This window comes from Aeromonas sp. R2-4 (assembly GCF_040908365.1).
Taxonomy (GTDB): Bacteria; Pseudomonadota; Gammaproteobacteria; order Enterobacterales; family Aeromonadaceae; genus Aeromonas; species Aeromonas veronii.
The window spans coordinates 1-114,043 of record NZ_JBFODO010000016.1 but is presented as its reverse complement, the minus strand read 5'-3'; the positions used below and the strand labels follow the sequence as shown (position 1 = coordinate 114,043).

Annotated in this window: 99 protein-coding genes, 1 pseudogene and 1 riboswitch (1 of these 101 cut by a window edge); of the genes and pseudogenes, 46 read left to right on the top strand and 54 right to left on the bottom strand. The window is 60.3% G+C overall.

Annotated elements, in window-relative coordinates; genetic code table 11:
* On the top strand, positions 1-1,510 hold the 3' portion of the coding sequence (locus tag AB5Z05_RS08210; protein WP_368150981.1) for a diguanylate cyclase. The gene continues 29 nt to the left of window position 1, outside the view; only the last 1,510 of its 1,539 coding nucleotides appear in the window; the start codon falls outside the window, past its left edge; its stop codon occupies positions 1,508-1,510.
* A 45-nt stretch (positions 1,511-1,555) separates the two neighbouring features.
* On the top strand, positions 1,556-2,431 hold the full coding sequence (locus AB5Z05_RS08205; protein WP_124929951.1) for a patatin-like phospholipase family protein: 876 nt from the start codon (positions 1,556-1,558) through the stop codon (positions 2,429-2,431).
* A gap of 73 nt (positions 2,432-2,504) precedes the next feature.
* On the opposite strand, the gene AB5Z05_RS08200 is transcribed toward AB5Z05_RS08205, so the two are convergent.
* Together AB5Z05_RS08200 and AB5Z05_RS08195 are read right to left on the bottom strand one after the other, a co-directional pair.
* A complete protein-coding gene (locus AB5Z05_RS08200) occupies positions 2,505-3,845 on the bottom strand; it encodes an APC family permease (RefSeq protein ID WP_368150979.1) in 1,341 nt (446 codons plus the stop codon).
* A gap of 199 nt (positions 3,846-4,044) precedes the next feature.
* Complete coding sequence (locus tag AB5Z05_RS08195) at positions 4,045-4,311, bottom strand: DNA-binding transcriptional regulator (protein WP_005338367.1); 267 nt, start codon at positions 4,309-4,311, stop codon at positions 4,045-4,047.
* Between the two features lie 258 nt (positions 4,312-4,569).
* Here AB5Z05_RS08195 and AB5Z05_RS08190 point away from each other — a divergent pair, with 258 nt between their 5' ends.
* The 4 genes from AB5Z05_RS08190 (at position 4,570) to AB5Z05_RS08175 (ending at position 9,069) form a co-directional block, all read left to right on the top strand.
* Entirely contained in the window at positions 4,570-5,166 is a 597-nt protein-coding gene (locus tag AB5Z05_RS08190; RefSeq protein ID WP_368150977.1) for a hypothetical protein, read from the top strand.
* A gap of 308 nt (positions 5,167-5,474) precedes the next feature.
* Positions 5,475-6,494, top strand: a complete 1,020-nt coding sequence (ompA, locus tag AB5Z05_RS08185) for a porin OmpA (protein WP_368150975.1) — start codon at positions 5,475-5,477, stop codon at positions 6,492-6,494.
* A 306-nt stretch (positions 6,495-6,800) separates the two neighbouring features.
* Positions 6,801-7,799 (top strand): porin OmpA, encoded by a 999-nt coding sequence (ompA, locus tag AB5Z05_RS08180; protein WP_005358919.1) that lies wholly within the window; start codon positions 6,801-6,803, stop codon positions 7,797-7,799.
* A gap of 232 nt (positions 7,800-8,031) precedes the next feature.
* Positions 8,032-9,069: an OmpA family protein gene (locus AB5Z05_RS08175; RefSeq protein WP_368150973.1), complete on the top strand. Its 1,038-nt coding sequence runs from the start codon at positions 8,032-8,034 to the stop codon at positions 9,067-9,069.
* An 85-nt stretch (positions 9,070-9,154) separates the two neighbouring features.
* Here AB5Z05_RS08175 and AB5Z05_RS08170 read toward each other — a convergent pair whose 3' ends face one another.
* Both AB5Z05_RS08170 and AB5Z05_RS08165 read right to left on the bottom strand, forming a co-directional pair.
* Complete coding sequence (locus AB5Z05_RS08170; protein ID WP_005338379.1) at positions 9,155-10,849, bottom strand: NAD-dependent malic enzyme; 1,695 nt, start codon at positions 10,847-10,849, stop codon at positions 9,155-9,157.
* 69 nt (positions 10,850-10,918) lie between these two features.
* A complete protein-coding gene (locus AB5Z05_RS08165; protein WP_164461840.1) occupies positions 10,919-11,776 on the bottom strand; it encodes an AraC family transcriptional regulator in 858 nt (285 codons plus the stop codon).
* A gap of 120 nt (positions 11,777-11,896) precedes the next feature.
* Here AB5Z05_RS08165 and AB5Z05_RS08160 point away from each other — a divergent pair, with 120 nt between their 5' ends.
* Both AB5Z05_RS08160 and AB5Z05_RS08155 read left to right on the top strand, forming a co-directional pair.
* A complete protein-coding gene (locus tag AB5Z05_RS08160) occupies positions 11,897-13,276 on the top strand; it encodes an MATE family efflux transporter (protein ID WP_368150971.1) in 1,380 nt (459 codons plus the stop codon).
* A 123-nt stretch (positions 13,277-13,399) separates the two neighbouring features.
* Positions 13,400-13,648, top strand: coding sequence for a YciN family protein (locus AB5Z05_RS08155; protein WP_005338382.1), 249 nt, complete (start codon positions 13,400-13,402; stop codon positions 13,646-13,648).
* 33 nt (positions 13,649-13,681) lie between these two features.
* Here AB5Z05_RS08155 and AB5Z05_RS08150 read toward each other — a convergent pair whose 3' ends face one another.
* A complete protein-coding gene (locus AB5Z05_RS08150) occupies positions 13,682-14,803 on the bottom strand; it encodes a GGDEF domain-containing protein (protein ID WP_151286690.1) in 1,122 nt (373 codons plus the stop codon).
* Between the two features lie 246 nt (positions 14,804-15,049).
* On the opposite strand from AB5Z05_RS08150, the gene AB5Z05_RS08145 reads away from it, so the two are divergent.
* Positions 15,050-16,447 carry a nucleobase:cation symporter-2 family protein gene (locus tag AB5Z05_RS08145; protein ID WP_040066712.1) on the top strand — a complete coding sequence of 466 codons (1,398 nt, stop codon included), beginning with the start codon at positions 15,050-15,052 and terminating at the stop codon, positions 16,445-16,447.
* Between the two features lie 102 nt (positions 16,448-16,549).
* Positions 16,550-17,266, top strand: a complete 717-nt coding sequence (locus AB5Z05_RS08140; RefSeq protein WP_368150969.1) for a protein ligase — start codon at positions 16,550-16,552, stop codon at positions 17,264-17,266.
* 114 nt (positions 17,267-17,380) lie between these two features.
* Here AB5Z05_RS08140 and AB5Z05_RS08135 read toward each other — a convergent pair whose 3' ends face one another.
* Complete coding sequence (locus AB5Z05_RS08135) at positions 17,381-18,757, bottom strand: sodium:alanine symporter family protein (RefSeq protein WP_005338391.1); 1,377 nt, start codon at positions 18,755-18,757, stop codon at positions 17,381-17,383.
* Between the two features lie 107 nt (positions 18,758-18,864).
* A riboswitch (glycine riboswitch) is annotated at positions 18,865-18,980 on the bottom strand.
* Positions 18,981-19,487: 507 nt separating this feature from the next.
* Between AB5Z05_RS08135 and AB5Z05_RS08130 the strand changes: the two genes are divergently transcribed.
* Entirely contained in the window at positions 19,488-20,654 is a 1,167-nt protein-coding gene (locus AB5Z05_RS08130; protein ID WP_058056704.1) for a type III PLP-dependent enzyme, read from the top strand.
* 88 nt (positions 20,655-20,742) lie between these two features.
* Here the strand turns inward: AB5Z05_RS08130 and AB5Z05_RS08125 are convergent, their stop codons facing one another.
* Both AB5Z05_RS08125 and AB5Z05_RS08120 read right to left on the bottom strand, forming a co-directional pair.
* Positions 20,743-21,711: a calcium/sodium antiporter gene (locus tag AB5Z05_RS08125; RefSeq protein WP_058056705.1), complete on the bottom strand. Its 969-nt coding sequence runs from the start codon at positions 21,709-21,711 to the stop codon at positions 20,743-20,745.
* A 126-nt stretch (positions 21,712-21,837) separates the two neighbouring features.
* Positions 21,838-22,311, bottom strand: a complete 474-nt coding sequence (locus tag AB5Z05_RS08120) for a peroxiredoxin (RefSeq protein WP_368150967.1) — start codon at positions 22,309-22,311, stop codon at positions 21,838-21,840.
* A gap of 155 nt (positions 22,312-22,466) precedes the next feature.
* Here AB5Z05_RS08120 and AB5Z05_RS08115 point away from each other — a divergent pair, with 155 nt between their 5' ends.
* Positions 22,467-23,393: a phenylacetate--CoA ligase family protein gene (locus AB5Z05_RS08115; protein ID WP_058056707.1), complete on the top strand. Its 927-nt coding sequence runs from the start codon at positions 22,467-22,469 to the stop codon at positions 23,391-23,393.
* A gap of 83 nt (positions 23,394-23,476) precedes the next feature.
* On the opposite strand, the gene yfcD is transcribed toward AB5Z05_RS08115, so the two are convergent.
* A complete protein-coding gene (gene yfcD, locus AB5Z05_RS08110; RefSeq protein ID WP_252412620.1) occupies positions 23,477-23,959 on the bottom strand; it encodes an NUDIX hydrolase YfcD in 483 nt (160 codons plus the stop codon).
* A 203-nt stretch (positions 23,960-24,162) separates the two neighbouring features.
* Here yfcD and AB5Z05_RS08105 point away from each other — a divergent pair, with 203 nt between their 5' ends.
* The gene (locus tag AB5Z05_RS08105) at positions 24,163-24,381 is read left to right on the top strand and encodes a DUF1107 family protein (protein ID WP_181269073.1); all 219 of its coding nucleotides are present in this window, start codon (positions 24,163-24,165) and stop codon (positions 24,379-24,381) included.
* Between the two features lie 52 nt (positions 24,382-24,433).
* Here the strand turns inward: AB5Z05_RS08105 and AB5Z05_RS08100 are convergent, their stop codons facing one another.
* The 12 genes from AB5Z05_RS08100 to AB5Z05_RS08045 form a co-directional block, all read right to left on the bottom strand.
* A complete protein-coding gene (locus tag AB5Z05_RS08100) occupies positions 24,434-24,748 on the bottom strand; it encodes a DUF2845 domain-containing protein (RefSeq protein ID WP_033135134.1) in 315 nt (104 codons plus the stop codon).
* A gap of 188 nt (positions 24,749-24,936) precedes the next feature.
* Entirely contained in the window at positions 24,937-25,548 is a 612-nt protein-coding gene (locus tag AB5Z05_RS08095; protein WP_005338405.1) for an FKBP-type peptidyl-prolyl cis-trans isomerase, read from the bottom strand.
* A 150-nt stretch (positions 25,549-25,698) separates the two neighbouring features.
* A complete protein-coding gene (locus AB5Z05_RS08090) occupies positions 25,699-26,424 on the bottom strand; it encodes a copper homeostasis protein CutC (RefSeq protein ID WP_368150964.1) in 726 nt (241 codons plus the stop codon).
* 41 nt (positions 26,425-26,465) lie between these two features.
* On the bottom strand, positions 26,466-27,368 hold the full coding sequence (locus AB5Z05_RS08085; RefSeq protein ID WP_005343908.1) for an ROK family protein: 903 nt from the start codon (positions 27,366-27,368) through the stop codon (positions 26,466-26,468).
* A gap of 108 nt (positions 27,369-27,476) precedes the next feature.
* Positions 27,477-27,983: an N-acetyltransferase family protein gene (locus AB5Z05_RS08080; protein WP_368150962.1), complete on the bottom strand. Its 507-nt coding sequence runs from the start codon at positions 27,981-27,983 to the stop codon at positions 27,477-27,479.
* The gene (locus AB5Z05_RS08075) at positions 27,971-28,777 is read right to left on the bottom strand and encodes a M48 family metallopeptidase (protein WP_005338409.1); all 807 of its coding nucleotides are present in this window, start codon (positions 28,775-28,777) and stop codon (positions 27,971-27,973) included. The genes AB5Z05_RS08080 and AB5Z05_RS08075 overlap by 13 nt, the downstream gene beginning before the upstream one ends.
* Before the next feature lie 181 nt (positions 28,778-28,958).
* Complete coding sequence (locus AB5Z05_RS08070) at positions 28,959-29,933, bottom strand: PstS family phosphate ABC transporter substrate-binding protein (RefSeq protein ID WP_005338411.1); 975 nt, start codon at positions 29,931-29,933, stop codon at positions 28,959-28,961.
* A gap of 178 nt (positions 29,934-30,111) precedes the next feature.
* Positions 30,112-31,407 carry a phosphate regulon sensor histidine kinase PhoR gene (gene phoR, locus AB5Z05_RS08065; RefSeq protein WP_058056712.1) on the bottom strand — a complete coding sequence of 432 codons (1,296 nt, stop codon included), beginning with the start codon at positions 31,405-31,407 and terminating at the stop codon, positions 30,112-30,114.
* Positions 31,408-31,415: 8 nt separating this feature from the next.
* Positions 31,416-32,105: a phosphate regulon transcriptional regulator PhoB gene (phoB, locus tag AB5Z05_RS08060; RefSeq protein WP_005338414.1), complete on the bottom strand. Its 690-nt coding sequence runs from the start codon at positions 32,103-32,105 to the stop codon at positions 31,416-31,418.
* 101 nt (positions 32,106-32,206) lie between these two features.
* Positions 32,207-32,617: a VOC family protein gene (locus AB5Z05_RS08055; protein WP_162511757.1), complete on the bottom strand. Its 411-nt coding sequence runs from the start codon at positions 32,615-32,617 to the stop codon at positions 32,207-32,209.
* Positions 32,618-32,680: 63 nt separating this feature from the next.
* Complete coding sequence (locus tag AB5Z05_RS08050; protein ID WP_368150959.1) at positions 32,681-33,961, bottom strand: GGDEF domain-containing protein; 1,281 nt, start codon at positions 33,959-33,961, stop codon at positions 32,681-32,683.
* A gap of 148 nt (positions 33,962-34,109) precedes the next feature.
* Positions 34,110-34,913 carry an AraC family transcriptional regulator gene (locus AB5Z05_RS08045; protein ID WP_368150958.1) on the bottom strand — a complete coding sequence of 268 codons (804 nt, stop codon included), beginning with the start codon at positions 34,911-34,913 and terminating at the stop codon, positions 34,110-34,112.
* Between the two features lie 233 nt (positions 34,914-35,146).
* Here AB5Z05_RS08045 and AB5Z05_RS08040 point away from each other — a divergent pair, with 233 nt between their 5' ends.
* Complete coding sequence (locus AB5Z05_RS08040) at positions 35,147-36,046, top strand: DMT family transporter (protein WP_368150956.1); 900 nt, start codon at positions 35,147-35,149, stop codon at positions 36,044-36,046.
* 81 nt (positions 36,047-36,127) lie between these two features.
* Here the strand turns inward: AB5Z05_RS08040 and AB5Z05_RS08035 are convergent, their stop codons facing one another.
* The 5 genes from AB5Z05_RS08035 to AB5Z05_RS08015 all read right to left on the bottom strand — a co-directional run bounded on the left by AB5Z05_RS08035 (position 36,128) and on the right by AB5Z05_RS08015 (position 41,991).
* Positions 36,128-36,823, bottom strand: coding sequence for a response regulator (locus AB5Z05_RS08035; protein WP_005338420.1), 696 nt, complete (start codon positions 36,821-36,823; stop codon positions 36,128-36,130).
* Between the two features lie 3 nt (positions 36,824-36,826).
* Positions 36,827-38,395, bottom strand: coding sequence for an ATP-binding protein (locus AB5Z05_RS08030; protein ID WP_368150954.1), 1,569 nt, complete (start codon positions 38,393-38,395; stop codon positions 36,827-36,829).
* 17 nt (positions 38,396-38,412) lie between these two features.
* Complete coding sequence (locus AB5Z05_RS08025) at positions 38,413-39,963, bottom strand: NAD-dependent malic enzyme (RefSeq protein WP_368150952.1); 1,551 nt, start codon at positions 39,961-39,963, stop codon at positions 38,413-38,415.
* A 23-nt stretch (positions 39,964-39,986) separates the two neighbouring features.
* Positions 39,987-41,303, bottom strand: a complete 1,317-nt coding sequence (locus tag AB5Z05_RS08020) for a 2-hydroxycarboxylate transporter family protein (protein WP_368150950.1) — start codon at positions 41,301-41,303, stop codon at positions 39,987-39,989.
* 517 nt (positions 41,304-41,820) lie between these two features.
* Positions 41,821-41,991 (bottom strand): hypothetical protein, encoded by a 171-nt coding sequence (locus tag AB5Z05_RS08015; protein WP_162838752.1) that lies wholly within the window; start codon positions 41,989-41,991, stop codon positions 41,821-41,823.
* Between the two features lie 298 nt (positions 41,992-42,289).
* Here AB5Z05_RS08015 and slyA point away from each other — a divergent pair, with 298 nt between their 5' ends.
* From slyA to AB5Z05_RS07985, 6 genes are all read left to right on the top strand, one after another.
* Complete coding sequence (gene slyA / locus AB5Z05_RS08010) at positions 42,290-42,802, top strand: transcriptional regulator SlyA (RefSeq protein ID WP_368150947.1); 513 nt, start codon at positions 42,290-42,292, stop codon at positions 42,800-42,802.
* Between the two features lies 1 nt (position 42,803).
* Complete coding sequence (locus AB5Z05_RS08005; protein ID WP_368150945.1) at positions 42,804-43,859, top strand: HlyD family secretion protein; 1,056 nt, start codon at positions 42,804-42,806, stop codon at positions 43,857-43,859.
* Complete coding sequence (locus tag AB5Z05_RS08000; RefSeq protein WP_368150943.1) at positions 43,849-44,946, top strand: DUF2955 domain-containing protein; 1,098 nt, start codon at positions 43,849-43,851, stop codon at positions 44,944-44,946. The genes AB5Z05_RS08005 and AB5Z05_RS08000 overlap by 11 nt, the downstream gene beginning before the upstream one ends.
* 207 nt (positions 44,947-45,153) lie before the next feature.
* On the top strand, positions 45,154-45,882 hold the full coding sequence (locus AB5Z05_RS07995; protein ID WP_368150941.1) for a substrate-binding periplasmic protein: 729 nt from the start codon (positions 45,154-45,156) through the stop codon (positions 45,880-45,882).
* Positions 45,883-46,244: 362 nt separating this feature from the next.
* The gene (locus AB5Z05_RS07990; protein ID WP_236301720.1) at positions 46,245-47,117 is read left to right on the top strand and encodes a beta-1,6-N-acetylglucosaminyltransferase; all 873 of its coding nucleotides are present in this window, start codon (positions 46,245-46,247) and stop codon (positions 47,115-47,117) included.
* Between the two features lie 99 nt (positions 47,118-47,216).
* The gene (locus AB5Z05_RS07985) at positions 47,217-47,573 is read left to right on the top strand and encodes an MliC family protein (RefSeq protein WP_236341501.1); all 357 of its coding nucleotides are present in this window, start codon (positions 47,217-47,219) and stop codon (positions 47,571-47,573) included.
* Between the two features lie 56 nt (positions 47,574-47,629).
* Here the strand turns inward: AB5Z05_RS07985 and AB5Z05_RS07980 are convergent, their stop codons facing one another.
* The 4 genes from AB5Z05_RS07980 to nrdD form a co-directional block, all read right to left on the bottom strand.
* A complete protein-coding gene (locus tag AB5Z05_RS07980; RefSeq protein ID WP_005358848.1) occupies positions 47,630-48,022 on the bottom strand; it encodes a TonB family protein in 393 nt (130 codons plus the stop codon).
* Between the two features lie 176 nt (positions 48,023-48,198).
* Positions 48,199-48,369 (bottom strand): YqaE/Pmp3 family membrane protein, encoded by a 171-nt coding sequence (locus AB5Z05_RS07975; RefSeq protein ID WP_005338440.1) that lies wholly within the window; start codon positions 48,367-48,369, stop codon positions 48,199-48,201.
* A 64-nt stretch (positions 48,370-48,433) separates the two neighbouring features.
* Positions 48,434-48,943: an anaerobic ribonucleoside-triphosphate reductase-activating protein gene (gene nrdG, locus AB5Z05_RS07970; RefSeq protein WP_201986938.1), complete on the bottom strand. Its 510-nt coding sequence runs from the start codon at positions 48,941-48,943 to the stop codon at positions 48,434-48,436.
* A 100-nt stretch (positions 48,944-49,043) separates the two neighbouring features.
* A complete protein-coding gene (nrdD, locus tag AB5Z05_RS07965; RefSeq protein WP_368150938.1) occupies positions 49,044-51,161 on the bottom strand; it encodes an anaerobic ribonucleoside-triphosphate reductase in 2,118 nt (705 codons plus the stop codon).
* A 444-nt stretch (positions 51,162-51,605) separates the two neighbouring features.
* On the opposite strand from nrdD, the gene AB5Z05_RS07960 reads away from it, so the two are divergent.
* Positions 51,606-52,580, top strand: a complete 975-nt coding sequence (locus AB5Z05_RS07960; RefSeq protein ID WP_005338444.1) for an ABC transporter substrate-binding protein — start codon at positions 51,606-51,608, stop codon at positions 52,578-52,580.
* 81 nt (positions 52,581-52,661) lie between these two features.
* Here the strand turns inward: AB5Z05_RS07960 and ligA are convergent, their stop codons facing one another.
* From ligA to AB5Z05_RS07945, 3 genes are all read right to left on the bottom strand, one after another.
* Complete coding sequence (gene ligA / locus AB5Z05_RS07955) at positions 52,662-54,668, bottom strand: NAD-dependent DNA ligase LigA (RefSeq protein WP_368150936.1); 2,007 nt, start codon at positions 54,666-54,668, stop codon at positions 52,662-52,664.
* Between the two features lie 99 nt (positions 54,669-54,767).
* Positions 54,768-55,937 carry a cell division protein ZipA gene (gene zipA / locus AB5Z05_RS07950; RefSeq protein WP_368150934.1) on the bottom strand — a complete coding sequence of 390 codons (1,170 nt, stop codon included), beginning with the start codon at positions 55,935-55,937 and terminating at the stop codon, positions 54,768-54,770.
* Between the two features lie 15 nt (positions 55,938-55,952).
* On the bottom strand, positions 55,953-59,327 hold the full coding sequence (locus AB5Z05_RS07945) for an AAA family ATPase (protein ID WP_368150933.1): 3,375 nt from the start codon (positions 59,325-59,327) through the stop codon (positions 55,953-55,955).
* Between the two features lie 214 nt (positions 59,328-59,541).
* Between AB5Z05_RS07945 and cysZ the strand changes: the two genes are divergently transcribed.
* Both cysZ and AB5Z05_RS07935 read left to right on the top strand, forming a co-directional pair.
* Positions 59,542-60,306, top strand: coding sequence for a sulfate transporter CysZ (gene cysZ, locus AB5Z05_RS07940; protein WP_005338455.1), 765 nt, complete (start codon positions 59,542-59,544; stop codon positions 60,304-60,306).
* 146 nt (positions 60,307-60,452) lie between these two features.
* Positions 60,453-61,067 (top strand): trimeric intracellular cation channel family protein, encoded by a 615-nt coding sequence (locus AB5Z05_RS07935; protein WP_124929975.1) that lies wholly within the window; start codon positions 60,453-60,455, stop codon positions 61,065-61,067.
* Between the two features lie 85 nt (positions 61,068-61,152).
* On the opposite strand, the gene AB5Z05_RS07930 is transcribed toward AB5Z05_RS07935, so the two are convergent.
* The 4 genes from AB5Z05_RS07930 to AB5Z05_RS07915 form a co-directional block, all read right to left on the bottom strand.
* A complete protein-coding gene (locus tag AB5Z05_RS07930; RefSeq protein ID WP_150997073.1) occupies positions 61,153-61,404 on the bottom strand; it encodes a DUF3862 domain-containing protein in 252 nt (83 codons plus the stop codon).
* A gap of 47 nt (positions 61,405-61,451) precedes the next feature.
* Entirely contained in the window at positions 61,452-61,997 is a 546-nt protein-coding gene (locus AB5Z05_RS07925; RefSeq protein ID WP_005338458.1) for a DUF882 domain-containing protein, read from the bottom strand.
* Positions 61,998-62,161: 164 nt separating this feature from the next.
* Complete coding sequence (locus AB5Z05_RS07920; protein WP_368150930.1) at positions 62,162-63,646, bottom strand: murein L,D-transpeptidase; 1,485 nt, start codon at positions 63,644-63,646, stop codon at positions 62,162-62,164.
* A 92-nt stretch (positions 63,647-63,738) separates the two neighbouring features.
* Complete coding sequence (locus AB5Z05_RS07915; protein WP_111900354.1) at positions 63,739-64,503, bottom strand: ABC transporter substrate-binding protein; 765 nt, start codon at positions 64,501-64,503, stop codon at positions 63,739-63,741.
* A gap of 316 nt (positions 64,504-64,819) precedes the next feature.
* On the opposite strand from AB5Z05_RS07915, the gene AB5Z05_RS07910 reads away from it, so the two are divergent.
* The 5 genes from AB5Z05_RS07910 to AB5Z05_RS07890 all read left to right on the top strand — a co-directional run bounded on the left by AB5Z05_RS07910 (position 64,820) and on the right by AB5Z05_RS07890 (position 70,313).
* Positions 64,820-65,365: a hypothetical protein gene (locus AB5Z05_RS07910; RefSeq protein ID WP_041202288.1), complete on the top strand. Its 546-nt coding sequence runs from the start codon at positions 64,820-64,822 to the stop codon at positions 65,363-65,365.
* A 55-nt stretch (positions 65,366-65,420) separates the two neighbouring features.
* A complete protein-coding gene (locus AB5Z05_RS07905) occupies positions 65,421-66,440 on the top strand; it encodes a glycosyltransferase family 2 protein (protein ID WP_368150928.1) in 1,020 nt (339 codons plus the stop codon).
* Positions 66,437-66,808: a GtrA family protein gene (locus AB5Z05_RS07900; protein ID WP_368150926.1), complete on the top strand. Its 372-nt coding sequence runs from the start codon at positions 66,437-66,439 to the stop codon at positions 66,806-66,808. The genes AB5Z05_RS07905 and AB5Z05_RS07900 overlap by 4 nt, the downstream gene beginning before the upstream one ends.
* Positions 66,808-67,974 (top strand): hypothetical protein, encoded by a 1,167-nt coding sequence (locus AB5Z05_RS07895; RefSeq protein ID WP_005338464.1) that lies wholly within the window; start codon positions 66,808-66,810, stop codon positions 67,972-67,974. The genes AB5Z05_RS07900 and AB5Z05_RS07895 overlap by 1 nt, the downstream gene beginning before the upstream one ends.
* A gap of 227 nt (positions 67,975-68,201) precedes the next feature.
* Positions 68,202-70,313 (top strand): alpha-amylase, encoded by a 2,112-nt coding sequence (locus tag AB5Z05_RS07890; protein ID WP_368150924.1) that lies wholly within the window; start codon positions 68,202-68,204, stop codon positions 70,311-70,313.
* Positions 70,314-70,388: 75 nt separating this feature from the next.
* Here the strand turns inward: AB5Z05_RS07890 and AB5Z05_RS07885 are convergent, their stop codons facing one another.
* Entirely contained in the window at positions 70,389-71,015 is a 627-nt protein-coding gene (locus AB5Z05_RS07885) for a glutathione S-transferase N-terminal domain-containing protein (protein WP_368150922.1), read from the bottom strand.
* Between the two features lie 170 nt (positions 71,016-71,185).
* On the opposite strand from AB5Z05_RS07885, the gene AB5Z05_RS07880 reads away from it, so the two are divergent.
* From AB5Z05_RS07880 to AB5Z05_RS07865, 4 genes are all read left to right on the top strand, one after another.
* Positions 71,186-71,830: a response regulator gene (locus AB5Z05_RS07880; RefSeq protein ID WP_368150920.1), complete on the top strand. Its 645-nt coding sequence runs from the start codon at positions 71,186-71,188 to the stop codon at positions 71,828-71,830.
* A 113-nt stretch (positions 71,831-71,943) separates the two neighbouring features.
* Positions 71,944-72,540 carry a TetR/AcrR family transcriptional regulator gene (locus tag AB5Z05_RS07875; protein WP_005349841.1) on the top strand — a complete coding sequence of 199 codons (597 nt, stop codon included), beginning with the start codon at positions 71,944-71,946 and terminating at the stop codon, positions 72,538-72,540.
* A gap of 82 nt (positions 72,541-72,622) precedes the next feature.
* Positions 72,623-73,501: an alpha/beta hydrolase gene (locus tag AB5Z05_RS07870; RefSeq protein ID WP_368150918.1), complete on the top strand. Its 879-nt coding sequence runs from the start codon at positions 72,623-72,625 to the stop codon at positions 73,499-73,501.
* Positions 73,502-73,613: 112 nt separating this feature from the next.
* Positions 73,614-74,759 carry a patatin-like phospholipase family protein gene (locus tag AB5Z05_RS07865; RefSeq protein ID WP_368150917.1) on the top strand — a complete coding sequence of 382 codons (1,146 nt, stop codon included), beginning with the start codon at positions 73,614-73,616 and terminating at the stop codon, positions 74,757-74,759.
* 28 nt (positions 74,760-74,787) lie between these two features.
* On the opposite strand, the gene AB5Z05_RS07860 is transcribed toward AB5Z05_RS07865, so the two are convergent.
* A complete protein-coding gene (locus AB5Z05_RS07860; protein ID WP_368150915.1) occupies positions 74,788-76,740 on the bottom strand; it encodes a cation:proton antiporter in 1,953 nt (650 codons plus the stop codon).
* A 118-nt stretch (positions 76,741-76,858) separates the two neighbouring features.
* On the opposite strand from AB5Z05_RS07860, the gene AB5Z05_RS07855 reads away from it, so the two are divergent.
* On the top strand, positions 76,859-77,761 hold the full coding sequence (locus AB5Z05_RS07855; protein WP_005347848.1) for a GGDEF domain-containing protein: 903 nt from the start codon (positions 76,859-76,861) through the stop codon (positions 77,759-77,761).
* An 83-nt stretch (positions 77,762-77,844) separates the two neighbouring features.
* Here the strand turns inward: AB5Z05_RS07855 and tilS are convergent, their stop codons facing one another.
* Complete coding sequence (gene tilS / locus AB5Z05_RS07850) at positions 77,845-79,203, bottom strand: tRNA lysidine(34) synthetase TilS (protein WP_368150913.1); 1,359 nt, start codon at positions 79,201-79,203, stop codon at positions 77,845-77,847.
* A gap of 180 nt (positions 79,204-79,383) precedes the next feature.
* On the opposite strand from tilS, the gene AB5Z05_RS07845 reads away from it, so the two are divergent.
* Positions 79,384-81,417 carry a M13-type metalloendopeptidase gene (locus tag AB5Z05_RS07845; protein ID WP_346201024.1) on the top strand — a complete coding sequence of 678 codons (2,034 nt, stop codon included), beginning with the start codon at positions 79,384-79,386 and terminating at the stop codon, positions 81,415-81,417.
* 58 nt (positions 81,418-81,475) lie between these two features.
* Positions 81,476-81,919: a PliI family lysozyme inhibitor of I-type lysozyme gene (locus tag AB5Z05_RS07840; protein WP_368150911.1), complete on the top strand. Its 444-nt coding sequence runs from the start codon at positions 81,476-81,478 to the stop codon at positions 81,917-81,919.
* A gap of 76 nt (positions 81,920-81,995) precedes the next feature.
* Here the strand turns inward: AB5Z05_RS07840 and pdxY are convergent, their stop codons facing one another.
* From pdxY to AB5Z05_RS07810, 6 genes are all read right to left on the bottom strand, one after another.
* On the bottom strand, positions 81,996-82,856 hold the full coding sequence (gene pdxY / locus AB5Z05_RS07835; RefSeq protein WP_368150909.1) for a pyridoxal kinase PdxY: 861 nt from the start codon (positions 82,854-82,856) through the stop codon (positions 81,996-81,998).
* A gap of 93 nt (positions 82,857-82,949) precedes the next feature.
* Positions 82,950-85,082 carry a lysine decarboxylase CadA gene (locus tag AB5Z05_RS07830; protein WP_368150907.1) on the bottom strand — a complete coding sequence of 711 codons (2,133 nt, stop codon included), beginning with the start codon at positions 85,080-85,082 and terminating at the stop codon, positions 82,950-82,952.
* A gap of 77 nt (positions 85,083-85,159) precedes the next feature.
* Positions 85,160-86,494 carry a cadaverine/lysine antiporter gene (cadB, locus tag AB5Z05_RS07825; RefSeq protein ID WP_042079861.1) on the bottom strand — a complete coding sequence of 445 codons (1,335 nt, stop codon included), beginning with the start codon at positions 86,492-86,494 and terminating at the stop codon, positions 85,160-85,162.
* A 754-nt stretch (positions 86,495-87,248) separates the two neighbouring features.
* Positions 87,249-88,802 carry a lysine decarboxylation/transport transcriptional activator CadC gene (gene cadC / locus AB5Z05_RS07820; RefSeq protein WP_368150905.1) on the bottom strand — a complete coding sequence of 518 codons (1,554 nt, stop codon included), beginning with the start codon at positions 88,800-88,802 and terminating at the stop codon, positions 87,249-87,251.
* Positions 88,803-89,194: 392 nt separating this feature from the next.
* A complete protein-coding gene (gene yjeH, locus AB5Z05_RS07815; protein ID WP_368150903.1) occupies positions 89,195-90,475 on the bottom strand; it encodes an L-methionine/branched-chain amino acid transporter in 1,281 nt (426 codons plus the stop codon).
* 101 nt (positions 90,476-90,576) lie between these two features.
* Positions 90,577-91,476 (bottom strand): LysR family transcriptional regulator, encoded by a 900-nt coding sequence (locus tag AB5Z05_RS07810; protein ID WP_139440057.1) that lies wholly within the window; start codon positions 91,474-91,476, stop codon positions 90,577-90,579.
* Between the two features lie 153 nt (positions 91,477-91,629).
* On the opposite strand from AB5Z05_RS07810, the gene AB5Z05_RS07805 reads away from it, so the two are divergent.
* Both AB5Z05_RS07805 and AB5Z05_RS07800 read left to right on the top strand, forming a co-directional pair.
* Positions 91,630-92,652 carry an MBL fold metallo-hydrolase gene (locus tag AB5Z05_RS07805; RefSeq protein ID WP_368150901.1) on the top strand — a complete coding sequence of 341 codons (1,023 nt, stop codon included), beginning with the start codon at positions 91,630-91,632 and terminating at the stop codon, positions 92,650-92,652.
* 90 nt (positions 92,653-92,742) lie between these two features.
* A complete protein-coding gene (locus AB5Z05_RS07800; protein ID WP_139440055.1) occupies positions 92,743-93,462 on the top strand; it encodes an ABC transporter substrate-binding protein in 720 nt (239 codons plus the stop codon).
* A 91-nt stretch (positions 93,463-93,553) separates the two neighbouring features.
* On the opposite strand, the gene AB5Z05_RS07795 is transcribed toward AB5Z05_RS07800, so the two are convergent.
* Positions 93,554-94,846, bottom strand: a complete 1,293-nt coding sequence (locus AB5Z05_RS07795; RefSeq protein WP_005338498.1) for an HAAAP family serine/threonine permease — start codon at positions 94,844-94,846, stop codon at positions 93,554-93,556.
* A gap of 499 nt (positions 94,847-95,345) precedes the next feature.
* Here AB5Z05_RS07795 and AB5Z05_RS07790 point away from each other — a divergent pair, with 499 nt between their 5' ends.
* A complete protein-coding gene (locus AB5Z05_RS07790; RefSeq protein ID WP_139746501.1) occupies positions 95,346-96,284 on the top strand; it encodes a LysR family transcriptional regulator in 939 nt (312 codons plus the stop codon).
* 73 nt (positions 96,285-96,357) lie between these two features.
* Positions 96,358-97,770 carry an MATE family efflux transporter gene (locus AB5Z05_RS07785; RefSeq protein ID WP_368150898.1) on the top strand — a complete coding sequence of 471 codons (1,413 nt, stop codon included), beginning with the start codon at positions 96,358-96,360 and terminating at the stop codon, positions 97,768-97,770.
* Between the two features lie 114 nt (positions 97,771-97,884).
* Here AB5Z05_RS07785 and alsS read toward each other — a convergent pair whose 3' ends face one another.
* Positions 97,885-99,555: an acetolactate synthase AlsS gene (gene alsS, locus AB5Z05_RS07780; RefSeq protein ID WP_252655971.1), complete on the bottom strand. Its 1,671-nt coding sequence runs from the start codon at positions 99,553-99,555 to the stop codon at positions 97,885-97,887.
* Positions 99,556-99,573: 18 nt separating this feature from the next.
* Entirely contained in the window at positions 99,574-100,368 is a 795-nt protein-coding gene (gene budA, locus AB5Z05_RS07775; RefSeq protein WP_368150895.1) for an acetolactate decarboxylase, read from the bottom strand.
* Between the two features lie 108 nt (positions 100,369-100,476).
* Here budA and AB5Z05_RS07770 point away from each other — a divergent pair, with 108 nt between their 5' ends.
* Positions 100,477-101,412: a LysR family transcriptional regulator gene (locus tag AB5Z05_RS07770; RefSeq protein ID WP_043818935.1), complete on the top strand. Its 936-nt coding sequence runs from the start codon at positions 100,477-100,479 to the stop codon at positions 101,410-101,412.
* Between the two features lie 42 nt (positions 101,413-101,454).
* On the opposite strand, the gene tyrS is transcribed toward AB5Z05_RS07770, so the two are convergent.
* Positions 101,455-102,654: a tyrosine--tRNA ligase gene (gene tyrS, locus AB5Z05_RS07765; protein WP_005347884.1), complete on the bottom strand. Its 1,200-nt coding sequence runs from the start codon at positions 102,652-102,654 to the stop codon at positions 101,455-101,457.
* A gap of 109 nt (positions 102,655-102,763) precedes the next feature.
* Between tyrS and AB5Z05_RS07760 the strand changes: the two genes are divergently transcribed.
* Together AB5Z05_RS07760 and AB5Z05_RS07755 are read left to right on the top strand one after the other, a co-directional pair.
* Positions 102,764-104,089 carry a peptidoglycan DD-metalloendopeptidase family protein gene (locus AB5Z05_RS07760; RefSeq protein WP_103251486.1) on the top strand — a complete coding sequence of 442 codons (1,326 nt, stop codon included), beginning with the start codon at positions 102,764-102,766 and terminating at the stop codon, positions 104,087-104,089.
* A 312-nt stretch (positions 104,090-104,401) separates the two neighbouring features.
* Positions 104,402-105,526, top strand: coding sequence for an anhydro-N-acetylmuramic acid kinase (locus AB5Z05_RS07755; protein ID WP_368150892.1), 1,125 nt, complete (start codon positions 104,402-104,404; stop codon positions 105,524-105,526).
* Between the two features lie 22 nt (positions 105,527-105,548).
* On the opposite strand, the gene AB5Z05_RS07750 is transcribed toward AB5Z05_RS07755, so the two are convergent.
* The gene (locus tag AB5Z05_RS07750) at positions 105,549-106,421 is read right to left on the bottom strand and encodes a hypothetical protein (protein WP_019445246.1); all 873 of its coding nucleotides are present in this window, start codon (positions 106,419-106,421) and stop codon (positions 105,549-105,551) included.
* Between the two features lie 1,131 nt (positions 106,422-107,552).
* On the opposite strand from AB5Z05_RS07750, the gene AB5Z05_RS07745 reads away from it, so the two are divergent.
* Complete coding sequence (locus AB5Z05_RS07745) at positions 107,553-108,818, top strand: RidA family protein (RefSeq protein ID WP_368150890.1); 1,266 nt, start codon at positions 107,553-107,555, stop codon at positions 108,816-108,818.
* 72 nt (positions 108,819-108,890) lie between these two features.
* Here the strand turns inward: AB5Z05_RS07745 and AB5Z05_RS07740 are convergent, their stop codons facing one another.
* The 3 genes from AB5Z05_RS07740 to AB5Z05_RS07730 form a co-directional block, all read right to left on the bottom strand.
* Complete coding sequence (locus tag AB5Z05_RS07740; protein ID WP_368150887.1) at positions 108,891-109,613, bottom strand: PA1136 family autoinducer-binding transcriptional regulator; 723 nt, start codon at positions 109,611-109,613, stop codon at positions 108,891-108,893.
* Entirely contained in the window at positions 109,610-110,473 is an 864-nt protein-coding gene (hchA, locus tag AB5Z05_RS07735; protein WP_201910441.1) for a glyoxalase III HchA, read from the bottom strand. The genes AB5Z05_RS07740 and hchA overlap by 4 nt, the downstream gene beginning before the upstream one ends.
* Positions 110,474-110,618: 145 nt before the next feature.
* A complete protein-coding gene (locus tag AB5Z05_RS07730) occupies positions 110,619-111,491 on the bottom strand; it encodes a LysR family transcriptional regulator (protein WP_201910439.1) in 873 nt (290 codons plus the stop codon).
* A 135-nt stretch (positions 111,492-111,626) separates the two neighbouring features.
* Between AB5Z05_RS07730 and AB5Z05_RS07725 the strand changes: the two genes are divergently transcribed.
* The 3 genes and pseudogenes from AB5Z05_RS07725 (at position 111,627) to AB5Z05_RS07715 (ending at position 113,994) form a co-directional block, all read left to right on the top strand.
* The gene (locus AB5Z05_RS07725; RefSeq protein WP_201910437.1) at positions 111,627-112,655 is read left to right on the top strand and encodes an NAD(P)H-quinone oxidoreductase; all 1,029 of its coding nucleotides are present in this window, start codon (positions 111,627-111,629) and stop codon (positions 112,653-112,655) included.
* Positions 112,655-112,822 (top strand): annotated as a pseudogene (locus AB5Z05_RS07720) (reactive intermediate/imine deaminase); the annotation flags it as partial. The gene AB5Z05_RS07725 and the pseudogene AB5Z05_RS07720, both read left to right, overlap by 1 nt.
* A gap of 131 nt (positions 112,823-112,953) precedes the next feature.
* Positions 112,954-113,994: an IS481-like element ISAs19 family transposase gene (locus AB5Z05_RS07715; protein ID WP_279460456.1), complete on the top strand. Its 1,041-nt coding sequence runs from the start codon at positions 112,954-112,956 to the stop codon at positions 113,992-113,994.
* The last annotated feature ends 49 nt before the right edge of the window (positions 113,995-114,043 follow it).

The window sequence follows — 114,043 nt, the reverse complement described above, 5'->3', positions numbered from 1 at the left end:
CACACGCCTGACCTGGCTCCTGTTTGCCGTGGTCATCCTGCTGATTGGTCTGACCTTGCGGCAAAGCCTGAAACAGATAGAACGCCTCTACCAGAGCGATACCCTCAACAGCGCCATCTACCTGCGGGATCGGTTCAAACAGACCGAAGTGTTTCTGGAGGCGATGCGCGGGCAGGCCGAAGAGCGACTGCGCAGCGACCCCCAGTCGGTGCTCACCCGCCAGCTCTATCGCCATATCGAGGCGCTGCCAGAGGGGCTGGCCCTCGACAAACTCCCCGGGGATTTACCGGCCGGACTGGCGGGCAACCTCACCGGTGACGGCCCACTGCCGCCCCCCGGCAGTGCGCGGGAGGCGCAACTTCATTTGGCCCTGAGCCTCTCCCCCTTGCTGGCCACCGCCAGTCAGCGCCTGGGCAGCGAGATCGCCTGGGCCTACTTCACTGGCGTGGACAACTTTATCTACCTCTATCCCTGGATCCCCTCCAGCCAGTTTCGCTTTGCCCGCAGCATCTATGACAAGCACTACTGGCAGGATGCGCTGATGTCACCCAACCCCAGCCGGGACACCATTCTCTCCCGCCCCTACGAAGATTTTGCCGGACTGGGCACCATGGTCACCATGTCCCAGCCTCTCTACAAGGACGGCTCGCTGGTAGGGATGATCAGCATGGACATCCTGCTCTCACGCTTGCAATCGCAGCTCAATCAACTGGCGCCAGCGCTGGGTGAGTATCTGCTGCTCAATCAGTACCATCAGGTGCTGGCCAGCAGCGCACACCAGCCCGTGGTGCCGCAAGACCCCGAGCCGACCGACGAATACCAGTGGCGGCAAGGGGCATTGCAACTGACCATGGCCATCCCCGATACCCCGTTGCGACTGGTGCACAACGTCACCCTGCTGCCGCTGGTGTGGGCCATGCTCTGCCAGTCCACGCCGACCCTGCTCGCCATTCTCTTTATGCTGCTGGCCGCCCTCTCCAACCTGAGATCCCATCGCCTCAACCAGCGGCTCAATTACCTCTCCTGCCACGATGCCCTCACCGGCGCCTTCAACCGCCACTATCTGGTGCTGCTGGAGCAGGCGGGCGATCTGACCCGGTTGCAAGCGGGGATCCTGATGTTCGATGCGGATCACTTCAAACGGGTCAATGACAACTTTGGCCATGCCGTCGGCGACATCGTGCTGATCCGGCTGGTGCAGCTCTGCCAGCAGCAGATTAGGCCCACAGATCGCCTGATCCGCTGGGGGGGCGAAGAGTTTCTGCTGCTGATTGGCCGCAGTAACGCCGCACAGATAGGCGAACTGGCGGAGCGGCTGAGAAAGGCGGTAGCAGATCACGACTGGGCCGCCATCGAACCCGGGCTGGAAGTCACCATCAGCCTCGGCTATCTGCCCCACCAGGAGAACCTTCCCCTGCACGAAGCGGTGCGCCGCGCCGATGTGGCGCTCTATCAGGCCAAGGCCAACGGTCGCAACCGCAGCGAAAGATGGCAGGGTGACGCCTCCTGACTCTCGGAGTAAGCTGAGCCCTCAACCCCTTTTTGGAGGACTGTCGTGCCACGTAAACCCCGCGTAGGGCTCGCTCTCGGGAGCGGCGCCGCCAGAGGATGGGCCCATATCGGCGTCATCCGCGCCCTTGAACGTCTCGGCATCAAACCGGATTTGATCGCTGGCTGCTCCATCGGCAGCTTTGTCGGTGCCGCCTATGCCGCCGGTGAACTGGATCGACTGGAAACCTGGGTGCGCGGCTTTACCCGCCTGCAGGTGGTCAGCCTGCTCGACCCGGCCCTCTCCGGCGGTCTGTTTCGCGGCGAAAAGGTATTTGGCCTTGCCGCCAGCCATCTGGGGGATCCCGATCTCGAGAGCCTGCCCATCCCCTTCGCCTGCATCGCCACCGAGCTCGATACCGGCCGCGAGATCTGGCTGCAACAGGGCCCGCTGCGCCAGTCGGTGCGCGCCTCCTGCGGCATGCCGGGGATCCTCACCCCGACCCGGATCAACGACCGCTGGCTGGTCGATGGCGCCGTGGTCAATCCGGTGCCCATCTCGCTGGCCCGCGCCATGGGGGCCGAGGTGGTGATTGCGGTCAACCTCAACACCGATATGCACCAACCCTGGACCGACGAGCCGGATCAACCCGGCAGCGGCGGCCTGCTCAGCCAGTGGCTCAATCGCGGTGAAACCGCGCCAGCCACTCCGGGTCTGTGGAGCGTGATGAGTGGCTCCATCAACATCATGCAGGAGCGGATCACCCGCGCCCGGATGGCAGGTGACCCGCCGGAGATCCAGCTCTGCCCGCGCCTTGGCAGCTTCTCCATCATGGATTTTCATCGCGCCAGCGATGCCATCAACGAGGGGGAAGCCTGCGTCGAGCGCAATCTCGATCAGCTCAAGGATGAACTGGGCCGCCTCGGGTTGCTGGGCAGTTAGTTGTCGACATGCAGCGGTTTACACATGAAAAAAGCGCCATTCGGCGCTTTTTTTTTTCAACTCACTTACCCGGTTACTCCTTACGGTAGAAGAGCAACCCGAGCAGAATCACCCCCACAGAGACCAGCAGATAGAGTCCCAGACTGGGATTGGTGATACCGCCATACAGAATGATGAGCGCGCCCAGGGTGGCGCAGGTCGGGCTCACAAACCGCTTTATCCAGCCCAACTCGGTAAAGGTGCGCATGTACCAGACATAGAGGAACAGATAGAGGCCATAAATCAGCACGATCGGCATCTCGTCCAGGGCGATGTAACGACCGAATGTCTCGTTGATGCTGCAGTACCACAGCACTGAGTAGATCACCGACAACAGCGCTGCCGCGAGGGCCGAGTTGATTGGCATGTGGTGATGCGGTTCGATACGGCTCATCCACTTGGGGGCTGGCCCCTGATTGCGGATCGCCAGCGAGTAGGGAATGCGCATGGTCGCCAACACCAGACCATTGAGGGTGCCGAGGCAGGAGATAATCACGAACACGGTCAAAATGGTCGAGGCAGTCCCGCCAAACAGGCTGGTTGTCGCGAGATTTACCGCGTTATCCCCTTGCGCCACTATCTCGTCCGTCGGCAAGACGCTGGCGATCCCCAGAAAATAGGTGACATAGACCACAAAGACGATCAGGGTGCCAATCACCAGCGCTCTGGGCAGATTCTTCTTGGAATCGCGAATTTCGCTGTTGATGGTCACGGCGGCAATCCACCCCTCATAAGCGAAGGCGGTGGCAACCACGGCCGTAGCCAGAGTGCCTCCGGTGCTTCCTATCCCATCCATTGCCTGCACAAAGTTGGTCACGGTGACACCATTGAGCAAGCCTGAAATGGTGCCCACAATGGCAACCAGGATCAGCGGGATCAACTTGATCAGGGTAGAACCCACTTGCAGCTTGCCCGCCAGGACCGGGGTGTAGAAGTTGATCAGATAGGTGACCGTCATATAGACAGCCGCCAGTATCCAGGTCGCACCAGAGTTGGTCGGATTATCACTACCGAGCAAGATCATGGTGTACAGAGCGGCGACCCAGGCAAGGATGGCGGAAAGAGGGGCGTAATAGAGTACGCCTTTGAACCACCCCACCAGATAACCAAACATTTTGCCGTATGCCGCTTCGGCATAATCGACGATACCGTTGGACTTTTCGATCCGCTGGGCAAACTCGGCAAACACCAGCGCGCCGAAGATCATCGAAAACGCTCCCAGCGCCCATGCCAGCAGCGCAATGGCCAGATTACCGCCAGTCAGACGCAGTACATCATCGGCCTTGAAGAAGACACCGGAGCCGATCACCACGCCGACCACCATCGCAATGGCAGTCATCAGGCCATAGCGTTTATCCAACTCATTACTGCTCATACCCATACTCCATACGATTGCTCATATCATCCTGAATGTAATAGTGTTCAGGTGGCCAGATACCACCAGGGGCCCACTTTTCGGGGCCGCTTATTCTCGTTGGCCTGCATGGATAATTCAAAGCGTGTTAGATCAAAATATCGATCGGCAACCCAAAAAAAATACCGCCCGAAGGCGGCATTTCTATTCACATCGATGATCACGCCTTGGCGAGGTCATCCGGGCCAATCTGGCCGATTTCGGCGACTTTCTTGTCTGCCAGCAGCCAGAGGGTGAACTTGTGCAGATCCGGGTGGTGCGCCAGGGCAACCAGGAAGGCGCCCCCAACTTCACGGTAACCCAGCTCGTAGTTTTTCAGCGTAGTGGGAGGAACACCCAGCAAATCTGCAAACTTCGGACGGCTCAAACCGACCGCTTCACGGATCTGACGGATCTTCTTGCCAACAGTGACGATATTTGAATTCATAATGTTCCATACTCCGTTTGGCGGATTTACTCCGCCTTTTATTTTTCGCGACGACTCGTAGTCAAGTGTATCAGTTTTGTTCGGACTCGTTATGGTCGAGCCTCTATCTTATGAGCGCCTTTCGGCGACAACCCTTGCCTTCAAGGGGGGATGGTAATCGCTCAGCCGCCTCAGGTAAACAGTCTCGAAAAGAAACCTTTATTGTGGCCCCCCCAATAACTCGTATAATCCGCCGGATACCCATTAAGAGGAATAAGTATGGCGTTTCCCGGCATTATCTCTCGCCTGCACCCCGTATCCAGCACAGAAGAACTGGCACAACAGCGCCTGCAAGGTGAACAATATCGCGCCGAAGCATTCTGGCTTCCGGCCTTGATGTCCTGCCACGCCAGCGAGCTGCTGGCCGCCCTGCCGGAGAGCTGCAGCCTGTTTCTTGAACAGGCATGCCCGGACCTGGCCTTGCGCAGCCACGACGGCACCCTGCATAACAATGAGCAGCTCATCACGGTAAACGGTCAGGCAATTGCGCTGGCAACCACTCAAGGTGATGGTGGTCTGGTGCCCGAATCGGGCATGTGCGAGATGGCCGACTGGCTGGAGGCGGGACATCGCCACTTCATCTGTTCAGCTGCGGTTCAGCCTGTGGCTCGCGCCATCCTCAACATCTGGCCCCTTGACCCCTATCTGGCCCGGCATTTCTTGATGACATTTACCCCCCTGCTGCAGAGCGCAACCCAGGCAGATTACCTTGCGGTCTTTACCGCCAGAGCGAATCCTGCCAGCCCGCATAGCGACTGGGTTCAGGCTTATATGAAGCTGGAGAAGAAACTGCACAGGGCCTATCTGGATCACTAATTAATCAAAATAAACAGCCAGTTAAGGGCACGACACAATTTGCCACAAGGCTCATTTGTGAGCTTGATCATGTTTTAAAATCGGCATAGAGTGCGCCTCGTCATCGGAATGACATCAGTTGCCTGGCAGTGGTTTCTCACGCATTGCGTGCCATGCCAGCGCACTCGACACACCAGGAGAGTGTGCAACCCGGTTATACCGGGTCATCTGCCAGACTCGACGCCAGCCGTACGGCGGAGCCTGCAGCTTACATAAATTACAAAGTGTGAAGCACGTGAATAACGTGCGATCTCAACGAGGATTTTTTTATGATGAAAATGGCTCCTTCCATGATCGCCATCGCCATGGCTGCTCTGGGTGCTACCGCTGCTCACGCCGCTGACGACATCTACTTCGGTGCCGGTGTCGGTGCTACTCACTTCAACGGCCTGAACAAGCTGGAAAACACCAATGTAGGCCAGGAAGACGCGGCTGCCGCCAACGCCTTCATGGGTTACAACTTCACCGAAAACTTCGGTACCGAACTGGGCTACCAGTACACCGGTCGTGGCAACACCAACGGCAACCGTTACGAGAGCCAGGGTGCCACCCTGTCCGGTATCGCCCGTCTGCCGGTTGGCAACGACTTCTCCCTGTTCGCTGAAGGCGGCGCCTACTGGGGTCACACCGATGGTCTGGGTACCAGCGACACTAAAGTTTCCCCGCTGGCCGGTGCTGGTGTGACTTACAAGGTAAATGACGCGCTGGATCTGCAAGCTCGCTACCGCTACATGTGGGACGTGGCTGACCTGCACGCCAACGGTGAGCGTTACAAGGCCAACCAGAGCATTGCTACTCTGGAAGCGGTATACCACCCGTTCCGTACTTCCTACGTAGCTCCGGTAGCTGCTCCGGTAGTTGAAGAAGCGCCGGCTCCTGCTCCGCAAGTGGTAGAGAAGAACTTCGCCCTGAACTCAGACGTGCTGTTTGCCTTCGGCAAAGACACCCTGAAGCAGGAAGGCGTTGCAGCCCTGAACGGTCTGTATCAGCAAATCGTTGAGTTCCAGCCGAAAGATGGCAACGCTGTTGTTGTTGGTTACACCGACCGTATCGGTTCCGACGCTTACAACCAGAAGCTGTCTGAAGCCCGTGCCCGTACCGTTGCCAACTTCCTGGTAAGCAAAGGTATGGCTGCCAGCAAAGTTGCCATCGAAGGTCGTGGCGAAGCCAACCCGGTTACCGGCACCAAGTGCAACGGCGTAACTGCTAAAGCTCAACTGATCTCCTGCCTGGCTCCGGATCGTCGCGTAGAAGTTCGCGTATCTGGCGTACAAGAAGTTCAGCAATAATCTGACCTCGTTCAGATAGTGCGAAAAAAAGGGATGCTGCGGCATCCCTTTTTGTTTGCCTAGTTTTCGCTTGCATCCCTCACTCCCGCCTCCCTGCCCTTGCCTGCCCCGTCCCGAAAGCATAAAGTAGTTGCGCCTGTAAGGTATTGGATAAGCACTAAAAAGCGCTTCTTGTCCGGTCTGTTGTCCATGACGCAATGCATCATGAGAGTCCAAAGCCTTCGCTATCCACTTTGCTGGCGATTTTTCGCAGCAATAAAAACAAGTGCATTGCCCGACATGGGCTAACACAACGAGGATAAACCGATGAAACTCAAAATGGCTCCTACCCTGATTGCACTGGCGCTCGCCGCCGCAGGCACCACAGCTCAGGCTGCCGATGACTGGTACACCGGTGTTGGTGCAGGTTGGGCATATGCCCACGGTCTGGATGATTTTGGCAAAGACACTGACAAAGACGCCACTGCGCTGAGCCTGTTCGGCGGTTACAACTTCAACGACTACTACGCAGCTGAACTGGGCTACCTCTACGCCGGTAAAGCGGGCGTTGACGGTGCCGATTTCAAAACCCAGGGTGCCACCCTCTCCGGTATCGCCCGCCTGCCGCTCGGCGATATCTTCTCGGTGTTTGCTGAAGGCGGTGCCTACTTCAATCACGTCAACGGCAATGGCAACAGCGACAACGGCACTGCGCCGCTGGCGGGTCTGGGCCTGACTGCCAAGCTCTCCGACCTTATCGATGTGCAAGCACGCTACCGCTATCTGTGGAATCTGGGTGACGAGCAGAAAACCTGGGAGAGCGACATGAGCGTCGCGACCCTGGAGCTGGTGATGCACCCGAACCGTACCTCTTATGTTGCCCCGGTTGCCGCCCCTGCGCCTGAGCCGGTTCCCGAGCCGGTACTGGTCGACAAGAACTTCGCCCTGAGCTCTGACGTGCTGTTTGCCTTTGGCAAATCCACCCTCAAGCCAGAAGGTGTCGCAGCGCTGAACACCCTGTATCAGCAGATCGTTGATGTTCAGCCGAAAGATGGCAGCGCCGTGGTCGTCGGTTACACCGACCGTATCGGCTCTGACGCCTACAACCTGAAACTATCCGAAGCGCGTGCCCGTACCGTAGCCGACTTCCTGGTTGGCAAAGGTCTGCCGGCTGGCAAAGTTGCCATCGAAGGTCGCGGTGAAGCCAATCCGGTCACTGGTACCCAGTGCAACAGCGTCAAGGGCAAGGCTCAGCTGATCTCCTGCCTGGCACCGGATCGCCGCGTAGAAGTACGCGTCACCGGCGTGCAGCAAGTACAACAGTAATCCTGCAGTCCGACATAACAAGGAGGCCACCTGGCCTCCTTTTTCTTACCGCTTATTTCACCCACTTTGTAACCCTCTATTGCCCCCTTCCTCTTCCCGTCTCGCGCCCTAGTTCACGGCGTGTCGCCCCCCATACCTCTTTGGTGGTTAAAAACAGCCCGTCACCTATACATAAGTGTGGGGTTTGGCCAGCAGGCAACCCCACTACACCAAACATCGACGAGGATACGCGATGAACATAAGAGTAAAACCTGTGTGGATTGCACTGGCATTGGCGAGCACAGGCGCACAAGCGGAACCGGTGCACGACTGGTATGCCGGGGTTGGCGGTGGCTGGGCCATTGCCCACAATCTGAATGATTTCAGTCAGGATGTTGGCAAGGATGCGACTGCGCTCTCCCTGTTTGGCGGCTACAACTTCACGGAAAGTCTGGGGGCCGAGATTGGCTATCTCTCCACCGGTGACTGGGATATCAGCGGCCATGACTTCAACAGCAAGGGAGCCACGCTGTCAGTCATTGGCCGCCTGCCGCTCAGCGAGATGTTTTCGATCTTTGCCGAAGGCGGTGGCTATATCTATCACGTCGAGTCGGTCAATGGCGGGGACGACAACCTGGCGCCGCTGGCCGGTCTGGGAGTGACAGCCCGGCTCCATGATTGGATCGATCTGCAGGCACGCTACCGCTACATAGTGCGCGTTGGCGATGATCCGGATAACGGCAAAGCCAACAGCGGCACCCAGCGCTGGGTCAGCGACATCAGCACCGCCACGCTGGAACTGGTGATCCACCCGAACCGCAGCCAACCCAAAGAAGCAGCCCCCACGCCCGCCCCGGTCGTGGTTCCCACGCCACCGGCCGAACCGGAAGTGGTAGATCAGACCTTCAACCTCAGTTCCGATGTGTTGTTCGCCTTTGGCAAAGCGGACCTCAAACAGGAGGGGATGAGTGCGCTGGACGATCTCTACCAGCAGATCGTCGACGTGCAGCCCAAGGATGGCAGTGCGGTCGTGATGGGGTATACCGACCGTATCGGCTCGGATGCCAACAATCAGCGGTTGTCAGAAGCTCGGGCCCAAACCGTTGCCGACTTTCTGATCAGCAAGGGATTGCCTGCCGACAAGGTGAGCATCCAGGGCAATGGCGCGAGTAATCCGGTCACCGGCAACCAGTGTGATGCCATCAAGGCGAAGGCGGCGCTCATCGACTGCCTTGGGCCGGATCGCCGGGTAGAGGTGCGTGTCACCGGCGTACAGGGCGGCAGCGAGTAGTTCATCTTGAGGCGATAACCATGTCAGACGTGCAGTAAAAAGGGATGCCGAGGCATCCCTTTTGCTTTGCGTCTTTGCGCAGAAATCAGAACGAAGTGCGGCGGTAGCGGCGATATTCCGGATGCCAGAAGTTGGCGTCGATGGCCTGATCGATCACCTCGTCCGGGGTCTGCACCGCCTTGCCCTGCAGCATGGCGGTCTTGGCCACCATCTTGGCGATGTAGCGGGAGACCTGATGGATATCCGCCAGATCCGGCAGCAGGGAGCCCTCCTCCCCTTTCACCAGCGGCGAGCACTCCGCCAGCGCGCGGCTGGCCGACATCAGCATGGCGTCGGTCACCCGGGTGGCGCCGGAGGCGATGACGCCAAGGCCGATCCCCGGGAAGATGAAGGAGTTGTTGCACTGGGCGATGACGTAGCGCTTGCCCTTGTGCTCCACCGGTGCGAACGGGCTGCCGGTGGCCACCAGCGCCTGACCGTCGGTCCAGCGGATAAGGTCTGCCGGCGTCGCCTCGACCCGGGAGGTGGGGTTGGAGAGCGGGAAGATGATGGGACGGGCACAGTGCTTGTGCATGGTCTTGACCACCTCTTCGGTAAACAGCCCCGGCTGGCCGGAGACCCCGATCAGGATGTCCGGGCGACCATGCTCCATTACCTCCAGCAGGGAGATATTGTCCCCCACCGGCCAGTCGGCGATGCGCTCCACCGGTTGGGAGAGACGGCGCTGGAAGTCGAGCTGGTTGGGGATCTTGTCGGTGATAAGACCAAAGCGGTCCACCATAAAGACACGGCTGCGGGCCTGGGCATCGGTCAGCCCCTCGGCCTTCATCTGTGCCACGATCTGCTCGGCAATGCCGCAACCGGCGCTGCCCGCACCGAGGAAGGCAACCCGCTTCTCGGAGAGCTTGGCGCCGGAGGCCTTGCAGGCGGCGATCAGGCTGCCCAGGGTCACGGCAGCAGTGCCCTGAATATCGTCGTTGAAGCAGCAGAGCTCGTTCTTGTAGCGGTTGAGCAGTGGCATGGCGTTGTTCTGGGCGAAGTCCTCAAACTGCAGCAGGATATCGGGCCAGCGGCGCTTGACCGCCTGAATGAAGGCATCGACAAACTCGGCGTACTCATCCCCCGAGATACGCGGGTTGCGCCACCCCATATAGAAGGGGTCATTCAGCAGTTGCTGGTTGTTGGTGCCCACATCCAGCACCACCGGCAGGCAGTAGGCGGGCGAAATGCCGCCACAGGCGGTGTAGAGGGAGAGCTTGCCGATGGGAATGCCCATGCCGCCGATACCCTGATCACCCAGACCCAGGATCCGCTCGCCATCGGTCACCACGATCACCTTGACGTTCTGCTTGGTGGCGTTTTGCAGCATGTCATCGATCCTGTCCTTGTCCGGATAGGAGATAAACAGGCCACGGGCGCGGCGATAGATGTTGGAAAACTCTTCGCACGCCTTGCCGACCGTCGGGGTGTAGATGATGGGCAGCATCTCGGTCAGGTGGTTGTGCAGCAGACGGTAGAACAGTGTCTCGTTGGTATCCTGGATGTTGCGCAGATAGATGTGCTTGTCCATGTCGTTGCCAAACGCCATGAACTGGCGATAGGCGCGCTCGGCCTGCTCTTCGATAGTCTCGATATTCTGGGGCAACAGACCTTCGAGGTTGAAGTTGCTGCGCTCTTCACTGGTGAAAGCGCTGCCCTTGTTGAGTAAAGGGGTCTCCAGCAGGGCGGGACCGGCGTAGGGAATGTAGAGAGGACGTTTCTGGTTATTATCTTCAAACATGGATCTTGGTACCTAAACGGTTAGCTAGACGCAGGGACACGCCGATCCTAGGGGCTTGTCTCGTTAATTTCAAAGAGTTTGCACATCCGTTGCAAAAGGTTTGCGACCCAGTCGACGAAAGGCGCCGGGGGTCTGACCAGTCAGACGACGAAAGCGGTTGGCAAAGTTGGCCCCATCGCTGTAACCGACCCGGGCCGCCAGCTCGCCAAGTGGCCAGTTGGTATAGAGCAGCAGCTGGCGCGCCTTGTTCATTCTGAGCTCGGTCACCCTCGCCATCGGCCCCATACCGAACGCTTGCTGACAGAGCCGGTGCAGATGGGGAACGGAGCAGGCCATCTGTCGGGCCAGCAGGGCGACACTCCAGGGTTCGTCCAGGCGCGCCTCCACCCGGCGAAACAGAGCCTGCAATCTAAGTTCAGGGGTGCCGCGCACCTCCCCTTGCAGGGTGCGCTCCAGCAGCGCCAGCAACAGGCTGAGCAGTTGAGGTTGCAGCGAAGAGCGAACCCCCTCCCCCTGCATCAGGCTGAGCAGATGGTAGAGCTGATCGCCGCCATCCCCTTGCCAGATACGGTGACCAAGGCGATGCAGGTGCTGCCAGCGTGGCACGTCATCGAGCAAAATCCAGCTGATCTGCCAACTTTCGCCAATCAGCTTGAGACCACCGGGCACGGCGGCGGGCAGGAAAATCAGTGACCCGGCCGGAATGGCTTGCTCACCCTCGTCGGTGAGCAGCGCGCCACCCTCATCGTGACTCACCATCAGGATGTGAAACTCGGGGCGATTGCGGCGGATCAGGTAGTGATCCCGCACCCGGGAGAGGCCGGTCAGGAAGATCCCTACCTCGCCGAGCAGGGGCAGCCCTTCACGTCCCAGCATCTGCTCTTCACAGGCTGGCGCTATCTCCAGACACTCGCTGGCAAATGGCATAACACCTCAACAGGATAGTTTTACACAAGAAAACCGAGAGCTACTCACAGTGAGAAGAGCCTCGTCAGCACCTATCATACCCCTGACAAACCTTGCTTTTCTCATACCCGGTTAACAACTATGAATTATTGGCAAGCGATTTTAAAACAAACCACCGATCGCGAGTTCATGACCCGATTGTGGCGGCTGGCCCTGCCTGTCTCGCTGCAATCCATGATGTTCTCCCTGCTCGGCCTCATCGATATCATGATGGTGAGCCAGCTTGGCACCACGGCTGTGGCGGCGGTCGGCTTGGGTAACCGGGTCTTCTTCTTCAATCTGCTGGTGATAGCGGGCCTCGCGGGCGGGGTCTCGGTATTGGCAGCACAATACTTCGGGCGCGGGGAGATGGCTGGGGTGCGCCGCTCCCTGGCGCTGGCCATAGTGGGCGCCTTGCTGGTCACCCTGCCCTTTGCCTTCATCTATGTGTTATCACCGGGCAGCGTACTCGGTTTTGCCAGTCAGGATCCGGCGCTGCGGGCACTGGCGGATCAATTCTTGATGATCACCGGCGCCACCATCCTCTGTACCGCCATCGTGGTGCCGCTGGAGTCAGCCCTGCGCTCGGTCGGCAATGCCGCCGCGCCGACCCGCATCGGCATTATCGCCATCATCGCCAACGTCATCCTCAACTACGCCCTCATCTTCGGTCACTTCGGCTTCGAGGCGATGGGGGTCGCCGGCTCGGCCTGGGGCACCACCATTTCCCGGCTGCTGCAGACAGCCCTGCTGCTGCTCTACGTAAAGCGTTATGAGGCGCGCCTGATCCCGCGCGCACCAGACTGGCTGGCCGCCTTCAAGCGCAAGGAGGTGGTGCGCTTTACCCTGATCGCCCTGCCGCTGCTGTTCCATGACGGCCTCTGGGCCTTCGGCATGCTGATTTACGGCTTTCTCTATGCCCATCTTGGCACCGATTCGCTGGCCATCATGACCACACTCGGCACCCTGGAGAGCATCCTCATCTCCCTCTTCTTCGGGCTGGCGGTGGCCTGCTCCACCCTGCTCGGTCACCGGCTTGGCGCCGAGGAGTACGAGGTCGCCTGGCAGCACTCCCAGCTCTTCCTGCTGCTCGCCCCCATCGGCGCCCTGCTGGTGGGGATCATCGTCTGGCTGCTGCAAGCCAACCTGCTGCAGTGGGTCGGCAACCTGCCCCCCGAGCTGATGACGGAAGCGGGACAGGTGCTCGGCATCATGTGCCTCGGGATGCTGCTCAAGGTGTTCAACATGGTGGGGATCATCGGAGTGCTGCGCTCTGGCGGTGATGTGAACTACAGCATCTTTATCGACATCGTCGGCATGTGGTGCATCGGCATCCCGCTCGCCTGGGTGGCGGTCACGCTGCTCGGCTGGCCCCTCTCCTGGGTGGTGGCGGTGGTCTTGCTGGAGGAGTTCAGCAAGGTGTTGCTGGTGCAGCGCCGTATTCGCCAACGCTGCTGGTTGAAGAATCTGGTGATCGGATAAACAGCCACAAATCGGGGTCATATCAATGACAGAAAAACCCTGTTTGCAGTATGCTGGGCGCCTCTTCAATCAGAGACAGGGATCCACGGTTTCCCTGTCCAGTAGTCGTTTAAGGAGACGAGCATGCAACCACAGAAAGAGCTGATCACCGAGACGGCCCTGCTTGAGATGGCCAACAAGATCATCAAAGAGCATGAAGACTTCATCCACGGTATGCGCGCCGATTCGGTGGAGCAGAAGGGGGATATTCTGGTGTTCAAGGGGGAGTATTTCCTGGCCGAAGATGGCACCCCGACCGGCAAGACCATGGCGGTCTTCAACATGTTCAAGCTGCTGGCCCAGCAGCTCTCCGGCAAGTACAAGCTGGCCTGATCGCACCAGCACATTGCCAACAGGATGCCGCCCTCAGGCGGCATCTGTTTTTGCGCGGTTCTGCCCCTCGACCACCACGCAGTTGCGTCCCGCCATCTTGGCCTGATAGAGACACTCGTCGGCACGGTTGATCAGAATATCGATGGTGTCATCGGCACGAGCCATGGCAATCCCGATACTCACCGTCACCTCCAGCAATTCGTCCGAGGTGGGACTCTTCACCAGCCGCGCCTCGACAGCAATGCGCAGCCGCTCGGCCATTTTGCTCGCCAGCGCCGGATCGGCGCAGTTGTGCATCAGGATGGCAAACTCTTCGCCGCCATAACGCCCCAGCACCATATCAGGCTCCAGCTGCTCCCCCAGGGTAGTAGCCACCTCCTTGAGCACCGCATCCCCCGCCAGATGGCCGTAGATATCGTTGATCCGCTTGAAGCGATCGAGATCCAGCAGCATCACCGCAAAGGGCTTCTTCTTGAGTTGCAGCCGGATTCTGGCCTGCTCCAGCTGCTTCATCAGCAGGCGGCGGTTCATCATGCCGGTCAGCTCATCGGTGGTCGATTCCCGATAGAGCCGCAGCAGCATGTTGAGTTGGCCGCACTGCACCCAGCAACTGGCCATGGTAAACATGCCGAGCACCCACACCTGATTCAGGGTGGCCTGACTCCAGATGCTCTGGCCTACCAGCAGCCAGTGGCCCAGCAGCATGGTCACCAGTACCACGCCTGCCAGTTGCAAGCCGAGGGAGAGGGGGATGGGGAAGATGGCAAACAGGGTGATCAGCAGATAGGGAAAAGCAGCATAGCCCGCCTGCAACTCCTGTCCTACGCCAAAGCTGTTCAGGCAGAAGAGGGAGAAGAGCATCATCACGGCCATCAGGTAGCCAAGGGCCAGCTTCATCCGCTCCCGCTTGAAGTGGATGAGGTACGAGAGCGGAATAAGTGGCGAGAGCGCCAGGGTGCAGAAGATCCTGGCCTGGAACAGCTGCTCGAAATGAACGGCGGGCAAGGTCAACCAATCCACCACTGCCCAGGCGGGCAATCCAAGCATCAGCAAGCAGGTCAGCAGGCGCAACCGCACCGTCATAAACCCCATGCGAGTACGAGTAAAATCTTCGGAGTGAACCCTCGCACTCCAGAACTCTGACAACTTGAGCATCCAGAGTCTCCACGATGAATACTGAGGGCTCATTCTACACCTACAAAGTGGTAAAAATGTCATTAGCGGGGAGAATAAAAAGGAGATGTCGATCACACAAACCGACAGATGATAATCTCAGCGCGAAAACGTTTCAACCCATCAAAAAATAAACCTTTTTTTGCATAATTAGCGCTGGTCAGCCTCATTTCAATCACTACAATAGCGCCCAATTTTCTCCCCCTCCCCACACAATTCGAGGTACTTATGGAACAGGCTGCTGTCACACGCGCCAATCGAGAGGCACATCCACCCAGGCGAGCCCATAGCGAACTGGTCTATGGCATAGAGGATGTCCCGCCTCTGCCCCAGACGCTGTTCGCCGCCCTGCAGCATATGCTCGCCATGTTTGTCGCCATCATTACCCCGCCCCTGATTATCGCCAATGCCCTCGGCCTCCCTGCCGCCGACACCCGTTATATCGTCTCCATGTCGCTGGTCATGTCCGGCATCGCCTCCTTCATTCAAACCCGCCGCTTCGGCCCCATCGGTTCCGGCCTGCTCTCGGTACAGGGCACCAGCTTCAACTTCCTCGGCCCCATCATCGCCTCCGGTCTCGCCCTCAAACAGGCCGCCATGCCCACCGAGGATCTGTTGGGCACATTGTTTGGCACCATGATGGTTGCCGCACTCACTATCGTGGTGATGAGCCGCTTCCTCCATCTGGTGAAACGGATCATCACCCCGCTGGTGACCGGCATAGTGGTGCTGCTGATCGGTCTGACCCTGATCAAAGTGGGCCTGATCAGCATGGGCGGCGGTTATGCAGCCCTCTCTGATGGCAGCTTCGCCAGTCACACCAACCTCTTCCTCTCCCTGCTGGTGCTCGGCCTTATCGTGTTGCTGCAACGCAGTCGCAATCCCTGGTTGCGCCTCTCCGCCATCATGATCGCCATGCTGGCGGGCTATGCCGTGGCGCTGCTGCTGGGCAAAGTGAGCGCCCCCACCTTCGACGGTCCGCTGGTGATGGTGCCCATTCCGCTCCACTACGGCCTAGGCTTTGACTGGCAGTTGTTCGTGCCGCTCGCCATCATCTTCGTGGTGACGGCACTCGAAGCGATCGGCGACATGACCGCCACCTCGGATATCTCCGGCGAGCCACTGGAAGGGCCTGTCTATATGGAGCGGATCAAAGGCGGCGTGCTGGCTGATGGTGCCAACTCCATGCTGGCGGCGGTTTTCTCCACCTTCCCCATGTCCACCTTCGCCCAGAATAACGGCGTCATTCAGCTGACCGGCGTCGCCAGCCGTCACGTCGGTCTCTTTATCGCCGCCATGCTGGCCCTGCTCGGCCTGTTCCCGGCTGTCGCGAGTCTGGTGCAACAGATCCCCGAGCCCGTGCTGGGCGGAGCTACCATCGTCATGTTTGGCACCATCGCCGCCGCCGGGGTGCGCATCATTGCCCGCGAGGAGCTGGATCGCCGCGCCCTGATGATCCTGGCAGTGTCGCTGGCCATGGGGCTGGGGGTCGCGCAGGTGCCGGAAGTGCTGCAACACCTGCCGGAGCTGGCCAAGAGCGTGCTCTCCTACGGCGTCGCCACTGGTGGCATCACCGCCATCGTGCTCAACCTGCTGCTGCCCAAGCGCGAAGCGCGCCACTCCTGAGACGTAATCAACCGATAGCAGACTCAAGCCCCGCACTGCGGGGCTTTACCTTGCCAGTCGCCACGGGTAGTGTGCTGGGCAGCCTTTTTTGAGGATGCCGCCATGCCCTATCGCCTGCTCTCTCCCCTCCCCGATACCGCTTCACCCGCACAGATACTGGCGCAAGAGCAGCACTGGCTGCGCGACTGTGCCCATGACGGCCAGCCCCGCGCTCACCTGTGGCAGGCGCCCCAATGCCTGATTGTCACTCGCAAAGATACCCGCCTCCCCCGTTACGAAGCCGCCTGCAAACAGCTGGCAGACGAAGGCTGGCCGGTGCATGTGCGCGACAGCGGCGGTACCGCCGTGCCCCACGGGGCGGGGATCCTCAACCTATCCCTGCTGCTGCCCCGCACCACCACAGATCTCGCCCACTACTACCGGCTGCTGGGGGCGCCGCTGCTGACCCTGTTGGCGGAGTACGGCCTTGAGGGAAGCTATGACTTCGTGCCCGGATCCTTTTGCGATGGTCAGTACAATCTGGTGATCGGGGGACGCAAGATCACCGGTACCGCCCAGCGCTGGCTGGCGCCGGGGCAGGATCACCAGGGCGCCGTGCTGGCACAAGCCATGCTGCTGGTGGCGGGTGATGTGGATGAGGGAACCAGGATGGCGAGCCGCTTCTACGAGCTGGCGGGCGGCGAGCTGCGTTTTATGGCGAGAACCTCCACCACGCTGGCAAGCTGCATCGATTGGCGCGGTAGCGATCAGGCACTGGTGGATAAGGTGCGAGCACGTCTGGATAGCCTGCTGAGCGAGGGGCTATCCCCCTCATTTTGACCTTATCCCGAAGGGAGAGGGAAAGTCCCCATCCAGAGACACGGCGCACAAAAAAGCCACGACCGGAGTCGTGGCTTGTTCTGTTCAAGGGGAGCGTGAAACGGGCTGAGGCGTTCAGGCCGTCTGCGGCTCCGGCTCGGCTTCGCTATCCAGATCCCGGCTAAAGTAGGCGCGGGTCTCGGCGATCACCACATGGCGCAGGCCAATCAGGCCGATGAGGTTGGGCACCGCCATCAGGCCGTTAACGATATCGGCCAGCAGCCAAATCATGTCCAGATGGAGGAAAGCACCGCTCGCTACCAGCGCCAGATAGACCAGACGATAGGGCTTGATCGCCTTCACCCCGAACAGATACTCGGTGCAGCGCTCGCCGTAGTAGTTCCAGCCAAGGATGGTGGTAAAGGCGAAGAACAGCAGGCCAATGCTCACCAGATACTGGCCAACATGGGCATCGAGCCCCTGGGCAAAGGCAAGACTGGTCATGGCCGCGCCGCTTGCATCGCCGCTCCACACGCCGGTCACCACCAGGGTCAGGCCGGTCATGGTGCAGATGATGATGGTGTCGATGAAGGTACCGGTCATGGAGACCAGCCCCTGCTCCACGCACGAATCGGTCTTGGCCGCCGCCGCTGCGATGGGCGCCGAGCCCAACCCTGACTCGTTGGAGAAGACCCCGCGCGCTACCCCGGACTGAATGGCCAGCATGATGCTGGCGCCGACGAAGCCGCCGGTCGCCGCATGGCCGGTGAAGGCACTCTCGATAACCAGCATGACGGCATCGGGCAAGGCGCTGGCATTGTTCACCAGCACGCCCAGACAGGCGACGATGTAGAAGATGGCCATGAAGGGCACCACCTTGCTCGATACGCTGGAGATGGACTTGATCCCTCCCAGGGTCACCAGCGCCACGATCAGGGTCAGCACCACGGCGGTCGCTTCACGGGGCACCGAGAAGGAGAGGCTCATGGCGTCTGAGATAGCATTGACCTGCGGGAAGGTACCGATACCGAAGAAAGCCACGCCGATGCCGAACAGGGCAAACAACTTGGCGAGCGGCTTGGAGCCGAGCCCCTTCTCCAGATAATACATGGGACCGCCCGCCATCTGGCCGTTGGCATCCTGCTCGCGATACTTCACCGCCAGCAGGCACTCGGCGTATTTGGTAGCCATGCCGAACAGCGCCGCCATCCACATCCAGAACAGGGCACCCGGGCCCCCCAGCTTGATGGCGGTAGCCACCCCGACGATGTTGCCGGTACCAATGGTGGCAGAGAGGGCGGTACAGAGGGCGCCGAAGCTGGAGACATCCCCCTGCTTGCCCTGCCCCTGATCGCGACCAAAAACCAGCCGCAGAGCGAGCGGCAAGCGCACGACCTGAAGCAGACCCAGACGCAGGGTGAGATAGATACCGGTCCCGACCAGCAGGATCAGCAGGGGCGGGCCCCAGATAAAGCTATCGATGGCGGTTAACGCCGATTGAATTGATGACATGCATCCTCCTTAAGAAACAGAAATTAAGGAGGAGAAGGATGATCTTCCCATAGGTGTCGCGATCGGCCAGAGGCGATCGGATGCGGGCCAAGCCCAGGTACAACCATCCCATCCCCTCTGTCCTTTTGCCTGAGAGTTTCCGGCGCCAGCCTGCCCTTGCGGGTAGTCATGGTGCCTTGCTCCTTCGGCGCCCGATTTAACGGGTCTCTCCAGAGTATCGTCCAGTAGCAGTCCACACCGGTTGCCCGGTACCTGAAAGATTCACTTCTTCGGTGGATGGTTGCCCATCGCTCTCCTGCTACCTTCATCCGAACTAGTTTGGATTAGGAAGTCGGCATGTTAATCCAAAAAATGTGAGCTGTCTCGCACTTGGCCGCCCCCATTTATATTTTTTTAGTGACCACCAGAATCGCAGCAAGAATGTTAAATGTTAGTTAACTATCAACAAGTTAGGCTCTCACGGATCAAATGTGGCCCAAACGGGAAAAATGGCGGATAGAGAACAGTGATCCCTCTCGTTTCGCCAAGAAAATCTTGCCGACATATCCAATCAAAATGCTTGCACACAGAATCAATAAGCCGATAATCCGCTGCATAACCAAGCACTTTGTCATCAATTTATGCACTGTGTTCGGTTGGTCCCACCGGACCGCTCGCCTGACCCGGCCGTCGCCGGTTCAATCGCATATGGCTTGGGCATATCACGCCCCCTAAGGACTTTCAAAAGAGAATGAACGACGCCCTGGTTGCAAAAGATGTGGTCGCACAAGATTACCGTCAGCTGGTTGAACAATTCGGCTCCCCCCTGCTGCTGCTCGACAAGGCAGCCGTCCGCAAACAGTATCGGGCCCTGGCCGCCGCCCTGCCCGATGTACGATTGCACTATGCACTCAAACCCCTGCCCCATGAGGCGGTGGTCTCTGTCTTGAAGGAAGAGGGGGCCTGTTTCGATCTGGCCACCAATGGCGAAGTGGATCTGGTGCGCAGTCAGGGGGTTCGCCCGGGACGTTGCATTCATACCCATCCCATCAAGCGCGACAGCGATATCCGTTACGCGCTGGAGTTCGGCTGCACTGTGTTTGTCTATGACAACCCGCTGGAGCTGGAGAAGTTCATTCCCTACAAGGACGAAGTGAAACTGCTGCTGCGGGTCAGCTTCCCCAACCCCGAGACCAAGGTCGATCTCTCCAAGAAGTTCGGCTGCACTCCGGAGCAGGCGCTGCCGCTGCTGCAACTGGCCCACGCCAAGGGGATCAAGGTGATGGGGCTGTCGTTCCACGTTGGCTCCCAGGTACCTCATGCCCGTCGCCATGTGCAGGCCATCGACGCCTGCCGCGAGATCATGGAGCAGGCCTGGGCGCTCGGGCTCAAGCCCTGGGTGCTGGATATCGGCGGCGGTTTCCCGGTGGATTATGAAGGGGGCGAGTTCGATATCGACGGCTTCTGCGCCCCGATCCGCGAAGCGCTGGCCAAGTTGCCCGCCACGGTGCAGAAGATTGCCGAACCGGGCCGCTTTATCAGCGCACCGGCCATGACTTCGGTTTCCAGCGTGATGGGCAAGGCCCACCGTGGCGACAAGATCTGGTACTACCTGGATGACGGTCTCTACGGCAGCTACAACGGCCAGCTCTATGACCACGTCACCTATCCGGTGAGCACGCCTTATGCCAGTGGCGAGCAACACAACTCGGTGCTCTCCGGCCCCACCTGCGACAGCGTGGATGTCATCCGCGATGGCATCATGCTGCCGGACCTGGCTATCGGCGAGTTGGTGGTTGGCAAGGTGATGGGCGCCTACACCTGGGCCTCGGCCTCCACCTTCAACTTTTTCCCCAAGGCCAGCATCCTCATTCTGGACAGCAGCCAGAAGGGGCAGAAGCTGGTGGCAGTAGCCTGAGCACACCGCTCGCTCGCCAACAGGTTCACTGGGCAAAAACAAGAGGGGGAAGCTTGAGCTTCCCCCTCTCTCATTTCACCAACACCTATCAGATAAACTGACTGGTCAGCAGCCAGCCGGTGTAGGCGACGAAGCAGGTGAGCAGCACGCCCCCCTCCAGCCGGTTGATGCGGCCCTGCCCCTTGCGGCCCAGACACATCACCAGCAGCAGCAGGGTCAGCCCCATCATGATGCTCCAGTCACGGGTGAGCACCTCCGGCGCCACATCGAGCGGGTGGATGCCCGCCGCAATCCCCACCACCGCCAGGGTGTTGAACAGGTTGGAGCCGAGCACGTTGCCAAGGGCCAGATCATGCTCGTTCTTGCGAATGGCGATCAGCGACGAGGCTAGCTCCGGCAGAGAGGTCCCTACCGCGACTATGGTGAGACCAATCACCAGATCGCTGATACCAAGCGCCTGAGCGATGGTCACCGCCCCCCAGACCAGCAGGCGGGAAGCACCGATCAGCAGCACCAGCCCGACCACCAGCCAGAAGATAGCGCTCTTGAGGGACATCCCCTCGCTCTCGATATCCTCGGCGGTCTCGGTATCCAGCGCATCTCCCTTGCCACTCATGCCAGCCCAGATGGACCAGCCCATCAGGGCAACGAAGACGGCCCCCAGAATGACCGCATCCATCCGGCCCAGATGACCATCGATCAGCAGGGCGCCGGAGAGCAGGGTAATACCAAGCAGGATCGGGATCTCCTTGCGCACTACCTGAGAGGCCACCGCGATAGGGCTGATCAGTGCCGTCAGACCCAGGATCAGCGCGATATTGGTGATGTTGGAGCCATAGGCATTACCAAGCGCCAACCCGGGATTGCCCTGGGATGCCGCCAGTGCCGAGACCACCATCTCCGGAGCCGAGGTACCAAAACCGATGATCACCATGCCGATCAGCAGCGGCGGCATCCCCGCATAACGGGCGGTGGCGGCAGCGCCATCGACAAACTTGTCTGCACTCCAGACCAGCAGCGCCAGTCCGGCAATCAGGGCAACAAAAGCCAGGGTCATAGGATCTTCATCTCTTGTTATCTGCAACGAAGCGCCAGCCCAAACGGGCAGGCACCATGGGAAAGTGGCGCCAGTGTAGCTGTGCCACCTCCCATTTCAAGGGGAAATCAAACCGTGATTAACATTTCACAGTGCAGCCAGCAGGCTCGCGGCATCGGAGACCTCGAACTTGCCCGGCTCCTCCAAAAACAGCTGCTCGACCACACCATCGTTGGCGATCAACGCAAAGCGCTGAGCGCGGATGCCGCCAAAGGCGCCGGTATCCTTGGCCAGATCCATCGCCCGGGTCCAGCTGCCGTCGCCATCCGCCAGCATGGTGATCGCCTCGGCATTCTGGGCCGTCTGCCAGGCCCGCATCACGAAGGCGTCGTTGACCGACAGACAACAGATGGCATCCACCCCTTTGGCCATAAACTGATCGGCCAGCACCACATAGCCGGGCAGATGAGAATTGGAGCAGGTGGGAGTAAAGGCGCCGGGTACCGCAAACAGCACCACTTTTTTACCGGCGAACAGCGTCTTGCTATCCCGCAGCTGCTTGCCCTCGGCGGTGATAAAGGTAAATTCGCCCGCAGGCAGGGGTTGTCCTACAGCAATCATGATTTCTCGTCCTGAGTCGTGATGGGAAGTCGCCAGTTTATCCCAGAGTGACGATGCCGCCTAACAGTGGCTCTGAGCCTGACCATGGATAGCGGCAGGCATTTTCCCCTTGGGCAGACTACTCTTGAGCTGGTTTCACGGCGCCAGGAGGCCCCATGCAACACTATTACGATGGTCTGGAAATTCGTCCCCCCGCCATGCGCGAACAGCAGCAACTGGACCAGCTCAATCATCAGCTTACCCATGTCAGTCAATATTGCGCCGGTTACTCCAGCGCCTATCGCCAGTGCCGCCTCGAGGATCTGGCAGAGCTGGCCACCCTGCCACTGCTCGACAGCAAAGAGCTCTTTGCCGCCCAGCAAGCTCATCCCCCCTTTGCCGGTCTCACCGGCCGTCCGGCCAGTCAGGCGCTGCGGGTCTTCTCCTGTCCGGGCCAGCTGGCCATCCCCGAATATGCAGGGGCAGACTGGTGGGGCGCCGCCCGAGCACTTTTTGCCGCCGGCTTCAAGGCGGGGGAAGTAATGCTCAACGGCCACGACTATCATGCTGGCCCCACCGCCTTTATCTTCGATAACGGCGCCCGCCAGCTGGGGGCTCCCGTGGTACCCTGCGGCCCCCACGATACCCAGCGCCAGCTGGAAGCACTGCTGCGCTATCAACCCACCGGCTACGTCGGTCCGCTGGTGACCCTGCTCGACCTGCTGGAAGCGGCCGAGGCAGCGGAGATCCCGAGCGACTCGCTGCGCCGCGCCCTATTGTGCGAAGCCACCCATCCTGAAACCGCACCGCTGCGCGCCATTCACGGCATTGCGGCCCTCAACTGTCTGGTATGGCAGGATGTGGGGGTGGTGGCCTACGAGAGTCAGCCCGGTCAGGGCTTTATCGTCAACGAGAGCTGCATCGTCGAGATCATCGATCCCGCCAGCGGCAATCCTGTGAGTGGCGACGAGACCGGCCAGCTGGTGGTGACCCGGCTCGATCTGGAGTATCCGCTGCTGCGGCTAGCCACCGACTGGCAAGGTCACTGGCTCGCCAAGCCGAGCGCTTGCGGGCGCACCAACCGACGCCTCAAGCTGGTGTAGCAGACCAACTAAATGCACAAAGGCAGACGGGCAGCCATCAGGCTGCCCGTCTTGTCTCTGGAGAAGAGAATATATGAAGTTGGTCAGCGCCTTGCCTGCCAGGTGGCGATGGCGAGCAGGGAGTCGGGGGTAAATTCGCTGGCACGCTCGGCGATCTCGGCCAGGCTCATCCAGTGCACCGCGCTCACCTCTTCGGCCTGCAACTGCAGCGGCCCCTGATAGTGGCAACTGAAGAGGCCACCCCAGACCCGGTAGCCCTCCCCTTCTGCATAAAAGCTGCCAAAGCCCTGCAGAGGAACATCCATAATCCCCAGCTCCTCGGCCAGCTCGCGGCGGGCGGAGCGCTCCATCTCCTCACCGGTGGTGACCACGCCACCGGCGCAGGCATCCAGCATGCCGGGGCAGAAATCCTTGCTGAGGGTGCGTCGCTGCACCAGGATCCGATCCGCGTCGTCGAGCACCAGAATATAGCTGGCGCGATGGCAGAGATTCTCCCGCCGCACCTTGGCTCGCTCGGCCACGCCAATCACCCGGTTATCCTCGTCCACCACATCAACCCATTCCACGCACAGGCCCTTTTATTTGTTCCATTCAAGCCCGCAGTATATCGGTGCAGTGGTTTGCCATGGCACAACTTTTTCGATGACGCCGTCAATTTGCCGAGCCCACAGGCAAAATAAGGATTCATGCAAATCTTTATAAACCGTCATATCAATGTCATCGACCGACACCATAGTGTGCCCTGTCCAGGCAATCAGGGAACCGTGTGATGAAGGTATTCAAGCAGTTATCCCCACGGCAGATCGCTCGCTACATAAAGAGCTTTCATCGAGGCTATTTTGCCATCGAGTCGCTGGGGACATTTGAATTCAACGCGGGCAGGATCAGCCTCCATGGCCTGACCTGCCGCCAGCGGCTAAGACTGGCTCGCCAGATCAATCTGGCGGTCAGACAACTTGGTCACCGCGACCCCTTGCCGGGCATGTGAGTCAAAGGGTCTTGCCCTACTGTCTGTTGTGCATCCATGCTTTGCCCGCCGGCTACTCGCCGCGCGGGCCGTTTTCGATATCGGTAATGATGCCGTTGCGCACCGTCACAAAACGCATGAACTCGTTCTTGCCGAAGTTGTAGGTCCAGCGTTCACCATATTTGACCTGCACCATGTTGCCAAACTGGTTCTCCTCGTTGCGGTTGAGCTCTTCACGCAACATCGGCTCACCGCACTTGAGCAGCATCTCGGCGGTGGTGTCTCCCTCGGTGATCAGGGCGTTCTTGCAGCGCATGGCATCAGCACTGGCCGGAATGCTCAGCAGCAACAGGGCCAGCCCCGCTACTTTCTTCATCTTCTTGCTCATCGGGTTCTCCTTATCCTCTCTAATGAGCCGCAGTATGCCTGTTCCCGTTTCTGAAAAAACCAGTAAAAAGCGCAAAAGTGCCGCCCTTTTCTGCTCTCCAGCCTGCTGGTCGCGACAAATGCTGTCTATCACATAGCCCAAAAACAAACGGCGACCCGAGGGTCGCCGTTTGCATCAAGCCAGCAGGATCACAGGATGTCCAGCAGCTCGACTTCAAATACCAGTGCAGAGTAAGGCGGGATGGAGCCCGCGCCACGGGCACCGTAAGCCAGATCGTGGGGGATGTAGAGCTTCCACTTGGAACCAACCGGCATCAGCTGCAGCGCTTCAACCCAGCCAGCAATCACGCCGGTCACCGGGAATTCAGCCGGCTGGCCGCGAGCAACAGAGCTGTCGAATACGCCACCGTGGGTGAAGGTACCGTGGTAGTGCACACGCACGGACTGACCGGCTACCGGAACGGCACCGTTGCCTTCTACCAGCACTTCGTACTGCAGACCGGAGTCGGTCACCTTCACTTCAGCGCGCTTGGCGTTGTCAGCCAGGAAGGCTTCGCCGTCAGCAGCGGCGGCCTTGGCGGCGGCTTCCTGCTCTTCTTGCATACGCGCAGTGATCACCTGGAAGGCATCATTGATATCGTCACGGCTGACCGCGAACTCCAGACCATTCAGGGCATCTGCCAGACCTTGTTGCAGGGCCGGGATATCCAGACCGGCGAAGGCTTGCTGCGCCAGCTGATCACCCATGTTGCGGCCGATGCCATAGCTGGCCTTCTGTTCGATAGAGTCGTATTGGGACATTGAGATGTTGCTCCAGATCCATGTAGTAAAGAGGCGGGATAATATCAGACTTTTGGCCGGGGTGCTGCCGGGGGTGCCCCTGATTTCCCCGTCAGTGGGAGGAACTTCACACAAGATGCGGATGAACGCCGCCCAACGGCGGCGATCTGCTTAACCGCGATCCAGCAAGGCTCTGACCGCAGCCACCTTGGCGCCATCGGTGATATTGACCCGACCATCATCCGAAGTGCCCATATTCACTCCGTGCGGCACCATGCCACCGCGCCAGCCCATGCCGGACATATGCACTTCGCTCACTCCGGTGAACTCGATGATGGTACGCACGTTGTCGGCATTGACCCCGGCCCCCGGCATCAGGCTGGCACGCCCCCCCAGCGCCTGCTGCATCTCCTGCAGGGTTTCCAACCCAGCCAACGCAGTCGGCGCATGGCCCGAGCTTAAAATGCGCTCGCAACCGGCCGCGACTATGGTCTCCAGATCGAGGCGCCAGTCGGAGGAGAGGTCGATGGCGCGATGGAAGGTGACCCCCAACGGCCCTGCTGCATCCACCAGCTGTTTGAGCTTGGCGGCAGGGACCCGTCCCTCCTCATCCAGCAAACCGACCACCACCCCTTGCAACCCCGCAGAGCGGGCCGCCGCGATATCTTGCAGCATCATCTCGAACTCGCCGTCATTGAAGCAAAAATCCCCGGCACGCGGGCGGATCATGGCATAAACCGGCACGCTGGCGTGGCGGGCTGCCTGCTGCATAAAACCGTAGGAGGGGGTCAGGCCCCCCAGACCCAGCGCAGAGCAGAGCTCGATGCGATCCGCCCCGGATTGCTGGGCGGTGAACAGGGATTCCAGGTTGTCGATACAGATTTCAAGACGGGTCATGAGGACTCCTTTTTCGGGGAGATCAGACCCCACATCTGATCTCATAGATTGAGCAAGGCTGCGCCGCGCACACCACCGGCACCGCCGAAGCGGGCCTGGCGGATCTCGGGCAGGGCGACCCCGGGCAGCAAGTGACCGGGCAGACGCAGCGGCAGCTGTTCATAGAGGGCGGGCAGGCCGCTCAGGCCGCCCCCCAACACCACCACCTCGGGATCAATCACCGAAATGGCGGTGGCAAGCCCGGCGGCCATGATCTCCAACCAGCAGTCGACCGTCTCGACCGCATGGGGTTCATGGGCCTCGAAGCGTCCCACAATCTGGTGACCCGTGGCGCGCTGGCCATGGAAATGGTGATAGAGACGCTCCAGACCGGTGCCTGAAGCATAGGTTTCAAAACAGACCAGACGACCGCAACCGCAACGGGGACGGGGCAACTCGGGGTACTTCATCAGCATGGTCGCGGGCAAGGGGTAGTGACCAATCTCGCCAGCCAGCCAGTTGCGCCCCTGAATAAGCTTGCCCGCCAGATAGACGGCACCGCCGATGCCGGTGCCGATGGTGACGCCGAGCGCACTGCCGGCGCCGTCGGCTGCCCCTTGATGCACTTCGGACCAGAGGAAGCAGTTGGCGTCGTTATCTACCTTGACCGGCCGCTCCAGCAGCTCGGCCAGATCGGCGCCCAGATGGCGACCATTGATGGAGGGCAGATTAGCCGCCACTATGCTGTGATCCTGGCTGTTGATGACACCGGGGAAACCGATACCGACCGAGCCCCGTGCGCCGAAGCGGGCATCCGCCTGCTCGACCCGGGAGCGGATCAGCTGCTGCAACCCCTCGTAATCGTTGCCCGGGGTGCTCATGCGCTCCTCGTGGCAGAGGTTCAATGCACCGTCATAGACCGCGAAGGCGATCTTGGTGCCACCGATATCAAAGCCGTAATACATGCCAGCACTCCCTTGTCAGCCCGTGTTTATCCAACTCTGTTTCAAGGGGGACATTGTATTAATTCGCAAAAAAAATAAAGTGACCGAAGGCGAAAAACGGGAGAGTGATCAGAGCAAACGGCTCATTTGTCGCTGCAGGCAGGGCTGCCCGAGGCTTATCAGGGTGCGCTCCTCACCATCAAAGACGAAGCCGCGGCGCAGGTAGAACCCCTCGCCGATGTGGTTGCCATCGAGCAGCCACAATTTGACGCTATGGCAACCGGCGCGGCGCATCTGCATCGCCACCGCCTGCCACAGCCGTTTGCCATAGCCTTGTCGCCAATGGTCGGGATGGAGGTAAAAAGCGCGGATCAGGGCATGGTACTGTCCCGCTTGCTGCTGTGGTTGCCAGTAGAGCAGGCCAATCACCACCTCATCGAGACAAAGCAGCATGGGCCTTGGGCCCGGCTCGGCCAGACGGCTCTGCCAAATCTGCAGATGGGCGGTGACATCGAGCTGCTCCAGCAGGTCAGCACCGAGCACCTGGCCATAGGCAGCGAGCCAGCTGGCTCGCTGCATCACCGTCATGGCAGCAGCATCGTCGCTGCGCGCCATACGCAGGCTTATGCCTTGCATTGGGGCACCAGACCGTTGGCGCGGGCCTGCTCATAGAGCGGCAGCACTTGCGCCTGTTGCGCCTGCAACTCGGCGATCCGGTTCTCGTTGCTCGGGTGGGTGGAGAGCAGTTGCGGCGGGGTGTTGCCACCGGCGGCGGCACTCATGTTTTGCCACAGGGGGATCGCCTCGGCCGGATTGAACCCGGCGCGCGCCATCAGCTCAAGCCCCAGCCGATCCGCTTCGCTCTCCTGAGTACGGCCATAGGGCAGCATCACCCCCACCTCGACCCCGAGGCCAAGGGCGGCCATGGTGGCGCCGCGATACTCGCTGGTGCCCATGGCAATGTCCGCAGCCGCCAGACCGATCCCCGCCAGCTGGCTGCGCGAGAGTCGCTCGTTGGAGTGCTGGGCCAGCACGTGAGTCAGCTCGTGGCCGATGACGGTCGCCAGCTGATCCTGATTCTTGGCCACCTTGAGCAGGCCGCTGTAGACCCCGATCTTGCCGCCGGGCAGGGCGAAGGCGTTGACCTGTTTGGAGTCAAACACCACCACTTCCCAGTTGGTGATGCCATAGCTGGCCGGCACCTGGGCGGTCACCGCCTTGGCGACACAGGAGACATAGGCGTTGAGTTTGGCATCCTTGCTCACCTTCTCCTGCTTCTTCATCTGCTCGAAGGAGTCGGCTCCCAGCTGGTTCATCTGCTGGGGAGAGTAGAGCAGCATCTGGCTGCGACCGGTCGGCGACTGGGCGCAGGCGACCAGCAGGGAACTACAGAGGGCTACCATGCCAAACTTGGTGAGGGACGCAATCATGAAGGGATCCTTTGCCATAACGTTGCCCTATTCTCGGAAATGCCGCCCTGCTGCGCAAGGGAGCCAGCCCCCGGCTGGCGGAAAAATATCCATCCTGCGCTATTAACAAAACTGACAGCCGCCAAAAACAAAACGAGCCCGCTTGGGGCTCGTTTTATCAGGGCATGCTGACTGCAGGCAGTTACATGATACCCAGCTTTTTCAGGTCAGCCTGTACCACCTTGGCCGGCACCGGCACGTAGCCATCTTTGGCAACGATGTTCTGGCCTGCTTTGGAGAGCATCATCTTGACGAACTCTTGCTCCATCGGGGAGAGCGGCTTGTTCGGATGCTTGTTCACATAAACGTACAGGAAGCGTGACAGCGGATACTTGCCGGTGATGGCGTTATCGGAGGTCGCTTCGATGAAGGTCTTGCCATCTTTGGAGAGCGGTACTGCACGCACGCCGGAGGTGACATAACCGATACCGGAGTAGCCGATGCCGTTCAGGGAGGCAGAGACAGACTGCACCACGGAAGCAGAACCCGGCTGCTCGTTCACGCCGCTCTTGAAGTCGCCGTTACACAGGGCGTGCTCCTTGAAGTAACCGTAGGTACCGGATACGGAGTTGCGACCGAACAGTTGCAGATCCTTGCTGGACCAGTTGCCGTCCAGACCCAGATCAGACCACTTGGTGGCAGCCTTGGCTTCGCCGCACTTGAGGGTGCTGGAGAAGATGGCGTCAATCTGCGGCATGGTCAGCCCCTTGATGGGGTTGTCCTTGTTGACGAACACCGCCAGTGCATCGACTGCAACGCGGATGGCAGTCGGCTTGTAGCCGTAACGCTTCTCGAATGCTTCCTCTTCACCGGCCTTCATGGCACGGCTCATCGGACCGAACTGGGCAACACCTTCGGTCAGGGCAGTCGGGGCGGTAGAAGAACCGGCGGCCTGGATCTGCACGTTGACGTTGGGGTACAAACGCTTAAATTCTTCGGCCCACAGAGTCATCATGTTGGCCAGGGTGTCCGAGCCGACAGAGGACAGGTTGCCCGAAATGCCGCTGGTCGGTGTGTAATCCGGCAGATCTTTATCCACACCGGCAGCCAGGGCGCTGACAGAAAACAGGGTTGCTGCGGTGAATCCGATTACACCAGCCAGTTTGTTGAGTTTCATCCAATCTCTCCAAAGTTACAGAAGGTCCGTTCTTAAGACGGCGCCAGTATCTGACCTGGCAGTGACAAATTTATGGATTTAATGTGACACTTTAATGACATGGCGACAGATTTGAACAAATGAAAAGAGGGCCCGTTCAAAGGCCCTCTTTTTGCAGCTAACCCATTGCCATAAAAGACTATTTAATCACCACCATACGACTCGGGATGAGAAAGCTGAAGCGGCTGCCAAGGCCAACCCGGCTCTCGATATCGAGCTGGCAGTCATGATGACTGAGGGCATGCTTGACGATGGCAAGGCCCAAGCCTGAGCCGCCGGTGTGGCGCGAGCGTGCCTTGTCGACCCGATAGAACCGCTCGGTCAGCCGCGCCAGATGCTCGGGGGCAATCCCCTCCCCTTCATCGCTCACGGCAAACAGCGCCATCGCCCCCTGCTTGCGCCACTCCACAGTAATTTTTCGCCCCGCCGGGGTGTAGTGGATAGCGTTGTAGACCAGGTTGGAGACGGCACTGCGCAGCTGCTCCTGATCCCCGCGCACCAGCAGATTGGGCTGCACCACAAATTCAATCTGGTGGACCCGTTCGCCCGAGAGCGCCCGCGCCTCCTGCTCCAGCAGCCCCAGCATGGCAGGCATGTCCACCAGGTGGGAGAGATCCACGGTCGGGGCCGCCTCGATACGGGAGAGGGTGAGCAGCTGATTGACCAGATTATCCATCCGGATAGTCTGCTCCATCATCACCCGATGCGCCTTGGCCCACATGGCGGGCGGGGGCGGCTCCTCGGTCATCTCCAGATAACCCTTGAGCACGGTCAGCGGGGTACGCAGCTCGTGGGAGACGTTGGAAACGAAGTGCTTGCGGGTCTTCTCGAGACTGCGCAAGCGGGTGACATCGCGCACCACCAGCATCGCCTGATCCGAGGCGTAGGGCATGATGCGAAACTCGAGAAACTTCTCCTCGTTGACCGGGGAGTGCATCTCGAGGGGCTCGTCATATGCCCCCTTGCCCAGATAGGCGTTAAAGGCCGGATTGCGAATGAGGTTGCCGATATGCTGGCCGGCATCCTCCGGCCAGCGAAAACCGAGCAGTTGCTCCGCCAGCCGGTTGCACCAGAGGATGCTGCCATCGGTGCGAAACACCACGGCGGCATCTGGCAGCGCCTCGGCACCCTCCCGGAAGCGGCGGATCAGCCCCGCCAGCTCGCGGCGACGGGCGCGGTGGCGCTGCTGCAACTTGTAGATACCGTTGAAGATGTACTCCCAGCTACCATTGCCGCTGGGGGGCACCAGGCTGCGGTCGTGCCACAGCCAGTCAGAGAGCCGCTTCTGGAAGCGATAGTGCCAGCCCAGATGCAACACGGCCGCCACCAGCAGGCAGAGAGCAAGGTGATCAACCAACCAGCCAACCAATGCGAAGGGGGCGTAAAAAAACGCCATTCGCCACAACTGTCGCCGCCAGGCGTAAGGTTGCAACATAACTGCCTCTAGAGACGGGTTGAGAAGCGGTATCCGGCTCCACGCACCGTCTGGATCAATCTGTCGTGCCCTGTCTCTTCAATCGCCTTGCGCAGGCGACGAATATGCACATCCACGGTTCTGTCCTCGACGTACACATTGGTACCCCAGACATTATTGAGCAGCTGTTCACGGCTGTAGACCCGCTCGGGGTGAGTCATGAAGAAGTGAAGCAGCTTGAATTCGGTCGGCCCCATGTCGAGCGCCTTCTCTTCGGCACTGACCCGGTGGGAGACAGGATCGAGTTTCAGCCCCTGCACCTCGATCACCTCGTCTACCGAGGTGGGCGACACGCGGCGCATCACCGCATGGAGGCGAGCGGTCAGCTCCTTGGGCGAGAACGGCTTGGTGATATAGTCGTCGGCACCGGCCTCCAGACCACGCACCTTGTCCTCCTCTTCACCGCGGGCGGTGAGCATAACCACCGGGATCTGGCGCGTCACCTCATCCTGCTTGAGCTGCTTGATAAACTGGATGCCACTGCCGCCCGGCATCATCCAGTCGAGCACGATGAGTTCGGGGTAGGGTTCGCGCACCTTCGCCAGTCCATCGGCGTAATCTTCCGCTTCAATCGTCTCATATCCCTTCTGCTCCAACACGAAGCAGAGCATTTCGCGGATCGGTGCTTCGTCCTCGACCACCAGAATTCGCTTAGCCATTCCCTTCTCTCTCCTCTGTGAAGATGGGTGCGCCAATTATTAGAATTTTCTGTGACACTTTTATGACTTTATGACAGGCGGGATGATAAACGTTTTCAGATTCAGTTGGCAGCAGTACGTTGCAACAAGTCCCACCGGTTGCCGCTGATATCCTCAAATACCACCACGGTGCCATATGGTTCATCGCGGGGCTGTTCACAAAAATGAACACCGTACGCCTGCATGCGCTGGTAATCCCCCCAGAAATCAGTGGTCTCGAGGAACAGAAATACCCGGCCACCGCCCTGCTGGCCGATGGCGGCCTGCTGCTGCGCATTGGCCGCTTGTGCCAGCAGCAACGCGGAACCGGAGGCGCCTTTGGGGGCAACCCGCACCCAGCGCTTGCCCGGTTTGCCCGGTTCATCAAGAGGAGTGTCCTCCAGGAGCACAAAGCCAAGTCCCTCGGTAAAAAAGCGAATGGCCTGATCGTAATCAGCCACCAGCAGAGTCAGCGCCCCTATGTGTTGTGTCATAACTGCTTGCTCATGTTGAAAGCGATATTGGAATAAAGCATACGGCATCTCGACGCATCGCAGTCAGTGGCTCGCAACCCGGTTGCGACCCTGCGTCTTGGCCTGATAGAGCGCCTCGTCGGCACGTTTGAGCACCTGCTCCGGCGACTCACCCGCACGTTCAGCCACCCCGAACGAGGCGGTCACCCGCAATCCGGACGGCCAATGGATATCAGCCTCCAGGGTAGCGCGCAACCGCTCGGCCAGCGCACAGGCCCGCAGCTCATCGTAGTGAAGGCAGACCAGCACGAACTCCTCACCGCCCCAGCGCACCAGATGGCAGAGCGCATCACAATGGAGCAGGATCTCGCTGACCAGATGCTTGAGCACCTCATCACCCACCGGGTGACCGTGGATGTCGTTGATCTGTTTGAAGTGGTCAACGTCGATATAGATGAAGGAAAACGACAGATCAGCGATATCGGCCAACAGTCGCTCACCACCAAGCCGGTTGAAAGCACCGGTCAGTGGATCATAACAGGCCTCCTCACGGGTGCGGCGATTCTCTTCGCTCAGGGTACGGTTCAGCACCTCCACCTCAAGCTTGGCCTGATGGGCATGCAACAAACGCTGCTTCATGGCGAGGTGGTTAACCAGAAAGACTGCACAGCCATAGATAAACCAGACAAACAGGATCAACCGGTAGAAAAGGGTAGGCTCAAGCCAGTTGCCATGAAACTGCAGCTCCTCGATCACCACGCCATACTCACCCGGCGACATATATGAACCCGCAGCAATCTCGATGGCGTAGACCCGGCTCAGATCAGGCCCCTGTAACTGTAACGGCACCTTGTAGCGCTTGATCCACCAGGTTGCTGGGGTAAACACATCGAGAGGCACCTCGTGGACCTTGCCGTAATCGGCAGGACGAAAGATGATTTCGTTGAATTTGGATTGCAACGTGTCATCCATCTTGTCGAAAAGCGGATTGTAGTTGCGCAGGTAGAAACGCCAATCCTGCTCCTCACCACCCGTCACGCTCAAGCGGATATGGAGAGTATTAAATCGGGCAAGATTGATACCCTTTTCGCGCACGGTCAGGGTGAGAACCAGACCACAGCTGGGATAGCTGTCGGGGCTAGCAGTCAGTACACACTCTACGCCGGGATTACCATCGGCCGAGGGACGGTAACTCACCGCTCCCGGTGCCGCATCCTCCGCCTTCAACACGCTTACCGAGAGCGGCCACTCCTTGATATCAAGCACCCGTTCGGGACCAAACTCGAACAGCAGGATGGAGCAGCCAGTCAGCGCCAGCAAATACCAGAACAGCAACTCGGCAAAACGGGAACTGGAAGCGATCATGCTGACCCCATCGCGTAAATAGGAATACCCGTGCAACTGGAACAGGCGGTGGCACCGGATAGCACGCGATAACAAGCCACCATGATAACCCCGTGAATCACAAAAAACATGCCACTTATCAAGGAGTTCACCGCTCTCTGTCACGTTTTTAAAGCACAGTGCCAACCCGCATTGCCGACTGCTGGCGATAACGCTGGGGGGAGCAGCCCAGCTCCCGGTTGAACATGGCGATAAAGGCCGAGGTGGAGCCGTAACCAAGTCGCCAGCTGATCTCCTGAATGGGCATGTCCCCCTTGAGCCAGGCCAGCGCCTTGAGCAGCCGCAGCCGTGCCCGCCACTGACCGAAGCTCATCCCCAGCTCCCGCAGGCAGCGCCGCGCCAGGGTGCGCTCTGTGGTATGCAGTTGTCCGGCCCACTGGGCCAGAGTTCGGGGATCGGCAGGATCGCTGTGTAACGCCGCCAGCATGGGAGCCAGCAGCTTGTCCTGACTCATCGGCAGGTAGCTCTCCTGACAGCGGGTGCGCGCCAGTCGCTCCACCAGCAACTCGGCCTGACGCTGATCCCACTCATCCGCCATATGGCTCACCCGCCGTTCGCAAAAATCGCTCAGCAGGGCGCGAATAAGTGGGGTGAGCAGTAGCAATCTGGGCTCTGGCGGCAGCTTGGCCGCCAGCTCGTGGTTGACGTAGATGGAGGTGTAGTCGAGGGTCTGCTCGTTGTAGGAGGTGTGCTCGAGATCCGCCGGCACCCAGATAAGATAGTCGGCAGGGGCCACCAGTCGCTGCTCCCCCAGCTCTATCTCCATGATCCCCAGGCTGATCATGTTGAGCTGGCCCCAGGGGTGGGAGTGCAGCACGGTCGCGCTGTCGGCCAGCATCTGCTGGTAACTGAAATAGAGCGGATTGGGAGCGGGCAGAACGACATCTACCGGCTGAAAGTGGTGAGTGGCCATCAGCGCCCCTTGTCAGCGAGAGAGAGGAGCAGGCGTGATGCAACGCCCTGTTGGCTCGGTCTCCGGCACAGGCCAAAAGCAGCCATCAGTTGCGGGCAGACGCTGCCCGTATGGGCTGGAATAAGGTGCATCAGAAAGAGTTGTCTTTTCTGCTGGGTCATCTGTCTGTTTTACGCTACTTGATAATATAAAGACAAGGGTAGACTTGGCACCCTGTTAATAAGGAGCCTCTGATGCGAATCTTTTCCCCTCTTCTCTTTCCGCTGATGGCTGTGCTGATCTGGGCTACCAATACCGTGGTGTCCAAGGCGGCCGCCAGCGTGCTCGACCCCGCGGCTATCTCCTTCTATCGCTGGGTGATCGCCGCTCTGGCGCTGACCCCCTTCTGTCTGCCCACCCTCTGGCGGCGACGCAGTGAGGTTCGCCCCTGGCTCGGCAAGCTGCTGGTGCTGGCGGCGCTCGGTATGGTGCTCTACCAGTGTCTGGCCTATTACGCCGCCCACAGCACCTCGGCTACCAATATGGGGGTGATCGGCTCCCTGATTCCGCTGCTCACCCTGCTGCAAGGGGCGCTCTTCTTCGGCCAGCGTCCCGGCAAACAGGCACTGCTCGGCATGAGTATCTCCCTGTTCGGAGTGCTCTGGCTGCTTGGCAAGGGCGAACCGCTCGCACTGCTCCATAACGGCATCAACCCGGGGGATGGCATGATGCTGCTGGGGTCCGCCAGCTACGCCCTTTACGGCCTCTTGATCCGCCGCTGGCAACTGCCGTTTGGCCCTTGGCTCAACCTCTACATGCAGATCCTGCTGGCGTTACTGCTGCTGGTGCCGCTCGCTCTCAGCGCAGACTCGATGGCGGTGCCAGCCGAAGGATGGGGACTGGTGCTCTTCGCCGGGCTTGCCTCCTCCCTGCTGGCGGCTTACTGCTGGATGCGCGGCCTCGCCTGCATGGGCGCCGAGCGCACCTCGGTCTTTATGAACCTGATGCCGCTCTGTACGGCGCTGATCGCCGTCGTCGGCCTGGGCGAGCCGATCCATGGCTACCACCTGCTGGGTGGCGGACTGATCCTGGGCGGGGTGATGACCTCCCAGCTGAAAAAGCGTGTCCCACTGCCGGAACACAATGCGGCCTGACGGGCAACATGCAAAAAGCAACAAGGGAGCCGCTGGCTCCCTTGTTCATTTCTATCGTGTTCTAGCGACGGTGAACCGACTTCACCCCGCCCGGCGCCAGCGGTAGCGCCGCTCCGGCCGCCCCCGCTGGCCATAGTTGAGATCCACATCCACCCGATCTTCCGACTCCAGATACTCCAGATAGCGGCGCGCCGTGGTGCGGCTGAGGGAGAGCCGCAGCGCCACCGTGTCGGTGGAAAAGACGTTCTCCGGCTCGCCCGCCAGCAGATCCAGCACCTGACGCAGGGTGATGCTGTCGATCCCCTTGGGAGTGACGCGCATCTCCTTAATCTGGGAGCGCCCCCCCTTGCCCAGCAACTTGTCGAGATCTTCCTGCTCCAGCCGACCCCGCTCGCACAGACGGCTGTGCAGTTGCAGGATCTCGTCCAGACTCTGCTGGATGCGAAACAGCCGCAATGGTTTGATGACGTAGTCATGAACCCCCAGATTGAGGGCCTGCTGGATGGTCTCCACATCCCGCGAGGCAGTCACCATGATGACGTAGGCTTCGCGGTTGTGGCTACGCAGGCGGCTCACCCACTCAAGGCCGGAGCCATCGGGCAGGGAGACATCCACCAGCAGCAGTTGGGGCACCACACCGGCCATCATGGCATCGGCCTGGGCCAGGGTGCCGGCCCGCCCCAGCAGGGAGAAACCGGGGGTCGCCGCCACCAGTTCTGACAAGATGGCACCGATCCGATCGTCATCTTCAATAACAAGCGTGATTATTGGGTCCATGGCTCACATTAATTGGTTTTTATTCAAGTAGATACCAAACAGGGTGGTCTGCTCGGCGGTTCGCCGCCATTCTATCACACCCTCGTGCCGACCCACGGTCTCCTTGACCAGGAACAGACCCACCCCGTGATCGCCGCTCTGGCGACTCACCCCGTAATCGAACAGGTGATCGGCCAGCTCCTCATCGACCCCCTCGCCGCTATCCTCCACCTCGATCACCAGCCGCCGCCCCACATCGCACAGGGACAGCAGCACCCGCGGCGGTCGCTGCTGGCGGTTGCGCCAGGCCGCCTGCAGGCTGTTGTCCAGCAGGTTGCCAATGAGGGTGATGAGATCGGCCGAAACCGAGGCCGGATACTCCGCCAGCGCCGAATCGGGATCGAGCTCCAGGGTCACCCCCAGCTCGCGGGCCCGGCTGAACTTGCCGAGAATCAGCCCCGCCACCGGCTTGTTGTCGATCAGCCGCAGCAGCTCCTGCAGCATGGTCTGGCACGCTTCGTTCTCCTGCTGGATCAGCTCCACCGCCTGATCCACATGGCCCAGCTGCAACAGGCCGGAGAGGCTGCTCAGCTTATTGGCAAACTCGTGGCTCTGCATCCGCAGCATCTCGGCATACTGGCGCAGATGGGTCACCTGTACCCCCAGACTGGCGGCCACCTCCGGACGGCTGAAGATCAGCAGCCGCCCCGGTGCCTTGCCCTGCACCGCCTGCCAGCGGCCGACGAAGGACTCCCCCTGAATGGTGAAGCTCACTTCCCCCCCCTCCTGCTCCAGACAGGGGGCAAGGGGTGGCACCAGCTCCGCCAGCGACTGCCCCTGCAGGGCGTGGCGCCCGGTGACCGGCAGCCGCAGCTGATAGCTGGCGGTGCTGTTGATCATGTTGATGTTGCCGCGGCCATCGAGGGCAATCACCCCTTCGGTGATGTGCTCCAGCACCAGATCCTGCAGGGTGAAGCGGCGCACGATCGCCTCCGGCTCCAGATCGAGCAGGGTCTTGCGCAGCAGGTATTGCACCCAGAGTGCCAACAGCAGACCGCACCCCAGCACCGCCACAATGGCGCAGACGAGCAGGGCTACCCGCTCCATGTAGATGCCCTCCACCTGCTGCATCAGGTAGCCCACCACCACGGCCCCCATGACGCGCCCATCACCGCCCACCACCGGGGAGAAGCAGCGGATCGCCGGCCCCATGGTGCCCCGATCCTTGGAGCAGTAGCTGCGCCGCTCCTGCAGCGCAGGCCAGATATCCTCACCACGGAACTTCTGTCCCACCAGCTCGGGGTTGGGGTGGCTGAGACGACGGCCATGTTCGTCGGTCACCACCATATAGGTGGCATCGGTGCGGTTGCAGACCGCCTCCATGTAGTCGCGCAGGGTAGGGTCACTGCCCTGACGCAGGGCCTCGACCACCCGGGTGTCCGCCGCCATGACCCGTGCCAGATCGCTCCCCTTATCCTGCAGATTGCTCTCCAGCAGATGACGGATAAAGAGGGCCAGCAAGCTGCCAAGAATGAGGATCAGCAGCAGGGAGAGCCCGAGAGAGAGGGTGACCAGCTGATGGCGAAGTTTCATGCACATACCTTAAATCGTCAGGACGCAGCCCAATAGTGCGGATGCCACCAGGTCTGGTCAATCAAAGGTGCAGGATCACCGGAAAAATCGGCTAGGCCCTCCTCGCGGGCACAGAGCGCGACCGCTCTGGCCACGGCGCGGGCCACCTCTCCGACCTGTTCAATCGGGGGCAGCAGTCGGCCCGCCACCAGCGGATAGGCGCCGACCGCCCGCACCGCGGCCAGCAACATGCAGTCGCTGATGCGGCGTGCCTTGACGGCGCAGGCCCCGAGGCCAATGCCCGGGAAGACATAGACGTTGTTGCACTGGGAGACAACCCGCCGCTCACCGGCCACCGTCACCGGCGCAAACGGGCTGCCGGTCGCCAACAGGGCGCGGCCACCCGTGGCCGCCCACACCTGCTCGGGCGTCGCTTCGGCGCTGCGGGTCGGGTTGGAGAGCGGCAGGATCACCGGCTGCTCGCACACCTCCCCCATCGCCTGCAACACCTCGCCAGTAAAGAGGCCGCCCTGACCGCTCACCCCGATCAGCACAGCCGGGCGCACCTGGCGGATGGTCTCCAGCAGCGAACTACTCCCCTCCTCCACGGATCGAGCAAACGGCTGCTGGGCGCGGGTCAGTGCAGGACGATCGGCACAGACCACCCCGTCCTGATCAAACAGCCAGACCCCCTCACTGCCGCCCGCCAGCTGGGCCAGCATGGCGGCGATGCCGCAACCGGCAGAACCGGCGCCGACGATCAGCACAGGAGCATCGCACAAGGCGGTGCCCACCTGCTGCAGACCGGCCAGCACACAGGCGGAGGCGACTGCCGCCGTACCCTGAATATCGTCGTTGAACATGCAGAGCTCGTCGCGATAACGGGTCAGCAAGTTGGCGGCATGCTTGCCGGCAAAGTCTTCAAACTGCAGCACCACCTGTGGCCAGCGCTTGCGAATGGCGGCCACCACCTTGTCCATGAAGTGGTAGTAGCTCTCGCCGTCGATGCGCGGGGATTGCCAGCCGAGGTAGGAGTCATCCTCCAGCAGCTCGGGGTTGTTGGTGCCCACATCGACACAGAGCGGCAGGGTGCGCGCCGGATTGATGCCGCCAGCAGCGGAGTAGAGCGCCAGCTTGCCGATACAGATCCCCATGCCGCCGATACCGAGATCGCCAAGCCCCAGCACCCGCTCGCCATCGGAGATGACGATCACGTCTACCTCCTGCTCCACCGACTCGAGGATGTCGTCGAGATCGTCCCTGTCATGCCAGGAGAGATAGAGACCGTGGCTGCGCAGATAGAGGTCACTGTGGCGCTGGCACGCCTCCCCCACCACCGGGGTGTAGATGATCGGCAGCAGCTCCGGCAGGTGGTGGCGCACCAGATCGTAGAAGAGCACCGGGTTGTCCTCCTGCAGTTGGCGCAGCAGCAGATGCTGGTCAAACGGACTCTGCATGGCGCTGACCAACCGGTAGATCCGGCGCCGCTGCTGGGAGAGGGACTCCTCCTTGTGGGGCATACGCCCCCGCACGCCCTGACGCTTGCGCTCAGCATAGGGCAGGCTGGTGCCCATCATGATGTCGTTCATCTTGTTTGTTCCTCAATCCGGTATCAGGCGAGCAGGGAGATAAGGGCGGTGGCCAGGATCAGCATCACTGCGCCGCCGAGACGGGAGGAGATCTGGGCAAAGGGCATCAGCTTCATGCGCTGGGCCGCCGAGAGCACGGCTACGTCGCCGGTGCCGCCCATGTTGGCCATGCAGAGTCCGCCGGTGATGGCCGCCTCGATGGGATAGAAACCGATCATCCGGCCCACCAGCGCCGCGCCGAGGGCGCCACCGATCACGGTGACCATGACCAGCACGAAGTAGCTGATGGAAAAAGCGCTGATCAGCTCCGGAATACTGGTATAGGCGACGCCGATCCCCACCAGCAGGGAGGGGGTCAGGTTGCTCACCACAAACTGATACCAGTCGGCAGCCGCCTGCTCATAACGGCGCGGCAGCAGGCCGCTCACCTTGATAAAGGCAACCGCCAAAATCATCAGGGCGAAGGGGTGCATCGGGATAAAGTTGCCAAGCAGGGAGCCCAGCACAAACATGCTGGAGCTGATGAAAAGGCCCATACCCAGACTATGCAGGGTCGGCGCTTCGACCTGCTCTTCGGCGATGCTCTGGCTGTTTTCCTTGACCATCAACTTGCCGTTGCCGGTCAGGGAGGGGTAACGGCGACCAAGGCGCGCCAGCAGGGAGCCCACCAGAATGGCCAGGGTATTGGCGATCACCACCGCCGGTACCATGCGTGACAAGAGATCCGCACTGGACATCTGCATCGGGCCGGAGAGGATCTCCACCAGAGGCACCGCGCCAGCCCCCATGCCACCGCCCATGATGGGCAGGCCGATCAGCAGCACCGCATTCTTGAAGCCATACCCCATCAGGGAGCCGACCAGCCCCACGCTCAGCAGCGCCAGTGCGACGCCACCAAGAATGACCGGCAGGTAGCGCATGGCGGCATTTTTCAGCAAAGCGCCGCTCATGCCGAACACGGAGCCAGTCACCAGACTGGCGATAAAGAAGTTGAGAAAGCCTCCCTCCTTCATGAAGTTGGTGATGACCTGCCCCGCCTGCACCGGCAGCAGCTGATATTCAAACAGGGCGGCGCCGCCAAAGATGGCGAGGATGGTGCCGCCACCCAGATATTCACGGATCGGCATGATCCGCTCACCCAACTCGGTCAGCAGGGTGCCCAGCACAAACATCAGTGCCAGCGCACCGACCATGCCCAGCGGCAGCGAGCCGTTCCAGCCGGAAAAGAGAACGCAGGTCGCCAGCCCCAGAAATATAAAGAGCGGCATACCGGCAATTTGTTGGCCGCCCATAAAGGCGGCCTTTTCTTGTGTGGTTTGTAGGGGTGAGAGGTTTTTCATTGTTATGTACTCTGCGTGTGATTGTGGCCGCTACTTTATTGATCCCCCTCTCCCCTGTCGGTTAGCCAGACTGCAAAGCCATATAAAAACATTAAAAACTTAAACATCATGGTGCCTCCAACATGCGCAGCACAATAGAACACCAGACATCCGATACCCGACCAAGTCAGGAAATAAGGTGATAAAACGAGCGACCATAATGGCGGATATTTGGGTGATCAGTAGTAATAACGATGCGATGATCTCCCCCCTTCTGGCAAATAACAGAGCCAGATGACAAGCTCTGCGACCATTTATCGCCACAGCTCCTGTGAGTGATAATCAGCGGGCAATGTCATCGCCATAACGCGAGTGCCACGGCGTGCCACATCAGGGTTTGAGTCGGCGTGCAGGAAGCACACACGATGAAAAAGGGTGAGGAGAAAGATGCAAAAAGGGGAGATTGAAATAGTGATGAGCCAAGCCAGCGAATACCAGAGCACTGGCTTGAACTCACAAGGATCACACACGGTCAGGTCTATTCTGCCAACAACAATGGAATATTGGCGGGGTCAAAATCATGACTGATATCGGTACTTCTGATTGCGCCTTCCCGATTCACGCCATGGTGTGACTCTGCACCATATTCTCCATCACTCAACAGCGCTTCAATTGCCAGATACACACATCCACTGTCATATCCATCCACAACCCGTTTCCCCCTTGTTTTATAACCCCATCAATATTAGCGGATAAAAAAAGAGCTGCTCGCTGAAGCTGAAAATTTCATGAAAATAATCGCCGGATATCCTCCATTCACGGCGCAATATCCGAATCGGCAAGAGAGCCTCGAGTGGATCAGCCCCGAGAATAATATCAGGGGCTCGAATGCTGCTCGCCCTCACCAACGAAAGATCCGACCAGAAACATGATCAGCATCACACTATTTACTTAGCCTGCTAAACAAGTATGATAGTTAGCATGCTAAGTACATTGAGGATGAGAAGATGACGGATCTGGAAAGGTTGCGCGAGCTGTCGCTCGCCGAGCAGATAGCGCGGATGCACCGGCTATGGCGTACTGCCGCCGATCAGGAGCTGGCCCCCCTTGGCCTCACCCATCCCCGCTGGACCGCGCTGTGGAAGCTCTCCCGCATGGGGAGCCATGTCAGCCAGAAGACCCTGGCCGAAGCCCTCGAAATAGAACTGCCCTCCCTGATGCGCACCCTGGGCCAGCTGGAAGAGCAGGGACTGATTGAGCGCCACTGCTGCAGTCAGGACAAGCGGGCCCGCATCGTCTGCGTGACCCCGGCCGGCCAGACCCTGCTCGATCAGATCGCCGACCGCATCATGAATATCCGCCGCGAGCTGCTGGGGGGCATCGATGAGCAGACCCTGCAGCTGTTTGAAGCCACGGTGCAGCGGATCTCGGCCAACGCCCTCAGCAAAATTGAACAACACCACGACCGACAGGCCCGAGGCGATACAAGCCCTCCCGAGCCCGACACAGAGAGAGAATAAGATGACTCCGGATCAACAATTTACCCGCTGGATCAAATGGTCCATGGCTGGCTTTGCCACATTGTTTGCCTATTTTCTGATAGCCGACCTGCTGATGCCCCTCACCCCTCAGGCGATGGCGACCCGGGTGGTCACCAAGCTGGCCCCCCAGGTGAGCGGCAAGGTGATCGAGGTCGCCGTTCACAACAACCAGCAGGTCAAGAAAGGAGATCTGCTGTTCAGGCTGGATCCGGCCCCTTTTGAACTGGCAGTGGAGCAGGCCCGCCTTGCGCTGGCACAGGCCGAACAACAGAACAGTGAACTGGATGCCGCCCTGACCGCCGCCGTTGCCGAGATCAACGCCAAGGAGACGCTGGCCAGCCAGAAGTGGCGCGAGGCTGAGCGCATCGATGCGCTCTACCAACGTCACATGGTTTCGCTGCAACAAAAAGATGAAGCTGACAGCGCCCTGCGCAGCGCCCAGGCAAACCTGCGCGCCAGTCAGGCCAAACTGGCCCAGCTCAAGGCCAGTCGTGGCGTGACCGGTGAGGATAATCTGTTGCTGCGCCAAGCCCGCAACAAGCTGGCGCAAGCGCAGCTGGCCCTCTCTTACAGCCAGGTTCACGCGGATCAGGATGGCACCATCACCAACCTGCAGCTCAAGCCGGGCAGCATCGCCAGCGCGGGCAGCCCGCTGCTGGCGCTGGTGTCGGAACAGGTGGACGTCATTGCCGATTTTCGGGAGAAGAGCCTGCGCCATATCGGTGAGCAAACCCGCGCACTGGTCGCCTTCGATGGCGAGCCGGGTCAGCTCTATCCTGCCCGGGTAAGCAGTCTGGATGCTGGAGTGAGCGCCGGTCAGTTTGATGCCAATGGTAGACTGGCCGCGCCGGTGGAGTCTGATCGCTGGGTTCGGGATGCCCAGCGGATGCGGCTGCACCTCGAGCTGGAGCAGCTCCCCGACCATCTGCCAGCCGGGGCGCGGGCCACGGTACAACTGCTGCCGGACAATGCCCTGACCGCCATGCTGGCACGAGGCCAGATCCACCTGCTCAGCCTGCTCCATTATGTCTACTAACCACGCCACTCACCCGTCGGCCAATACTGCCCCAGCCCACCTCGTCGGTGGTGCTGCCACCCACCTCTGGTATCGGCCCCTCACCGGCAACGAGCTGCGCCAGTGCCTGCGCATCGCCTTTGGCTGCACCACGGGCTTTCTGCTCTGCAAGCTGTTTGGCTGGAATTACGGGGTCTTCTATACGGTCACGCCGGTGCTGTTGCTGGGGATGGTGCCTGTAATAAATGGCCATGCCGCGCGCCAGCTGATCGCGGCGGCGGTGGTCTGTGGGGTGGAGGTCGGGCTGCTGGGGGGGCTGTTTGGCAGCCATCCGGCGCTGATGACTCCCATCGCCTTTCTGCTGTTTCTCTACCGTTTCGCCGCCATGTCGCGGGGCAGCCTGTTTCTGTTCGGGGCCAACGGGGTGCTGAGCCTCAGCATCATGCTGCACTTTGCCAGCTATCCGCAGACCGACCTCAACGACCTGATCCTCAACAATATCTGGGCGAGCCTGCTGTCGGTGCTGATCGCCTACCTGATGACCATGCTGATCCCGGATGTGGAGGCCAGACCCAAGCCCTCCTCGGCCCCCAAGGCACCGCACCGGATGCGCCATGAAGCCCTGCTGGGTGCCACGGTGGCCACCCTGTCGTTTCTGGTATTTCAGGTGTTTGACCTGCGCGACTCCATGTCTGCCCAGGCCACAACCCTGCTGGTGCTGTTCCCCATGCATTGGAACGGTGCGCTGAGTTATGCCCGCAAACGGGCGATGGGCACCTTGCTGGGTGTCACCTTCGGCTTGCTCGGCCAGCTGCTGCTCTATGACTGGTCAGGGCAACTGCTGCTGGTCGCTCCACTGCTGTGGCTCGGCGCCATGCTGTTCAGCCATGCCCACGTCAAGGAGGCAGGCGGCTCCGGAGTCGGCTTTGGCGCCCTCACTACCCTCGGCATCCTGTTTGGCCAGTACCTCACTCCGGGCAACGATCTGGTGTTCAGCGCCCTCTACCGGGTGAGCAGCATCCTGTTTGCCATCGTGGTCACCCTGCTGGCCTGCTACCTCGTCCACCGGTTGCTCAACCGCTTCGAGGCGACCCGCTTCGGTTATTGATTTCCTGTTGTAAGCACTGTTGTCAGCCCATGGATGAGCTCGTTTTGCCCCGTCGCCTGCCGGGGCGTTTTTTTCTCTCCCTCGTGTGCCTCCCTTGTCATCCCCCCACCACCACAGCTCAGCGCAGAAGTACGGCTATGCTTGTAAGGCTGCTGTCGATGAGGTGTACCTATGGTCGCGTTGTTAAAAAAATGGCTGGTTTGTCTGATGCTGTTGGCTACCAGCCCGCTCGGGGCAACCCCGCTTGTCATTGGCGCCGAAGATGACTGGGCCCCCTACTGCGAGCGCGACAAGGACAATGAGGATGACCAGCCACGCGGACTGGCGCCTGAGCTGGTCAAGGCGGTGTTCGCCGCCGAAGGGATCGAGATTGTCTTTCGCACCCTCCCCTTCGCCCGCTGCATGCACGATGCGAAAAGCGGCAAACTTGCGGGGTGCTTCAACGCCACCATCACCGAAGAGAACCGCTACCAGTACCACTGGCACGATACCCCCATGTTCGAGGAGGATCTTGCCATCTTCGCCCTTGCCAGCGACCCGCAACGGGATCTCAAGCTCACCTCGCTGGAAGGCAAGCGGGTGGGCATCACCCTCGGCTACACCTACCCTACCGATTTTATGGAGAACCCCAGGATCACCCGCTTTCAGGCCAAATCCGATGCCCAGATCCTCGAGATGCTGGTACGTGGCCGGGTCGACTACATCCTGATGAACGGCATGCCGGGCTACCTCAAGATCCAGCAGAAGCAGCTGACCGGCAAGGTGGTCAAGGTTGGCAAACTCTCCACTGATGGCTTCTGGCTTGCTTTCTCCCGCACCCATCCACGAGGAGAGGAAATGGCCAAACTCTTCGAGGAGGGGCTGCAAAAGATCAAGAACAATGGCACCTACGAAGCGCTGGTACGAGATTTCGAGGCCAAACTCGGACTCCATTGAACAGTTTTCATCCTGTAACGGCGATATATGACCCCGCCCGTCCCAACCATGCTACTGTAGACTCTCACTTATCGGCCACTTGTGCTCTGCACCTGATGACAGGTTTGTCATGCAAAAGAGCCAACCGCCTGGGCACCCCTTGCCCCCCCTCATCCTCAACCTGACGTCGCCAGACCGGCTGTATTGACCCGATGCTATAAGGCGCATCTCCCCCTGTCGCAGCCAGTCCTCACTATTGTCATATGCGTTTCACTCTCTTTTATTGCGGCAGCGGTCAGCCCGACAGGAACCTGCTTCACGCCATCCGCCTGAGGCGACCTGCCGTTTGGCGAGGCCCTGCCGCCAACACAGGACACACAGCCATGATTGCCTACCTCATTCTGGTTCATCGCTATCCCGCCCAGTTCAAGCGCCTGTTCAAGGCGATCTACCACGACAGTAATCACTACCTGATCCACGTCGACAAAAGCTCGGGCCCGGAGCTTCAGCAGGAGATCGCCCGCTTCCTCAGCGACTATCCCAATGCCTCGCTGCTCGCGAGCAAGAATGCACTGTGGGGAGGATACAGTCTGGTGGATGCCGAATTGCGCGGCATAGCGGCACTGCTGAAACAGGGTGTGGAATGGGAATTCTTTATCAATCTGAGTGCCCAGGACTTTCCGCTGCGCACCCAGGGGCAGATCCACCGCTTCTTGCGCGGCCATCGCGGCAAGGATTTCCTCAAAGTCCTCGATCAGCGCAAGCTGCGCCCAGATACGCTGCACCGCATCGACCACTATGTGACCGAGACGGATCAGGAGCTGATCTGTGAACCGGTCGCCACCCGCCCCTATCTGGAGGGAGTCACCCCCTACATTGGCAATCAGTGGATGATCCTGAGCCGCGCTTTCTGTGAATTTGTCAGCCACAGCCCCGAGGTGGATCGCTTCAAAGCATTCTACCAGCACACCCTGATCGCCGATGAGGGGTTCTTCCAGACGGTGATCATGAATACCAGCTATCAGGGACGGATCGTCAACGACGACAAGCGGGCCATCGACTGGATCCCCATGGGAGACATCAAGCTGAGGCCACGGGACTATCTGGCAGAAGATGCCACGGCACTGCTGCAAAGCGAGCACCTGTTTGCCCGCAAGTTCGACGAAACCATCGACAGCCAGATCCTCGACATTCTGGAAGGGGTGCTGGCACAACCGGTGGCAAATAGCGCCCGAGCAGTGCCTGCGCTGGCATGAGGATCCGGACAACTACCGACGCAGACGCCAGACCAGCCATTGCAGATCAGCTTCAAGCTGTTAGTCTCATGCTCGGATGACATAAATGGGACTGCAATCATGAAAAAAGCTCATATGATGACCATCGGCATGCTGGCGATGGGGGGACTCGCCGGTTGCAATCAGGGCAATACCCTCTCCGTCACCGGTGGTGAACCGATCAGTTACCAGTGCGAGCAGGGCAAGAAGGTGCAGGTTCGCTATTTCGCACTCTCCGACGAGAGCCTCAGCTTTATCAAGCTGTCGCTGCCGGACGGCAAGGATTACACCCTGCCCCAGGCCGTCTCGGCCTCCGGCGCCCGCTATACGGACGAGCACGAAGCCGTCTGGTGGAACAAGGGGGATGAGGGCTTTGTCGAGCTGCGGGATCAGGATGGCGAGTGGCAGACCGCCTACAACGACTGCAAACAGCAATAAACGTGACCCCGGCCTGGCCGGGGTCTCTCTTTCTCTGGCATCAGAGTGGTGGGGGATCAGTTGATCTCGATTTCGAAGCGGTTGGTCACCTCGACCGGAATGGCATCCGGGTTGCCCTCTGCCGGGCTGTAGCGGATCCGCGAGAGGGTTGCCAGCGCGCTCTGCTCCAGCTCGCCGGGGGGCTCGGCCGCCACCACTTCCGGCTTGACCGGCGTGCCGCTGGCGTCGATTTGATAGCGAACTTCCACATACCCCTTGACCGGTTTTGCCGGCAGGGCGGGCTCGTCATTACCAAGCCATGACCACTGCTTCTCCTGAACCCAGTAGCTGGACAACTGCTCGAGAGGGATAGCGATCGGAGCGCGCTCGTGCGCCACCTCCTGACGGGATGAGCACCCCAGCAACAGTGTCACTGCCAGACCTGACCATACTGCGACTTTCCACTTCATGTAACGCTCCTTGTTCTTTGCCGGTGCTTGTTGCCGGACTGCGGGCCGCTCAACGCGGCCCGCTTGGTCAGTCACCCATCCTAACGAAAAAGTATTCGTATGAACATGAACAAAAGGGCCAACCCCGAGAGGTTGGCCCTTTTATCGTCAATAAGCTCACTAACCATACGCTGGCATCAGCCGCGCTTGTCGCTCACCACCAGCCAGAGCGCATGCACCATGCCCGGCAGACCGCCCATCAGGGTCAGCACTATGTTGATTAAAAAGTGCAGGCTAAAGCCCACTTGGATAAACGCGCACACCGGGGGCAGGAAAATGGCCAGCAGGATCTTGAGCAGATTGTTCATCTCGGCTCTCCTCTTCATGAATGTCGTCAGGATTGGAATGGGCTAACCATAAACATCCCGGGCTTCAACTGCAAACCAGACAGGGAATTCGCTCACCCGCATCACGCCAGGCGTTGAGGTCGTGGATCTTCTGATTGCTGCTGCCACGCCAGAGCAGGCCGGGGTCTGCCAACTCCTTTTCATACTTGCCATCCACCAGCACATCCAGCAAGGCCACCAGCTCACGCTGGGCCTCTGACAGTTCGCCGAGCAGATAACCGGTCCAGCACCAGATATCCTTGCCCGGACACTCGGCGCGCACCCGTTTCACCAGCGCCAGCACGTGGGGCACGTTGGCCGGGTGGAGCGGATCGCCGCCGGAGAGCGACAGACCTCGCCGTTTGATGCGGCTGTCGTTGAGGTCGCTAATGATGCGATCGCTCATCGCCTCATCGAACGGCTTGCCGCCATCGAGCCGCCAGGTGCTCTGGTTGTAGCAACCCGGGCACTGATGCTCACAACCGGAGACAAACAGGGTGGCACGGGTGCCGGGGCCGTTAATCACATCGACCGGGTAGTATTGGTGGTAGTGCATCGCATGTTTCCTGCCTCGTTCACGGGAAGGCGGCATGGTTGCCGCCTTCCAATGAAAATGGCCCCTTGAGTCAGGGGCCAGCTCTTCATCGCCTGTGCGCTTACATATGTTTGACGCGGCGCTTCACCTCTTCCTGCTTGCCCGCATTGAAGGGGCGCGCATCGGGGCTACCGAGGTAGCCGCAGACACGGCGGGTCACCGACACCTTGGCCGGGTCGTGGTTGCCGCAGCGCGGGCAGGTAAAGCCCTTGGAGGTGCACTCGAATTCGCCGGTAAAGCCGCAGTCGTAGCACTCGTCGATGGGGGTGTTGGTACCGTAATAGGGCACCTTGTCATAGCTGTAGTCCCAGACGTTTTCGAGCGCTTCCAGATTGTGCTGGATGTTGGGGTACTCGCCGTAGCAGATGAAGCCACCGCTGGCGATGGGCGGATAGGGCGCCTCGAAGCCCAGCTTGTCGTACGGGTTGACCTGTTTCTCCACATCGAGGTGGAAGCTGTTGGTGTAGTAACCCTTGTCCGTCACGCCGGATACCACGCCAAACTCTTTGGCATCGATGCGGCAGAAACGGGTGCAGAGGTTCTCGCTCGGGGTGGAGTAGAGGCTGAAGCCGTAGCCAGTCTCCTCTTTCCACTCGTCAATGGCTGCCCTGAGACGGGCGATGATGGCGATGGCCTTCTGTTGCAGCTCAGCGCTGTCAAACAGGTGCACCTTGTCACCAAACAGGGCGTTGATGGTCTCGTGAACCCCGATATAACCGAGGGAAATGGAGGCGCGGCCGTTCTTGAAGATCTCGCTGACGTTGTCGTCCGCCTTGAGGCGCACGCCGCAAGCCCCTTCCATATAGAGGATCGGTGCAACCCGTGCTTTCACCCCATCCAGACGGGTGATGCGGTACATCAGCGCCTTCTTTGCGACCCGCAGGGAGGCATCGAGACGATCCCAGAAGTCCGCTTCGTCACGGGATTTCAGGGCTATGCGCGGCAGGTTGAGGCTCACGACACCCAGGTTGTTGCGACCTTCGTGGATCAGCTCGCCATTCTCCTCGTAGGCACCGAGGAAGGAGCGGCAACCCATGGGGGTCTTGAAGGAGCCGGTCACTTTCACGACCTGGTCGTAGTTGAGGATGTCCGGATACATCCGCTTGGAGGCACACTCCAGCGCCAGCTGCTTGATGTCGTAGTTGGGATCGCCCTGCTTGTGGTTGAGGCCATCCTTGATGGCAAACACCAGTTTCGGGAACACAGCGGTCTTCTTGTTCTTGCCAAGACCAGCGATACGGTTGCTGAGGATGGCGCGCTGGATCATCCGCGACTCCCAGCTGTCCCCCAAGCCAAAGCCAAAGGTGACAAACGGCGTCTGACCGTTGGCGGTGTGCAGGGTGTTGACCTCGTACTCCAGCGACTGGAAGGCGTCGTAGCACTCTTTCTCGGTGCGGGCCATGGCGTAGGCTTCTACGTCGGCAATGCCCCACTCTTCGGCCACTTCACGGTGCTTCTGCCAACTGATGGTCACATAGGGGGCCAGCACTTCGTCGATGCGGTTGATGGTGGTGCCGCCATAGATGTGGCTCGCCACCTGGGCGATGATCTGGGCGGTCACCGCCGTGGCGGTGCTGATGGATTTCGGGGTATCGATCTCCGCATTGCCCATCTTGAAGCCGTGGGTCAGCATCCCTTTCAGATCGATCAACATGCAGTTGAACATCGGGAAGAAAGGTGAGTAATCGAGATCGTGGAAGTGCAGATCACCGCTCTCGTGGGCCTGAACCACATCACGGGGCAGCATGTGGCTGGTGGCATAGTGCTTGGCGACAATACCGGCCAGCAGGTCGCGCTGGGTCGGGATCACCTTGGAGTCTTTGTTGGCATTCTCGTTGAGCAGGGCAGCATTGGTCTGCTCGACCAGACCGCGGATCTCCTGCGCCAGACGGCCGCGCGCCTCGCGAGCCTGATCCCTGTCGTGGCGATATTCGATATAGGCACGGGCGATGGCCTTGTCGTCGGAAGCCATCAGGTGGTTTTCGACCCGGTTCTGGATCTCGTGGATATCAACTTCACCACGCCCTTCCAGCTCCTGACTCACCGCATTGGCAATGCGGGAGGCGAGTGCCGGATTGGCCTGATTGACCGCTTCCGCCGCTCGGCTGACCGCCTCTGCAATCAGCTGGGCATTGAATGGTGCGCGACATCCGTCACGTTTGATCACAACCGGTTTCATGGATTTTCCCCGTTAAAAGGCCAGGCATTTGCCTCTGGCTCACCCTTGTTGGGCCCCCCTCCCGGCATCTCATCCTGGACGCAAATAAATTCAGCCGAGGCTTGACAAGCCTGGGCTGAAGATAGGAAGGGAACAGCTTATACACAGCTTAATAACACAACATATAGGGATTAAAAACGAATGCATCCCTATATGTGGTGTCTATTAGGCACCAAAGCGCAGCCTCATTTCTTGATCCAGAACAGGTTTTTCAGCGAGCGGGACAGTTCACGACCAACCCAAAAGAGCCCCATTCAAATCCAATCTCAAGCAGGGTGCGGGCTGGCGTCCGATCCACCCACCCGAAAAAAATCGCCCCCCGCCGCACCGGTTTCGAGATGACAGCGTCAACCAAAACCGCCCATACTGAACAAGAACTCTCTCCCCCTCGACAAGGGACAACCCATGCGCACCTCCCTGCTATTGCTACTGCTATCCACCCTCTCTCTGCCGCTCTGGGCCGCCAACATTCTGGTGATCAGCAGCTACCATCCCGAATACCTGTGGGACCAAAGCTACAACAAAGGGCTGCTCGATGGCTTGCAGGGGGAGCACAAGATCACCCACTTCTATATGGATACCAAACGCCATCCACGGGAGAAGTTCGACGAAATCGCCCAGCAAGCCATCGCCTTTTATCTGAAGAGCAAACCGGATCTGGTGGTACTGGGGGATGACAACGCCATCAACTATCTGGCCAACGAGATCGCCTCGCTGGGTACCCCGGTGGTCTTTCTCGGCATGAACGAGAACCCCCGCCTCAAGGGCTTTGTCGGCCACCCCAAGATCACCGGCGTGCTGGAGCGCCCCCTGCTCAAGCGCAACATCAGCGAAATAAGCCAGATGATGGGGGGGCTCGACAAAGCACTGGTTCTGTTTGATTCCAGCAATGTGGCCCTCACTGCCATTGAGGATGAATTCAAGACCCAGACCGAGCTGCGGGTCGGTCAGACCCGGATCAACAGCCAGCTGATGGGGGATTACAGCCTCTGGCAGGAGGCGGTGCTCAACGCCAAGAAGAACGGCTATCAGGCGATCTTCCTCGGCCTCTACCACACGCTGGTCGATGACAATGGCAAGCATGTGAGCGAAAAGACGGTGTTGGAGTGGACCAGCGCCAACACGCCGGTGCCGCTCTTCTGTTTCTGGGAATTTACCGTCGGCAAGGGGATGGCCATCGGCGGGCTGGTGCTGGACGGCCACGATCAGGGGATACAGGCAGCCAGCCTCATCAACACCATACTGGCGGGCACCCTGCCCCGTACCATCTCCCCGCGCGCGGCCCTGCGCGGCGAATATGTCTTCAGCAAGAGCGAGCTGGCCCGCTGGCAGCTCACCGTGCCCGACAAATGGCGCCACAAGATCCTCTGGCGTGAGTAACCGCCGAAACAAAAAAGAGAACCCGGCCATGCCGGGTTCTCTTTTATCAGGAGCTGCGGTTAGCAAGCTTGGTGAGGGCTATCAGCCCTGCAACGCCTGTTGCAGCTCCTCTTCGGTCCAGATGGTAATGCCGAGCTCCTGCGCCTTGGTCAGCTTGGAACCGGCCGCTTCCCCCGCGACCAGCACATCGGTCTTGGCAGATACCGAACCCGCCACCTTGGCCCCCAGCGCCTGCAATGCCGCCTTGGCGTCGTTGCGCGACAAGGTGGTCAGGGTGCCGGTCAGCACGAAGGTCTTGCCGGCAAAGGGTTGCTCCGCGGCCTCTTTCTTCTCGATAGCCGGCCAGTGGATGCCGGCAGCCAGCAGAGCCTCCAACACCTCCACGTTGTGGGGCTGACGCAAGAAGTAGTAAACATGCTTGGCCACCACCTCGCCCACATCGGCCACGTCGAGCAGCTGCTCCACCGATGCAGCGCGCAGGGCATCCAGCGTGAGGAAGTGGTTGGCAAGGTTGAGCGCAGTCGCCTCCCCCACTTCGCGGATCCCCAGAGCAAACAGGAAGCGCGGCAAGGTGGTACTGCGCGCAGCATCGATGGCGGCTACCAGATTGAGGGCCGATTTTTGCCCCATCCGCTCAAGACCGGCCAGCTGGATGGCATTGAGGCTGAACAGATCCGCGGGGGTCTTCACCAACCCCTTGTCCACCAACTGCTCGACAATCTTGTCGCCAAGGCCATCCACGTCCATGGCGCGACGGGCGGCGAAGTGCTTGATCGCCTCCTTGCGCTGCGCCTCGCAGAACAAGCCACCGGAGCAGCGGGCAACAGCCTCTCCTTCCAGCCGCTCGACCGCAGAGCCACAGACCGGACACTCGGTCGGGAAGAGGATCGCGCGGGCGTCGCTTGGGCGCTGCGCCTCCACCACGGCGACGATCTGCGGGATCACATCCCCCGCCCGGCGCACGATCACCGTATCGCCGATCATCACGCCGAGGCGCTCAATCTCGTCAGCGTTGTGCAAGGTGGCGTTGGAGACGGTGACGCCGCCGACAAACACCGGTTTGAGCTTGGCGACCGGGGTCACGGCGCCGGTGCGGCCGACCTGAAACTCGACGTTCTCAAGCAGAGTCATCTCCTCCTGCGCCGGGAACTTGTGGGCGGTCGCCCAGCGCGGCGCCCGGGCCACAAAGCCCAGCTCCTCTTGCAGGGGGATGGCATCGACCTTGTAGACCACGCCATCGATCTCATAAGGGAGCTCGCCACGACGGGCCAGAATGTCGTCGTGGAACGACTGACAACCGGCGGCCCCCTCTTTGAGTTTCACCTCGGGACTAAGCGGCAGCCCCCACTCCTTGAGCTGATTGAGGCGACCAAAGTGAGAGTCACCGAGCAGCTCTCCGCCAACACCGACACCGTAAGCGTAAAAGCTCAGGGGACGGCTGGCGGTGATGCGTGAGTCGAGCTGACGCAGGCTGCCGGCAGCGGCGTTGCGCGGGTTGACGAACACCTTCTCGCCTGCGGCCAGTGCCTTGGCATTCATCGCCTCGAAACCGGCCTTGGGCATAAAGACTTCGCCACGCACTTCCAACCGCTCGGGCCAGCCAGAGCCCCGCAATGCGAGCGGAATGGCCTTGATGGTACGCACGTTCTCGGTGATCTCCTCACCGGTGGCTCCATCGCCCCGGGTGGCCGCCTGCACCAGCTGACCATTTACATAGAGCAAGCTCACCGCCAGACCATCGAGCTTGGGCTCGCAGCAGAAGGTGAAACGCACGTCACGCTTGAGGCGATCGCTCATCCGTTGTTCGAACGCCTGCAACTCTTCGCTGCTAAAGACGTTATCCAGACTCAGCATGGGGATCTCGTGGCGCACCTGACTGAAGGCGGTCAGCGGCTGACCGCCGACCCGCACGCTGGGGGAAGCCGGGGTTTTCAGCTCGGGGTGGTCAGCCTCCAGCGCGATCAGTTCGCGCATCAGACGGTCGTATTCGGCATCCGGCACTGTGGGGTTATCCAGCACATAGTACTGATGACCATATTCGGTAAGCAGTTCACACAATTGACGGTGGCGGGAGAGGATATCGCTCATGAAAAAGTCTCGAAGTGTGATTGAACATCCGGCCGGGGTAGAAACAAAAATGCGGTACCAGGGTACCGCACTTTTTCTTCACTCGACCCGCATGGCGTATTAGTCGCGACTGGCCTCGTAGGCAGCCAGCTCGTGACGGTAACGGGCAATGGTCTCGTCGCTCAGCGGGCTGCGATCCATATCTGTCAGCATGGCATCGAGATCGCTGGCCAGCTGATCGGCAGCTTGCAGCATATCCTCGAAGGCAAACGCGGCATTGCTGCGCAGCGGCAGTTGCATGAACAAAGAGACACCCGGCGTGGTGAACTGTTCCATCCGGTACGGGTTGAAGGTACCCGGCTTGACCATGTTGATCATGGAGAAGAGCACTTCACCCTTGCCGTTGGGATCTTCGTGACGGTGGAAAATATCCATCTCGCCAAACTTGAACCCCAGCGCCATCAGGGATGAGAGCAGGGTTGCACCTTGCAAGTCGTGACCCGGACGGCCCATCAGGTTGATGACATAGACATCCTGCCAGATCTTCTCGACCGGTTGGGGCGCCATGCGCGGCTCTTCCACCAAAGGTGCAGGTGCCACATAGGCCGGCTCTTCATACACAGGCTCGGGAGCCACATGACGGGGCTGCGGCTGATATACCGGCTCGGGAGCACGCACCGGTTCGGCACGAACGGTGTCGGCAGTACGGACTGTCTCTGCACGGGCACCAAAAGTCGGGGCAGTCGCATAGGCGGGCTCGACCAGCGGCTCGTCATCCAGCGACTGCATCATGGGCTCGCGCTGGGGACGGGAACGGTAGACCGGGGTACGACGATTGACCTGAGCAGGTTTGCGCACCGGCGCGGCGGGCGCCTCGTCGATCTCCTCGGGCAGCGGCTCATTGAACGCTTCTTCCTCTTCATAGACAGGAGGCGGCGGAACCGGGCGGGCAGCAGGCTTGCGCACTACGGGCGGCGGCAGATCGTCCTCGTCATCTTCATCATCAAAGGCGGGGACGGCAGGGCGACGACCGAGTTCCGGCTGGCGGCTCTCTTCACTGCGCAGCTTGGGCTCGGCGCGACGGCCACCACTGACCACGCGTACCTGGCCGATGCCATCGCTGTCGAAGGCGTCGTTATCACGATCCCGCGACTTGGAGTCCATCCGTCCAATCGGTTTCTCTTTGATCGGTGCCTGACGATTCTTTTTGTTGCTCCACAACCCGTGAATGAGCAATGCCGCAATAGCAATACCGCCCAGGGCAACCAAGATGTAACGCAATTCCTGCATTAGCTGCTTCTCTTTCTAGTTTTGCTCAGCCAAAGCGACGGCTTCACCGATATCGACCGACACAATGCGAGAAACCCCGGGCTCTTGCATCGTGACGCCAACCAGCTGCTCAGCCATCTCCATGGAGACCTTATTATGACTGATGTAAACGAACTGTACTGTGCTCGACATCTCTTTGACAAGAGAACAGAAGCGACCGACGTTCACTTCATCGAGCGGTGCATCCACCTCATCCAGCAGACAAAAAGGTGCTGGGTTGAGTCTGAAGATGGCAAAAACCAGCGCAAGCGCGGTTAACGCCTTCTCCCCCCCGGAAAGCAGGGCAATGGTAGCATTCTTCTTACCCGGAGGTCTCGCCATGATGCTCACTCCGGCCTCCAAAAGATCATCGGAGGTAAGCTCAAGCCAGGCACTGCCCCCACCGAACACTTTTGGAAACAGGGATTTTAAATCTTCGTTGACCTTATCGAAAGTGTCCCGGAACCGTATTTGTGTCTCTTTATCAATTCTTTTAATGGCTTGGCTCAAGGTTTCCAGCGCTTGCTCGAGATCCTGACACTGATTTTCAAGATAGGTTGCCCGGGTTTTCGCCTCTTCGTACTCCTCCAGCGCCGCCAGGTTGATGGCGCCGAGCGCCTCCACTTGCCCCTCCAGAGTTTGGATCTCCTGCCGCAGCTTGCTGCGATCAGCGGCGATCAACACTGCCTGATCGAGATCTACCAGTCGAACCCCCAGCTCTTCGAACTGCTCGTGCAGCCCCTGTCGACGGGTGAGGTTGCGTTCGCGCTCAAGACGCAGGGTTGCCAGCTTCTCCTGCAACGTCACCAGCTGCTTGTGATCGGCACTTCTGGCCTGCTCCAGCTCACCGAGCTGGCGCTCCAGCTCCGCAAGCCGTTGATGACAGGCGAGCTGCTGCGCCTCCAGATTGCGCTGCTCGGCCAGCAGGGGCGCCAGATCCGGCACGGCCTCGCTATCCGGCCCTTTCAGCCCGGCCAGCTCCAGCCCAAGCCTCGCCAACTCCTCTTCGCCCAAGGTAATGAGTTGGCGCAGATTACCCAACTCCATTTGCAAACGCTGGCAGACCGCTTGTTGCTGTTCGCGGCGTACACGGACCTCGTCGACCGCCCGCTCGCAGCGGGTCAGCAGCTCCTGAGCAACCTGTAACCCTTGCGTCAGCGGCTCCCCCTGCTCCTGCAACTCGGCAAGGCGCGCCTCATCGAGTTCCAGTTGTTCACGGGCGCTGGCCAGTCGCTCTGCCTCTTCGGCCTGCTCCTGATCAAGCCGGATCAGCTCTTCGCCGAGCTGACCGAGCCGCTGCAACCGCTCCTGCCGCTGACCCTGTTGCAGGCTCCAGGCTTCGCGCAGTTGTTGCCATTTCTGCTCTTGCTCGCGCAAGGTTCGCTGCGACAACTCCTGCGCACTGGCAAGCTGGGCGCGCCGGGCATCGGCAGCAACAAGTTGCTCGCTCAGCTGTGCCAGCCCCTCGGCAACCCTCTCCTGCTCGGTATGCAACCGCTCACGCTCACCCAGCAGCGCCATGGTGCCAAGCGCCCCGCCCTGCCCCAGATCTGCCCAGTTTGGCCCCAGCCAGTCGCCAGCAGGAGTCAGTACCGACTCACCGGCCGCAAGGCTTGGCTGGCGGGCCAATGCGGCTTCCCGGCTCTCCACCAGCCAGATGGCATTGAGGAAGGCGGGAATGTGCTCACCGCCCAGTTGCGCCGCCAGCGTACCGGCAACCGCCGGTTGCGCCGGGCCAATCCAGAGTCCCTCTTGCGCCAGATTGCACTCGTCCGCCGGCGTTGCGGTGAGCCAGCGACCCAGCACCTTGTCGAGTGCCTGTGCCCACTCGGGGGCAACCTGCAACCGGTCGGCCAGGGTCGCCCCCTCCATCTGTTCGCCGAGGATCTGATCCAGCGTCGCCAGCCGCGCCTCCAGTTCCCGCTGCAGGCTCAACTGCTGGCCATGCTGCTGCTTGAGTTGTTCATGGGCGTCGACCGCCTGCGCCAGCTGCTCGGTCAGCTCGCCATTGGCCGCCCGCGTCAGCTCCAGCTCGCTACTCAGCGCATCGAGGGCCGGTTGCAGGTCATCGGCCTCAGCGCCGAGGGGGCCCGCGCGTTCATCTTCCAGCTTGAGGCGCGCCAGCCGGGTCTTGGCTTGCAGTTCCTGCAGGCCACCCAACCGGGTACGGGTCTGATTGAGCTGCCCCTGCAACCCGGCCAACTGTTGCTGCCACTGCTGCTGGCGCAGGCGGGCCTGCTCCAGCCCCTCGCTAGCCTGCTGGCGGGCCTCCTGCTGCTCGGTGAGCAACTGCTCACACTGCTCCAGCCGGGCGCTCTCCTGCTCGGCGCGCAACACCCCTTCGGTCAGTTGATCCTGCTGGCTGGCAAGCTGAGCCTTGCGGGTGGCGCTCCGCTCGCCCAGCGCCTCTGCACGGGCCTGCCAGTCGCGCCCCAGTTCACTCTGGTGCAATTGCTGTTGCTCGAGACGGGCGATGGCCTGCCCGCCGAGAAAAATCTGTTGCTGACGGCTCGCCTGCTCGGCTTGCGCCTCTTGTCTGGCGACCGACAGGGTGACGTGGCGCCCCTCATCGGCGGTGCGCTTGGCATCGAGCGCCGCCAGCGCCTGCTCGGCTTGCGCCAGTTCGGTTTTGGCCTCGCCAAGGCGCGTCTCCAGCGCCCACAACTCGGAGCCAATCAGCTCGGCGCGAGCTGCGCGCGAACGACTCTTGAGCTGTTTGTAGCGCTCGGCGGTCTCGGCCTGGGCTTTGAGGTGGTCAAGGCGCGAGCCCAGCTCGCCGCGAATATCGCCGAGGCGCTCCAGGTTCTCCTGGGTGTGACGAATGCGCTGTTCGGTCTCGCGGCGCCGCTCCTTGTAGCGGGAAACCCCGGCGGCCTCTTCCATAAAGAGCTTGAGATCGGCCGGACGTGACTCCACCAGTCGGCTGACAGTGCCCTGCTCGATGATGGCGTAGCTGCGGGGGCCAAGACCGGTGCCGAGGAAGAGGTCGGTCACATCCTTGCGGCGGCACTTCTGGCCGTTGATCTGATAGTGGTTGGAGCCGTCGCGCAGCACTTCGCGGCGCACCGAAATCTCGGTAAAGCGGCCGAACTCACCGGGCACCCGGTTGTGGGGATTGTCGAACACCAGCTCGACCGAGGCGCGCCCGTGCGCACTGCGATTGATGGAGCCGTTGAAGATGACATCGGTCATGTTCTCGCCGCGCAGATGGCGGGCGGAGCTCTCCCCCAGCACCCAGCGCACCGCGTCGATGACGTTGGATTTGCCACAGCCGTTGGGGCCCACCACGGCGGTCATGTCTGCCGACAGTTCGATGCGGGTCGGCTCGACGAACGACTTGAAGCCGGCGAGTTTGATCAGTTTCAGACGCATGGCGACCTGTATCAGTGGCTAAATAAAGAGGATGCGGGCAGGTGACTTTACCAAATCCAGACCCGGCTTTGTTTGTAATATGCAGGCATCATCCCCATTCAATGCCCGATTTTCAGTCGCCACGGCACGAAATAAGGAATAGTCGGCGACTTTACCAAATCAAAGGCTTGTTTGTAATATGCTGGCAGTTCTCCCATGCATAGATGGAGCTCACATGAGCCAATCACCCCATATGGTCAAAGATTCAATCAGCGGTGCAGACTACTTTCTGCGCGGTTTTTCCCTTATTCGCCAACCGGGCATCCGCACCTTTGTGCTGATCCCCCTGCTGGTCAACTTCGTGCTGTTTGCCGGGGCCTTCTATGCCCTGCTGCTGCAACTGGACGGCCTGTTCGCCTGGCTCCATCAGCAGATCCCCGCCTGGCTCGACTGGCTGGACTATCTGCTGTGGCCCATCGCGCTCATCACCATCCTGGTGGTCTTCTCCTTTATCTTCAGCTCGGTTGCCAACTGGGTAGCCGCTCCCTTCAACGGCCTGCTGGCGGAGAAGGTGGAGCAGATCCTCACCGGTCAGCCCGCCAATGACAGCGGCATGCTGGATATCGTCAAGGATGTGCCACGCACCTTCGGCCGCGAATGGACCAAGCTGAAGTATTACCTGCCCAAGGCCATCGGCTGCCTGATCCTGTTTCTGATCCCGGTGGTGGGCCAGACCCTGGCGCCGGTGCTCTGGTTCCTGTTCAGCGCCTGGATGATGGCGATCCAGTATGTGGATTATCCGTTCGACAACCACAAGATCGACTTCATTACCATGCGCGACGCCTTGAAGCAGCGCCGCGGCAAGTGCCTCAGCTTTGGCGCTTTGGTGACCCTCTTCTCCGCCATTCCGGTGGTGAACCTCTTCGTGATGCCGGTCGCCATCTGTGGCGCCACCGCCATGTGGGTCGATCACTACCGGCAGGAGCAGTTGGGGCGCTAACCCTTGAACATTGATTAGAAAAAGGCACCCGAAACGGTGCCTTTTTCGTATTTAGCATGAATTAAATTAATGCATGCATTCGATAGCTTGTCCCATATGACACGAGTTGGTAGGATTCTGGCCTTTCTCGTTCCCTGGGATATCTCATGTTACATGCACTCTTCTTGGTGGGCCTGGTGGCCGAAGGGATGACCGGCGCGCTGGCCGCGGGTCGGCGACGGATGGATCTGTTTGGTGTGGTGATCATCGCCTCGGCGACGGCCATCGGTGGTGGCACCATCCGCGATGTGCTGCTCGGCCACTATCCGCTGCTCTGGATTGAGCATCCGGAATACGTGCTACTGGTTGCCGCAGCCGCGATGGCAGGTGTGGTCTCCGCCCCCCTGATGCGCTATCTCGGCAAGCTGTTCATGGCCCTTGATGCCCTGGGACTGGTGGTCTTCTCCATCTTCGGTGCGGCCCGAGCGCTGGATATGGGCCACGGCGCCAGTATTGCCTGCATCATGGCGGTGGTGACCGGGGTCTTTGGCGGGGTGCTGCGGGATCTGCTCTGCCAACGGATTCCACTGGTATTTCGTCGCGAGCTCTATGCAGCCATTTCGCTGATCACCGCAGCCCTCTACTGTCTGGCGCTGGATCAGGGATTGCCGACCAACTGGGCCGCGTTCGGTTCCATCGGGATCGGCTTTGTACTGCGGCTGCTGGCGGTTCGCTTCAAGTGGGGTCTGCCCACCTTCAACTACCAGTACGCGACCCACTGAGTACGCCAGCGTCTGGCGAGGCGGGTTGGATTGCGAGCAACAAAAAAGCGCCCGAGCGGCGCTTTTTTCATGGACGGTCTGCGACTCAGTTAATCCCTTCCGAGCTGAAGAAGGTCGCCTTGTCGGCGATAAAGCGGATCTTGATGTTCTTCCCTTCCCCGCCCCAGAGGCAGCTGGTGGTGCCCAAGGCATCATCACAACGCTCCGCCTTGCCCAGAATGGCGCTGGCCTCGGCGTAGCTCATCCCCATCTTCAACTGGTCGTAATTTTCACGGTTGAGCTTGCTGCAACCGGTCAACAACAGGGCGATCAGGCCGCCAATCACTATCTTTTTCATCGCAATCTCCTCTCTGGTGGGAAGAGCTTGGCAGCTTGCCAACCCCTTTACCAGCTGCGCACCGGGCCGGTATCGAGGTGAACGAAGTTATCACGGGGATAGTAACCGACCCCACCCACCTTGAGCTGGAGCGCCGCCTTGCGCAGATGGGCCAGCTGTACGCCGGGGATCCGCACATCCACCGCCTGCCCCAGGGTGTGGTAGCTGTGCTTGGCCACGCCGCGGCTCTTGTGGCGCTTCTGACGATTGGTTGCCGGGGCGCGATAGCCGGAGATCAGCTGAATTTCACTGCGCCGACCCAGCTTGTGCTGCAACAGAAACAGTTGATCAAACAGCTTCTTGTCGATGTTGAACACTTCATTGCGCCGGTAATCGCGGAAGATGTGGTTGAGCTCGGCCAACCCGTCACTCAGATAGTGGCCATTTTCCCAATAGCTGGCGCGCACCCGCTCGCCGGTATTGAGATTGAAGAAACTGAGTTCACGCCCGGTGGTACTGCGGCTGGCCAGTGCAGGGAAGGAGATCAGCGAGCTGCCCAGCAGGCAACCGGCTCCCAGCAACAGGCGACGTCGACTTATCTCTTGTTCCAGCATAAGGGGTTCGTCCATCGCAGATTCAAGCGAAAATAGTTGAATAAGCTCACTGAGTGAATGTCATACAGGCGCTTGAAACTACCCTCCGGCGGGGGGGCCTGTCAAACCTCAATCGCCCACAGAAAAGCCCGGCACAGGCCGGGCTTTTCACTCTGTGGCAGGGATCACAGCAGGCGGCTCTGGAAGCTGACCCGATCAAATCCGTAGATGTCGTTACGCAATTGCTGGCGACCATTTTCGTCGATCCAGCTGCTCCAGTAGACGGTAAAGACCGGGATCGGCGTGGTGAGCGGCAACCATTTGGTCTGGCTCTCCTTGAGGATATTGGCCACCTTGTCCGGCTGATAGCGGGAGTCCGCCAACAACAGCTCGGCCAGATCGTCCGCATGTTCCACCCGGATGCAGCCTGAGCTGAAGGCGCGCGCCCCCTGCTCGAACAGCGCCTTGCGCGGAGTGGAGTGCAGATAGATGGCGTCATTGTTGGGCAGGTAGAACTTGTAGCGCCCCAGGGCGTTGTGATCCCCCGGCTTTTGCCGCAGGCGATAGGGGAAACCGGCGGCCAGCGCCTGATGCCACCCCTCTTCGGTGAACTGGACCGGATTGCCCTCGCTGTCGATCACCTCGAACTGCTCGCGACTCAGATAGGCGGGATCGCGACCCAGCTTGGGCAGGATGTCCTTGCTCAGGATGGAGCGCGGCACATGCCAGGAGGGATTGAGCACGATGGAGCGAATTTCGCTCGCCAGAATAGGGGTGGCCCGCTGCTCCTTGCCGACGATGACCCTGCTGGTAAACACCTCGTTGCCGGACTCCACCAGGCTCAGGCGGTAGTCAGGAATATTGACCAGCACGTAGCGGCCACCGGCGAGCTGATCGACCAGATCGCGACGCCACAGGTTGCGCAGCAGCAGGCTGGCGCGCACTTGCGGGCCGGTATTGAGCCAGGAGCGGGTCTGACGACCGATAATGCCGTCCGCGGTGAGACCGTGACGACGCTGGAACTGCTTGATGGCCTGCTCGGTATCACCATCGTAAATCTGATCACCATGGCTCGGGGCGCTGTCACCCAGCTCGTTGAGCATGGCGCGGATCTGGCCAAGCTCGGCGGAGCTCTCTCCGGCACGCAGGGTCGGCATATCGAGGGTCGGCCACTTGCTGGCCATCGGCATTGCCAGCAGTTTGTGCACTTTGGCCCGCACCGCCTCGTATTCCGCCACCTGGGGGCGCAGGGATTTCACCTGGGTGAGCAGGTCATCATCGCTGGGTTGGGTCACTACAGGGCGGTTCAAATCGAGCTTGAGAGTCTTCATCTGCTCGCGCGAGACCAGATCCATCCCCCGCCAGGCGTGCTGGAAACGGCTCAGCTTGGTAAAAATGTCGTCATAGATGGCACCACGCTTGTCTGCAGGGGTGGCCTGCAGGCGCTTCCACAGCGTGAAAAAATCGGGATGCAGCTGGGCAAGCACAGCCTCTTGCAACTGCTGCTCCAGCTCGACACGGGCCTGTTCGGCCTGACTGCCCTGATACCAGTCGTGTCCGGTTTCACTGGCCGCCACCACGACTTGTGCTTCGGTCGCATGTACCGCGCCAGCGGGCAAACATCCCAGCCACACCAGATTGGCAAGGGCCAGCCAATACTTCATCCCCATGGGTACCTCAAAACGGTTTGTTCACTCTGTCAGGCCTGACAAGCAGACCCGATGCTCAGGCCGCTCATGATGCGTGAACGGCCAATACTTTGCTAGCGCCCGGGGGCATAACGCTGCCAGATAATGTCATACGCATCTGTCTCCTTGAACCGCGCCAACGCCTGATTGAATTGTTGCAAGAATTGCGGCGAAAAGCTGCGCTTGCCCAACATAAAGAAGCTCGGCGATTCAGATACCACCATGGGGTGGCTGGTGAACAGACCGCTCATCCCCTCCTTGTTAAGGGCGCTGGGGGTAGCCAGCATGTCACCGAGGAAACCGTCGATCCGCCCGCGGGCCAGCTTCTCAAAATTTTGCTGGTCGCTCACCGCACTCACCTGTTTGGCATAGCGAGCGAGCAGCGACATCACTTCATCGCCATAGAAGTACTCTTTGGTGACGCCGAGGGAGTAACCATTGGCCAGCCAGCTCGCCAGATCCTGCTCGGGATAGTGGCTGCCCTTGCGGATCCACAGCAAGGTGCGCCCCGGGTTGTAGGAGTCGGAAAACCAGGCATAACGAGCGCGCTCATCATTGATATTCGCCTCCATCGCCATGTCTATCTCGCCATGCTCCATTTCGTGCAGTACCCGCTTCCAGGGCAGCTCCACATAGTTGACCTTGCAGTGCATGGAAGTGAGCACAGCCGTCAGCACCTCGGCGGCATAACCGCGCACCTCTTGCGGTGAGTCGGCTTCGTAATAATGGTAGGGGGGCCAGTTATCGTAACCGACCTGAATGGGCTCGGGACACAGGGCCTTGGCCAATGCCATTGGCGCCCATAATCCAAGCAGCAGACAGCAAGAGAGCCACTTCATATGTCATCCTTGACGAATAGGTGAGTCATCATAAATCGCCCCCTGCAAAATGGCGATAGAGGCCAGATGACTATCGCATCCGCTAGAAAATGACGCAGCAAAGCGCTTCTATTTACCAATTGCCCTGCCGGAGCGCCACTGGCAACCTGCGCCCCGCCAGACCTGTTTAACCGGGAAACAGCAACGTTTGGAACAGGGGTAAAAAGGGGTTAATATGTGACCAAATATTTTTTTGTGATCCACTATGCTTTTTTTGCAATTGGATTAGCATATGCGCGACATCGGCCTACCCATTCTGTCAGGCATAGAGAGTGATATGACGTACAAAAAGTTCGGTTTTTTGACTGCCATTCTGGCGTTAAGCGGTTTTTATCTTTACACCCTCTATCTGGCTGCTCACCCCAACGTGAGCCTGGCCTACAAACTCTATTATCTGGAAGGCAAGACACGCTTCTGGGAACACAACTCCAGCATGACCTACCAGCCGGGTAACGAGCTCAATCTGACCAAACCGAGCCGCTTCCTCTCCAGCGAAGGCTGGGCCAAGAAGCCGAGCGACGAAGGTACCCTGCTCAGCGGTCAGGGCGGTCTCTACTTTGTGCTGCCCAAGCAGGCGGCCAATCCGGATCAGCTTACCGTACAGGCCCGCATCAACAGCCCGGAAGCCGGTGCCCTGTTGAAAGTGGCGCTGGGTCACGACTTCACCACCACGGTGAAACTGGCCAAAGCGGGCATCAACGAAATTCGCCTCAGTCTGCCCGGCGACTCGCTCACGGCAGATCCCAAGCGCCCCAATTTTCTGGCGCTCTCGGCACCAACTCCCATCAATGTGCAGTCGGTACGTTTGACCGTAGCCCAGTGATCCTTGCCCCGAATACCATTTTATAAAAACAACTATCCCAAATAAGGACGTTCTTATGTCGCATCCAGATTTTCGACTCTCTCTGGTCGTTCCCGTTTACAACGAGGAAGAGAGCATCGATGCCTTCATCAACGCGATAGACAACGAACTGGCCCCGCTGAAAGACCAGCTTGAAATTGTATTCGTCAACGATGGCAGCCGTGACCGCACCCGTGAAGTAGTCGAGCAGGCCATCGCCCGTGACCCGCGCGTGACCCTAGTCAACCTAGCACGCAACTTCGGTAAAGAAGCGGCCTTGACCGCCGGTCTGCATCAGGCCAAAGGGGATGCCATCGTGCCGATGGACGTGGATCTGCAAGACCCGCCCGCCCTGATCCTGGAGTTCGTCAAACTGTGGCAGACCGGTGACTATGACACCGTCTACGGCATCCGCGTCGATCGCAGCGCCGATACCCCGATGAAGCGCCTGACTGCCGGTGGCTTCTACCGCTTCTTCAACGCCCTCTCCACCAGCACCAAGCTGCCGGAAAACGCCGGTGACTTCCGCCTGATCGACCGTCGCGTGGTCGAGGCGATCAAACTGCTGCCGGAGCGCAACCGCTTCATGAAGGGTCTGTTTGCCTGGGCCGGTTTCCGTGCCGTTGGCGTCCCCTACGAGCGCCCGGCCCGTCACGCCGGTGAAACCAAGTTCAACTACTGGAAACTGTGGAACTTCGCCCTTGACGGTCTGCTCAGCTTCTCCAGCTGGCCGCTGCGGGTCTGGAGCTATGTGGGTGTCGGCGTCTCCTTCGTCGCCTTCCTCTACATCCTCAAGATCGTGACCCAGGTGGTCTTCTTCGGCATCGACGTACCCGGCTATGCCTCCCTTATGTCCGTAGTGCTGTTCCTCGGCGGTATCCAGCTGCTGTCGCTCGGCATCATCGGCGAGTACATCGGCCGCATGTTCGTGGAAGTGAAACAGCGCCCGGTCTACCTCATTGAAGGGGTCTATGGCCAGTATGCCCAGCAGGATGCGGCCAAACCGCAGAGCGCTGACAGCAACCCGCAAGAGCAGCAGGAGCAGGCGCCTCAATGATCTCCCGCGAGGAATTCTGGCGGCTGGTACGTTTCGGTTTTGTCGGCGGGGGGGCTACCCTCGTCGACCTTGGCACCTCCATCGCACTGTTTCATACCTGGCCCACCATCTCGGAGCACCTGGTTACCACGCTGGCTTTTGCCATCGCGTTCTGGTTCTCCTTCTTTGGTCACCGCTACATCACCTTCCAGAAGCAGGGAGCCGCCAGCAAGTTTCTGCTGGTCGCCCTCTTCTCGCTGACGGTGCGTAACCTGATCCTGAGCGGCCTGCTGTTTGCGGGGCTCTCCGGTCTACTGCCGGTGGTCATCGCCACCCTGACCGTTACCGTCCTCACTTACGTTCTCTCTCGCGTCTGGGTTTTTGCCTGATGAATGATATGACCAATACTGCCCCGCTAACCGGGGCTGCACTCCCCTATCGCCCGTCACTGCGCATCAGCGGTCGTGACTGGCTGATGATCATCGCCGCCTTCATGCTGAGCCGGGTGGCGCTGTATGGCATGGGCTACTTCGGTGTCCAGCTCTATGGCTCCCCCGACATAGGCCCGCTGCAGGCCTATTGCCAGTTCGACTGCGTCTGGTTTCAGCGCATCATCGAAAACGGCTACGACCTCTACCCGCGCTGGCTGAGCAAGGGTAATGCGGCCAACTGGGCCTTTATGCCGCTCTACCCGATGGTCTCCGGTGCCATCTCCAACCTGTTCAATGTCGAGAGCCTGATCGGCCTCATCATTGTTACCAATATCTCCTTCTTCGCCAGCCTGCCGCTGATGCTGCTGGTGTTGCGTCAGCTCAAGCTGGGGGACGATACCGCCCGCTTCGGCGTCTGGCTGCTCGCCTTCTCCCCCTTCTCAGCCTACTTCGTCTCCGGTTATACCGAGTCGACCTTTATGGCGCTGATGCTGGGGATGTTCCTGTTCGCCTATCGGGAGCAGTGGCTGATGGTGGCCGTGCTGGGGGTCTGTATCTCCGCTACCCGCAACCTGGGGGTGATGATGGTCTTCCCGGTGCTGATCCTGGCGCTGCAGGCCTACGGCTGGCGGGAATTTTTCCGCTTCACCGAGCGCGCCTTCAAGGTGGTGTTCACCCTCTGGATGATCCCCTTTGGCCTGTTTGCCTACATGGTCTACCTCTATCACCTGACCGGCGATGCCTTTGCCTTCAAGCACATTCAGGTGGCCTGGGGTCGCTACATGGACAGCCCGCTGGATTGGTGGCTGAGCGGTTTCGAGCTGGGCGGCCGCAAGGCTTACCTCTCCATCATGGTGATCTTCGGCTGGTGTCTGAACGGCTACCTGTTCAGCCAGAAGCGCTGGGCTGAAGCGACCCTGATGTTCATCTGCTGCACCATCCCGCTGATGACCGGCCTCAACGCCATGCCGCGCTATATGTTCGGGCTCTACCCGACCCTGCTGGCCATCATTCTGCTGACCCATCGCTGGCCCGCTATCCGCCCAGCAGTGCTCTGCATCAGCGGCATGGTTGCCTCCTTCATCGCGGTGGCCTTCGTCAACTTCAAGTTCTTCACCGTCTGATGTGACGACAATGCCTGATACACCAAATGCCGGTCACCTGACCGGCATTTTTTATGGCCGCTATTTTTATCGACAGAGCGTCCCTCTCCTCTCCGTCACACTTTCCTCGGCTTGAAAACGTAACCATTTGAACTGATGTCACAAATCGGCATTTTGCCGATCCAAGGCGCGCTTTGCTGCTCCTAGAATGGGCCCTTGTCCGAACTGCCCTGCTCAAGGAATGGCTTATGCGTCGTGCTCAAAACTTATCCCCCCTCTGGCTTGCACTGATGGCCGCCCCTCTGTTCACCCCACAGGCGATGGCCGCTTCCGAGGTTCACCTCTATGTGGATGGTCAGCCGGTAGCGACCCCGATCTCGCTGGACAAGGGCACTGTGGAGCTGACCCATCCCCTTACCAAGGGGAGCCACCAGATCCGCATCAGCGACGCAAGCAACAGTTGCGGTACCAGCTTTGGCCCGAGCGAGAGCAGACCGCTCCCCTTCGGCACCGCCCAACCCATGGACAAATGCAGCAAGGATCAGAGCTTTACCCTGCGGGTAATGCTGGCCGGGGAGTATCAGTTCACCTTCAACCCGGATACTCCCAGCCTCAAGGTGCTGCGGGCAACCAAGAAGAGCGAGTTCAAACGCCAGCCACCACAAGAGCCCTGCATCAGCTGGGATGGCGGCCCGGTCACGGTGTCGCTCAAAGGGGTCTGGCCCGACGGCACCCGACTGCGGGATGCCTACTCGAAACAGGAGGCGGTGGTCAAACAGGGCAAACTGACACTGACCCCGAGTAAAGAGAGCGGCGGCCTGCTGCTGCTCGAGCCGGTCAAGGCAGCCAAGCCAGCACCATTCAGCTGGGATCAGGCGAGCGTCTATTTTCTGCTGACCGATCGCTTCCACAATGGTGACCCCGCCAACGACCACAGCTTCGGCCGCCAGAAGGATGGTCAAGACGAGGTGGCCACCTGGCACGGCGGCGACTTCAAGGGGCTGACCGAGAAGCTCGACTACATCAAGAGCCTCGGCATGAACGCCATCTGGATCACCCCCATGGTGGAGCAGGTTCACGGCTTTATCGGTGGCGGCGAGCAGGGCAACTTCCCCTTCTACGCCTACCACGGCTACTGGGCGCTCGACTTCACCAAGATTGACCCCAACTACGGCGATGAAGAGAGCCTGAAAACCCTGGTGGACGAGGTCCACAAGCGCGGCATGCGGATCATCCTCGACGTGGTGATGAACCACGCCGGTTACGCCACCCTCGCCGACTTGCAGGATTTGGGGCTCACCGAGCTAACTCAGAACAGCAGCAAACTGCCGACCGTCTGGAACCAGTGGCGTCCGAGCGGTGGCCTCAACTGGCATGGTTACAACCAGTTCATCGACTATCAATCACCCGCGTGGAACAAGTGGTGGAGTGGTGACTGGGTGCGCGCCGGTCTGCCCGGCTACCCGCAGCCCGGCACCGACGATGTCACCGGCTCGGTGGCGGGGCTACCGGACTTTCTGACCGAATCGGCCAAACCGGTAGGGCTGCCGCCATTGCTGGCCGCGAAAAAGGATACCCTCGCCAAGGCGCTGCCCGACGCTACTGTGAGCGACTACCTGATCGCCTGGCACACCGACTGGGTGCGCCGCTTTGGCATCGACGGCTTCCGCGCCGACACCGTCAAGCATCTGGAGCCCGAAGTGTGGGCCAAGCTCAAGCAGGCGGGCAGTGCTGCACTCAAGGAGTGGAAGAGTGCCAACCCGGGCAAGGCCCTCGACGATCTGCCCTTCTATATGGTGGGCGAGGTGTGGGATCACGGGGTAGCCAAGGATTTCTGGTATCAGAACGGCTTCGATTCCCTGATCAACTTCGACTATCAGCGTGAGTTCGCCCTGTCACAGGCCCAGTGCATGGCCAGCGCCGAGCCCACCTATGCCAGCTACGCCAGCCGCATCAATCAGGATCCCGAGTTCAACGTGCTGAGCTACATCAGCTCCCACGACACCAAGCTGTTCTTTGGCGACTATCAGGATGTGCCGCTACAGCGCCGGGTCGCCAACAGCTTTATGCTGTTGCCGGGCGGCATCCAGCTCTACTACGGCGACGAGTCCGGCCGCGGGCTGGCCAAGGATGGCGGGGTGTTCGATCAGGCGCTGCGCTCGGACATGAACTGGCAGGAGCTGGCCAGCGGAGACAAGGCTGAGCTGGTCAAGCACTGGCAGCAACTGGGCCAGTTCCGCGCCGCCCATCCGGCCATTGCGGCAGGCAGCCACCGGAAACTCTCGGATGCCCCCTACGCCTTCGTGCGGGAGAAGGGGGATGACAAGGTGGTGGTGGTCTTTGCCGGTCGGCAGAAGTAACTCTTGAGCCACATTCACCAGCAACAGAGAGGGGAGCCAATGGCTCCCCTCTCTCGTTTATCCATCTGCCACGGTTCACTGTGACAGGCGCGCCGCCACCGGCCACTGCAACCGCGCCTTGAGCAGGGTCTCCTGCCACAGATGCCAAGAGAGCAGCGCCTGCTGATAGACTCCCGCCTGACCGGGCAACAGGATGCCGTAGCTGGCCAGCCGATACGCCATCACCGCATAGAACGCATCGACAATACCCGCCTCGCCAAAGTAGAAGGGGCCCCGCGTCTGCGACCAGATCTCCTGCAAACGGGCCAGCTCACCGACTGCCTCCACCGGGGGATCGATACGGGTTGGCGCCCCAAGAAAGAAGGGGAACAGAGACCGGATCTGCCGGAATCCGGCGTGCAACTCGGCGCAGAGGCTGCGAGCCAGTGCCCGCTCGGCCAGCGAAACGGGATAGAGCTGGCGCTCGGGACAGAGCTCGTGAACATATTCGGCGATGGCCAGCGAGTCGTGAACCCGCACGCCATCGTGTTCGAGCCAGGGCACCAGACCGGCCGGTGCCAGCCGCTTGAGCCGCGCCAGCGACTTGGCATCCTCCAGATCGAACACCTGCTCCTGCCACATCAGCCCGCTCATGGCGAGCACCAGTGCCGCCCGCATCGCCCAGGTGGAGCCGGTGCCCACCGCCAATACCAAGGATCCCATCTGTTGCCTCCTGCATGAGTTGCCTGCGACCGGCCGATCTGCCCTGATGGCAAAACATCCGATGTTCGCTTCACATTTGCGCACCGGCGGGTTTGACCCTCTTGGTGAGCGATGCTAGTTTGATTTTTCAAAACAATCAGTTAGCAACAATGTGAGCCATTAACCGAAATATGGACAGCCAATTTACCATCGTCATCGCAGATGACCACCCCCTGTTTCGGGGCGCCCTTTACCAAGCGGTGCACATGGCCATCAACGACGCTCAATTGCTGGAAGCGGACTCCATCGACAGCCTGACCAGCCTGCTCGGCGAGCACCCCGAAGTTGACCTGTTGCTGCTCGATCTCAAGATGCCGGGAGCCAATGGATTCGAGGGGCTGGCCCACCTGCGCGGCCAGTATCCCGACCTGCCCATCGTGGTGGTCTCCGCCTCGGAAGATGCGATCATCATCCAGCAGGTATTGCGGCTCGGGGCGCTCGGCTTCATTCCCAAATCGGTACCGATGAAGGAGCTGGTCACCGCCCTCAATACGGTGATCGGGGGGGATAACTGGGTGCCGGAAGGCATCTCGCTCCATCCCGAATCGGAAGATGGCCCTGATTTCGCCAGCAAGCTGGCCAGCCTCACCCCCCAGCAATACAAGGTGCTGATCATGCTGCGCGATGGCAGCCTCAACAAACAGATCGCCTGGGAGCTCAATGTCTCCGAAGCCACCATCAAGGCCCATATCACCGCCATCTTCAGAAAACTGGGCGTCAAAAACCGCACTCAGGCGGTTATCGCCCTGCAACAGCTCGATATCAAGGAGAACTGACCCCCGCGCGCAGTGACACGCGGGAGACGACATAGCCAGCTATGCTGGCTATTTGTTGCTCGACAATTAGCACGATCGTACTTTATGCTGCCAGCGCCAACGAGGAGAGAGTGATGAGCAAGGGGCGCCTGACCCGGGAAAACATTTTGCAGACTGCCTTCGAGCAGGCGAGCCAGCAAGGGCTGGAGAGCCTGACCATCGGCTCGCTGGCCAGCGCCTGCGAGATGTCGAAAAGCGGCCTGTTTGCCCACTTTCAATCCCGCGACAATCTGCAGATAGCCGTGCTGGAATACGCCGCCGAGGTGTTCCGGCTGCGGGTGATCCAGCCGGTACGCCAGCAGGAGCACCAGAGCCAGCACGACAAGCTGATCGCCCTGCTGCGTGCCTGGCAGGCTTGGAACCACTGCTTCGCCGGACGCTGCATGTTCCTCGACGCCTGGACCTCGGTGCAGGATGGCCATGAGCAAAAGAGCCAGGTGCAGCAAGCCGCCCGGCAACTGGTGCGCTTCTGGCTCGACTATCTGGCCCGTCAGGTGGTGCAGGGTCAGGCCGCAGGCGAGTGGCGACGCGAGATGGATCCCTGGCGCGCCGTTTATCGCCTCTATGGCCTCTATCTGGCGGATCAGGTGTTCAACGATCTCGAACTGTGTCAGGATCCGGCCCGCCACTTCTGGCCCGAGGTGGACGCTCTGCTGAGCAGCTGGCGCTGATGTTTTGGCATCCGTTCAACACTAATTTTTAAAAACCAACAAAAAAGCACGACCGTTCGCACATAAAAACCACAGGATGACCATGAGCAGCAAGATCTACTTCAACACCAGCCGCTTCAGCCCGAGCAAATGGCTGCTGGGGATAGGCACCCGGTTGCACCACAGACTCGCCCCCACCCATGCCAAGCGTACCGCCAGCAAGTTGCTGCTCACCCCCCAGCGCAACCAGCGGGATGACCACGAACCTGCCGGTCTGGTGAAGCAGGCCGTCCATACCAGCGAAGGGGTATTGATGAGCTATCGGCTCGGTCAGGGGCCACTGTGGCTGCTGATGCATGGCTGGTCCGGCAGCGCCAGCCAGTTCTATCCGCTGATGAGCCATATCGCCGCACAGGGTTTCACCGCCATTGCCTACGATCATCCGGCCCACGGCCAGAGCGCAGGCAACACTGGCCACCTGCCCCGTTTCGTGCGCGCCTTCGACGAGCTGGCGACCAAGCTGGCCAGCGAAGTAGGCCCGCTGCACGGGGTCATCGCCCACAGCATGGGAGGCGCCGTCACCCTCTCCAGCCGTCAGGCGGGTATCGATACCCTGCCGCTGCTGTTGATTTCGCCGGTGCTCGACTATGTGCCCCAGCTCTACGGCATGGTGGCACGCTCCGGCTACTCCATCCGGTTGTTCGATGCGGTGGTCAAGGAGATTGAGCAAAAGTACCAGCACCCCTTGAGCACGGTCGATCCGCTGGGGCGGCTCGCCAGTCGCAGCGGCGCGGCGATGATCGTGCACGACGAGGAGGACAGATTTGCACCGCACGGCGATTCCTTGCGGGCCAGTCAGGATGGTCATACCCGGCTGGTGAGCACCCGGGGACTGGGCCACGGTCGCATCCTCGCCAGCGCCCCGGTATTCGCCGCCTTCGATCAGCTGGCGCGACCGGAAAATCCTCACCGCGCCCTTTGACATGGGGCCATGAAAAAAACGGGCAAGCGCCCGTTTTTATATTTGATACAGCGCCTTATAGTTAATTTGTCAGTGGGAACATTCTTGTCAGAACACGATAAGGCGCCAGCATATGGCCAGACCCAATACAGCATTGTTGCTCACCGGTGGCGGTGCTCGCGCCGCCTATCAGGTCGGAGCCCTCAAAGCGATTGCGGAGCTCTACCCGCGCAATCTCGGCATCCCTTTTCCCATCCTGTGTGGCACCTCGGCGGGGGCCATCAATGTCACCGCGCTGGCCTGCTACGCCTCCTGCTTCCATCTGGGGGTGCGCAAGCTGGAGTGGGTCTGGCGCCGTTTCGAGACCCACCACATCTTCGATTTTCACCCGGGGCGCCTGCTGTGGCGGCTGATGTACGAGGGGTCGGCGGGGCTGATCAATCCCCATACCAACCACGCCTTTCACCTCTTTGACAACGCGCCGCTGCATCGCCTGCTGGATCAACTCATCGACTATCACCGCATTGATGACAACATCCTCTACGGCAGTCTGGAGGCGCTGGCCATCACGGCGTCGGATTACGATGACGGCCTCTCCACCACCTTCTTTCAAGGGCGGGCCGACCACTATCCTTGGGAGCGAGCCAGACGGCGTGGGGTGCGCACCGTGCTTACATCTGAGCATCTGCTCGCCTCATCGGCTCTCCCCTTCGTCTTTCCAGCCACCCGGATCGGCGAGAAGTTCTACGGCGACGGATCCATCCACCAGCTGAGCCCGCTCAGCCCCGCCATCCATCTGGGGGCGGAGCGGATCCTGCTGATCACGCTAGATCCGCCTGAGCACTCGGCGCCGACCCATCACCACGGCCATCTCACCAGCTCCAATATCGCCAGCCATCTGCTCGATACCGTCTTTACCGACACTCTCAACTCCGATCTGGAGCGGCTGTGGCGCATCAACCAGACTCTGGATCTTATCCCTGAGCGGGAGCGCAATCGCCTCAAGCTGAAACGGGTGGAGACCTGTGTGCTGAAACCGAGTCAGGATCTCGACACCATCGCACTGGCCTACCTGCGCAAACTGCCGCTAAAGTTGCGCCGCCTGTTGCGGGTGCTGGGCGTGAAGGGGGATGAGACCAGCAGTCTGGCCAGCTTTTTGATGTTCTATCCGGGTTATTGTCAGCAGCTGATCAAGCTGGGCTATCAGGACACCCTGAGGGAGCGAGAGCGGGTCGTCGCCTTCCTCGATATCGAAGGGCTACCAAAAGAGCGGGAATAAAGGGCGCGGCCGATGAGTGCGAGGGGATTCAGCGCCCCTCCAGCAAACGCTGCTCCGCCTGCTCCATCGCCACCACGGTACCAAACAGGATCAGCCGATCCCCAGCCGCCAGCACCAGCTCGGGTCTGGGCTCCAGACTCTGATCGCCGCGCTGCACCTCCTTGATCCGCACCTCATCAAGCGGCAGCTCGCGCACTTCATGGCCCACCGCCCACGCCTGATCGTGCAGCAACAGCGGATGGAGGCGTTCAAGCAGCTGATCTGCCTCCAGATTGCTGGCACTCTGATCCCCCCAGTAGAAGCCGTGCAGGAAGCGATACTGACTGCTGCGCTCCAGCTCCATCCGGCGGATCACCCGACCGATGGGGATATCGCAATTGAGCAGCAGGTGGGAGACCAGCATCAGGGCCCCCTCCTGGGATTCGGGGATCACCTCAAACGCCCCCGCCTGCTTGTACTGCTCCAGAAAGCTGTCATCCCGGGTACGCACCAGCACCTTGAGATCCCCCGCCAATTCGCGGATCAGTGCCAGCATAGCCTCCACCCGCTTGCGATCATCGAAGGTGATGATCACCAGCCGCGCCCGCAACAACCCGGCGGCCAGCAGAATATCGCGGCGGCTGGCGTCGCCGAAGGCCACCTGCTCCCCCGCCAGCTTGGCCTCACTCACCCGCTCGGGGTCGAGGTCGAGGGCCAGAAAGGGGATCTCTTCGATCTTGAGAAAGCGGGCACAGGTCTGCCCCGCCCGGCCAAAGCCGGCGATGATGACGTGCTGGTTTTTGCTCAGGCCCGACTGTGCCACCTCGGAGCGAGTCAGCAGAGCCGGATCGGTGAGGCTGCGGGCCAGCGAATGGGCCTGAGTCACCAGCCAGGGGGTCATGGCGATGGAGATGATGCCGATGCCGATGAGCAGGGAGACCAGCTGCTGATCCAGCAGGCCGTGGTGGAGCGCCAGTGCCAGCAGCACGAAGCCGAACTCCCCCACCTGACTGAGCATGATGCCGGCGGCCATGCTGTCGCGCTTTCGTTCCCCCATCAGCCGCCCGGCCAGCAGCACCAGCAGGGATTTGCACAGCACCAGCAACACCACGCAGATCAGCACCTGCCACCAAGCCCGCGCCACCAGTTCCCACTCCATGGCCATGCCGATGGTGATAAAGAAGAGCCCCATCAGCACGTCGCGAAAGGGCTTGATGTCTACCTCCAGCTGATGACGGTAGTGGGACTCCCCCAGCATCATCCCCGCCAGAAATGCCCCCAGCGCCATCGACAGCCCGAGCGAATGGGTCATGTAGGCGGCCAGCAGCGCCACCAGCAGGGCGCTCAGCACGAACAACTCGTCGGAGCGGGCCCGCGCTACCTCGTGAAACAGCAGCGGCAGAAACCACTTGCCCACCGCCAGCAGAGTGAAGAGAGCAAACAGCCCCTTGAGGGTGGCCCAGGCGATCTCGGCGGCCAGGGCGCTCCCCTGCACTTCCGGCTGGGCGAGGATCGGGATCATCACCAGCAGGGGCACCACCGCCAGATCCTGAAACAGCAGCACGCTCACCCCCAGCTGGGCGCGGCGGGTATGGAGCTGCTTCTGCTCGCCGAGCTGCTTGATCACCACAGCCGTCGAGGAGAGTGCCAACGTCCCCGCCACCACCAGCGACTGGGCCAGACCCAGCCCCCACCACCAGCCGATGGCGAAAAAGAGCAGTGACGTGAGCAGCACCTGCAACATCCCGACCCCCAGCACCAACCGGCGCATCGCCAGCAATTTCGGCAGGGAGAACTCCAGCCCCAGCGAGAACATCAGAAAGACGATCCCCAGCTCGGCAATGGTCTGCATGATCGACTGGCCGGTGATCACCGCCAGCCCGTGGGGGCCGAGCAAGACGCCGGCAATCAGGTAGGCAAGGATGACCGGCAAGCCGAGGCGCCGGAAAGTTGCCACCAGCAGGACGGCGGCGAACAGCAGGATCAACAGATCGGTGTACAAATTTTCCTCTCCTTTTATCGACTTAAGCTTAGTCAGCCGATCTGGCGGGCAGGAAAGATATATTGGGCATGCCAATTGCAGGGAGGAGACAGTAGTCAGGTGTTACAGGTGGAAGACCATGGAAAATACGTCGTCACTTAATGGCTTTAGCCATGGCATCGAGCAGTGGGTTCGCCAGATGGAGCGGCTCACGCCGTTGCCCAGCGTTGAACGCAACCAGTTGCTCGAGCAGTTGTTGGGGCAGAGCGATCTCGGCGGTCTGCTGACAACTTTTGCCGATCGTGCGGCAAGAATTGTCAGGATCCACGGTCTCTACCTCGATTGTGGCCAGCCCCATGTGCTGATCCAGCACCCGCCGCTGGCCACCCTCAACCTGCACAACTATCCGTTCGAGCTGCGCGGTCAGCATGGCCAGCTGCTCGGCCAGCTCCACTACGAGCTGGAACATCCGCTGAGCGGCAGCCAGCAACGGGTACTGATGCAATACCATCAGCTGCTCTGCCTGCTGCTCCCCCTCTATCTGCGGCTGGAAAAACTGGATCAGCTGGTCCGGCTCGATCACCTGACCGGCCTTGGCAACCGCTCCTACTTTGACGAGGCCATCGGTCGCGCCATCGAGCAGCACAGCCGCGAGCCCCACGGTCTGGTGCTGGTGCTGCTGGATCTCGATCGCTTCAAGCAGATCAATGATACCTGGGGTCATCCGGTGGGGGATCTGGTGCTGAGCCGTTTTGCCCAGTTGCTCAAGGGGTGTATCCGCAGCACGGATCAAGCCTTCCGGCTCGGGGGAGATGAATTTGCCCTGCTGCTGCAACCGGCCGAACCCGAGGCGTGGCGCCCGGTCTGGCTGCGACTGCAGCATATGTTGATGACCAACAAGGAGCTCAGCACCTTCTCGGTCGGATGCAGCCTTGGCGCCGCCAGCTGGCAATCCGGGGTCGATGTGCCGAGCCTCTACGAGGCGGCCGACAGTCACCTCTACGCCCGCAAGAAAGCAGGCAAGGCCAGCCCTAACGAATAATCCCGAACTCTTCTTTGCTCCGGCACATGCGCGCCATGTGACCGGAGCTTCTTTTTTTGGGGTCCCCGCTCACACCGATCACCTCAGGCAAGATCCTGCTCGGGCAAAACCGGAGCTGCACCGCCCCCCTGCCAGTGACAGACCAGCCCGGCCCCCTGCGCCATAAAACCGTCGCAGACAAATAGCCCCACCACCGCCGCTACCTGCTCGCCATAGTAGAGGATGGGGATGCGCCCCCGCTGCCACGAAGGCACGCCATACTCCTGCAGCAGCTTCTTCATCCGCCGACTACCGCTCCGCCCCACCGGTTTGAGGGGGATCCCGGGCGCTACCTGAAAGCGCACCGAGAGGGGCTCGTCCGCTCGGGGGGAGCGCAGCCGATCCTCGCCGTGCTCCGCCATACGCACCACCAGCTCGCCCAACCCGTCCGGCAGGGTCAGCGGCTCACCCACGGTGAGCGGCAACACCTGATGACAGGGTTGCAGATCAGGGCTCACCAGATAGAGCCGCTCCTGAAAACGGCGGCAGCTCTGGCGCCCCCAGTTGAGCTGAGGATTGGCATCACCGCGCGCCAACGCCACCTCCTGCCACAGCCTGGCAAGCTGCTCGCGGGATGGCATCTCCCCCCCCTGACGGCGGATCCAGTAGCGCAGCAGGTTGTTGCGCCGGGTGGGTGAAAGGGCGTGCAGCGGGCCGATATGGAGCGCCTCCCCCTCGCCCGCCAGCTGCCAGTCGCTCTCGGCCAGCTCATCCAGCAGCGCCTCCTGCTCGGCGCACAGGGCCATGCTGCGCGCCGCGGTCTGGGCCATGGCGGGCCAGCGCGCCTTGAGCTGGGGGATAAGCGTCTGGCGCAAAAAGTTGCGGTCATAGCTCACATCCTGATTGCTCTCATCCTCTACCCAGCCAAAGGGGAGGCTCGCCGCCGCCTCGACCAGCTCGGCGCGACTCATATCGAGCAGCGGCCGCAGCAACAGGCCACCGGCAAAGGGCTGGCTTGGCAGGATCCCCGCCAGCCCGCGCAGGCCGGCGCCGCGCTTGAGGGCCAGCAGCAGGGTCTCCAGCTGATCGTCCTGATGGTGGGCGGTGAGCAGCCACTCCCCCTCCCGCATCCGGGCGGTCAGCCGCTGGTAACGGGCGGTGCGAGCCTGCGCCTCCAGACTCTCGCCATTGCCGCGGGCCAGAGTTACCCGCTCGACCAGCAGCTCCACCGCCAATTGCTGACACACGGCTTCACAATGAGCGACCCACTCATCGGCATGGGGACTGAGGCCGTGGTGCACGTGCAGGGCGCGAAGTGACAGGCTGTGCTCGCGGGCATACTGGGCCGCCAGTACCAGCAGCAGGGTAGAGTCGAGGCCGCCACTGAAGGCCACCAGCAGACCGGTGGAACCTTCCGGCGCTGGCATAGTCAGACAAAAGCGAGAATAAAGATGAGAAATCATAGGCTTCCCCAAAACGGACCGGCCGATCTTAGCAGAGTCGGGCTTATCAAGCTGCAACCCTGCTGCTAGAGTGAGGCTCGCCCGCCCTCTCCACCAGGCTGGCCGCAAGGCGGTCGCACAACCGGTTGGAGCAAGGAAGATGGGCAGGGAAGCAAACAACCCGAATTGGAATCAAACAAGATGAACAATAAGAAAAGCTTACTGGCCGGCCTGATTGGACTGGCACTGCTGGCTGGCTGCAGTCAGGCACCGCAAGACTCCCCCAAACACTCCGGGCTGGCGCTGGCCAATATGGACACCCAGGTCAAACCCGGCGATGACTTCTTCCGCTACGTCAATGGCAAGTGGCTCGCCACCGCCAAGATCCCTGACGATCGCCCCGCCGATGGCGCCTTCTACATGCTGCGGGACAAATCCCTCGCCGATGTGCGGGTGCTGGTCGAGGGGCTGGCCAAGCAGGACGCCGCCACCGGCACGCCGACCCAGCAGATCCGCGATCTCTACGCCAGCTATCTGGATCAGGCAGGCCGTGACGCCAAGGGGCTCACCCCGCTGGCACCGGCGCTGGCCGATATCGACCAGATCGGTGATCAGGCAGCACTGGCCCGCGCCTTTGCCCAAAGTGGCCGCATGGGCGGCGGCGCGCCGTTTGGCATCTGGATCGACGCCGATGCCAAGTCCCCCGACCGCTATGCGGTCTACCTCTATCAAGGTGGACTGGGGCTGCCGGATCGGGACTACTACCTCAAGCAGGATCCCGACAGCCAGGCCCTGCGCCAGAAGTACCAGCAGCATATCGCCGCCATGCTGAGCCGCCTCGGTGAGTCTGACCCGAGCGGCAAGGCCAAGCGGATTCTGGCCCTCGAAACCCGGCTCGCCACCATCCAGTGGGACAACGTCGCCCTGCGGGATCGGGAGAAGAACTACAACAAGCGCCCCGCCAGCGAACTGGCACGGCTCGCCCCTCATCTCGACTGGCAGGCCTATCTGAACGCCGCGGGCATTGCGGCCCAGCCGGAGCTCATCATCGGTCAGCCAACCTATCTGAGCGCGCTGGATCAGGTGATGGCCCAGACCCCCATCGCCGACTGGCAGGCCTACCTCAAGTGGCAACTGCTGACCGACTACGCCCCCTATCTCGACAGCGAGACCGACCGCGCCAACTTCGCCTTCTACGGCACCACCCTGAGCGGCACGCCCAAGCAGCGCGCCAGCTGGGAGCGGGCGCTCGGGGTGCTGAACGATCATCTGGGTGAAGCGGTCGGCCAGCTCTATGTGGCCCGCTACTTCCCGCCAGCGGCCAAGGAGCGGATGGAGCAGCTGGTGGAGAACCTGCGCACCGCCTACGGCCAGAGCATCAAGGAGCTCGACTGGATGTCGCCCGAGACCAAGGCGCAGGCCCTCGAGAAGCTGGCCAAGTTCCGCCCCAAGATCGGCTACCCCGACAAGTGGAAGGATTACAGCGCCATCGCCATCAAACCGGATGATCTGGTGGGCAACCTGCAACGCTCGCAAGCCTTTGAATACGCAGACAGTCTGGCGCGCCTCGGCAAGCCTGTCGACCGGGACGAGTGGCACATGTCGCCGCAAACGGTGAACGCCTACTACAACCCGAGCAACAACGAGATCGTTTTCCCGGCGGCTATTTTGCAGCCCCCCTTCTTCGACATGACGGCGGATGATGCGGTCAACTACGGCGCCATCGGCGGGGTCATTGGTCACGAGATGGGCCACGGTTTTGATGATCAGGGGGCCAAATCCGACGGCGACGGCATGATGCGCGACTGGTGGACACCGCAAGATCTCAAGGAGTTCCGCTTCCGCACCAGCCGTCTGGTGGCCCAGTACAACCGCTTCGAGCCCATCAACGGCCAGTTCGTCAACGGCCAGTTTACCCTGGGGGAGAACATCGGCGATCTGGGCGGCCTCACCATAGCCCACAAAGCCTACGAGCTGTCGCTGGATGGCAAGGAGGCGCCGGTGCTGGATGGCTTTACCGGCGAGCAGCGCTTCTTCCTCGGCTGGGCGCAGGTGTGGAAGGGGATGTATCGCCCCGAGCTGATGCAGATGCTGCTGCGCTCCGACCCCCACTCGCCGCCCGAGTACCGGGTCAACGGCGTGGTGCCGAACATTCCCGCCTTCTACGAGGCATTCAACATCCAGCCGGGTGACAAACTCTATCTGCCGCCCCAGAAGCGGGTGAAGATCTGGTAGCAACATCACGGCGGGCTCCCCGGGAGCCCGCACTCAAGAGACAGCAAGAGGTTGCAAGATGAACAGAGCATTGATGATGGCAGGGCTGCTGACCCTGCCGCTGGCGGCACAAGCACAAGCCGAAGAGGTATTTAGCAAGCAACTGACCCTCCCCTCCGGGCAGGTGATCCGGGTAGCGCAGGGGGCCGGTGAGCCCACCTCCATCGGCAGCTATGACGTGCGACTCTATTCGGGTCAGAACGCCCAATTTCCACTGGATGAGTTTCAGGATGGCAAGGTGATGGCTCGCAACGGCTTTATACGGGAGCTGAAACTGGTCGATTTGAATGGCGACAAGCAGCCCGAGCTGGTGGTCATCATCGAGAGCGTCGGCAGCGGCAGCTATCAGGATGCCGATGCCTACACCGTCAGCCCGCAAGGGGAGCTGGAGATCTTCAATCAGGTCAAGGAGCTGGAGCCCAAAGAGGATGTGGTCAAGGCGCTCAAAAGCCCGCAGGACTAAGTCCTCTCCCCGAATCTGCAATGTAAAAAGCCCTGATGATCAGGGCTTTGTTGTTTCTGCTGTTGGCGTAACCAGCTCAGAGGCAGGTCGCCCGAATGGAGACCTGCGGCAGCGCCATCTCGTGCTGGGCCGCCACCAGTTGCAGCTCGTAGGCCCCCGCCAGCCAGGTGCGAGCCAGCACGGCATCAACGCTGGCGTTGGTAAGTTCGAACGCCGCGACCGGAGTACAACCGGCCAGCAGATTGGCCAGCATGGTGGCGCTCAGCAGATCCCCCACCCCGATGGGGTGGCGAGCAAAAGGGTAGAGCGGGCGGGAGAGATGAAAAGTCCCCTCCTCGCACACCAGCAGCATCTCGAAGCGGTCCATGGCAAAACCGGCCTTGCCCAGATGCTTGACCATCACCAGCTTGACCTCTTGCGCGCGCAGCTGCTGGCACGCCTCGATGGCCTCCGGCACATTGCGGATATCGCGGCCGGTGAGCTGTTCCAGCTCCAGTAGATTGGGAGCCAACATATCGGCGCAGGCCAGTGCCCGATGTTTCAGAAAATCGGCGACGCCGGGTGCCACTATGCACCCCTTGTCGGGGTGACCCATCACGGGGTCACAAAAATAGAGGGCGGCCGGATTGAGCGCCTTGAGTCTTGCCACCGCCGCCAGGATCTCCTCCCCCTGTTCGGCCGAGCCGAGGTAGCCGCTCAGCAGCGCATCGCACTCGGCCAGCACGCCGATCTCCGCCAGGCCGTTTACCAGCTGACGGATATGGCCGCCGGGCATCACCATCCCCTGCCAGCCTTCGCGGTATTGGGTGTGGTTGGAGAACTGCACCGTGTTCATCGGCCACACCTCGATCCCGAGGCGACGCATGGGAAAAACGGCGGCGCTGTTGCCGGCACAGCCAAAGACTACGTGGGATTGAATGGAGAGCACTCGCTTCATGGTTGGCGACTCACGCAATAAGAACAGGAATTCCGGAGGGAAAAACGGGCCTTGCGGCCCGTTGTTGTCACTTTCGACTGTTGTCACTGTCGATTAACGCAGCACCTTGACGGTGTAGCTGCCATCGGCCTGACGATAGAGACCGTGGATGTCGGTCTCGAAGCCCGGGTAGTGGGCACCGATCTCGCACAGCATCTCGAGGAACTCGAGCACCGGCAGAGAATCCTGGGTCACCATCTCGCCCGGCAGAACCAAGGGTACTCCCGGCGGGTACGGCAGGATCATGTTGGCGCTGATGCGGTCAACCATGTCACGCAACGGCACCTCTTCCAGATTGCCCGCCAGCTCTTGCTGCCATGCTGCGTGCGGGGTCATCTTCATCTCCGGCAGCACATCGAACGCCTTGAACATCAGCTCCGGCAGACGGTACTTGCAGGTCAGATCGTGGATGCTCTGGGCCAACTCCTGAATGCGCATCCCTTCGTAGAAGCTCGGGTCTTCACGATAGAGGCTCGGCAGGATGTTCTTGATGGTCAGGTTCAGGTCATAACCACGCTTGAACTCGGTCAGGGCGCGCAGCAGTTGCATCGCCTTGGACTGATCGATACCGATGGAGAAGAGGAACAGCATGTTGTAAGGGCCGGTCTTCTCGACCACGATGCCGCGCTCGTCCAGGAACTTGGAGACCAGAGAGGCAGGGATGCCCTTCTCCAGCAGCTGGCCGTCACGGCCCATACCCGGAGTCAGCAGGGTAACCTTGATCGGATCCAGGTACATGTGGTTGTCATCGATGTCCTTGAAGCCGTGCCAGTCATCTTTCGGATCCAGCTTCCAGCACTCGACGGTGTCGATGTTGTCCGGCTGCCATACGTCGAAGAACCAGCCTTCGCTCTGATCACGCAGACGCTTGATCTCTTTGCGGAAGGAGATGGCGCGATCGATGGAGTCCTTGATCAGACGCTTGCCGGTGTTGCCACGCATCATGGCAGCGGAGATCTCGGTCGATGCCACGATGCCGTACTGCGGCGAGGTGGAGGTGTGCATCATGAAGGCTTCGTTGAAGGTCTCTTCCTCCACGTCACCCTTGATGTGGATCATCGACGCCTGGGAGAAGGCCGCCAGCAGCTTGTGGGTGGACTGGGTTTCATAGAACACCTTGCCCGGCATCGCTTCGCCGCTCATGCCGCACTTGCCTTCATAGATCGGGCTGAAGTTGGTGTAAGGCACCCAGGCACTGTCGAAGTGGATGTAAGGAGTATCCAGCGCTTCCTTAATGAAGGCGGTGTTGTAGAGCAGGCCATCATAGGTGGAGTTGGTGACGACGGCGTAACGGGGAGCCTGGGCACCCGGTGTCGCGGCAACCTTGGCTGCGATGGTGTCGCGGCTGAATTCGCTCTGCGGGATACCACCCAGAATGCCGTAGGCGTTGCGGGTCGGACGAAAGTAGATCGGCGTCACGTCGTTCATCATCATCAGGTGAGTGAGCGACTTGTGGCAGTTGCGGTCAACCAGCACTGTGCTGCCAGCCGGCGCGGAGTACATGCCGACGATCTTGTTGGCAGTGGAGGTGCCGTTGGTAACGATATAGGAGCGATCGGCGTTGAAGGTACGGGCGATATACTCTTCGGCTTCCTTGTGCGGACCTGAGTGATCCAGCAGGGAGCCCAGCTCCGGCATGGAGATGGATACGTCAGCCTTGAACGCGTTCGGGCCGTAGAAGTCATAGAAGATGCTGCCGGCCGGGCTCATCTGGAAGGCGGTACCGCCCATGTGACCCGGAGTACAGAAGGTGTATTTACCCTCTTCCACGTACTTGAACAGCGCCTTGGTGAACGGCGGCAGGATGGCGTCCTGATACTCCTGAGTGGCCTGACCCATCTTGAGGGCGATGTCGTCAGCCATGCCAAGACGGTACTCGAAGAAGTGGACGTTCAGACGCAGGTCGGTCAGGTGAATGTCCAGGGTGGACTGGTCGTTGGCGAAGGCGAAGATCGGCAGCTTCTCGTTGCGATCGTGGATCTCCTTGCACAGGCCCAGAGAGTATTTGTCCCAGTCGAAGATGGCGCCGCAAACGCGGGGGTTCTTCTCAATCAGTTTCAGCAGGTCGGCTACGTCGACCGGATAAACAACCTCGAAACCCTTGCGCTCGAGGGAGGCTTGCAGCTGGCGAATGGGTTCTTCTTTAAAGAAAACGCCGAGGTGGTTGAGGATGGCAATGATATTCATCGTAATGCTCCACACGTAAAGGGGCGCTCTCCATCAGGGATGGTGAGTGAAGAGCGCTCGGAAGATAAAAGGGGGAATTAGTTGCTGGGCTGTTCGCTCAGCAGGGCATCGTGCTGACGCAGACCCTGTTTTTTGGCGTAGAACATCAGGATGATGAGCGACACCACGAAGGTAGCGGTAAGGTTGGAACCCTTGGCACCCATCAGGGCCACCAGACAGAAGACACAGGCCACACCGGAGAAGATCATCGCGCCGATGCTGCGGGAGGTCATGCCCTCGAAGCGGATCAGGTTAATGCTGGAGTAGAAGTAGGGCAGCATGGTCAGCAGCACAGCATCTGTGGTCAGCACGTTGAAGAGATCGGCAGCGTGAGCGGACTGGGAGGTGAAGGCGGTCAGGCCAATCATCAGGGCAGTCATCTTGAGGGAGCCCAGGATCAGACCCTTCTTGGCCACGCCGTTCTTGTCCACTTCACCGTAGATTTTCGGGAAGTTGCCATCGTTGGCGGCACGCTTGCCCGCCTCGCCCACCAGCATCATCCAGGAACCGAGCGAGGTGAAGCAGGCCAGCGCGGTGAAGGCAGAGACGAACGGCGCAGACCAGCTACCGAAGATGGCGGAAGAGGCCATGGCAAACGGGGCGCCAGAGGCTGCCACTTCACCGGCTGGGAACATGCCGCTGATCACTTGGGTAGAGAGGATGTAGATAACACCCGCGATACCGGTACCCAGCATGGTAGCGAGCGGTACGGTGCGCTTGGGGTTCTTCACCATGCCGGAAGAGACGGCGGCAGATTCAACACCGACGAAGGACCAGAGGCAGATCAGCACGGCGCTGATGACCGCATGCAGGTCGCTGCCGCTGGTGGTGTTCCAGTTCTGGCTGTAGACGGTGGCATCAAAATGACCCCAACCCATCACCGCAGTACCGACAACCGGCAGCAGGATCAGCACCAGACCCAGGGTACAGAGTCGGCTCACCCAGCTGCCGCCAAGCAGGTTGACGAAGGTGAAGATCCAGACGGCAGCGATGGTGGCTGCGGCGGCCGGAATTGGGCTATTGAGAATGGGGAAGAAGACCGAAAGGTAGGAGACGCCGGTAATGGCGATGGCCAAATTACCGATCCAGTTGGCGTGGTAATAGAGCACACCGGTCTGGAAACCGAACACCGGAGAGATCTCGCCAGCGTAAGCAATGGGGCCACCCTCTTGCGGGTTCTTGGTAGCAAGGCGGGCGAAGACAAAGGCGAGGCCCATGGCGCCTACCAGACAGATTGCCCAGCTAAAGACAGAGATGGAGCCGATGGTGGCCAGTGCCGAAGGCAGCAGCGCAATACCACTCCCCATCATGTTGCCGGCCACCACACCTGTACAGGCGATAAGGCCAATCTTCTTGCTCGTATCTAGGGACATAAGATCTCCGGTTCTATAAAAGGTCGGGTCGTCACATACACATTTGGCGGAACGCCCCGCCAAAGAATGGGCACAGACTAGGCCTCTCATCCCCGGAAAACATAAAGACCAGCTAACGGATAAAAATATGAGCCAACTTTTTTCGCCGCCTCGTCAATTTTGATAAAAACCATTTAAAAACAGTACATTGACATCACATCACACAGCCGTCTTGATAAAACCTTGATATCCTTCTGCCCCATTTTTGCCCCTTGATAACCCCCTTATCTCGCCGTCTTGATATTTTTGGCCAGATAAACCCGGGATAAAGCAGCTCCCAATGCGCCCACTCCCCTTGTAACCATCCGAACGCCCTTTGGGTCATAACCCTAAGTGGCCGCTCACCTCCTGCTTTCCCCGCCGCTCGGCTCATCACAATCCAGGCTCAGAGGTAAAGCGCAACGGCGATAACCGGTAAGCAATGAGAAATGGGTCGAGACAGACAGCTTATCCCGCCGCCAACAATGAGCAGATGTCACAAGCTGCGCGCGGCGCAAAGCCGGGCAAACTCGAGTGCCGCGAATACTGCGTGCAAGACAAAGGCAAATGGGGATAGTGGGGAGCTGCGGGGGATAAATCGGGCCGCACCCGAGCAACTATCCCCGGTGGCAAACAAGCAGGATTGAAACAAGCAGAAACAGCACAGGCCGCCCGAAGGCAGCCTGTGGATGAAGTCGGCAACCGCACCGACCGGGGGAAAACCAACACAGCGGAGTTAGAAGAGCTTCACCTTGCTCTGGCCCAGCGCATTGAACAGGGCCGGGGTGAGGCTCTCCATATTGCTGTAGAAACCGAGCTGCTGGCAGAGCAGATAGGTCTGCTCGGTCGCCTCCATCAGGAAGGCCTGACTGTAGGCATCACCCGCCACCTCGGGGCGACCATCCAGCTCCGCCAGCTTGCCCTGCAGTATGTAATAGAGCACAGAGCGGCCGCGACTCGCCGCCTTCTCCAGCAGATAGTTGGCCTGCTGTTGCTGGCCGTTGAGGATCGCCTGCAGGGTCAACGCCTCCCACACCCGGGCTGGCAGGGCGCCGCTGTTTTGCACCACGCTGGCGAGATGGGTGCCAATCCCCTGCAGCCGCTCGCTCTCGGATTTGCCCGCCAGGGTGGCCAGCGCCTCGCCCGCCAGATAGCGCTCCGCCAGCAGCAGCGGCTGATCCGGCTGGAGCGCCAGCGCCTCCTCCAGCAGCTCGATACCGCGCTTGAGGGCAACCGGATCCCGGCTGTTGATGTAGTACTGCGCCTCCATCATCGCCATCAGGGAGGCATCATCGGTCGGCCAGCCCATCCCCGGCTCGGCATCGGGTTGGTCGAGGGCGCGCAGCAGATCCTGGCTGCTGGCCTGCAACACACCGTGCACACTGTGGCGACTGAGCTGGTACTGATGGCTGAACAGCACCCGGTTGGTATTGATATTGCGATACTCCAGATCGAGATAGGTGCCACGGGGCTGGCGGGTGACCCGCACACTCAGCTCCTTGCCGGGCATGATGCCCCCCATCAGAGTGGTGGCGCCGTACTGCACCCGCAGCGGCGTAGCCACCGCCACCTCCCCCATCAGGGCGCGGGTAATGCCATCGGCGAGGCGCACGTTCTCGTTGTTGTCATCCATGCCGGAGTGGAAGCGGAACACCAGCAGATTGGGATCCAGCATGGCGTGTACCTGGGGGCTGGTGTGCTGGTAGCTGAGCATGCTGACAATGGCGATCAGCACGATGGCAACGAAGATATCGAAACTCACCATCTTCCAGCGGCTGCGAGCATCCTTGGCATGGGTAGAGATGGCGCGGGTCAGGGGCCCGGCGGGAAAAGGGGCGACATTGGGCTGTGCATCATCATCCTGCTCAGCCGCGGGCGGGCTCAGATCGGAGAGAGTCGGGTTGTCGGAGAGAGCGGTATTGACCGCAGGAGCAGGCTGCTCGTCCGCCATCACCACGGAAACCACCTGCAGCGGCCGCACCGGTGCCACCAGCTTGTAGCCGCGCTTGGGTACGGTGACGATATAGTCGGTCGCATCGGTGCGACCATCTTTGAGGATCTTGCGCAGTTCGAAGATGGACTGGGTCACAACCTGATCGGTCACCTCGGCGCCATCCCACACCTCGTTGATCAGGGCATCGCGGCCAAACACGGTGCCGGCATTATGGGCCAGAAACCGCAACAGGTTGACCAGTCTGGGTTCGAGGTAGACCTCGCGGTCGGGGCGACACAACATGTTGTCGTCAACGCTCAGGGTCCAGTCGTGGATCTCAAAAACCGATTCGCTCATGATTCACTCGCTGCAGATGGTGACAATGCACGATGAGAGAGACGCAAAACCCGGGCTGACTGAACGGAACAAGGCGCCATCACCACAGGTGACAGATAAAAAGAGAACCGAAGCAATCACATCTCTGAGAGTCAGTCTGGCCAGGCCATCCTGTTTACGTCTGAAGGGCATCCTTGCGGGCATTCCGACCACCGGGATCGGAAGGGATCACTTTAAGCAAAACGGGAGCTGGATCCCACTTTTTTTGGCTATAAATCGCCGTTGAGTTGATCCGACACCGCACTTTTCGGCAAATAGCGTGCCAACTAGTATTCATATGAACATCCCATATGCCGTAATCAAAAAGCCCTGAACATCAGGGCTTTCTCATTTCTTCGACCATCGGGGAGACGTTACTTCGCCAGCGGAAGCGCATCCTGCTGACGACTGCGGCGCAGATGACGCCGCCACAACGAGAAGCCGCCGTAGCCAAGACTCAGCACCACCGCATAGAGCACCTGAGTGGCAAGCGCTACCAGCACCAGAGCGCAGAGCAGCACGCTTATCCCCGCCAGCCCCTTGCCCACCCCGCCGAGCAGGCGCCAGCCCGCCGCCATGCAGAGCAGGTAGACCAGCACGAAGTTGCCGTTGGCGTAGCGGATCAGCTCATCAAGGGGCAGTCGCAGCCAGATGATCAGGGTGATGCAGAGCAGGCAGATGGCAAGCACCAGGCCGAGCGCCCGCAGCGGCGCGCCGCGCGCGGTGAGCACGGCCAGCGAGGGGGGCAGCTTGCCTTCCCGTGCCATGCTCCAGATCAGCCGGGCAAAGCCCTGAATGTAGATGTTGATGCTGGCAAAACAGGAGAGGTAGCCGAGCACCGCCACCAGCCACTTGGCGGTGGGGCCGAACAGCAGCGCCAGCAGGGAAGGGATAGCGGTGGCATTTTTCGCCTCATCGCCGTAAAGCCCATATTTGAGCACCACCAGCGAGTGGATCCAGTAGATGAGCCCCGCCAGCAGCACCCCGCCAAGCAGGGCGATGGGGTAGTCCCGCTCCGGCCGCTTGAACTCCTCCCCCATATGGGCGAAGGCTTCCAGCCCGACGAAACACCAGAACATCACCGCCAGCGCAGTGGCCATAGGGGGCCACTCATCCGCGCTCGGCAGCGGCCGGGCCGCATCGCGCCAGCTCACCTCCCCCTTGAACCAGATAAGCAGGGTGAGCCCCAAAATGGCGAGCGCGATCAGCAACTGCAGGTTGCCGGAGGAGCGCGCCCCGCGCAGCCCCAGCAGAAAGACCCCGAGCAAGGTGAGCAGCTGGATGGCCCAGAGGGTCCACTCCCCCATCTCGAACAGGGCGTGCCAGAAGCCGGCGGCAATCATCAGGGCGGCAGGCAGGCCCACCGGCAGCACAGCCAGAAACAGGAAGGCGGAGAAGCGCTCGGCGCCGTTGCCAAAGGCGAGGCCAATCAGGTGCGGCGCGCCGCCCGCATGGGGATAGCGACGGCCGAGGCGAGCGAAGGTAAAGGCGATGGGCAGCACCAGCGCAATCAGCAGCAACCAGGTCCAGAGCGAGGCCCCACCCGCCAGCGAGGCGGCGGTCGCCGGTACCACGAAGATCCCGGTGCCGAGCAGCGAGGTGGCGAGCAGCCCCATCCCCTGCCAGAGCCCGAGATCCTTTTTCAACCCAGACATATCCTTTTGTCCTGACTAAAAAAACATCCCGCCATGTTAGGCCTGCTCCGCCCCTTTGTTAAGCACGATGGTTAAGCGTGGGGGCGAAAATATGCAGCCTTTTATTCAGGCTCGGGCCCAGCTTGCAGGGATTCGGCCAGAAAATCCCCCAGCAGGGTGATCTTGAGCACCTGCCGCCGCGCCGCCGGATAGATGAAGTAGAGGGTCTTGGCAGGGCTCTGATAGCGGCCAAGCAGCGGCAGCAAACGCCCCGAAGCGATATGCTCACGCACCTGTTCGGCTGGCTGCAAGGTGATGCCAGCCCCGGAGAGCGCAGCCGTCAACAAAGCAGGCCAGTGATTGATGCGCAGGCGCGAGGCGACCCGTACCTCCTCGCTCTGGCCATCCTCACCGACAAATTGCCAGCGCTCGTGCTCGCCCCAGTTGCCATGCAGACACTGGTGGCGGGCAAGATCGGCCGGATGACGGGGCACGCCGTGGCGATTGAGGTAGTCGGGGGCCGCGCAGAGCCGGTAGTGCTGGGTCAGCAGCGGACGGGCAATCAGCGCCTCATCCTGCGGGCGCAGGGTACGGATGGCGGCGTCAAACCCCTCCTCCACCAGATCGACCCAGCGGGGGGTGAGCTGCAGATCCAGATCCAGCTTGGGATAACGGTCGAGAAAAGCGGGCAGCAGCGGCACCAGCCGGTGGTGGCCAAAGCTGAGGGGAGCGGCGATGCGCAGCCGTCCGGCCGGCTCGGCCAGCAGGTTCTGGGTGAGCGACTCGGTCAGTGCCAGCTCCTCCAGCACCCGCTGGCAGCGAGCCAAAAACAGCTGGCCCAGCTCGGTGAGAGTCTGCTGGCGGGTGGTCTTGTGAAACAGCTTGCCCCCCAGCCACTGCTCCAGCCCCAGCACATGCTTGCCCACCATCTGGGCGCTGATCCCCTCTTCGCTCGCCACCGCGCTGTAGGAGCCGAGATCCACCACCCGGGTGAAGATACGCATGCTGGTCAATCGGTCCACAACCGCTCCTTTGTTCGTTCCTGAGTAACACGACCCGCTTACCGAGCCCTGATTCACAACCAAAAGTTTAGTAAGAAATGGATTTTAGCCAATTTATTCAACTTTTAGTTACCAATACAGTGATGCCGTCCCTTCCCCACAGGATAAATTCCCATGAAAAGCACCTATCTGGCCGCATTACTGGTCGGTCTGCTGGCTACCGGTGTCAGTCAGGCTGCCGAGAGCAGTTTTATCAGCAACCACGACCATGCCCCTGCCTCAGCAACTCAAGCCCAGCCCGATATCTTTCGGGTCAGCCTGCTCGGCACCGGCACTCCGGTGCCCCAGATCAGCCGGGGCGGTTACAGCACCTTGGTCGAAGCGGGCAACCAGAAGCTGGTGTTCGATTTTGGCCGCAACTCCGCCACTCGCCTGTGGCAGCTGCATATCCCCATCGGCCGGGTCAACGCCTTCTTCCTCACCCACTTTCACTCCGACCACACCAACGGGCTGGCGGATCTCTGGCTGACCGGCTGGCTGCAACCGGCCTATGGCCAGCGCCACGCGCCGATGGAACTCTACGGCCCCAAAGGAACAACAGCTCTCGCCCGTGGCTTGCAGCAGGCCTACGCCACCGACATCGCCACCCGGGTCAAGGATGAGGGAACGCCGCTGGACGGGGTGGAGATCAACAGCCACGAGGTCACCGCCGGGGTGGTCTACGACCAGGACGGGGTCAAGGTGACTGCCTTTGACAACGACCACGGGGTCAACATCAAGCCGTCATTCGGCTATCGCATCGACTACCACGGCCACAGCGTGGTGCTCTCCGGCGATACCCGCTATAGCCCCGAAGTGGTGAAGCAGGCCGAAGGGGCCGACCTGCTGGTGCACTGCGTCTCCATGACCTCTACCGAGCAGATGAAGGCCAACCCCGGCTACAAGGCGATCGCCGGTCACCTCGCCTCCCCCGAGCAGGCGGCCCGGGTAATGAACGAAGCCAAACCGGCGCTGACCGTGTTCAGCCATATCGGCCTCAACGGCAAGATCAGGGTGAAGGATCTGGCGCAGGATCTGCGCGCCCGCTACTCGGGCCCCTTCGTCATCGGCAACGACCTGATGCAGATTGATCTGCCTACCACGGCCTCCGGCAAGGGCTATGCCCTCTGGCAGTCGGAGAATATCGACAACAAATAGAGGCACGGATACCGGTCAGCCATGGCCGGCATCCGCAATCGACACCGGGGGCTATCTTTAAGGGGTGTTTGACCACAAGGAGTTATCCCTATGAGCCTGAAATGGAAGCACCTCGCCCTGGCCACTCTTCCCTTGTTCGGCATGTCGGCCGCGCAGGCGGCGGTGTTGACCAGCCTTGAATGGCCCCCTTACACCAGCGCCAGCCTGCCTGAACAGGGCAAGAGCAGTCAGGTGGTGACCGCAGCCTTTGCCCTGGCTGGCGACCCGCTGACTATCAAGTTCTATCCCTGGCAACGGGCCGTGGACGAGGCGACCAACAACCCCGAGGTACTGGGTTATTTCCCCGAGTATCTCGACCCCAAGAGCAGCTGCCTCTTCTCCGACCCCATAGGTAACGGCCCTCTCGGCTTTGCCCAGCGAGCCGATCAGCCGGTCACCTGGCAAAGCCTTGATGACCTCAAGGGTAAGAAAATTGGTGTCGTCACCGGCTATGTGAATACCACCGAGTTCGACGAAAAAGTGGCCAGCAAGGAGCTCTCGGCCGATGCCACCAGCTCGGACAGCCAGAACCTGCTCAAGCTCGGCAACGGTCGGCTCGATCTGGCGGTCATCGACCAGAATGTGATGACCTATCTGCTGGAGAGCGATCCCCAACTCAAGGATGTTGCCGCCAACCTCGGCTTCAACGGCAAGATCCTCGAGGACAAGTCCCTCCACGTCTGCTTTACCAACTCCGCCAAGGGGAAAGAGGCGCGGGACAAATTCAACAAGGCGCTGGCCAGCGACGAGGTGAAGAAGCTGATGAAGTAGCGATACCGCATCCGCTCGCCGCCCCAAACAGCCATAAAAAAAGCCGCCTCTTGCGAGGCGGCTTCTTCATTCAACTTGGTAACCGGAGTTATCAGGCAATCAGCTTGTAGATGATACCGGACATGGCGATCAGGCCGATGATGGTCACGAAGCCGTTGCTGATGTTGCCAGCGTATTTGCGCATGGCCGGAACCTTGGTGATGGCGTACATCGGCATCAGGAACAGCAGCATTGCGATGATCGGGCCGCCCAGGTCTTCAATCATGCCGAGGATGCTCGGGTTGATGGTAGCGATGGCCCAGGTGGTCAGGATCATGAACACGGCAGTGACTTTGTTCAGTTGCTTGGTGTCAACGTTCTTGCCCTTCTCGCGCAGCGCCTTGGCCATCAGGCCGTTCATGCCTTCTTGCGCACCCAGGTAGTGACCCAGGAAGGATTTGCTGATGGCAACCATGGCGATCAGCGGAGCCACAGTACCGATAACCGGGTTATCGAAGTGGTTGGCCAGGTAGGACAGGATGGAGATGTTCTGTTCTTTGGCAGCAGCCAGGTCAGCCGGGGAGAGGCTCAGTACGCAGCTGAATACGAAGAACATAACGGTCATTACCATCATGACGTGGGCGCCCAGCAGGATGTTGCTGCACTTCTTCTCGGCACCTTCACCGTAACGACCTTTGTTGTCCACCGCGAAGGAGGAGATGATCGGGGAGTGGTTGAAGGAGAACACCATTACCGGGATAGCCAGCCACAGGGTCTTGATGAAATCACCGTTGAAGGCGTCGGACAGGGCCGGAGCTTCAGTGATGATGGCACCGTTCCAGTGCGGGATCAGGTAGAACGCCAGACCCATCAGGGTGAGCACGAACGGGAATACCAGCACGCTCATCGCTTTGACGATAACCTGGCCGCCCAGACGAACAACCGCCATCAGACCGAGGATCAGGGCCAGTGACAGAACGGCACGGGGAGGTGCAGACATGCCCAGCTGGTGAACAATCACGCTCTCGACGGTGTTGGTGATGGCGACTGAATACATCAGCACGATCGGGTAGATGGCAAAGAAGTAGAGCAGGGTGATGAATTTGCCTGCGGTCTTGCCGAAGTGCTCTTCTACTACTTCAGTGATGTCGCCATCACGGGTAGAGCCGGACAGCACGAAGCGGGTCAGACCACGGTGAGCAAAGAAAGTCAGCGGCAGCGCCAGGATCAACATGGCAACCAGCGGCCACAGGCCACCTACACCGGCGTTGATTGGCAGGAAGAGCACACCGGCACCGATCGCGGTACCGTACAGACCCAGCATCCAGACCACATCGGCCTTGTTGACGCCGCGGGAGGTGTTGCTGGCTAAACGACCATCAGCTGCAATATTCATGTCAGACATACGTTGTTCCTGTCATCTAGGAAAATGGGATTCTTGTTTGGTCGGGCCTTGGCCCGGTTCCATCTCCCTGGAACGCCTGCTGTCCGTCCTTGATATTAACCTCTCGCCCCCCCGGCAACCTGGCCATCACTCCTTGTGACAACAGGATTGCAACAAACAACAGTGCGAGATTTTGACCCTGAGGGTCGGCGCCCGTCTCACTTAACAACCGATTAACGTGCGCCACTCTTGATGGGCTGACTTTAATTAAATGCCCTTATTAATCACAGCGTTTTTTTGAATTAATCAACCAAAGTTTGATTTTGGTCGCCTTTCGGACGACCAAGATCACACTCAAAGCGCCTTATTGTGAGTTTTTTTTAACAATTCAACTTAGTTTCACTGGAATCAATGACCTGCGAGCAGATACATATTTGCAACAAGCAACCCATTTAGCGCGGATTGTGTGCAGCACGGCCTTGGCGTACCCTTGTGACTCACGCCTTTTTGTTGATTGATGATGACCATTACCCGTACCGATCTCGCCGAACTGGCAGTGTTTGCCGCCGTCGCCCGTCACCGCAGTTTCAGCAAGGCCGCCCTCGAACTCGGGGTCTCCGCCTCCGCCCTCAGCCATAGCCTGAAGGGGCTGGAAGCCCGTCTGGGAGTACGGCTGCTCAACCGCAGCACCCGCGCCGTGGTGCCGACCGAAGCGGGCCAGCGGCTGCTCAAGCAGCTGCTCCCCACCCTCAATACCCTGGAAGAGGCGCTCTGTGAGCTGGCCCGCAACAGCGATGAACCGGTGGGAAGGCTCAAGCTCTGCGCCCCCCGCGGCGCCATCGACAGCCTGCTGGCACCTGTGCTGATCGACTATCTGGCCCGCTATCCGCGGATGCAGGTGGAGGTGGTGGAGCAGGAGCTGATGCCCCGGCTGATTGAAGATGGCTACGATGCCGCGCTCTTTTATGGCGATCTGCTGCCCAAGGAGATGATCGGCATCCCCCTCGGCCCGCCCCAGCGTTATCTGGTGGTGGGCTCCCCGGCCTATCTGGCGGAGCACGGTACGCCGGAGCACCCGAGCGAGCTGAGCCGCCACGCCTGTATCGGCTATCGCCTCACTCCGCACCACCACTATCGCTGGGCCTTTGCCGCCGACGGCACCATGCTGGAAATCGAAGTGACCGGGCCGCTCACCACCAGCACCCCGGCCCTCTATCTGGGCGCCGCCGAGGCGGGGCTGGGGCTCGCCTACTGTCTGGAAGAGGAGGTAAGCCAGAAGGTCGCAGAGGGGAAACTGCTCACCGTGCTGGAGCCCTGGTGCCCCACCTTTGCCGGCTTCTACCTCTTCTATCCCAGTCGGCATCAGCTGGGCAGCGGCCTGCGCATCCTGATCGACATGCTCAAGGCGCACTACCAAAACCCCGGATTAGTGAGTAATACTCATCAATTCATCAAGTGAAACCCTGATTATCACCAAATAAGTATTAATCTAGACTAGCTGTTCGATAATCGAACTCCCCGAGAGAACAGATATGTCTGCCTATTTAACACTGCGGCAACGGGCCATGACCCGTCGCTTCTGGGCTTACGCCCTCCCCTCCATTCTTGCCATGCTGGTCTCGGGGGCCTACTACCTCATCGACGGCATCTTCGTCGGCCACTATGTCGGTGCCGCTGGCCTCGCCGGGATCAACCTGGTCTATCCGGTCATCATGGTGCTGATCGGCCTGGCCGCCATGATCAGCATGGGGGCGGCCACCGCCATCTCCTTCCAGCAAGGGGCGAAAAACGACACGCTGGCCCGTCAGGCACTGGTCAACGCCCTCTGGCTGCTGGCCGGTCTCGGGGGCGTTGCGCCGGTGCTGCTCTATTACACCCACAGCGATATCCTGCTGGGACTGGGGATTGAACAGGGCACAGAGACCTGGAAACAGGCGAGCGACTACCTCACCTGGATTGGCGGCGGCACTCTGTTGCTGGCCAGCAATCTGGCGGTCCCCTATCTGCTGCGCAACGATGGCCGCCCGAAACTGGCCATGGTGCTGGTGAGCAGCGGCGCCGTGCTCAATATCATCCTCAACTACATCATGGTGGGTCGGCTGGGGCTGGGATTGATCGGTACCGCGCAAGCCACCCTGATGGCAGAGGGTGCGGTGAGCCTGATCGGCCTAGGCTACTTCTTTACCCCCTGGGCGCGGCTGCGCCTCAGCTGGCGGGATCTGGTGCCCAACCTCCCCGCCATGCCGCACCTGCTCTTTACCGGTCTGCCGAGCCTGATTGCCCAGTTCAACCTCGGCCTGCTCTTGATGCTGCACAACAGCCAGCTGATGGTGTATGGCAATGTGAAGGATCTGGCGGGTTTTACCGTGGCCGGTTACACCGAGGCGGTCTTTATCGTCATTCTGCAGGGGCTCGCCTTTGGCATTCAGCCGCTCATCAGCAAGGCGGCGGGGGCCAAGCGCCATCGCAACCTCAAGTACCTGATGGAGATGGGGCTCAAGTTCACCTTTATCTACGGCATGCTGGTGTGGCTCACCATCCAGCTGCTGCCGGGACAGGTCGCCATGCTCTATACCGGCAACAAGGATCCCGAACTGCTGGCCGCCGCCATCAGCAGCCTGACCCTCAACCTCGGCGCCATTCCGCTGGAGGGGATCATCATGTTCGGCATCGTGCTGCTGCAATCCATGGCGCGTACCCGTCAGGCGCTGGTCATCTCCATCGCCAAAACCGTGTTGCTGCTGCCGCTCATCTTCCTGCTGCCACAACTGTGGGGCCGTGATGGGGTGCTGATAGCCCAGCCCGCGACCGTACTGCTGCTCACCCTGCCGCTCTGCTGGCTGCTGTGGCGCGAGTGGCTGCGCCTGAAGATGGCCTGCGCGCCAAAAGCCAAACACCGCCCACAACCGGCCCGCGCACGCGCCGCCGTCCAGCTGGCCCGTTAAGGCCACCCATCCCGCGCAGCAATAAAAAACCGGCATCCATTGATGCCGGTTTTTGCTATATGGGCGGGTCTGCTTGCGCTTACACAACAAGCCAGGCCAACACCGCTGCCCACACTATGCCAATACTTCTGGCCTGAGCTGGGCCATCAGCCCCGGGTTGTCGGAGTAATCCACCGGAATGGCCACCACAGCTGGCCCCTCCACCGCCAGTGCGGCCCGCAGGGTAACGCGCAGCTCATCGGCCGAACGCACCGCGAAACCGGCCGCCCCGAACGATTCGGCATAGCGTTTAAAGTCGATGGGGCCAAAAGAGACGCCGGAGGTGCGGCAATACTTCTGCTGCTCCTGCATCGCCACCATGTTGTAGCCGTTATCGACCCAGATGATGTGAACGATATTGCTCTTGAGCCGTACCGCCGTCTCCAGCTCCATGCTCGACTGCATAAAGCTGCCATCCCCCGATACCGAAATCACCTTCTCACCCGGCCGTACCAGCGCCGCACCGATGGCCCACGGCAGTGCCACCCCCATGGTCTGCTGACCATTGGAGATCAACACCTGACGAGCGCGGAAGCTGTAGAGGTAGCGGGCAATCCAGATATGGAAGCTGCCCATGTCGACGCAGAGGGTCATGTCGTCGCGCACCAGATCCTGCAGCTCACGCACGATACGCAAGGGGTGAACCGGATTGCCGTGCAGATCGTCGGCCCGCATCGCCAGTCGCAACCGCTGCTGGCGAACCCCTTGCAGCAGCCGATCCACCTCGGGGGGACGGATTTTCGGATTGCCCATGATGCGGGTCAGCTGCAACAGGTTGGCGCGGATCGACCCCACCAGCTCGGCGGTCGGGCAGTAGCTGCTGTCGATATCGGCAGGCAGCACGTCGATATGGAGGATGCGCCGCTCCCGGTCGCCATTCCACAGCACGGGGTCGTACTCGATGGGGCTGTAGCCGATGCAGATCACCAGATCGGCCCCTGCCAGCAGCTGATCCCCCGGCTGGTTGTTGAAGAGCCCCACCCGCCCGGCAAAGTCATCGAAGTGGCAGCTGTCCACCACCCCGGCAGCCTGATAGGTACCGGTCACCGGCAGCCGCGCCTTGTCGAGGAAGGCGCGTACCGCTTCGGCATTTTCCGGCCGGCTCGCCATCAGGCCGAGCAGCACCACTGGATTCTGGGCATTGCGCAGCAGGGTCAATGCCTGCTCCATATTCTGCTCATCGGCGCAGCCCGGCTCCGGCACTTCGCGGGGCACCAGCACATTGCCCTGCACCGGCTTGTTGATGATATCCATCGGCAGGCTGACAAACGCTGCCCCCGGCCGCCCCAGCTCGGCAGCGCGAAAGGCGTTGGCCATCACTTCCGAAATCGCTGCCCCGCTGTTGACCTGGGCGCTGAACTTGGTGACCGGACGGCAGAGGTTGACCGTATCCATGCTCTGATGAGTGAGCTTGAGGCCATCGGCACGGCGCACCGCACCGCCCAGCGCCACCATGGGGTCCCCCTCCGAGGTGGCGGTCGCCAGCCCGGTAATGAGGTTGGAGCAACCGGGGCCCGAGGTGACCAGCGCCACCCCCGCCTTGCCGGTGAGGCGCCCCACGGCGGCCGCCATAAAGGCGGCGTTCGCCTCGTGGCGCACCACTATGGTCTCGATGGGGGAGTCCTCCAGCGCATCGAACACCCGGTCAATCTTGGCACCCGGGATCCCGAACACCTGCTTGACCCCTTGCGCCTCCAGATGACGAACCACCAGCTCGGCACCGCACTTCCACTGTCTGTTTTCCATGATATTGCTCCTTGTCTATCAGCCTTCGGCAGCCTGAATGGCGCGATCGAGATCGGCGGGGTTGAGGTCGGCCTGCCGGAAAGCGGGATCCGATGGCAGGGCCAGATTGAGGTGACGCACCACAGAAAGTCGCAGGGTGCCGTGGGCCATGGTGTAGTCGAGCAGATGGCCGCCCCCCTTGCAATCGGCGGTGATCATGTGTTCGTGAAAGCCCGCCACATTGACCCCCTGTACGAACGGCGGGCAGCGAAAGCCCACCAGAGTTCCCGCCACCGCGGCAAAGCGGAACAGCGGCTGCTGTTCGATGGCTTCCAGCATGGGGCGATAGGGGGGCTCCTGACGCGGCACGGTACGGACCTTGGCCATTTCAAACTGGCCGTCGAGGCGCAGGGCGACGAAGACGTTGTCGGAGCCCACCAGCCGATCCACCCACTGGTGGATCTCATCACGGCTCAGGGGGTGATCGAAGCGACGCTCCAGACAGGGGCGAAAATGGGTCATCACCGCAAAGGGGGTCTTCTGATCGGCGCGGGCGGGCCGGGCCGAGCCATCGGAGCGCAACTGGTGGATCTGGCGCTCGAAGGCGATCAGCTCGCCATCGAGGTGGTTGAAGGTGCCGAGGCCAAAGTCGCCGTGGCGCAGCAGCTCGCTCATGGTGGTCTCCCCTTCGTAGACCCCCGCCAGCAGGGCGCTCATCAGGGAACTCTGGTAGATCTCGCCACCGTCATGCTGCCTGCGCCAGCGGGAAAACTGCTGGCTCACTTCGAGGGCACAGCTGCACCCGGCACTGTCAGATGTTGCAATATGTTCCATTCGGGTTTCACCTCCACCGTGAATCCTGTTAGCGTTCGGATCCAATGGTGACTTGGTTCACATTTCAACACCAATACGCTGATCCCATGACTTTGAGACTCAATCGATATGGAACTTCGTACGCTCCGCTACTTCATGGCCGTTGTTGAAAAGCAGAATTTCACCCGCGCAGCCGAATCACTCAACATGGCCCAGCCGCCCCTGAGCCAGCAGATCCGCAAGCTGGAGGAGACCCTGGGCACCCCGCTGCTGCGCCGTTTGACCCGCAGTGTCGAGCTGACCGAGGCGGGCGAGAGCCTATATCGGGATGCGGCGCAGATCCTGGCGCTGGCCGATGCGGCAAAACTGAAGGTAAAGCGGATTGCCCGGGGCGAGCAGGGGGCGCTGCGGATCGGCTTTGCCGGCTCCACCGTGCTCCACCCCGCAGTGTTGACCCTGCTGCACGACTACCGGGAACGCTACCCCGAGGTAGCCCTCAGCCCGCAGGAGGGCACCATGCCGGCACTGGTGGAGGCGCTGCGCAACGATCGGCTGGATGCCGCCATCTTGCGGCTGCCCTGCCGCGGTAGCGAGGGCTTTGCCCATCACCTTATCGAGCAGGAGCCGCTGCTGATCGCCCTGCCGACCAGCCATCCCAAGGCCAAGCCGGGCCCCTTGCCACTGGCCAGCCTGAAGGACGAGAGTTTTATTCTGTTTCCCCACGCCATCGGGCCCGGGCTCTATGACGGCATCGTGGGCCTCTGTCGGGAGGCGGGGTTCGAACCGATACTGGGGCCCGAATGCCCGCAGGTGATCTCCACCGTCGGCATGGTGCAGGCGGGCTTTGGCGTGACCCTGGTGCCCAGCTCGGTGGCGGCGCTGCGCCCGCTCGGGGTCAGTTATCACCCCATTGAGGGCAACGGCATGATGACCAGCATCAGTCTGGCGACACGGCCGCATCCAAGCAGTGCCGTGCTGCGGCACTTTATCGCCCAGATCCGTGCCGCCCAGATACGACAAGGCCTCCCGAAGGAGGCCCTGTTGAACAAGCTTGAACCGGTTTGATGGCCAGCTTGCCTGATGCGACGGCTTATTTGACGGTACTGCTTATTTGACAGTCACGCGGGCAAACTTGCGCTTGCCGACCTGATAGACGGCGGTACCGGCACCAATGAGTGCCTTGCCATCTTCCAGCTTCTCGCCATCAACCTTGACCGCGCCCTGCTTGATCATCCGCAGCGCTTCGGAGGTGGTGGCTACCAGATCCGCCTCTTTGAGCAGGTTGGCGATGGCCAGACCTTCGCCTTCCAGTGCCAGCTCGATTTCCGGCATCTCGTCCGGAATGGCGTTCTTGGAGAAACGCTGGGTGAAATCTTCGTGGGCCGCTTCGGCCGCCGCTTCGTCGTGATAACGGGCGATGATCTCTTTGGCCAGCCAGATCTTCACGTCGCGCGGGTTGAGAGTACCGGCAGCGATGCCTGCCTTGAACTCTTCGATTTCGGCCAGCGGACGGAAGGAGAGCAGCTCGTAGTAGTTCCACATCAGATCGTCGGTGATGGACATGATCTTGCCGAACATCTCGCCCGGAGCGTCGTGGACGCCGATGTAGTTGCCTGCGGACTTGGACATCTTCTTGACGCCATCCAGACCCACCAGCAGCGGCATCATCAGCACGCACTGGGTCGCCATGCCGGCATCTTTTTGCAGCTCGCGGCCCATCAGCAGGTTGAACTTCTGGTCGGTACCACCCAGCTCGACGTCCGCCTTCAGCGCGACCGAGTCATAGCCTTGCAGCAGCGGATAGAGGAATTCGTGAATCGCGATGGATTGGCCGCCGGTGTAGCGCTTTTTGAAGTCGTCACGCTCCATCATGCGGGCCACGGTCTGCTTGGCCGCCAGCTTGATCATGCCGGTCGCACCCAGCTCGCTCAGCCAGGTCGAGTTGTACTCGATGCGGGTCTTGGCGGGGTCGAGGATCTTGAACGCCTGCTCGGCATAGGTGAGGGCGTTATGCTTGATAGCCTCTTCGGAGAGCGGCGGACGGGTAGCGTTCTTGCCGGAGGGGTCACCCACCATAGCAGTGAAGTCACCGATCAGCAGGATCACTTCATGGCCCAGATCCTGGAAGGTCTTCAGCTTGTTGAGGATCACGGTATGACCCAGGTGAATGTCGGGGGCGGTCGGGTCCATGCCCAACTTGATGCGCAGCGGGCGCCCTTCCTTCAACTTGGCGACAAGTTCTTCTTCAACCAGAATTTCTTCCGCTCCGCGCTTGATCTCGGCTAGCGCCACCTCGAGCTGGGACATTTTTTGACTCTCCATCACGATTCCACAGGGCCAAACATATTACTGGAATGGCGGGCCAATTGGAAAGGCTGTAAAATCCGTCCATTCTGCCCGACTTCATCTGCTTCTCATGGTTATTTGGCACGCCTTCAACGCACTCCCCCACTGGCACCGCAAGATGGTGCTGATCTTGAGCATCATGATCATGATGCTGGCTGCCTGGCCAAGCGAACAGGCGGTGGCAACACGGGTCGATGAAAACGGCAACGAGATTGCCCTGCGGGAACCGGCTAACGACAACGCGCTAAACGACGATCTGCCAGCCGAGGCCGCCCAGCCCGTTACCCCGCCCAAACCGCGCTACATCACCAAGCAGGTGAAGGTACGCCGTGGCGACAACATGGGAGTCATCTTCCAGCGCATTGGCCTGAGCACCACGGATCTGCACCTGATCGACCAGCTCGAGGGCAGCGATCCCCTGCGGATGCTGCAACCGGGGCAGGAGCTCACCTTCAAGCTGACCGAAGATGGCCAGTTGCACAGCCTCTATTACCCCCACAGTCTGGAGCAGGCGCTCAAGGTGAGCCGCAAGGAGGAGACCTTTGTCGCCCGCAACGTCAAGATCGCCCTCGACACCCGCGAACAGGTGAGCAAGGGCGAGATCCGCTCCAGCTTCTGGGGCGCCGCGGTGGATGCGGGGATGACCGAAGATCAGATCATGGACTTGGCCGCCATCTTCGGCTGGGACATCGACTTTGCCCAGGACTTGCAACCGGGAGACAGCTTCCGGGTGGTCTATGAAGACAAGTTCCGCGACGACGAGCGGGTCGCCTCCGGCGATATTCTGGCGGCGGAGTTCGTCAACCAGGGCACCGCCTACCGCGCCGTGCTCAATGAAGATGGCAACTACTACACCCCGGAAGGGAAGGCGATGCGCAAGAGCTTCCTGCGCGCGCCGGTCAACTTCAAATACATCAGCTCCAACTTCAACCCGCGCCGCCTCCATCCGGTGACCGGCAAGATCCGCCCCCATAACGGCATCGACTATGTGGCGCCGGTGGGAACCCCCATCATGGCGGCGGGCTCAGGCAGCGTGGTGGCCGCCGGTTACAACCAGTTCAACGGCAACTACGTCTTTATCAAACATGCCGGCAACTATGTGACCAAGTACCTGCACCTCTCCAAGCGCACCGTCAACAAGGGGCAGCGGGTGAAGCAGGGGCAGACTATCGGCACTCTGGGTGGCACCGGTCGCGTCACCGGCCCGCACCTGCACTACGAATTCGTGGTGGGCGGCATTCACAAGAACCCGCGCACCCTCACCCTGCCGCAGGCAGAGACCCTGAGTGGACGCGAGCTGGCCAACTTCAAAAAGCTGGCGATGCCGCAACTGGCCAAGCTCGACAACCCCGAGCTGCAGCTGGCCCAGAACAAGCGGGATAGTCGCGGCAACTAAGCCATCAGGGCTGGCAGGGTGAAGGCCCTGCCAGCCCCTTTTATTGAACCCGCACTAGGCAGTCAGATTGAAATGAGTCCGCTTTCGGACATAAGATGAGATGGATCACCGGGAGCGGCATGTGGCACGGAAGCAAGGGCTTATCTATCCTGTCTCTCTCACTCTTTTTCCGGTCCGCATTGAGGATGCAACATGGTTGAGCGTTATATCGGTCTGATGTCAAAGATCACGCCATGTGGCATGGGATGAAAGCCGTTCCCCTCTTCACCCTCTCTGCACACCGCATTTTCAAGCAGCAATGTAAGGAGACACATGGCTGAACGCTATATCGGTCTGATGTCGGGAACCAGCATGGACGGCATTGATGCCGTGCTGGTGATGATCGCCGGGGATGAACTGCGGGTCGAAGCGGCGCTTTGTCACCCCTGGCCGCAAGAGACCGCCCGCACGCTGCATACCCTCTGCTGCACCCCGAGCGACAACGAAATCGACCGCATGGGGGTGGCCGATAATCTGGTGGCGCGAGAGTTTGCCGCCGCCACCCACGCGCTGCTGGCCAAGGCGAAGCTTGAGCCCAAAGATATTCGCGCCATCGGCAGCCACGGCCAGACTATCCGCCATCGCCCCCAGCTTGGCTTTACCCTGCAGATCGGCAATGCCGCCCTGCTGGCCGCCCTGACCGGCATCGACGTTATCGCCGATTTTCGCACCATGGATATGGCCCTCGGTGGTCAGGGGGCGCCGCTGGTGCCCGCCTTCCATCAGGCGCTGTTTGCCAAACCCGGCGCCCTGCGAGTGGTACTGAACCTCGGCGGCATCGCCAATATCTCGGTGCTGCCGGGCAATCCGGGCGGGGTATATGGTTTTGATACCGGCCCGGCCAACACCCTGCTCGATGGCTGGTATCGCCGCCATCAGCCCCACGGCGGCAGCTATGACGCCGGTGGCAAATGGGCCGCCAGTGGCAAGCCCATCCCGGCCCTGCTGGAGAAACTGCTGGCTCACCCCTATTTCGCAGCCCCCGCCCCCAAGAGCACCGGACGGGAGATGTTTACCCTCGATTGGCTCGATGGGGAGCTGGCAGGCACTTCATACGCCCCCGTGGATGTGCAGCGCACTCTGCTGGCGCTCACCTGCCACAGCATCGCCCGCCAACTGCCCGCACGACCCGAATCAGTCGGTGCCAGCCAGCCGAAAGCCGAGCTGTTTGTCTGCGGCGGCGGTGCCCATAACGCCCCCTTGCTGAAGGAGCTGGCCAGCCTGCTGCCTGCATGGCGCATCGCCAGCACCGCCGAGCTGGGCCTTGCCCCCGACTGGGTGGAAGGCGCCGCCTTTGCCTGGCTGGCCATGTGCTTTGTTCACCGCAAGCCGGGCAACCTGCCCGCCGTCACCGGTGCCAGCCGTCCGGCTGTGCTGGGGGCACTTTATCCTGCCTGAGTGATGACAAGGGGGCTGCGGATCAGTGTGCCCCCTTGAACAGACGCACAACCTGTTGCCGGATCGGTGCAAACAGCGGGGGCTTTGGCGGCTCCAGATTGATATGCCGCCGCCCGGCACGGGTTTCACAGCGAAGCAGATTCTGGATGTAGTGGTGATGGGAGCGATGGATCAGCTGTGAAGCCTGATACGCCCACAGTCTGGGCACGCCCCACAGGGTGCTGGCAATCGCACCGACGATGCAGAAGAAAGCGGGCTCCTGAATTCCCATCCGGCTGGCGTTCTCCAGCGCCTCCTTGAGCGAGTTGGAGTGGGCAATACAGGTCATGATATTGACCATGAAGGCGTCGTAATCATCCTCCCCACCCTTGCCAACACGCGCCGTCAGGGTCGCCGCGGGCTGATAACCAAACTGATGGCCGATATTTTCCAACACCGTATTCCGCTGGCGGATCACCTTGCCATAAAACATCAGCATCACCATGCAGTCGATCGCCTTGCACAGCGCCTCGTAGTGGGGATGGCTCTTCTTGGGACGCGGCGCCGTGGCGAGGGCCAGCTCTTCAGATATAGCCAGCAGGCCCACAGGTACGGCGGTGCTGACAAACGAGAGATCAATCGACAGCTCCAGCCCCTCCTCCCCTTCCATGCGGGCCACAATCACATGTTCGCCAAACAGCCGACGCTGGCGCTCTATAAAGGCGCCAAAGACCAGATCACGAAACTGCTTTTGCGGATAAGGGGTATCGAGCAAGCTCTCGATGGTCATGATGGCGGCGGATACCCGGCCGCGCAGTCGGTAATCGGCAGGAATGGGAAAGCTCTTTCCCAGGCGAGGAGGTAACCGCTGCCCAGATGTTTGACAATACATATCGCCCAGAACGAAACCCAGCATAAATCCTCCACAGTCAGGTAATGATGATCGCGACGCGATCTCGTTTGCCAATCCTGGGCAATGGCCTGCCGGTGCATCGATGCTCTCCGTCAGGGCTCCTTGATTACCTTATTAATCATACGATTAATAGTGAGTAAAAAAAGCGACCTGACTCGCAATCACGCCACTAATTAACAGTTTCATCAAGAAACCATAAAAAGCGGTCGATAAATCCATTTTTTTACATATTTTCATTTAAAAACAATACGTTGAACTTTAAAGCTGCGAAATCAGCTAAGCTGTTTCATAGCCCTGAAAACCATCCCAATCATCACAACCAGCCACAGATAAGGGGGAGATCAGACAAAGCCGCAAAAAAGTGGAAGAAGCGACAACGCGGGGCAACCCCACCCATCGGGGGATGCAACCGGCGTGAAGAGAAGAGGATTGCCACCACCCTTCATCCAACGCCACCTCTCATCGAGAACCACAGCTCCCCACTCCTGTGCAGCAGGAGCAGATCCGCCGTGCAAATTCATGGCATAGAATTTTATGGCGTTAATAACAGATCCCGGCTGCCAGCAAGGCATCATCGAGTATGCCGGAATAATCATTAACAGAGAGGAATGCAAAAGCCGTGAATTATATTCCAGAGGTATCTTTAATAAGGTGGATATGCATATTCACGGGAAGTTTCATAGCCCCTTAAAAAAGCTGAAAACAGATATCCATGCACCATAATATGCATTATTTGCACATCGGCGCATAATATTAACCCTTTATTCACACGCCAATATCCCGAAGAGGGGGAGAGCAAACCCAGTCAGGACAAGGTTTTCCGCCGGTTCGGCACCATTTGCGCACGAATTGGCTACGATTTCGGGTGAATTGAATAGCAATATGCTTAAATTTGCACCCATTGAGCCATCTCATAGAAATGCAATCAGCGGTTTGCAACCCCTGATAGCCACTCATAGAATCGCAGCGTCTGAAATATCTACCCTGTCCTCTCCTCCCTTATTCCTCTCAGTAATTGAGTGGGTCACAAATAATAACCGGGGATGCCGCCGTTGGCGCAGTGGCCATGGCGCACAACAAGATGGGGTAAACCTGTACCTGAATAAACAACAAATATTAAAAAGAGGCATATCTATGAGTGGCACCATCATCAAGTCGGCAAGAAATACCCCCTATGCACCCCAGGATCTGGGCCCCTGCACCCAAACGGTGGCGTTTTCTCATTACAACAATATCTCGGCCCAGCTGCCGGTCGATCCCGCCACCGGCAAGATGGTGAGTGGCGATGTCACCGCGCAGGCCAGACAGTGCCTGAGCAACCTCAAGGCGATCATCGAGAGCATCGGCCATGTGATGGACGATATGGTCAAAGCGACCATCTTCCTGAAAGAGATGGCGGATCTTGAGGCGGTCAACGCCGTCTATCGCGAATTCTTCCCGGGCTATCTGCCGACCCGCACCACCCTCGCCGTCGCAGCCCTGCCGCTGGGCGCGCTGGTGCAGATCGATGCCATCATCTCCAACGGCGAAGGTACCTTCCCACAAGATCCTTGCCCGCTGGTTAAACTGGCCCGCAATAGCGACAAGGCGCCGCACAACCCGCTCTCCACCCATACCGTGGCCTTCTCCCACTACAACAATATCGGCGCCCAGCTGCCGGTCGAGGCCGCCTCGGGCCAGCTGGTTGCCGGTGGCATCAAGGAGCAGGCGGGCCAGTGCCTGCGCAATATCAAGGCGGTGCTGGAGAGCATCGACGTGCCGTTTGACGATATCGTCAAGGTCACCGTCTATCTGACCGATCTGGCCGATCTGGAGGCCGTCAACGAGGTCTACACCACCTTCTTCCCCGACTCCGCCATCGCCCGCGCCGTCGCCTATCTGCCCGCCCGCTCTGTGGTCAGTGCCGCCGCCCTGCCCATGGGGGCACGGGTGCAAATGGATGCGGTCATCTCCCACGGTGACGGCACCCCGCCACAACTGGTGGAAGACCGTCACAATCTGGTGATCCGTGCCCGCAATACCGACAAGGCACCGCGCAGCCCCTTGCACACCCAGACCGTCGCCTTCTCCCACTACAACCATCTCTCTGCCCAACTGCCGATTGACCCCGCAACCGGCAAGATCCTGGCTGGCTGCATCAAGGAGCAGACCGCCCAGTGCCTGAGCAATATCAAGGCGATTGTGGAGAGCATCGGCCATGTAATGGACGATATCGTCAAGGTCAATATCCAGCTCGCCAATATCGCGGATCTGGATGCGGTCAACGCCGTCTACACCAAATACTTCCCGGGTTATCTGCCTGCCCGCACCGTGATTGGCGTGAGCAAGCTGCCCGCTGGCGCCCTGGTGCAAATGGATGCGGTGATGTCCAACGCGGAAAGCACCCCGCCGCAGGCGTAAAGGTTGCGGAAATAAAAAAGAGACCGGCTATATGCCGGTCTCTTTTTACATGCCAGACAAAGGGGTAGCCCCTCAGCCCTCGATATCGCGGTTCCTGATCGCCACTCTGACCGCCTCTGCCGTGGTGGCTACACCGAGTCGACGGCGGGCACTGCGCAGATGGTTCTCGACCGTGCGCACCGAGAGTTTCAGGGTGGTGGCGATATCGGCATGGCGCCAACCCCGGGAGACCCACTCCAGCACTTCGCGCTCGCGCCCAGTGAGGCCACGCTCGTGACCCGCTACCGGCATCTCCATCAGCCGACGGGCAGCATGAAAAGCCGCCACCGCGATCAGCGCAATGCCAACCCGAGTGTGGGCACTGGCATCGATCTGATCGCCGCCAAAGCTCATCGCCCCTTCCAGTCCCAACGGCCCATAGACGGGTACCTGCAAGCCATGTCGGCCCGGCCCCTCAGGATGGCGAACGATACGGTACTGCTCGCCAGCAGCGCCAACCGTTTTGCTCCAGAAGAAGGGCTGGTCTCGCTCCCTGATATGCATCGCCATCGGGCACTCGCGCATATAGGCATGCAGGTCGACCGCCTCGCCGCTCTCCAGCCACTCCCCCTCCAGCCAGTAGAGATGCTCGACCACCCCCTCCTCGCTGGCACTGATGGAGAAGAGCGCAAAGCGGTGATACCCCAGCGGGGTGGCAAAGGCGCGCACCAGTTGCTGGATCTCCTCCAGCCGCTGGCACCCTTCCAGCGCCACCGCGACCTGCAATGCATTCGCTGGCGATGACGACAACCTCATCGCTTGGCAACCGCCTCCAGCAAGGTGGTGGCGGCCAGCTTGCCGAGGTTATTACCAGCCAGCGGGCTGTCACCGGTCAGCAGATTGCGATCCCGGCACACCTCTCCCGAGATGCCGTTGTTGACGATCTCGAAGCCAATCTCTTTGAGCTTCTCGCCAAACTTCCAGGTAAGGTGGCCAGGCATATAGCCAATTGCCGGGGTCTGGGCATCCAGCTCATCGGGGAAAGCGCAGATCTTGTAGCCCGCGAAGGTCTCTGGATTGGCCACCGCCAGCAGCGCAGCAGGCCCGTGACAGAGGGAGATGATGAAGCGATCGTTGGCCATCGCCCACTCCAGCAACGCTTTCACCTCGGCACTCTGCGGCAACCCCATCAGGGCGCCGTGGCCGCCGGGAATAAAGACGCCGATATAGTCCGAGTCAGCGGCCAGCGCCTGCTTCAGCAGGTCGGCCAGCTTGGCCGGTTGGCGGAACTGCGCCTGATATTTGGCATAGAGCCCCAACACCTCTTCATCTTCGCCGGGCATGGCCCACCACTCGAACTTGACCGGATTGCCGGAAAGGGTGGCCACGTCAAAGGCAAAGCCCGCCTTGTCGAGGTGATACATGGGCAACAGGGTTTCGACCGGATGGTTACCGGTGGAAAACAGGGTGCCGTTGTCGGTGGGCAGATAACGCTCATCGGCACCGATCAGCAGGATCTTCCAGCGCCCCTCCCGATAGGGAGCGGGATAGTCAGCCCCGGCAAGGTCAGATTTGCGCGAAGTGAACTGGCTCAGGGAGTAGGGCGACGGGAAGAAGGCATTCTGCTCTGCCGGATCCGGGGTCGGTTGTTTATCGTCAACAAGCATATCGGTCATGGGTCAGGCTCCAGTAGTGGTGGACTCGGTCTCACAGTATTGACTGTCAGAGACCAAGTAAATGAGGGTTTTCCCTCAACCGCTATGACTATGGCAAGAGGTGTGACCACGCTGCGACAAAACCTGAACAGAATCCCCGCCAGACTTAGGCCATCGCGGCAAATGCCCTGACGATGGCATCCATAACCGCCCTGACTCGCGCGGCATGCTGCACATCCTGATGGGTCACCAGCCACACATCGTAGGATTGCTGTAACTGCCGCTCGGGCCAGACCCGCACCAACCCGGCTTGCTCGGCGAGCGGAACCGCTACCTCGCCAAGCCCCAGCCCCATCAGCAGGGCCTGACGCAGCATCAGGCTGGTATTGACCCCCGCGGCGACCGTGGCCCCCTCGGCCGCCTCTTCGAGCATCATTGGCGAGCGAGCGCTCTGCCAGTGGGGCTCATACACCACCAGCGAATGGCCCGCAAAAGCGGTGCCCGCTTCGGGAATGCCATGGCGAGCCAGATAGTCGGTGGAGGCATACAACCCGACCGGCCAGGAGGCCAGCTTGCGAATAATCAGGTCGGGATTGTCCGGCTTCACCGTCCGGATCGCGATATCCGCTTCCCGCAGAGATAGATTGACCACCTGGGTCGAGGTATTGAGGATGACCCTGATATCGGGATAACGCTGATGCAACTCGGTCAGAGCCGGTATCAGAAAATCCATCCCCAGGGTGTCTGTGGTCGCCACGCTGACCTCACCGACCAGACGGTTGTCGACCCCTTGCGCCGCCCGCACAAAATCAATGGCCGCCAGCTCCATCTGCTGGGCGCTGGCCAGCACTATCTCTCCGACATGAGTCAGCACATACCCCTTGGATGTACGGAGAAACAACGTGGCCGCCAAACGATGCTCCAGTGCGGCAATCCGTCTGCCAATGGTGGCCTGATCGACCCCGACCACACGGGCGGCGCCCCTCAGGCTACCTTCCCGATGCAACGCCAGAAAAATTTTCGCATCATCCCAGTTCATCACGACTCCCGGTTGAAATGCATTTTTGCATTACAGATAAGGGATAATACTGCGTTTATTCATCAGCAATCTCCACTATCTTGGTGCTCATCCCATCCGGGGAACCTCATATCACCTCGTTACAAGGAGCCGCTGATGCATAACGCCTATTCCAGTCCCGCCACCATGAGCGCGGTAGAGATTACCCAGCCAGGTGGCCCCGATGTCTTGCAACTGACCACCCGCGCCACACCAGCGCCCAAGCCCGATGAGGTCTTGATCCGGCACTATGCGACCGGCATCAATGGGCCGGATGTGATGCAGCGCAAAGGGCTCTACCCGCCTCCGGCAGGGGCATCGGATATTCCCGGGCTGGAGGTCGCCGGGGTCGTGGTCGCCAAGGGGGAGCTGGTGACCCATCTCAAGGTTGGCGACAAGGTCGCCGCGCTGATTTCGGGTGGCGGCTATGCCGAGTACAGCGTCGCCCACCAGAGCAATGTCCTGCCCCTGCCGCCCGGATTGAGCTTTGTCGAAGCCGCGGCGCTGCCGGAAACCTTTATGACGGTCTGGTCAAATATGTTTGAACGGGGTCAGTTTAAAAAAGGGGACATTATCTTGATCCATGGCGGTGCCTCCGGTATCGGCACGACAGCCACCATGCTGGCCAAGGCATTTGGCGCCGCCAAAATCATCACCACGGTCGGCTCACCCGAGCAGCAGGCCGCCAGCATCAAGCTGGGCGCGGATGTGGCCGTGCTCTACAAGGAGGAAGATTTTGTCGAGGCCGTGCATGCCGCCACCGATGGCCATGGCGCCGACATTATTCTCGATATCATTGGCGGGGAGTATGTCGCGCGCAACTATGCGGCGGCCGCCATCAATGGTCGCATAGTCCAGATCGGCATTATTGCGGGCGCCGCCCCCAATCTGGATCTGTTTCCCATGCTGCAAAAGCGACTGACCCATATCGGCTCTACCCTGCGCTCGCGCACTCCGCAGGAAAAAGCCGAGCTGATTGCCCAGCTGCAAACTCATGTCTGGCCATTTATCGAACGCGGCGAGGTCAAACCGCAGGTTTACCAGACCTTCCCGCTGCATGAGGCCGCCGCCGCCCACCATTTACTTGATTCAGGCCGTCATATCGGCAAGCTGGTATTAACCATGGCGCCGTTGTCGTCAGATTGATAAAGCCCATAGTGGAGCAGGCCGAGGTGGATGCCATCTATACCAAATACTTCCCAGCCTACCTGCCCGCCCGCCCCGTGATCGCTGTGCGCGAGCTGCCGGCCGGCGCACGAATCCAGATGGATGCAGTGATGTCCAACGCGGAAAGTACCCCGCCGCAGGCGTAAGGGTTGCGCTCAATAAAAAAGAGTGTATGGAGATGGTATTCACCTGACAGTTGCCCACAAAAGGGAGTGGTCATACGGCTTCAAACCGGATAACAAAACGGTACCCCTACCGTGTTATCTGGAGTCACCGTATGACCACCAACGAGAAAGTAGCACGTCGCAAACTCAGCCTGCTAGAGCTCGCCAAAGAGCTCAATAACGTCAGTAAAGCCTGCAAGCTCATTGGCTACAGCCGCCAGCAGTTCTACGAAATTCGCCGTAATTACCAGACCTATGGCGCCGAGGGCTTGCTCGACAAATTGCCGGGCTGTAAAGGGGCTCATCCCAATCGGGTTGCGCCCGAGATTGAACAGGCCATCCTCGATTACTCCCTCACCAGACCAACTCAAGGCCCGCTGCGGGTCGCGCAAGAACTGGCTCTGCAAGGCATCAATGTCAGTGCGGGCGGTGTGCGTGGCGTGTGGCAACGGCACGACTTGCTCTCTAAACACGACCGCTTGCTGCGCCTTGAGAAAACTCACCGTGAGCAGACCATTGAGCTCAATGACGAGCAAATTCGCCTGTTAGAACGATTCAGTCCCGAGTTCCGAGAACGCCAGATTGAGGTTCATTACACCGGAGAACTGGTGGCGGTCGACACCTTCTTCGTCGGCGCGCTCAAGGGGGTTGGCAAGGTGTATCTACAAACCGTGCTGGACTGCTACAGTCGCCACGCCTGGGGACGGCTCTACACCAGCAAGCTGCCGGTGACCTCGGTTCATGTGCTCAATGAAACGGTGCTGCCGTTTTTCGAGGCCCACGAGGCGCGGGTCTATACCATCCTGTCGGACAACGGGCGCGAGTTCTGTGGGCGCCCAGACCACCATCCCTACGAGCTGTTCCTGCAACTGGAGGGGATTGAGCACCGAACCACCAAGGTGCGCAGGCCGCAGAGCAACGGCTTTATCGAGCGGCTGCATCGAACCTTGCTGGATGAACACTTCCGCATCAAGGGGAGGACGACCTGGTATGAGTCGGTAGAGCAGATGCAGACAGACCTGGATAGCTATCTGGTGCACTACAACACCCAGCGGCCACATCAGGGCAGGATGATGGAGGGTCAAACCCCCTACAGCATGTTCAAGAAGGGTCTGAAATTGATACCGAAGGAAGTGCGCTCTAAAGTAGCGTAAACAAGACACCGGTTTGAGGCCGGTGTCAGGTGATAACTAGATCTGTACA

Coding starts and splice junctions, on each gene's coding strand:
- AB5Z05_RS08190 (WP_368150977.1), top strand. CDS start 4,570: ATGGCGTTTCCCGGCATTATCTCTCGCCTGCACCCCGTATCCAGCACA.
- AB5Z05_RS07990 (WP_236301720.1), top strand. CDS start 46,245: ATGATTGCCTACCTCATTCTGGTTCATCGCTATCCCGCCCAGTTCAAG.
- AB5Z05_RS08055 (WP_162511757.1), bottom strand. CDS start 32,617: ATGACACAACACATAGGGGCGCTGACTCTGCTGGTGGCTGATTACGAT.
- AB5Z05_RS08095 (WP_005338405.1), bottom strand. CDS start 25,548: ATGTCCCAATACGACTCTATCGAACAGAAGGCCAGCTATGGCATCGGC.
- AB5Z05_RS07865 (WP_368150917.1), top strand. CDS start 73,614: ATGGCCAGACCCAATACAGCATTGTTGCTCACCGGTGGCGGTGCTCGC.
- AB5Z05_RS08155 (WP_005338382.1), top strand. CDS start 13,400: ATGCAACCACAGAAAGAGCTGATCACCGAGACGGCCCTGCTTGAGATG.
- ligA (WP_368150936.1), bottom strand. CDS start 54,668: ATGAGCGATATCCTCTCCCGCCACCGTCAATTGTGTGAACTGCTTACC.
- AB5Z05_RS07935 (WP_124929975.1), top strand. CDS start 60,453: ATGTTACATGCACTCTTCTTGGTGGGCCTGGTGGCCGAAGGGATGACC.
- AB5Z05_RS07840 (WP_368150911.1), top strand. CDS start 81,476: ATGAACAGAGCATTGATGATGGCAGGGCTGCTGACCCTGCCGCTGGCG.
- AB5Z05_RS07790 (WP_139746501.1), top strand. CDS start 95,346: ATGACCATTACCCGTACCGATCTCGCCGAACTGGCAGTGTTTGCCGCC.
- AB5Z05_RS08025 (WP_368150952.1), bottom strand. CDS start 39,963: ATGAACGACATCATGATGGGCACCAGCCTGCCCTATGCTGAGCGCAAG.
- AB5Z05_RS07740 (WP_368150887.1), bottom strand. CDS start 109,613: ATGAGGTTGTCGTCATCGCCAGCGAATGCATTGCAGGTCGCGGTGGCG.
- AB5Z05_RS08175 (WP_368150973.1), top strand. CDS start 8,032: ATGAACATAAGAGTAAAACCTGTGTGGATTGCACTGGCATTGGCGAGC.
- AB5Z05_RS07900 (WP_368150926.1), top strand. CDS start 66,437: ATGATCTCCCGCGAGGAATTCTGGCGGCTGGTACGTTTCGGTTTTGTC.
- tilS (WP_368150913.1), bottom strand. CDS start 79,203: ATGATTTCTCATCTTTATTCTCGCTTTTGTCTGACTATGCCAGCGCCG.
- budA (WP_368150895.1), bottom strand. CDS start 100,368: ATGGAACATATTGCAACATCTGACAGTGCCGGGTGCAGCTGTGCCCTC.
- AB5Z05_RS08085 (WP_005343908.1), bottom strand. CDS start 27,368: ATGTATTACGGCTTTGATATCGGTGGCACCAAGATCGCCTTCGCGGTC.
- AB5Z05_RS07795 (WP_005338498.1), bottom strand. CDS start 94,846: ATGTCTGACATGAATATTGCAGCTGATGGTCGTTTAGCCAGCAACACC.
- AB5Z05_RS08145 (WP_040066712.1), top strand. CDS start 15,050: ATGGAACAGGCTGCTGTCACACGCGCCAATCGAGAGGCACATCCACCC.
- AB5Z05_RS07985 (WP_236341501.1), top strand. CDS start 47,217: ATGAAAAAAGCTCATATGATGACCATCGGCATGCTGGCGATGGGGGGA.
- AB5Z05_RS07895 (WP_005338464.1), top strand. CDS start 66,808: ATGAATGATATGACCAATACTGCCCCGCTAACCGGGGCTGCACTCCCC.
- slyA (WP_368150947.1), top strand. CDS start 42,290: ATGACGGATCTGGAAAGGTTGCGCGAGCTGTCGCTCGCCGAGCAGATA.
- AB5Z05_RS08195 (WP_005338367.1), bottom strand. CDS start 4,311: ATGAATTCAAATATCGTCACTGTTGGCAAGAAGATCCGTCAGATCCGT.
- AB5Z05_RS07915 (WP_111900354.1), bottom strand. CDS start 64,503: ATGAAGTGGCTCTCTTGCTGTCTGCTGCTTGGATTATGGGCGCCAATG.
- AB5Z05_RS08000 (WP_368150943.1), top strand. CDS start 43,849: ATGTCTACTAACCACGCCACTCACCCGTCGGCCAATACTGCCCCAGCC.
- phoB (WP_005338414.1), bottom strand. CDS start 32,105: ATGGCTAAGCGAATTCTGGTGGTCGAGGACGAAGCACCGATCCGCGAA.
- AB5Z05_RS07925 (WP_005338458.1), bottom strand. CDS start 61,997: ATGCTGGAACAAGAGATAAGTCGACGTCGCCTGTTGCTGGGAGCCGGT.
- AB5Z05_RS07885 (WP_368150922.1), bottom strand. CDS start 71,015: ATGGGATCCTTGGTATTGGCGGTGGGCACCGGCTCCACCTGGGCGATG.
- phoR (WP_058056712.1), bottom strand. CDS start 31,407: ATGTTGCAACCTTACGCCTGGCGGCGACAGTTGTGGCGAATGGCGTTT.
- AB5Z05_RS08120 (WP_368150967.1), bottom strand. CDS start 22,311: ATGATTGCTGTAGGACAACCCCTGCCTGCGGGCGAATTTACCTTTATC.
- AB5Z05_RS07715 (WP_279460456.1), top strand. CDS start 112,954: ATGACCACCAACGAGAAAGTAGCACGTCGCAAACTCAGCCTGCTAGAG.
- AB5Z05_RS08020 (WP_368150950.1), bottom strand. CDS start 41,303: ATGAAAAACCTCTCACCCCTACAAACCACACAAGAAAAGGCCGCCTTT.
- alsS (WP_252655971.1), bottom strand. CDS start 99,555: ATGGAAAACAGACAGTGGAAGTGCGGTGCCGAGCTGGTGGTTCGTCAT.
- AB5Z05_RS08035 (WP_005338420.1), bottom strand. CDS start 36,823: ATGGACCCAATAATCACGCTTGTTATTGAAGATGACGATCGGATCGGT.
- hchA (WP_201910441.1), bottom strand. CDS start 110,473: ATGACCGATATGCTTGTTGACGATAAACAACCGACCCCGGATCCGGCA.
- AB5Z05_RS08075 (WP_005338409.1), bottom strand. CDS start 28,777: ATGATTGCGTCCCTCACCAAGTTTGGCATGGTAGCCCTCTGTAGTTCC.
- AB5Z05_RS08160 (WP_368150971.1), top strand. CDS start 11,897: ATGAATTATTGGCAAGCGATTTTAAAACAAACCACCGATCGCGAGTTC.
- zipA (WP_368150934.1), bottom strand. CDS start 55,937: ATGCAGGAATTGCGTTACATCTTGGTTGCCCTGGGCGGTATTGCTATT.
- AB5Z05_RS07890 (WP_368150924.1), top strand. CDS start 68,202: ATGCGTCGTGCTCAAAACTTATCCCCCCTCTGGCTTGCACTGATGGCC.
- AB5Z05_RS08130 (WP_058056704.1), top strand. CDS start 19,488: ATGAACGACGCCCTGGTTGCAAAAGATGTGGTCGCACAAGATTACCGT.
- AB5Z05_RS08125 (WP_058056705.1), bottom strand. CDS start 21,711: ATGACCCTGGCTTTTGTTGCCCTGATTGCCGGACTGGCGCTGCTGGTC.
- ompA (WP_005358919.1), top strand. CDS start 6,801: ATGAAACTCAAAATGGCTCCTACCCTGATTGCACTGGCGCTCGCCGCC.
- AB5Z05_RS07945 (WP_368150933.1), bottom strand. CDS start 59,327: ATGCGTCTGAAACTGATCAAACTCGCCGGCTTCAAGTCGTTCGTCGAG.
- AB5Z05_RS08150 (WP_151286690.1), bottom strand. CDS start 14,803: ATGCTCAAGTTGTCAGAGTTCTGGAGTGCGAGGGTTCACTCCGAAGAT.
- nrdG (WP_201986938.1), bottom strand. CDS start 48,943: ATGCACTACCACCAATACTACCCGGTCGATGTGATTAACGGCCCCGGC.
- AB5Z05_RS07750 (WP_019445246.1), bottom strand. CDS start 106,421: ATGCTGGGTTTCGTTCTGGGCGATATGTATTGTCAAACATCTGGGCAG.
- AB5Z05_RS08135 (WP_005338391.1), bottom strand. CDS start 18,757: ATGTCATCAATTCAATCGGCGTTAACCGCCATCGATAGCTTTATCTGG.
- AB5Z05_RS07805 (WP_368150901.1), top strand. CDS start 91,630: ATGAAAAGCACCTATCTGGCCGCATTACTGGTCGGTCTGCTGGCTACC.
- AB5Z05_RS07800 (WP_139440055.1), top strand. CDS start 92,743: ATGAGCCTGAAATGGAAGCACCTCGCCCTGGCCACTCTTCCCTTGTTC.
- AB5Z05_RS07980 (WP_005358848.1), bottom strand. CDS start 48,022: ATGAAGTGGAAAGTCGCAGTATGGTCAGGTCTGGCAGTGACACTGTTG.
- AB5Z05_RS07745 (WP_368150890.1), top strand. CDS start 107,553: ATGAGTGGCACCATCATCAAGTCGGCAAGAAATACCCCCTATGCACCC.
- AB5Z05_RS07880 (WP_368150920.1), top strand. CDS start 71,186: ATGGACAGCCAATTTACCATCGTCATCGCAGATGACCACCCCCTGTTT.
- AB5Z05_RS07770 (WP_043818935.1), top strand. CDS start 100,477: ATGGAACTTCGTACGCTCCGCTACTTCATGGCCGTTGTTGAAAAGCAG.
- nrdD (WP_368150938.1), bottom strand. CDS start 51,161: ATGAAACCGGTTGTGATCAAACGTGACGGATGTCGCGCACCATTCAAT.
- AB5Z05_RS07760 (WP_103251486.1), top strand. CDS start 102,764: ATGGTTATTTGGCACGCCTTCAACGCACTCCCCCACTGGCACCGCAAG.
- AB5Z05_RS08140 (WP_368150969.1), top strand. CDS start 16,550: ATGCCCTATCGCCTGCTCTCTCCCCTCCCCGATACCGCTTCACCCGCA.
- AB5Z05_RS08115 (WP_058056707.1), top strand. CDS start 22,467: ATGCAACACTATTACGATGGTCTGGAAATTCGTCCCCCCGCCATGCGC.
- cysZ (WP_005338455.1), top strand. CDS start 59,542: ATGAGCCAATCACCCCATATGGTCAAAGATTCAATCAGCGGTGCAGAC.
- AB5Z05_RS07905 (WP_368150928.1), top strand. CDS start 65,421: ATGTCGCATCCAGATTTTCGACTCTCTCTGGTCGTTCCCGTTTACAAC.
- AB5Z05_RS08070 (WP_005338411.1), bottom strand. CDS start 29,933: ATGAAACTCAACAAACTGGCTGGTGTAATCGGATTCACCGCAGCAACC.
- AB5Z05_RS07855 (WP_005347848.1), top strand. CDS start 76,859: ATGGAAAATACGTCGTCACTTAATGGCTTTAGCCATGGCATCGAGCAG.
- AB5Z05_RS07870 (WP_368150918.1), top strand. CDS start 72,623: ATGAGCAGCAAGATCTACTTCAACACCAGCCGCTTCAGCCCGAGCAAA.
- AB5Z05_RS08045 (WP_368150958.1), bottom strand. CDS start 34,913: ATGGCCACTCACCACTTTCAGCCGGTAGATGTCGTTCTGCCCGCTCCC.
- AB5Z05_RS07975 (WP_005338440.1), bottom strand. CDS start 48,369: ATGAACAATCTGCTCAAGATCCTGCTGGCCATTTTCCTGCCCCCGGTG.
- AB5Z05_RS07830 (WP_368150907.1), bottom strand. CDS start 85,082: ATGAATATCATTGCCATCCTCAACCACCTCGGCGTTTTCTTTAAAGAA.
- AB5Z05_RS08080 (WP_368150962.1), bottom strand. CDS start 27,983: ATGCAAGGCATAAGCCTGCGTATGGCGCGCAGCGACGATGCTGCTGCC.
- ompA (WP_368150975.1), top strand. CDS start 5,475: ATGATGAAAATGGCTCCTTCCATGATCGCCATCGCCATGGCTGCTCTG.
- AB5Z05_RS07875 (WP_005349841.1), top strand. CDS start 71,944: ATGAGCAAGGGGCGCCTGACCCGGGAAAACATTTTGCAGACTGCCTTC.
- AB5Z05_RS08170 (WP_005338379.1), bottom strand. CDS start 10,849: ATGTTTGAAGATAATAACCAGAAACGTCCTCTCTACATTCCCTACGCC.
- cadB (WP_042079861.1), bottom strand. CDS start 86,494: ATGTCCCTAGATACGAGCAAGAAGATTGGCCTTATCGCCTGTACAGGT.
- tyrS (WP_005347884.1), bottom strand. CDS start 102,654: ATGTCCCAGCTCGAGGTGGCGCTAGCCGAGATCAAGCGCGGAGCGGAA.
- AB5Z05_RS08165 (WP_164461840.1), bottom strand. CDS start 11,776: ATGCCATTTGCCAGCGAGTGTCTGGAGATAGCGCCAGCCTGTGAAGAG.
- AB5Z05_RS07730 (WP_201910439.1), bottom strand. CDS start 111,491: ATGAACTGGGATGATGCGAAAATTTTTCTGGCGTTGCATCGGGAAGGT.
- yjeH (WP_368150903.1), bottom strand. CDS start 90,475: ATGTCTGGGTTGAAAAAGGATCTCGGGCTCTGGCAGGGGATGGGGCTG.
- AB5Z05_RS07755 (WP_368150892.1), top strand. CDS start 104,402: ATGGCTGAACGCTATATCGGTCTGATGTCGGGAACCAGCATGGACGGC.
- AB5Z05_RS08090 (WP_368150964.1), bottom strand. CDS start 26,424: ATGACCCGTCTTGAAATCTGTATCGACAACCTGGAATCCCTGTTCACC.
- AB5Z05_RS07785 (WP_368150898.1), top strand. CDS start 96,358: ATGTCTGCCTATTTAACACTGCGGCAACGGGCCATGACCCGTCGCTTC.
- AB5Z05_RS08050 (WP_368150959.1), bottom strand. CDS start 33,961: ATGATCGCTTCCAGTTCCCGTTTTGCCGAGTTGCTGTTCTGGTATTTG.
- AB5Z05_RS08100 (WP_033135134.1), bottom strand. CDS start 24,748: ATGAGCAAGAAGATGAAGAAAGTAGCGGGGCTGGCCCTGTTGCTGCTG.
- AB5Z05_RS07845 (WP_346201024.1), top strand. CDS start 79,384: ATGAACAATAAGAAAAGCTTACTGGCCGGCCTGATTGGACTGGCACTG.
- AB5Z05_RS07920 (WP_368150930.1), bottom strand. CDS start 63,646: ATGGGGATGAAGTATTGGCTGGCCCTTGCCAATCTGGTGTGGCTGGGA.
- AB5Z05_RS08030 (WP_368150954.1), bottom strand. CDS start 38,395: ATGAAACTTCGCCATCAGCTGGTCACCCTCTCTCTCGGGCTCTCCCTG.
- AB5Z05_RS07960 (WP_005338444.1), top strand. CDS start 51,606: ATGCGCACCTCCCTGCTATTGCTACTGCTATCCACCCTCTCTCTGCCG.
- AB5Z05_RS07930 (WP_150997073.1), bottom strand. CDS start 61,404: ATGAAAAAGATAGTGATTGGCGGCCTGATCGCCCTGTTGTTGACCGGT.
- AB5Z05_RS07995 (WP_368150941.1), top strand. CDS start 45,154: ATGCTGTTGGCTACCAGCCCGCTCGGGGCAACCCCGCTTGTCATTGGC.
- AB5Z05_RS08200 (WP_368150979.1), bottom strand. CDS start 3,845: ATGAGCAGTAATGAGTTGGATAAACGCTATGGCCTGATGACTGCCATT.
- cadC (WP_368150905.1), bottom strand. CDS start 88,802: ATGAGCGAATCGGTTTTTGAGATCCACGACTGGACCCTGAGCGTTGAC.
- AB5Z05_RS07725 (WP_201910437.1), top strand. CDS start 111,627: ATGCATAACGCCTATTCCAGTCCCGCCACCATGAGCGCGGTAGAGATT.
- pdxY (WP_368150909.1), bottom strand. CDS start 82,856: ATGAAGCGAGTGCTCTCCATTCAATCCCACGTAGTCTTTGGCTGTGCC.
- AB5Z05_RS07910 (WP_041202288.1), top strand. CDS start 64,820: ATGACGTACAAAAAGTTCGGTTTTTTGACTGCCATTCTGGCGTTAAGC.
- AB5Z05_RS08005 (WP_368150945.1), top strand. CDS start 42,804: ATGACTCCGGATCAACAATTTACCCGCTGGATCAAATGGTCCATGGCT.
- AB5Z05_RS08040 (WP_368150956.1), top strand. CDS start 35,147: ATGCGAATCTTTTCCCCTCTTCTCTTTCCGCTGATGGCTGTGCTGATC.
- AB5Z05_RS08105 (WP_181269073.1), top strand. CDS start 24,163: ATGAAGGTATTCAAGCAGTTATCCCCACGGCAGATCGCTCGCTACATA.